Origin of the sequence: Streptomyces sp. NPDC060028, assembly GCF_042736725.1 — a bacterium.
In the GTDB taxonomy this organism is placed as follows: Bacteria; Actinomycetota; Actinomycetes; order Streptomycetales; family Streptomycetaceae; genus Streptomyces.
On the sequence record NZ_JBHWVJ010000012.1, the window covers coordinates 1 to 113,567 of the forward strand.

Consider the following 113,567-nt stretch of genomic DNA (forward strand, 5'->3'; position numbering starts at 1 on the left):
GTACGACGGCGGGCGCGGCGGCGGGAGCGACCGGCGCGGCGGCCGGAGCCGGGTGCGCGGCCGGGGCCATGGCGTGCGCCTCGGGGCCGGGGACGTAGGCCATGGCGGGAGCGGCGGCCGGCGGGGCGGCCACGAAGCCGGCGGGCGGCCCGCTGCGCTCCAGCCGGTCGAGCCGCGCCTGGAAGGACCGCTCGTCGCTGAAGGCGGCGGGCAGCAGCACCCGGGCGCAGATCAGCTCGAGCTGCAGACGCGGCGAGGTCGCGCCGCGCATCTCGGTGAGCCCGGTGTTGACCAGGTCGGCGGCGCGCGACAGCTCGGCGGCCCCGAAGACGGAGGCCTGGGCCTGCATCCGCTCGACGACATCGGAGGGGGCGTCGATGAGCCCCTTCTCCCCGGCGTCGGGCACGGCGGCCAGGATCACCAGGTCGCGCAGCCGCTCCAGCAGGTCGGCGACGAAGCGGCGCGGGTCGTTCCCGCCCTCGACGACGCGGTCCACGACCTCGAAGGCGGCCGCGCCGTCCCCGGAGGCGAAGGCGTCGATGACGGCATCGAGGAGTGACCCCTCGGTGTACCCGAGCAGGGAGGTGGCCATGGCGTATGTCACACCCTGGTCGGCGGCGCCGGCGAGCAGCTGGTCCATGACGGACATCGAGTCACGTACGGACCCGGCGCCGGCCCGTACGACGAGCGGCAGCACGCCGTCCTCGACCTTGGCGCCCTCGCGTCCGCAGACCTCGCCGAGGTAGTCGCGCAGGGTGCCGGGCGGGACCAGCCGGAAGGGGTAGTGGTGGGTCCGGGACCGGATGGTCCCGATCACCTTTTCCGGCTCGGTGGTGGCGAAGATGAACTTGAGGTGCTCCGGCGGCTCCTCGACAACCTTCAGCAGGGCGTTGAAGCCCGCCGAGGTGACCATGTGGGCCTCGTCGATGATGTAGATCTTGTACCGGCTGGCGGCGGGGCCGAAGAAAGCCTTCTCCCGCAGGTCACGGGCGTCGTCCACGCCACCGTGCGAGGCGGCGTCGATCTCGATGACGTCGATGGAGCCCGGCCCGTTCCTGGCCAGGTCACGGCAGGACTGGCACTCCCCGCACGGGGTCGGGGTGGGACCCTGCTCACAGTTCAGGCAGCGGGCGAGGATGCGCGCGCTGGTCGTCTTTCCACACCCGCGCGGCCCGCTGAACAGGTACGCGTGATTGACCCGGTTGTTCCGCAGGGCCTGCATCAGCGGTGCAGTGACATGCTCCTGCCCGATGACCTCGGCGAACGACTCGGGGCGATAGCGGCGGTACAGCGCAAGGGACGACACGTCTACGAGGTTATCCGGGCCCACCGACATCAGCGGCCCGCCGACCCGGACCCGGTCCCGCCGGGGGCCTCCGAGGGCTGCCGGGGCCCGGCCGGGGCCCGCCCAAAGCCGCCCCGGAACGCAAAGCGCCCCTCACGCACCCGCCAGAGCCCACTTACCCTTGCTGCCTTCCGGCCCTGGGGGAGTTGGGTGAGATAGCGCCACGTGAGGGGCTGACCCCACCCTAGCGGATGGATGCCCCCGGAATCGAGCCGGATGCCGGCCGGCTCCCCGCCGGGCGATCACGTTCGCGAGCACCCCTCAACGTCTTGTATTGTTTGCGGCGGAGGATTCGCCTAGTGGCCTAGGGCGCACGCTTGGAAAGCGTGTTGGGGGCAACCCCTCACGAGTTCGAATCTCGTATCCTCCGCCAGTGCCTCACCGGGCACTTGAAGGCCCCGACCGGGAAACCGGCCGGGGCCTTCTGCGTTCCCTGGTCTCAGTTCGAGTCTCATTTATTTGACGTATAACCGGATGTTTCGCCCGCATTCTGGCTTCGACGGCCTACCCCTCGTACTCCCAAGGGTTCAGCAGGAGTGCGCCTGATCGCGCCAGATGCTTGATGTTGCGGCTCACCAGCGTCCAGCCGTTCGCCAGGGCGGTGGCGGCGATCAGCGCATCGGGTGGATCGATGCTGGTTCCGACGCTCTTGAGCCTCCGGTGAAGAGCGAGGTAGGCGAGCGCCTCCCGCTCACCGACGGCGGCGATCCGGTCGCGGTACTGATCACGGATGTCCGTGAGCGCCCGTTCGAAAGCGGTACGCCGCACCAGATCCGGTGTCCCCTCGATGCCTGCCTCGATCTCCGCGATCGTGATGACGCTGAGGTAGAGGGCGGGAGCTGGAACAGACCGAGCTCAGGCGACGACGGCCGGGGGCCGGTTCGGCCGGGTGGTGATCTCGGCGACCACATTGGTGTCGAGCAGATAGATCACTCGCCATCCGCCTCGTCGTCGTAGGACCGCTGCCCGAACTCCAGCCCCTCGAACGGGGCCGCCGTGAGCCGTTGGAGAAACCCGTCGCTGCCCAGGGTCGCCCAGCGGTGAAGCATGTCGGGCAGGGCATCGATGTCGGTGTCGGCGAGCTCGGCATCGAAGTGCCCGAGCTGCTGCTCGGGCAGAGACTCCCGGATCTCCCGGATCGTCCGGAACGGATGGGGCTCCTCTGGTGTGCGCGGCGGGAGCGGCAGATTCGGGGCAGTGCTCATGATCGGCTCCACGCTGTGATCCACGGGCCCATGCCTGGACACCACCCTAGGCCGGGCGGCCCTGGAGCGGGTCGGAAACGACCCGAATCCGAGCTTTGACGGGACCCATCCGCCGAGTCGCCGCTGTCTGTGTCTGGCAGCCGCCGTCCGCCGGCGACAGCGATGTCCCCTTGGTTGGAACCAGCTGAACGAAGCTGTCGGGCTGGACACAATGGGGAGCGCCGCCCTGCAGCCGGTTTCGTGACACGTCGCGTGCACCGCGTCATTGGTACGTGGCGAAGATCAGCTATCCCCTCCACCGAAGGTAGCGAATGACGCAGAGCACAGCCGCCCGAGCCGGACGCTTCCACACGGGGCGTTTATCCGGGGGACTGCCCCAGGCCTTGGATGCCTGGCGCGTCACCACCGACGATGCCGATGTAGCCGCGCGTGTCGCCGGCTTCCTGGGTGGCGAACCTCAACCGAACGAAGGGACAGGAACAGCTGGCCTTGCCTACGAAGTGCTGACGAGCCGCGAGAGCGTACGCGTTCTCCTGGCCGGGCCCGACGCGGTGGCGGCACACATGGTCCTCCGGGGCAGTACGGGCGTCATCCACGAGTGCGACGGTGTGGAGTTCCTGTCACCGAAAGCGAAGAAGGGCCAGCCCTGCGGCTGCCCTCCACTGCTTGAGGACAGGAAGCTGGCGGCCAAAGATAGGCGCGGCCCGACGCCCTCCGTCGACATCACCTTCCAGATCGCAGCGGCACCCGAGCTGGGCGCGTTCCACTTCATGACGGCCTCGTGGCAGATGGCCGCTCAGCTCTCCGACCTGACGGACGCGCTGGAACGTGTCGACGGACCGGCGATCTGCGACCTCATCATCGAGCTCGCCGTCTACACGACCAAGGCGGGCAGAGACGTCTGCTACCGAAAGCCGGTGGTCACGGTGCTCGGCAGCCCCGACACCGTTGCGCCCGAACCCCCGCCGGCGACCGAACCCATGCCTGCTCCGGCACCACCTGCACCCCGCCGCAAGGCCAGGCCGGCCCCTGAGCCCACCACCCCGTCCGCATCTGAGCCGAGGCACTCGGTCAGCGTGGATGCCGCTCTGCTCCACCGTGCCGCCCAGGTGCTGGGCACCGGCGACCACAAGGAAACCGTCATCGCCGCCCTGTCCGAGATCGTGGCAGGACGGCAGCAGACCGCAGAGCTTGCCCGGCTGCGAGAGCATGTCGGACGCATCGCCGACATCGCGCGGCACATTCGCGGGTGTACAGCACCGTTCGGCGAGTCTGCAGCCGCTACCTTCGCCGCAGGTCGGGACACCCGCGACCGTCGCCGAACCCCCCGACGAACATCTGGAAAGCGTGTTGGGGGCAACCCCTCACGAGTTCGAATCTCGTATCCTCCGCCAGTGCCTCACCGGGCACGATGTCGAAGAGCCCCGCTGCTTGCAGCGGGGCTCTTCGCGTTCCCGGCCGGGGTCCGAAGATCTGCACCCGTCGATCACCGTGGGGCGCCCTCGCGCCGGCGGTGGTGCTCGCCCGGGGGTCCTTCCGGGTGATCGTCGAGGGTGCCGCGCCAGGCCTCCGGGGCCGGTTCTCCGGAGGCGTGGCGCGCACGGCGGGCGGCGAGGGGCCCGGCCCGCGCCGCCGTACGGCATCGAAACGGCGGCCTTGCGCCACGCTGGGCCTTTACATCCATCTCGCTTGTGCCGCCTTAGTGTTGACGGCGTGACATGTAATTCTGAGGGCCCCATCGACCCACCAGGAGACTTATGAACACCGCGTCCCGGACGGCAGATCCCGACGTCTCTTCCTCGGGTCCCGCCGTCGACACGCTCGGGATGTCCGCCGCGCAGGCCCGCAGTGCGGAGCTGGAGGAGCAGATCCTCAAGGATCCGGGGCAGTTCCGGGTGTTGACGGGGGACCGCCCGACCGGCCGGCTGCACCTGGGTCACTACTTCGGCACGCTGCACAACCGCGTACGTCTTCAGGACCTCGGCGTGGAAATGCTCGTGATCATCCCGGACTACCAGGTCCTGACCGACCGGGACGTCGCGGACAACCTGACGTGGCACGTCGAGGAGCTGGTGCTGGACTACCTCGCCATCGGCGTGGACCCGGCCCGCAGCACGATCTTCACGCACAGCGCCGTCCCGGCCCTCAACCAGCTGATGCTGCCCTTCCTCAGCCTGGTCTCCGTCTCGGAGCTCAACCGCAACCCCACGGTCAAGGACGAGATCACCCACTCGCGCCAGTCCGCCGTGAGCGGCCTGATGCTCACCTACCCGGTCCACCAGGCCGCGGACATCCTCTTCTGCAAGGCCAACCTGGTCCCGGTCGGTCAGGACCAGCTCCCGCACCTCGAACTGACCCGGACCATCGCGCGCCGCTTCAACGACCGCTACGGCAACGGCACCCCCGTGTTCCCCCGGCCCGATGCCCTGTTGTCGAGCGCACCGCTGCTGCTCGGCACGGACGGCACCAAGATGAGCAAGAGCCGGGGCAACGCCATCGCCCTGGCTGCCGACGCCGACGAGACCGCCCGCCTGCTGAAGGGGGCCAAGACCGACGGCGAGCGCCACATCACCTACGACCCGGCCGCGCGCCCCGAGGTGTCGTCGCTCATTCTTCTGGCGGCCCTGTGCCAGGGCCGTACTCCTCATCAAGTGGCCGACGAGATCGGCTCCGCGGGAGCCGCCGCGCTGAAGAAGACCGCCACCGAGGCGGTCAACGAGTACCTGGCGCCGATCAGGGCCCGCCGGGCCGAGTACGCGCAGGACCGCGGCTACCTCCGCCGGACGCTGCGCGAGGGCAACGAGCGCGCCAGGGCCACGGCCGACACCACCCTCACCGAGGTGCGTGCCGCCATGAACAGCCAGTACTGACCGTCCCCCGCCCGGAGCGGGCGGCGGGCTGACGGTGTGAGAGGGGCGGTCCCGATGGGGCCGCTCCTCTTTCGTGTGCGCGCGGCCGCGCGGTGACCGTTCCCGGGACGAGCCCCGGGACGAGCCCCGTGTCGGGCGCCGGTCCACGCCCGGACGACCGGGCCTCACCGGCGACCCGAGTCCACCTCAAGCCGTCCCCGGTGGTTCATCGAGCCAGGTCGGTGACGCTTGACGCCAGAGGTCGAGCAAAACCCTACGCGTCTTCTGCTGTCGACAGACCTCTTGAGGTAGGCATCCTATGAAAATCCTCTTGGTCGCCATGCCATGGCAAGGGCTTGACACGCCGTCGAGCGCGCTCGGAATCCTGGGCCCGTGCGTCCGCAGACAAGCCGCCGGCTGGGAAGTCGACGAGCTGTACGCCAACATCCCGTGGGCCGAGCACCTGATGCGTGAGAGCAGCGGCCACATCACGGCGGAGCACTACGGGGAGGTCGCGGTCCAGGTCTTCCACGGCGTGGGCGACTGGGTGTTCACTTCGGCGCTGTACGACGTCGACGGACATCGGGTCGACGAGTTCTCCGAGTTCCTCCAGAAGCGCGGCATAGAGCCGCAGGTTCCCGTCGAGATGCAGAAGCACTCCCGGGAATTCATCCGGAACCTCGCGGCCGAGATCGCCGCGGATGCCCCGGACGTCGTGGGCTTCACGAGCACCTTCATGCAGAACGTTCCGTCCCTCGCCCTGGCCAAGGAACTGAAGAGGATCGCGCCGGGCATCCGGACGCTCATCGGCGGCGCCAACTGCGACGGGCCGCAAGGTCCCGCCCTGCACCGGAACTTCGCGCAGCTCGACTTCGTCATCAGTGGTGAGGGCGAGCGCGCGCTGCCCGCGCTGCTGAACCGCATCGCCAAAGGCAAGGGTTTCGCCGACGTGCCGGGGCTCAGCTGGCGTGACGAAGAGGGCCGGACGGTGGCGAATCCGCCCGCCGCGGCGGCGCTGCCGTTCGCCGCGGTGCCCGCGCCCGACTACGACAGCTACTTCCGGGCGCTCAAGAGTTCACCCGTCCAGGACCACGTCCGTCCGATGCTGGTCATGGAGACCTCCCGCGGGTGTTGGTGGGGCGACCGCCATCAATGTACGTTCTGCGGCCTGAACGGATCGAACATCGATTTCCGGAGCAAGGCCCCCGAGCGCATCGCCCGGGAAGTCGCGGATCTCGTCGAGCGCTACCAGATCCTCGATCTGGTCATGGTGGACAACATCCTCGACATGAAGTACTTCGGCACGGTCATACCGGAGCTGGCCGCCCTGGACCTCGACCTGCGGATCCACTACGAGATCAAGTCCAACCTGACGCGCGACCAGTTGAAGAGCCTGCGCGAGGCGAACGTGCTCTACGTGCAGCCCGGTATCGAAGGCCTGAGCTCCCATGTGCTGCGCCTCATGGACAAGGGCGTCAGCGGCGCGCACAACGTGCGGCTCCTGCGCGATTCGGAGGACCTCGGCCTCAACGTCACCTGGAACATCCTTTACGGATTTCCCGGTGAGACCGAGGAGGACTACCGCGGACTGCTCAAGAGGTTCACCACGCTCGAACACCTCCAGCCGCCCACCGGGGCCTGGCGCATCGCGTTGGAACGGTTCAGCCCGTACTTCGAGGAGCCGACCAACGGGTTCATGTTCCGCCGTCCCGCCGAAATCTACGACTTCATCTACGAGGTGCCGAGGGATCAGCTCTACGACTTCGTCTACCTCTTCGACACGACCGACGAGGGAATCGTGGGCCCCGTCGAGGACGAGCTGAAGCAGGCGGTCGACGAATGGGCCGCGGCGTACGACCAGAGCAGCCTCTCCTACTGGACCGACGACCGGGACCGGGTCGTCATCGAAGACCGCCGAGCCAGCTGGCCGGAGGAAGTGATCGAGCTGGACGACCGCCAGAGCAACGTGTACCTGGGCATGTTCCAGGGCGCCGGCCAGGAGGGCGTACGCCGCCGGCTGACCTCCGCCGGGTTCGCGGTCGGGGAGGGCGAGGTCGAGGAGATGCTCCGCTACTTCGTCGACCGCGGTCTGGCGTTCGAGGAGGAGGGCCGCTACGTGAGCGTCGCGCTCGAGGTCGACCCGTACCGGCGGAAGCTGGTCAATGGCAAGGAGGTGTTTGCGTCGCGATGAGCGTACTCATGGACTTGGCTGAACTCAGGGAACATGCTTCGGATACGGGACGCCCGTCGACCGGTGCTCGGCCCGCGACCGCGACGCTGACCCTCGGATCCGACGGGGCGCCACTCCCCGCGGCCACCGAACTGGCGGCGCTGCTGCCCCGAATGTCGGTCGCCGGGGTGCGGCTGGCGCAGACCGCCGACTTCGCGGCGCTCCCCGCCGCGGAGATCGTGCGGATCATCGCGTTGATCCGCGAATGCGCCTCGATCGGCGTCCCGGTCTCCTGGTCGCTGATCCTGGACCCGGGACAGCGCGACCTGATCCGTCAGCTCGACCATCTGCCTGCCCCCGACCGGACCGTGGTGGCGGGGAAGGAAGCCGTGGCCGCCGGCGCGTGGCGCTCCTCCGAGGATTTCGGGCTGCTGTATTTCCGCAAGGGTCCGAATTTCCTGTCGGTCGTCGACAACCGGCCCGAATCCTGCCGGCGGATCGTCCTCGACGATCCCGCAACGACGGACGTCTTCCGACAAGGCCTGGCGGGATGCCCGTGGGACGAGCTGTCCCGGGATCCGCAGTACGCAGCCGCCGCGGCGGACCTGGTGGAAAAGGGCCTGCTCCTGCGCGTCGGGGACCACTGCGTGACCCTGCCGCTGCACATGCGTACCTGGCCCCTGGGCGCAGCCCTGCTCGGGGGAACCCTGGCCTCGGCCGGGAAGAAGCCGGAGGAGGGACTCTGATGGCCACCGCCGTGGACGACACAGAGCTGTTCGGCGATCTGCCGCGGCTCGCCCGATTCGAAACCGAACCTGCCAGGCGTTTTCTCGGCCATGCCGTGGAGGAGTATCAAAAGTGCCTGGACAGCCGTGATGCCGAGGGCGTACCCAGCCATCTGCCGCGCGCTTCCGGTCTGCTGTTCGGGGAGGCGGACGACACCGGGATCACCATCCGCGACATCGAATTCGTGCCGAATGTCCGCGACAGCGACGAGAGCGTCATCGCCGAGTTCGAAACGACCATCGCGCCTCGTTTCGGCGACGTGTACCGGAATCCGGGCCGAGGGTTCTGGTCCGACGAAAAGGGTGTGCTCCGGGCGATCCAGCAGCAGGCCGCGAAAGGCCTGGAGCTGATGGGCTCCATACATTCGCATCCGAACTGGCACGAGATCGGCCCGCCGCACGAGCGGTTCCAGCAGCTCAGTGAAGTTCCGACGCGGATGGACGAGTACCTCTTCGGCCAGTCCTGCTGGCCGGTGAATGTCATCTGGTACGTGCATGCGGACAGCGGTGGTCTCGCGCACCGGGTGGCGGGCTGGCGGCCCGGTCCGGAGCCGGAGAGCTGTCGACAGCTCGACATACGGATTCCGTCCGAGGTCTGCGATGAATTCCGCGTGGAATTGCCGTCCGAGTGACGCGAGTTCAAAGGGAACACACGAAGGAGAGGTAAGACATGTCCGATTCCGGGCACAACGCCGTGACCATCAAGCTTCCTGCCGTCTTCCACGCGCTGACCGGCGGCCGGCGCCAGATACCGGGTGCGGGGGACAGCATCAGGGACGTGCTTCACGGTATCGACCGGGATTATCCCGGCGTCCTTGACCGGATCATGGATCGGGAAGGGTCCGTGAAACGCTACGTCAACGTCTACCGAAACGACACCGACATCCGGACCTTCGACGGCCTCGAAACCAAGGTGGAGGATCAGGATGTGATCTGGATCGTTCCGGCGGTGGCGGGTGGCAGCGGAGCGGCGAGGTCACAGGAGTCGTGATGTCGGATACGGATACGGATATGGATACCCTGCCTTCGGAATTCTTCACCGACCCCGGACCGTCCCCGCACGCCGCGACCGCGGAGTTCAGGTCCAAGTGTCCGGTCCATCGGATCGACTATCCCCCGGGCTCCGAGGCGTACGCGGTCCTCGGGCACAAGGAGGTCGAGGAAGCCTTCGGCGACCTGCGCTTGTCCAAGCAGGTCGAGAACCTTCCTCCCCGCTACCGGGACAAAGCGGCCGAGAGCCTCCTCATGGTCCGCAACCTGGGGTTCGCCGACCCGCCCGAACACCACACCCGGCTGCGCAAGCCCATCAGCCGGGCGTTCCTGCCCGGCAGGATCGCCCACCTCCGCCCGCGCATCCAGGAAATAGTCGACGACCTCATCGACGCCTTTCCGGAGTCCGGTGAGATCGACCTGCTGACCGCCTTCGCCCTGCCCCTGCCGCTCACGGTGATCTGTGAGTACCTGGGGATACCGGTCGAGGACCGTCCGCTGTTCCTGGAGTGGGGCTACATCCTCAGCCAGGACCCGTTCCAGCACTCGGAGACGGAGCTGAAGGCGGCGACCGAAGCGTTCACCGACTACTTCACCAAGCTGGTGGCCGAGCGTCGCAAGGACCTGCGGGACGACCTGCTGAGCGAGCTCATCAGGGGCCGGGACGAGGGCGTCTTCAGCGAACGGGAGCTGTTCTCGACGATCCTCCTGCTGCTCATCGCAGGGCACAAGACGGTTGCCAACATGCTCGGGAACGGGACGGCGCTGCTGCTCTGCCATCCCGAGCAGCTCGCCATGCTCCGCGCGCGCCCCGAGCTGGTGCCCTCGGCGGTCGAGGAGATCCTGCGCTACGAGGGCTCGGCCTCCTGGGCCTCGCTGCGGATCGCGGCGCAGGACATGCGACTGGGGGACGTGGCCATCCCCAAGGGGAGCTTCGTGCATCTCTCACTGTCCAGCGCGGGCCACGACCCCCAGGCGTACGACGACCCGGAGCGCTTCGACGTCACCCGGTCGCCCAACCACCATCTGGCCTTCGGCCACGGTCCCCACTTCTGCGTGGGCGCCCCGCTGGGCCGGCTCCAGGGCGAGATCGCTTTCACCACGCTGCTGCGCCGACTGCCGCAGTTGGAACTCGCGGTGGCTCCGCAGGAGATCGCCTGGCTCTCCGACAGCTCGCTCAGCCGCGGGCTCGATGCCCTTCCCGTCCGAGCCGGAAAGCGGGTGCCGCGATGACGACCACGGTGAAGGCCGACGGCGGGAGCATCGCCGTGGTGGGCGTCGGCGGGGTGGGCCGCTGTCTCGGCGGCCGGCTCGCGGTCGCGGGGTGCGACGTGCGGTTCCTGACGCGCGGCGAGAACCTCGCCGCGCTCAAGCGGGACGGGGTGCGCATCACCGACGGCACGAGTGACTGGTCCGTGCCGCAGGTGCGGGCGTCGGACGACCCGCGGGACATCGGCGAGGTCGATTTCGTCCTGCTGTGCGTGAAGACCCAGCAGTTGCCGGCGGCCATCGACGCGCTGGCCCCGATGGTCGGCGAGGGCACCGCCGTGATCACCGTGCAGAACGGGGTGGAGGCTCCCGAGCAGGTGGCAGCCGGTATCGGCCGCGAGCGGGTGCTTCCCGGCATGGCCAGGGTCGTCGCCCTGCCGACCGATCCGGGCGAGGCGCGGCGCGTGGGCCCCCCTGGTGCGCTGGGCTTCGCCGAGTGGGACGGCAGCGTGTCCGACCGGGTGCTGCGACTGCGCGAGGTGCTCAGCGCCGCCACGGTGACCGTGATGGAGCCGAGCGACATCTGGGCCGACCTGTGGGCGAAGTTCCTGCTGGTGGCGCCTGTCGGCAGTCTGGGAGCCGCCACGGGCGGGGCGACCATCGGCGAGCTCAGGTCGCGGGCGGGCACCCGGCGGATGCTGATCGCGGGCATGCGGGAGATCTACGAGACCGGCGTCGAGCTGGGGATCGCACTGCCGGCAGACGCCGTGGACACGGCGATCGGGATCATGGACCGGCAGTCGCCCGACGCCACTTCCTCGCTCCAGCGGGACATCCTCGCGGGCCGGCCGTCGGAACTGGAGGCCTGGACCGGGGCGGCGGTCCGCCTCGCCGGGCGGGCGGGCAAGGCCGCGCCGGTCCTCGAGACGGTCTACGAGTTGCTGGCCACGCGCGAAGCGCTGGCGGCGAGCGCGTGAGCCGTAAGCCGTAAGCCGTAAGCCGTAAGCCGTAAGCCGTAACGGAACGCCGGATTCCCGGCCGGGGTCGCCCGGCCGGGAACGCGGCGGTCGTGGGGGAAGGTCAGAAGAGGTCGGTGAAGAACCGGTAGCCGGTGGGGTCGCCGGGCATCTGCCAGTGCAGGCCGCCGGTAGCGGCAGTGGATCGATGGATCCATAGGGTCGTTCTATGACCCGTGGTTCCATGACGGGTTGTTCCATGACCGGCGGGCGATCGCGTACAGGTCCCGGGCCGGGCCGGCCAGGGTCTGGCCCGCGGGCCATACGGCGCGCAGCGTGCGCTCCGGTTCCAGGCCCGCCACCGGGGACGACTTCAAGGTCCCGGCGGCCGGCTCCGCCTCCACGGCGAGCGAGCTGACCACCGCCCCACGCCCGAGGCCGCCGCCCGCTTGATCGCGGTGGTGGAGGACAGCTCCAGCAGGGCGTTCGGCTCCCAGCCGCGCGGCGACGGCCCGCGCGACGTCGGCCGAGCTCCCGGACCGCAGTGCGATGGCCGTCTCGGGCGCGTGCGTACGCAGGGCCATGAGCCATTCGGGGAAGAGGTACTCGGCGATGGTCTGGCTCGCGGCCACGTGCAGATGGGAGTGGCGCCGGGCGCGCAGGGTGTCGATGTCCGCGTCCAGTGGCCCCGTCGCCGCCATCACCGTCTCGGCCCATTCGGCGATCAGCGCCCCCGCCTCGGTGGGCTTGGGGCCGAGGGTGGTGCGCTCCAGCCCAGGAGGTCGAGGGCGGAGAGGTCGGGGACCCGCGGGGAAAGGCGCGTAGAACGACCCTATGGATCCACCGGCCCGCCGCGGCTCCGTCAGGGCCGGTCCCCCGAGCGGGGCAGCAGTGTCCCGCGCAGGAGGCCGCGCAGGGTGAGGCAGGCCGTCACGGCCCATGCCGCGAGCAGGAACACGTACAGCGCGACGGTCAGCCACTCGAAGGCGTGCAGTCCCGTGTGCCGGGCCAGCCCTTCCGTGCCCGTCACGCAGGTGCCGACGGGGAAGGTGAAGGCCCACCACGTCATCGCGAAGCGCATCCCCTGCCGCCAGGCGCGTACGACGGCCACGCTCGCCAGGACGAGCCACAGCAGCGCGAATCCCGTCACGGGAACGCCGTAGAGCACGGCGAGCATCCCGAACCCCTGGTCGTACGGGGCCCGCACCACGTGGGGCGCGACGTCGCCGAACTGGTTGACGGCCGTCACGGACTGGCCCAGCGGCCCGAGCACGAGGAACAGCGTCGGCACCAGGAACAGCGGCAGCCGCGGTCCCGTCAGCAGCCGCGCGAAGACGACGGGCAGCATCACGAACGTCGCCATCATGCTCAGCCCGAACATGCCGTAGCAGCCGAGCAGCAGCGCCTCCTGCCACTGCCCGGTCGGCAGGTGCGGCAACAGCAGGGGGCCGAGCGACGCGGAGACCAGGGGAGCGACGATCGGCAGAAGCCAGACGGGTGAGGCGTTGCCGGGCCGCAGGCCGTGCCCGACGGCCATCAGGTACGGGATCGCGACCGCGGACGCCAGGCCGATGACCGTACCGGCCGTGAACAGCACCGCGTCCACGGCGATGGCCGCGCGCAGGCCGATCCAGTCCTTGCCGACGAGCATCGTGCCGCCGCCGACCGCCAGCAGGGCCATGGCGAGGCATCCGTAGAACGGGGCCACGGCCGGGTCGAGCAGATGGGCGCGTGCCTGGTCGCCGTGGTGTCTCCAATGCGCCGCGCGGGCGCTGAGCAGTACGGCGAGCATCACCGCGGACAGCGCCCAGAAGAGCGAGCAGACCGTACGCAGGCCCGGGAAGGACAGCGGCAGACCGGCGCCGGCGGTGGCGACGATGGCGGTGCCCATCACCGAGGCGTACCAGTTCGGGCCGAGGTGGCGCGCGAAGGCGGCCCGACCGCCCTCCTCCGGCCGGAACGGAACCCCGGACCGCACCTCTGTGACCACGCCTCCACGCTCGCCCGGAAACGGGCGGCTCGCCATCCGACGAGCCCTGACGGCACCCCTCGGAACGACGCCGCAGGGGCCTGGCTAAACTCCGCCTGCCCTATGGAGGGCAGTTGAGTTTCTGGGGGGAACGCATGCCGTACATGTTCAGCGACAAGCGGTGTCGGGGGAGACGCACGCACAGACCGACAGGCGTCACCGCGCTCGTCGCACTGATCATCGCCGTCCTGGCCACACTCGTGGGACCGGTCGGCGCGGCCGCCGCCGCGGTGGCGCCGAAGGACGAGACCCGGGCCGGGGCGCCCGCCTCGGAAGCCGCACCGGAGGCCGCGAAGCCCGCACCCGCGCCGAAGGCCGCGCCCGCGAAGCCCGAGGAGAAGCGGCCCGAACCCGCGGCGGAGCGCGCCGCGGCCGGCCGGGACGTCAGCCGGATCAGCGCGGCCGACACCTGCTCGGGCGCCATCGCGCCGGACACGGTCCACACCTGCGCCGCACGCCCGGCGGGCGGCGCCAAGTTCACCCTCGCCCTCACCGCGGCGACCGACCTGGTCTTCATCCAGGCCGTCTCCACGAGCGGCGGGATCGAGTACCCGAACCTGAAGGCGCCGGACGGCTCCGCGGTCACCTGCGCGCCGCTGGGCTCGTACGGGGAGACGCGCTGCCCGACGAGCAAGCCCGGGACGTACACCCTTGAGCTCACCAGCGGTTGGGCGGACAGCGGGTTCTCCGTCTCGTACAAAGCGCTGCTGTCCGGCACCTCCTGCACCACCGTGACCGGGGCGGAGGCCACCCTCGGGGCGCCGAAGGCCTTCGCCGCCACCGTGGCCGCCGGTTCCGCGGGCGACTGCTTCCGCCTGCCGCTGGCCGCCGGGGCCGTCCTGCGCGCGCACCTGACCTCGTACGAGGTGTACGGCACGGTCTACGACGCCACCGGCAAGCAGACGTGCTCCACCCGGGGGAACTCGCCGGACTTCGACTGCAAGCTGACGGGCACCGCCCCGTTCACCCTGCTGGTCAACCAGGACTACGGGCGGAGCGTGGCCTACGGCTTCACCGTCGCCCGCCTCTCCTACCCCGGCGGCTGCCCCGTCGTCACGGTGCAGGCGTACGGCACGGTCCCGGCCGCCTCGTCCGCGACGCGCTGCCGCATCCTGCGCGTGCCGAGCGCCGGGCCCTTCGCGTTCGGCCCGACCGAGGCCTCGTCCTGGATCTCCGGGAAGCTCTACCAGATGGGCGGCGCCGAGGCGTGCCCGCCGGCGCCCGACGTGCCGTGCACGCTCGCCGCCGGGGACTACACCTGGGCGCGCGACAGCAACAACACCACCGTGGACCCGTACGGCATCTGGTTCCACGCCACGAACCAGGCCACCGGCTGCACGGACGCGCGGGACGACGGCTTCGCCTCCGGCCCGGCGCGGGGCACCTTCACCGGCGCCTCCCAGCGGCTGTGCAGGACGCTCCCGACGGCCACCGGCAAGGGGCTGTACTTCCTCGACAACCCGCCCGCGGACGGCGGCGCGGACCCGGTCACCACGGTCTACGACGCCAAGGGCGTCCAGCAGTGCCGGGCCACCTCCGACGTCTCCGTCTGCAAGCTGACGGGCACCGCGCCCTTCCGCGCGGTGCTCTCGGGCCCCGCCTCGGGCGCCTACCGGATGACCATCCACGGCACCGGTGACGTCAGCGGCTGCACCACCTGGAACCGCACCGGCTTCGGGCCCTCGACGGGCATGAAGGTGGATCTCACCGCCGACAAGCAGGTCGCGTGCCTGGCCGTCGCGGCCGACAAGCACTCGACCGCGGAGATGATCGACTACTCGAACGCCACCAACCGGGTCAACGCCTCGGTACAGATCTACGACGGCGCCGGCGACAAGGTGTGCAGCACGACCGGCAGCACCACGACCGCCTGCGTGTTCCAGACCGGCCCCGCCTACCCGGCGCTGCTCATCGGCACCGGCGGTACCGACAGCTACCGCCTGGTGCGCCGGGACATCTCGCCGACCGCGAAGTGCCCCGCGCCGAAGTCGCTGACCGTCGGCGGTGCGTCCACCGGCTACACCTTCAACTCCGCGCTGGACAGCACCTGCCTGCAGTTCAAGACGGCTGCCACGGACAAGCTGGTGATCAACGTACGGACCCCGCAGGCGGCGTACCGCACCGGTGCCCAGCTGGGCGTGGCCGACGCCACCGGCAAGGTCGTCTGCTGGACGAGCGCCGGAGCGTGCCGGGTCACCGGCTCGGCGGGTTACTTCCTCTTCGGGCTGGCCGCCGGATACGACGGCACCACCCCGATCGTGGCGCACATCGACACCTGGCGGGTCGCCACCGCGGCCGGCTGGGCGCCCGAGTGCACCGCGAACCGGGTTTCGGCGGACAGCTTCCCGGTGCGCGGCGGCACGCTGACCGAGGCCGCGGCGGGGTACTGCGCCGTCGCCACGATGAAGCCGTCTCAGCGGTTCAAGGTGTACGGCGCCGACAACAGCGCCTCCTCCGTCAGCAATCCGTGGGTGAGCATGCTGAGCAGCACCGGTTTCGGGGGGCCGCGCCTCGACCCGATGGTCAACTGCATGAACCTCAACGCCGGTGACTTCAAGTTCCAGTGTGCGACCACGTCCTCCGCGGTCGAGGGTGAGTACCTGCTGCTGCTGGACGCGTACACGGCGACCACCCCGCTCTCCTACTCCATGCAGGGCGTCTGCGACGACGGATGCGCCAACTGGCCCCCGAAGCGCCCCGACGCCGACTCGGTCACCCCGGCGACCAGCGCCGCCGAGAGCACGACGCAGGTGGTCCTGCACGGCACGAACCTGACCCTCGGCACGGAGGTCAAGCTCGCCTCCGACGGCAACCCCGCGTCCCCGTACCGGATGAGCGAGCCGGTGTCGGTCAGCGCCGACGGCACCTCGCTCACCGTGCGGCTCTCCACCTTCGGCGTCGCGCCGGGCACCTACGACGTGGTGCTCGACGGCACGTGGTACACCGCCGGCACCCGCTCGCCGGGCTACCTGCCCGGCGCGTACACGGTGACCGCCGCCCCGCCGGCCGCGAAGATCCAGGCGAACGGTCACCCGGTCGCGAACTGATCCCGTCGCCACACGACAAGGCCCCGGCCGGGCAACCGGCCGGGGCCTTTCCCGTGCTCTCCGCGGCTCAGACGGTGGCGAGCGAGATCTCGGTCGACTTGATCAGCGCGACGACGGCCGACCCGGCGGCCAGGCCGAGCTCTTCGACCGCGTCGTTGGTGACGGCAGCGGTAAGCCCGCCGTCGTCGACGTCGATCTTGACGGACGCCATGGCGCCGCCGGTGGCGACGCCGACGACCGTGCCGGCGATCTGATTGCGGATGGACAGGCCCTCGACGGGGCCGGTGGCGAGGGCCACGTCGGTGGCCTTGACCAGCGCCTTCACGGAGGAGCCCACGGCGATGCCGAGGTCTTTGACGGCGTCCGTGGTGATGGCCGCGGTGATGTCCTGCCCGCCTTCCAGCCGGACCTTGACCGTCGCCATGGCCTCGCCGGCGGTGACCGCGGTGACGGTGCCGGCGAGCTGGTTGCGGATGCTCAGGCCCATGCCCGTCACGCCTGCGACATCTTCGGCATCTCACCGACCGTCGTCGACATGTCGATCACGGCGAAGGCCGCGCCCTGCGGGTCCGTGACCGCCGCGAAGCGGCCGAACGGGCTGTCCATCGGGCCGAAGTGCAGTGTGCCGCCGAGCGACTTGGTCTTGGCCACGGCCTCGTCGCAGTTCGGGACCGAGAAGTAGACCTGGATGTAGGAGGGGATCTGCGGCGGGAACTCGTCGCCCATCTTCATCCGTCCCAGCACCGGGTTGTCCTTGCCGCCCAGGCTGAAGACCTTGAAGTCCATGCCGGCCGTCTCCGGGTCGTCGCCGGCCTCCATCTGCTGCGCGCCGTACGGGAAGACCTTCGGCAGGAAGCCGTCCGCCTTGTCGGGCTCCCGGGTGAAGACCTCCGCCCACGCGTACGAGCCCGGCTCGCCCATCTTCTCGAAGCCCTTGTGCTCGCCCGGCTGCCAGACGCCGAAGACGGCGCCGCTCGGCTCCTTCGCGATCGCCATCGTGCCGAAGCTGCCCACCTGCATCGGCTCCATCAGGAGCTCGCCGCCCGCGGACTTGACCTTCTCGGCCGTGGCCGCCGCGTCGGGCGAGGCGAAGTACAGACACCACTGCGAAGGCGCCTCGCCCCCCGGCATCGGCGGGACGACGGCCGCGACGGCCTTGCCGCCGGAGTAGGCCTGCGTGTAATTGCCGAACTCGCCGGACGCCTCGCCGAAGGTCCAGCCCAGCACATCGCCGTAGAACCGCTTGGCGCCCTCCACGTCGGAGAACATCGCGTCCACCCAGCAGGGCGCGCCTTCCTTGAACTCAGCCATGATCGATCGACTCCCGTGTCGTGTGCGCATGCCTGTCGTACGTCTCGTACGTGCCGTTCTCACGCTAGGTGCGCGGTGCGGCGACCGCGCGGGGAGCGCCGCCGCGCGGGACGCTGGAGCCATGGACAAGGACATCACCATCCGGCTGGCCCAGCAGCCGGAGGCCGACGAGCTCCTCGGCCGCAGCCCGCTCGCCGCGCTCGTCGGGATGCTGCTCGACCAGCAGGTACCGATGGAGTGGGCGTTCTCGGGCCCCTACACGATCGCCGGGCGGCTCGGCGCGGAAGACCTGGACGCCCACGCCATCGCCGCGTACGACCCGGAGGCCTTCGCGGCGCTGCTTTCGCAGAAGCCGGCCGTGCACCGCTACCCCGGTTCCATGGCGAAGCGGATCCAGCAGTTGTGCGCGTACCTGGTGGAGCACTACGGCGGGGACGCGGAGGCGCTCTGGGCGGACGCCGGCACCGGCGCCGAGCTGCTGGGACGGCTGAAGGCGCTGCCCGGCTTCGGCGAGCAGAAGGCACAGATCTTCCTGGCGCTGCTGGGAAAGCGGTTCGGCGTCCGGCCCACGGGCTGGCGCGAGGCCGCCGGGGGCTACGGCGCGGCGAACGTCTACCGTTCGGCTGCGGACATCACCGGCCCCGAATCGCTGGCCAAGGTCCGGGCGCACAAGCAGGAACTGAAGGCCGCAGCCAAGGCGAAGGGTGCCTCGTAGGCGCCGAGTTGACGGGCCGTATCGAATGCCCGGCGATTGTCAGACCCTCCCCATAAGATCATTCACATGACGGAAACGACTGTGAATCTGACCCGCGCGGCCACGGCCGAAACCATCTCCGACGGCCCCGGCAGCCTGATCACGCTGCTCACCGACACCGCCGAGCTCACCTGCAACACCGCGACCTTCGAGGCGGGCGCGGCCGGCGCCCCGGTGCACTTCCACACCAAGGCGACCGAGTTCTTCCACGTCACCGAAGGGCGCCTCGACGTCCTCGTGGGGGACGAGATACACACCCTGGCCAAGGGCGACTTCCTCGCCGTCCCGCCCGGCGTGAAGCACGCCTTCGCCCCGGCCGCCGACAGCACTGCCGAGGTGCTCGTCGGGTTCACTCCCGGCATGGCCCGCTTCGACTACTACCGCCTGCTGGGCCGGGTGCGGGCGGGCGAGGCCACCGTGCAGGACATCATCGACAGCCAGCCCACCTACGACAACCACTACGCCGAGAGCGAGGCCTGGGCCGGGCGGCTGCGCAGCGCCGAGGCGTAGACCTCGTCGGCGTCGAGCCTGCGCAGCTCCTCCGCGATCAGCTCGGCGCTGGTGCGGATCTTCAGGGCCACCTTGCGGTCGGGGCTCCCGGGCAGGACCAGGGTGGCCAGGACCCCGTCCGGGCGGTCCACCCTGATCTCTCCGGCCGTGGTGTCCAGCCGCACCCGCGTGATGACCGGCCCGTCCGTGGCCACCCGGGCCACGCTCACCCCGAGCCGGTCCTCCAGCCAGCGCGCCAGCAGCTCGGCGCTGGCGTTGCCGGGCTCGCTCTCGACCGCCGCGCCCGTCACCGGGAGCGGCTTCTGGTCCAGGGCCGCGGCCAGCAGCGAGCGCCACGGCGTGAGCCGGGTCCAGGCGAGGTCGGTGTCGCCGGGGGCGTAGGCCACGGCCCGCGTGTCGAGGATCGCGACCGGGTCGGGCGCCGCCTCGGCATCCGTGATCCGGCGCTGCGCGAGCGCCCCGAGCTGGTCCCGCGCCGGGTCGGCGGGGGCCTCCGCCGGCCACCAGGCCACCACCGGCGCGTCCGGCACCAGCAGCGGGAGCACGACGGAGCCGGCCTGCTCGGCCAGCGCCCCGTGCAGGCGCAGCACCACGATCTCCCCGGTCCCGGCGTCCGAGCCGACCCGCAGCTCCGCGTCGAGGCGTGACCGGCGCAGCTTCAGCGGGCCCCGCGCGCTGCGCTTGATCACCGCGATGATGCGGCAGGGGTGCTCGCGCGAGGTCTCGGAGGCCGCACGGACGGCGTCGTAGGCGTTCTCCTCGTCGGTGACCACGACGAGGTTCAGTACGAGCCCCATGGTGGGGCTGCCGATGGCCCGGCGTGCTTCGAGCAGGGCCCGGTTGACCTTGCTGGACGTGGTGTCGGTGAGTTCGGTCCGCATGCGCCGAGTCTGTCAGCGACCGCCGGTCCGGCGTCACCCGGTTGCCGCAATCAGCAGGTCGCTCCCGCGGGACCTCACGCCATCTGCGCCAAGTCACCTGCGCCGGCGCGCCGTCCCGAAGATCGACCGCGAGATCTCCCGGCCCAGCTGGGTCCCGACCGAGCGGGCCAGCGAGCGGAACAGCCCGCTCCCCACCACCTGCTGCGCCAGCGAGGGGTCCGGCTTCGGCGCGCTGCGGGCCGCCTTCTGCGCCTCCTTGGCCTGCTTCTCGGCCGTCGCCGCGGCCGCTGCCGCCTCCGCCTCGGCCTCCGCGGCCGCCTGCTCGGCGCTGATCTTCTCGTACGCCGACTCCCGGTCGACCGGCTCCGCGTAGCGCGAGTACAGCAGCGAACCCTTCACCGCCCGGTCCAGGGCGGCCGCGTCGATCGGCCCCATCAGCGACTGCGGCGCGCGCAGCCGGGTCGCTGCCACCGGCGTCGGGGCGCCGTTCTCGCTGAGCACCGTGATCACCGCCTCGCCGGTGCCCAGCTGGGTGAGCAGCTCCTCCAGGTCGTAACCGGAGTTCGGGAAGGTCTTCACGGTGGCCTTCAACGCCTTCGCGTCGTCCGGGGTGAAGGCGCGCAGTGCGTGCTGCACCCGGTTGCCGAGTTGGGCCAGCACGTCCCCCGGTACGTCCTTCGGGGTCTGCGTGACGAAGAAGACGCCGATGCCCTTGGACCGGATCAGCCGGACGGTCTGGGTGATGGAGTCCAGGAAGGCCTTCGACGCGCCGTTGAAGAGCAGGTGCGCCTCGTCGAAGAAGAAGACGAGCTTGGGCCGGTCCAGATCGCCGACTTCGGGCAGATCGGTGTAGAGGTCGGCCAGCAGCCACATGAGGAAGGTGGAGAAGAGCTGCGGTTTGTCCTGGACGGCCGGCAGCTCCAGTACGGAGACCGTTCCGCGCCCGTCCGCGGCCGTTCGGAGGAATTCGCCGGTGTCGAACTCCGGCTCCCCGAAGAATTCGGCGGCGCCCTGCTGTTCGAAGGCGGTCAGCGCCCGCAGGATCACCCCGGCGGTCACCGTGGACAGTCCGCCGATGCCCTTGAGCTCGGATTTCCCCTTGTCGGAGACGAGGAAGGCGACCACCGCCCGCAGGTCCTTGAGGTCGATCAGCTCCAGGCCCTTGGAATCGGCGTAGTGGAAGATCAGGCCGAGGGACTGCTCCTGCGTCTGGTTGAGCTGGAGCACCTTCGACATCAGCACGGGCCCGAAACTCGTGACGGTGGCGCGCAGCGGAATGCCCGGCCCGATCCCGCCCAGCGAGTAGAACTCGGCGGGATATCCGGCGGGCTCCCATTCCTGGGCGACGTCCTTGGCCCGCTCCTCGATCTTCGCGTTGGCCGTGCCCGGCGCCGAGATCCCCGAGACGTCGCCCTTGACGTCCGCGAGGAACACCGGGACGCCGTTGTGCGACAGCTGCTCGGCGATGAGCTGGAGGGTCTTGGTCTTGCCGGTGCCGGTGGCGCCCGCGACCAGCCCGTGCCGGTTGAGCATCGACAGCGGAATGCGGATCTGCCGGTCCGGCAGACAGGCCCCGTCCCAGAGCAGGGCCCCGAGGTCGAGCGCGGGTCCGGTAAAGGCGTAGCCGGCGGCGATCTGCCCGGCCGGGTCGGTGCTCTCGCTCATACATCACTCCCGAATTGGCGCTGTTTGACACTTTTGCACCAACATCGCGAGGCTGCGCCCGCAGGCACCGGCCCGGTAGGCTTTCCGTGTGATCTTCAAGCGCATCGGAAACGGGCGGCCGTACCCCGACCACGGCAGGGAAACCACCCGGCAGTGGGCGGACGTCGCGCCGCGCCCGGTCCGGCTCGACCAGCTGGTGACGACCAAGGGCCAGCTGGACCTCGAGACGCTGCTCGCCGAGGACTCGACCTTCTACGGCGACCTCTTCGCCCACGTCGTCAAGTGGCAGGGCGACCTGTACCTGGAGGACGGGCTGCACCGCGCCGTCCGCGCGGCCCTGCAGCAGCGCCAGGTGCTGCACGCGCGCGTCCTCGAACTGGGCTGACACCCCGACGACACCCCGACGGCACCGGGTCGGCGCCGGGCGGAGCACGGGCTGACGCCGGGCCGGCGGGCGCCGGTTGCGTCCCGGTTGCGCCTTTCGGGTCAGGCTTGCCCTATCAACAGATGATTCGGTGGGCATCGGGACGAGGCGGCATTACGCTGCGCTCATGAGCATGCTCACTCCCCCCGGCATGGGCGGAAAGTACCGCGTCACGGGAGCGGCTTACCCCCGCATGGCGCGCCCCCGACGCCGCCGCAGGATCCTTCTCGCCGCGCTCGGATCGCTTCTCGGGCTCGCGCTTCTCGGTTACGGGGCCGTGCAGCTCATCGGCGTGTTCCGCGACGGCGACGGCAAGCGGAACGCCTCGGCGGCCGCCAAGGACTGCGCCACCCCGACGCCCAAACCCGGCTCCGGCGCGGGCTCCGGGCCCGCCGCCTCCGGCAAACCGGCCGTCGCACTCCCCCAGCCCGGCCAGATCACGGTCAACGTCTACAACGCGACCCCGCGTGCGGGCCTGGCCAAGGCCGTCGGCGACGAGCTCAAGAAGCGCGGGTTCACCATCGGCCAGGTCGGCAACGCCCCCGCCGACTTCGACAAGAAGGTCCCGGCCGCCGGGATACTGGTCGGCTCGCCCAAGACCGACCAGACCGCCTTCTCCGTGGTCGGCGTCAACCTGGCCGGAGCCACGCACCAGACCGATGCCCGCGAGACCGCGGACATCGACCTGATCCTCGGCGACGCCTTCAAGGAACTCACGACGAAGGCGGACGCGGACAAGGCGCTGGCCCTGCTGGCCAACCCCGCGCCCGCGCTCGCCAAGAAGTGCTGAGCCGGAGGCTGGGCGGGGCGCTGGGCCTGGTCCTGGTCCTGGGACTGGGCCCGGGCCCAGTCCCGGCCCGGCCGGAGGACTACTCCGCCGAGCCGTACATGCGGTCGCCCGCGTCGCCCAGGCCCGGCACGATGTAGCCGTGCTCGTTGAGCCGCTCGTCCACCGCGGCCGTCACCACCGTCACCGGCGTGCCCGCCAGTTCGCGCTCCATGACCTCGACGCCCTCGGGCGCGGCCAGCAGCACCACGGCGGTCACGTCGTCCGCGCCGCGCTTGATCAGCTCCTGGATGGCCGCGACCAGCGTGCCGCCGGTGGCGAGCATCGGGTCCACGACGTAGACCTGGCGGCCCGAGAGGTCCTCCGGCATGCGCGTCGCGTACGTGGAGGCCTCCAGGGTCTCCTCGTTGCGGACCATGCCCAGGAAGCCCACCTCGGCGGTCGGCAGCAGCCGCACCATGCCGTCCAGCATGCCGAGACCGGCGCGCAGGATCGGCACGACCAGCGGGCGCGGGTGGGAGAGCTTGACGCCGGTGGTCGGACCGACCGGGGTCACGATGTCGGCCTGCTCCGTGCGCACGTCCCGGGTGGCCTCGTACGCGAGCAGCGTCACCAGCTCGTCGGCGAGGCGCCGGAAGGTGGGGGAGTCGGTGCGCTTGTCGCGCAGCGTGGTGAGTTTGTGCGCCACCAAGGGGTGATCGACGACCTGCAAACGCACAACATCCTCCAAGACTCAGCTGCCGGATTCGACCTGCGACCAGCGACCCCGCTACCTGCAAAAACGGCCGCAAACACGCGACCGACACCCAAAAGGCTACGCGCTGTGCCCGCCCCTTCGTGCCCGAAGGGGCGGGCACGGCCGGAAAGCCCTGGAGATGCGACCCGCCCGGGCGCCCAGCAGGCTGGGTCGATGAGCAACCGACAGGTGGTCGCGGCCGTCGACGGATCCGAACACAGCCTCAGAGCCCTGGAGTGGGCCAGGGCCGCGGCACTCCGGCACGGCACGGGGCTGCTCGTCGCCCATGTGCTGCCCGACAGCTCCCAGTTGTACGCGGCGCGCCGCTCCGCCCTGCGGGACTCCTCCCAGCCGCAGGAGTTCACCGACCCCGTGAGCGACCACATCCGGACCCTCCTCGCCGCCGTGCCCGAGCTGCCGGCCGGGGTGGCCTACGAGTCGCTGGAGGGATCCGTCCCCGAGGCGCTGCGGGCCCTCGCCTCCGACGCGCGGATGCTCGTGATGGGCTCCCGGGGCCACGGCGGTTTCGCCGCCCTGCTGCTCGGCTCCAACAGCCGCGCGGTGGCCACGAGCGCCGCCTGCCCGGTGGTGGTCGTCCCGCACGAGGCGCGCAGTGTGGAGGCCGCCGCCGAGGCCTCGGCCGGGCGGGTGGTGCTCGGGCTGCACGCTTCGGAGACGCCCGACGACGTGCTGGACTTCGCGTTCGCGGAGGCGGCCGCCCGGGGGACCACCGTCCAGGTGGTCTCCGCGTACGCGATCCCGCCCGCCCCCACGATGGTCGTCGACGCCCCCTTCGTCGTGATCCCCCCCGAGGGCCTGGCCGACGCCGGGGACGACGGCGTACCGGCCGAGCGGGAGATGCTGCGCTCCCAGACCGAGCGGCTGGCCCCGCTTCGCGCCCGCTATCCGGACGTGCCCGTGGAGCAGGCCGCCGTGCCCGGGGACGCCGCGGGCCGGCTGGTCGACGCGTCCCGGTCGGCGGCGCTGGTCGTGGTGGGCCGCCACCACCCGCGCCGCCACGTCCGGTCGCTGATGATCGGCTCGGTGGCGCACGCGCTGCTCCACCACGCGCACGGGCCGGTGGCCGTCGTACCGACGATGCCCTCGCAGCCCTCGCAGCCCTCGCAGCCCTCGTAACCCGAGGAAGGCCTCTGACCTGCTCGGGGGTGGCATCAATCGGGCCGTCCGGGGGAAGGTGGGGTGAGGGGGTCTGCTTCGCGCCGGCGGAGGAGGACGACCGGACCAGCCCGGGGTGGTGGCCGATGCCCGACACGCAGCCGAGTGAACAGAGCGACCAGTACGAAACGCCGGAGACCGCGGCGCAGCGCAGAGCGCGCCGCGCCCAGTTCCTGCGCGACCTGATGGAGGCTCGGGAACTGCGCGACCGGGTCCAGCCCAGGCGCGCCCGCGCGGCCCGCATGCGCCAGCAAATGCGGATGCGCACCTTCCGCTGGTGACCGGCCCGGCGCCCGCGACACGGCCGCCACGTGGACGCATCACCGGCGCCCGCCACGCCGGGCACCGGACGGGCCCGACACGGCCGCCGCGCCGGAGCGGCGAGACGGGCTCGCCGCCCCGGACCCCCGGGCACCGGGCGGACGCGACACGGCCGCCGCACGGGGCGGATCACCGGCGTCCTGCGGCACCCCGGACACCCCCCGTACGACCCGCGGAGCGCACGGCGCGGCACGACGCAAGCGCGGAAGACCTCTCGCAAAGCCGCTGTTTCTGCCACGATGCCGATTGGGCGGGGCACGAAACGGCGAGCACGGCAGCCGTTCCACCCCCCAACCTCCGGCCGGGGGGACCTCCAACCGGCACGCCTATGACCAGTGGGAGAGTCACGGTGTATTTCGCCGCACTGCTCGCGCGCACCGAAGACGGGTGGGAAGCGAGCGACATGGAACTCGACAATGTCGAGTCTCTGAGTGATCTGATCGATCTCGCCCGCGCCGCCGCTGTCGAAGACGACACGGTGGTCGCCCTCATCGAACAGGAGGACGCCTGGTTCGGCGTCGTCCGTGTGGACGGCGAGGAGGACCCGCGGTACTTCGTCTCCAACGCCTCCGCGGCCTCCCGCAGCTCCTACGGCTCGATGCTGACCGACGAGCTGCTGGGCAGCGACGAGGAGGACGACGAACTCGACGAACTGGACCTCGACGGCACCGAGGACGGCGAGGCCGAGCCCATCGCCTCGTTCACCGACGACGAAGACGACGACGTGGACGAGGAGGTCGCATCCGGCGCCGAGCCGGTGCCGGCCGGTCCGCTCGGCGACCCCCGGCTCCTCGACGACCTCGGAGTGAGCCACAAGCAACTGATGACCCTGGACGGGGACGCGCTCTCGGAGATCGCCGATTCGCTCGGCGCCACCGAGGTCCTGGAGGCCGTCCGCTAGTGACCGACACGCAGCACCCCGATCCCGTACGGGACCCGTGGCGGGACTCCATGCGCCTGGCGCTCCAGGAGGCCGCCCGGGCGGCGGCGGCCGGCGACGTGCCGGTCGGCGCCGTCGTGCTCGGCCCGGCCGGGGAACTCCTCGCCACCGGGTACAACGAACGGGAGGCCACCGGCGACCCCACGGCGCACGCCGAGGTACTGGCGTTGCGCCGGGCGGCCGCCAAGCTCGGGGAATGGCGGCTTCCGGGGTGCACCCTCGTGGTGACCCTGGAGCCGTGCGTGATGTGCGCGGGTGCGCTCGTGCAGTCGCGGGTGGCCCGGGTCGTCTTCGGCACGGGCGACGAGAAGGCGGGCGCGGCCGGGTCGCTGTGGGACCTCGTACGCGACCGCCGGCTCAACCACCGTCCCGAGGTGATCCGCGGCGTGCTCGAGCAGGAGTGCGCGCGTCAGCTGACGGACTTCTTCCGCGAGCTCTGAGGCCGTCGGAGGCCTCCGGAGGCCGTCGGAGCCTTCGCCCGGATACGGATTTCAGCGCAGGGCGGTCCTTGGGCTAAGCTCTCTCTCGGTAGCGTGTCCGAGCGGCCGAAGGAGCACGCCTCGAAAGCGTGTGATGGTGCAAGCTATCCGTGGGTTCAAATCCCACCGCTACCGCTCTGACCGAGAGCCCCGCCCCGCAAGGGTCGGGGCTCTCGGCGTTCCCGCATGTCTGCCCTCCGGGGGCTCTCCGGGGGCTCTCCGGGGGCATGCGCGTGACCGGCCGCCTCCTCGGCCGTTGTCACGGCATGACCAAGACCCAGCGCATGCTCGCCGCCATCGCCCTCGCGGGGGCCGCCGCGGGCCTCGCCGCACCGGCCGCCTCGGCCGCGCCGATCTCCCCGCTCACCCTTCCGGACCTGCCGTCGGCGCCGGGAACGCCCGCGGGCGCCCAGCCGGCCTCCGTCCAGGAGATCGGCGGACAGCTCAGCGGCGGCCTCAACCAGCTCAACCAGCTGATGGAACTGCCGAACCAGCTGGCCCCCGTGATCGCACCCGTACAGCCCCTCACCGACCTGGCCGGCGGCATCGAATAGCCGAACCTCCGACGAAATCTCCCGCGGGACCGACAGGACCCGGAACACGTCGAAGGCCCCGACCAGGGGGTCGGGACCTTCGACGGTGGGGACGGGGGAAGTGGCATCGGGGGGACAAGCCACTTCCCCCGATGGGAACAAGACCTGCCAGTCCGAGCCGCAGTCAGGGGGGAAGCTTGCGGCTCGGACCCCGCAGTGAGGTCCTGTCCCTCACCCACCGATTTCCTGCCAGAACCGGTGGGCTCACCACCAATCCTGCGCCTCCCCGGACCGCGCTCGCACCGGCAAAGGACCCGGGGTGCCGGGTCATTGGTCCTTAAAGGACAGGTGAGGGTTCAAACATGACCGGTTAGACTCACCCGACTTTGCAGGACCGGTTGGGGAGGCCGACGCCGCACGTGGACACCAAGAAGATCATCACGGGCGCCCTCGTCGTGTTCGTCCTCTTCGTCATCATCACCCAACCCGTCAAAGCCGCCGATATGGTGCAAATAGGCTTCCAAGGTATTTCGGATGCCGCCAACGGCATCGGCGAGTTCATGACCGAACTGGTGCGCTGACCCGTACGCTGAAGCGGTTTCCGGACTCTCCGGCCCCCCACTCCGACGGGTGGGGGGCTTTTTGCATTCCCACCCTCAGGGCGCGATACCCCGATATGCCCAACTTGCCCTCAACACGGCGATATACGGTGCTTGCACACAGTGCACATCTCTTGTGATGCTATGACCGCTTTTGACGGATCAGTTGACGACTTGAAGGGGTGGCGTGACAGTGCCGGCCAGTACTGCACCTCAGGTGCCACCCCAGCAGGACGCCCAGCAGAGCCCGCCCCAGGAGAACCACGCCCCTCACAACCCCCACGGTCCCCACGACTCCCAGGTGCCGCCCCAGCAGGACCTCCGCCAAGAGCCCGCCCAAACGCCCGCCCAGGACACCGCCTCGGACACCGTCTCGGAGACCGTCCCGGAGGCTGCCCCGGAGACTGTCACAGAGCCCGCCCCGGAGCCCGCCGAAGGGCCCCCGGTCGCCCCGAGACCGCCGAGCCGGGGGGCGGACACCCGGGCCCTCACCCAGGTCCTGTTCGGGCAGCTGAAGAACCTGGAGCCGGGCACCATCGAGCACACCCGGGTGCGCGGGGCCCTCATCGAGGCGAACCTCCCGCTCGTGCGGTACGCGGCCGCCCGCTTCCGCAGCCGCAACGAGCCGATGGAGGACGTGGTCCAGGTCGGCACCATCGGCCTGATCAACGCCATCGACCGCTTCGATCCCGAGCGCGGCGTGCAGTTCCCGACCTTCGCGATGCCCACCGTGGTCGGCGAGATCAAACGATACTTCCGCGACAACGTCCGCACCGTTCACGTCCCGCGCCGCCTCCACGAACTGTGGGTGCAGGTCAACGCGGCCACCGAAGACCTCACCACCCTCCACGGGCGCACCCCGACCACCCCGGAGATCGCCGAACGGCTGCGGATCACCGAGGACGAGGTCCTCTCGTGCATCGAGGCCGGCCGGAGCTACCACGCAACCTCGCTCGAGGCCGCCCAGGAGGGCGACGGACTCCCCGGCCTGCTGGACCGCCTCGGGTACGAGGATCCCGAGCTCGCCGGGGTCGAGCACCGCGATCTCGTACGGCACCTCCTCGTACAACTGCCCGAGCGCGAACAGCGGATCCTGCTCCTGCGGTACTACAACAATCTGACCCAGTCGCAGATCAGCGCCGAACTCGGCGTCTCGCAGATGCACGTCTCCCGGCTGCTCGCCCGCAGCTTCGCCCGGTTGAGATCCGCAAACAGGATCGAGGCGTAACCGGAACGAGTGGAGATCATTCACGCGTTTCCCGACAGAACGGGCTGAAGCCCTCCTGACCTGTTCTGTCGCTGGAGATATATGTCGACTTGGCGCTACAGCGTGTTGCCGACATGTGACATTCTGCTGGAACCGCGTTTGCCGCAGCCCCGCCTCCGGTATTCAGGTGGAGGCTGCGTTCCTCCGACGGGCGCGCCGTACGCGACCGTCCGCGACCTCAAGGGGGTGGCATGTCCGTAGACCAGGGCAGCTCCAAGGTGCTCACGCTCGTCAAGAGCGCGACGCCGGCAGCACGGCCAGTGTCTGACCGCTCGGAAGCCATCGACACCCGCACCCTCTCCCGCTCCCTCTTCCAGCGCCTCGCGGCCCTGGACGCGGACAGCCCCGACCGGGTGTACGTACGCGACACCCTGATCGAGCTGAACCTGCCCCTCGTGCGGTACGCCGCGGCTCGCTTCCGCAGCCGCAACGAGCCGATGGAGGACATCGTCCAGGTCGGCACCATCGGCCTGATCAAGGCCATCGACCGGTTCGACTGCGAACGCGGCGTGGAGTTCCCGACGTTCGCGATGCCCACGGTCGTGGGTGAGATCAAACGGTTCTTCCGGGACACCTCTTGGTCCGTCCGCGTCCCGCGGCGCCTCCAGGAGCTGCGCCTGGCCCTCACCAAGGCCAGTGACGAGCTCGCCCAGAAGCTGGACCGCTCGCCGACCGTGCCGGAGCTCGCCGCCGTGCTCGGGGTCTCCGAGGAGGACGTCGTCGACGGCCTCGCCGTGGGCAACGCCTACACCGCCTCCTCGCTCGACTCGCCCTCCCCCGAGGACGAGGGCGGCGAGGGCTCGCTCGCGGACCGCCTCGGGTACGAGGACACCGCGCTCGAAGGGGTCGAGTACCGCGAGTCGCTGAAGCCGCTGCTGGCCAAACTCCCGCCCCGGGAACGGCAGATCATCATGCTCCGGTTCTTCGCGAACATGACGCAGTCGCAGATCGGCGAGGAGGTCGGCATCTCCCAGATGCACGTCTCCCGGCTGCTCACCCGTACGCTCGCGCAGCTCCGCGTAGGCCTGATCGGCGAGTAACCGCGCCGTCCGGCTTCCCATTTGACGGCCCGTCAGTAAAACTGCCGGGATGCGAAAGGCATCCCGGGCGGCCGCCCTCCTGACCCTGTGCGCCACGGCTGCCGCCGCCCTGAGCGGCTGCGGCGGTCCACCGCCGGGCGGCTACGTGGCCGTGGGCGCCGCCGCCCCGGGGCCCGAGCGGGGCCCGGGGGAGAATGTCGCCCCCCAGGGCCGGGTCGAGTTCCAGCCGCTCGGCGCCTCGCCCGCGACGGGCGGCTCCAGCGCTTCCAGCAGTACGTCGGCCACGACTCCTGAGTCCCGGCCCGCCGGCGGCTCCGCCCAGGGTGGAGCCGCGTCCACCACCCCCGGCGGCTCCGCGGACCGCCCCGGCACCGCCCCCGGGGCCGGGCCGACCACCACCGCGCCCGGCACTTCCGGCGCGCCGACGAGCCCCGGCGGGCACACGGGCCCGCCCACCCGGCCCGGCACCACGCCGCCGGCCACTCCCGCGAAGCTGTCGCTGAGCACGCCGAACCGCGCTCCGGCGGCCGACCGCTGGTGCGAGCAGGTGACGGTGTCGTTCACCAACACCGGGACCACCGCGGCCCGTTCCGGGACCGTCGGCTTCGCGACGCACATCATCGGCGCCCTCGGGGTCGACTGGGCCACCATCACGACGGCCCAGCCCCTGCCCGGCCCGATCGCGGGCGGCGCCACGAGGACGCAGACCTACACGGTCTGCGTGGAGTCCTGGCGCGTCCCGCTCGGCATGCACGTGGAGACCCGGAAGGTCACGGCCACCTGGAGCTGAGTCCGGGGCCCGGGCCACGGTCGAGTGCCGGCCGAGCGCCGAGCCCCCGCCGGGCCCCCGCCGGGCGTCAGCCGAGCGCCAGCCAGGCCGCGGCGCCGGCGACGATCACCAGGGCGATCGCCACCCCCAGCCACACGCCCGTCTTCGAGCCGGACTTCCGCTGTCCGCGCTGCTGCATCCGGGAGCCGGGCACCGTCGGCACTGCCGGGGCCTCGGGCTCCTCGACGAACGCCCGGAACATCTGAGTGCTGCCCGCGGGGTCGTAGTCACCCTCGGGGGCCTGTGAGTTGTGGTTCGCAGCCATGCGCAGGACCCTAGCCGGTTTTCCGATTCCTTTACCGCCCCACCCCCCGATTCATTTGCCTGTAACAACCATCCGCTTATATGGTTGCCCCAAGCAACAAGCTGAGGGGAGGGCCTACCGGTGCCCACGCACACCACACGGACGGCCACCCGCTACGCGGAACTGGCCCGCCAGCTCACCGGGATCGGCTCGGTCAACCGCGACCTGGCCCGCATCCTGCCCCCCGACTGCCCTCCCGGCGCGGCCGTGGTCCTGACCCTGCTCGACCGCCACGGCGAGATGCGCCTCAGCCGCCTGACCGCGTTCATGGCCGTCGACATCTCGGTGACCAGCCGCCACGTCGCCCACGTCGCCGAGCGCGGCTGGATTGCCCGCGAGACCGACCCCGGCGACGGCCGCTGCCGCATCCTGCGGCTCACCCCGGCCGGCCGGGCGCTCCTCGCCGACCTCGGCGACCGCTACGACGGCGCACTGGAAAAGGCGCTGGCCGACTGGTCCGCGCAGGACATCGACGTACTCACCACCCTGCTGGCCCGACTCCGATCGAGCTTCTAGACAAAGGAAACACATGGCTACGAACACACCGACCGGTGTGCGGGGAGGCGGCCTGCCGGAGACCACGTCCGACGGCGCCGCCATGACCCACGCCCAGATCATGAAGGCACTGTCCGGGCTGATGCTCGGCATGTTCGTGGCGATCCTGTCGTCCACGATCGTCTCCAACGCCCTGCCCCAGATCATCAGTGACCTCGGCGGCACCCAGTCCTCGTACACCTGGGTGGTCACGGCGGCCCTGCTCTCGATGACGGCGGCGACCCCGCTGTGGGGCAAGCTGTCCGACCTCTTCAGCAAGAAGCTGCTCGTCCAGATATCCCTGGTGATCTACGTCCTCGGCTCTGTGGTCGCGGGCCTGTCCCAGAACACCGGCATGCTGATCGCCTGCCGCGTGGTCCAGGGCATCGGCGTCGGCGGCCTGTCCGCCCTCGCCCAGATCGTGATGGCCGCGATGATCTCCCCGCGCGAGCGCGGCCGGTACAGCGGCTACCTCGGCGCGGTCTTCGCCGTCGCCACCGTCGGCGGCCCGCTGCTCGGCGGCGTCATCACCGACACCGAGTGGCTCGGCTGGCGCTGGTGCTTCTACGTCGGCGTGCCCTTCGCGATCATCGCGCTGATCGTGCTCCAGCGGACCCTGCACCTCCCGGTGGTGCGGCGTGACGTCAAGGTCGACTGGCTGGGCGCGTTCCTGATCAGCGGCGCCGTGTCACTGCTGCTGATCTGGGTCACGCAGGCCGGCGACTCGTACGACTGGATCTCCTGGACCTCCCTGGCGATGACCGGCGGCGCCCTCGCGCTCGGCCTGCTCTTCATCTACGTCGAGTCCCGCGCGAGCGACCCGATCATCCCGCTGCGGCTGTTCCGCAACAAGACCATCAGCCTCGCCTCTGCGGCCTCGCTGTTCGTCGGCATCGCGATGTTCTCGGGCACGGTGTTTTTCAGCCAGTTCTTCCAGTTGGCGCGGGGCGAGTCCCCGACGATGTCCGGAATCCTCACGATTCCGATGATCGGCGGCCTCTTCGTCTCCTCCACCGTTTCCGGTCAGGTGATCACCAAGACCGGCAAGTGGAAGGCCTGGCTCGTCTCCGGCGGAGTGCTCCTGACCGCCGGCCTGGGGCTCCTGGGCACCCTGCGCTACGACACCCCGTACTGGCACATCGCGATCTACATGGTGCTGACCGGCCTCGGTCTCGGCATGATGATGCAGAACCTCGTCCTCGCCACCCAGAACCAGGTGGCCCCCGAGGACCTGGGCGCGGCCAGCTCGGTCGTCACCTTCTTCCGCTCGCTCGGCGGCGCGGTGGGCGTCTCGGCACTCGGTGCGCTCATGGCCAACCGGGTCACGCACTACGTCCAGGACGGGCTGGCCGCGCTCGGCCCGAAGGCGGCGGCGATGGGGCACGGCGGCACCGGCGGGGGCGGGATCCCCGACCTCGACAAGCTGCCCGCGCCGTTCCGCACGGTCATCGAGTCCGCTTACGGGCACGGCGTCGGCGACGTCTTCCTGTACGCCGCCCCGACCGCGCTGCTCGCCCTGGTGCTGGTGGTGTTCATCAAGGAGGTCGCGCTGAAGTCGAAGCCGGCGGCCCACGCGCCGGCGGCCTCGAACTCGGCCTCGGCCTCGGCCCCGCAGTCGACTTCGGCCGAGACGCCCGCGGCCGCTCAGGCCTGACCGGGGGCGGCCTTCGCCTCGATGCCCGCGATCAGGACGTCGAGCGCGAGGCCGAAGTCCCCTGCGGGCGCCCGCCGGACCGTGCCCCCACAGCCGTGCAGGAACTGCGAGACGGCCAGGTGGGCGCCGGTCCGGGCGGCGTCCGTCAGGCCGGTGGCGTCCAACAGCCGCTGCAGGGCGGTGTCGAAGGCCCGCGCGTGCGGGCCGATGTTCGGGTACGCGGCGGTGAGCGGAGCCACCCACGGGTGCTTCGCCACCAGTCCGCGGTAGCCACGGGCCAGCGCCCGCAGCCGGCCGGGCCAGCCCCCTTCGGGCGCCCCGGCCGTCAGCGTGAGCTCGCCCAGGGCCCGGTCCAGGGCGAGCTCCAGCAGATCGTGCTTGGTGTCCACGTACCAGTACAGGGACATCGCGGTCACCCCGAGCCCGGCGGCGAGGCGCCGCATCGAGAACCGGGCCAGCCCCTCGGCGTCGAGCAGCCGCACGGTGGCGGCGGTGATCCGCTCCCGGTCGAGCCCGGACGGGGCCTCGCTCCGGCGTCTGGCCGGTGCGGCGGGCCTGGCGGTCAGCCACACACTGGCCCGGGTCTTGCCGGAATCGGCCACGGTCACCATGAGGCACCCTCCTCACGCCAGGTGGATCAGCCCGGAATGCCCGGTCTGCCCTCTTGATGCTAGGGGGTGCCCCTTGGATTGTGGCCGGATCCACATCGGATCAGGACGTTCCGGCCAACGGAGCCGTCAGGTCGTAGAAGGTGGCTCCGCCGATCGTGGTCGCCTTGTAGGTCGCCTTGACCCAGGTCTCGATCGCGCTGCCGGCGGCCCCGCCGGGGCCGCCGACGCGGATCATCCCCGTAGCCTCGCCGCCCTGGGCGCCGCCCTGTCCGCCCTGTCCGCCGCCTTGGCCCGCGCCCTCCGAGCCGCTCTGGCCGAGGAACCAGTGGATCTTCCCCGCCTTCACGTACGCCTGGAACTGCGCCAGGGTCGGGGAGGGGTCGCTGCCGTTGAAGCCGCCGATCGGCATCACGGGCGCGCCCGACGCGAGCTGGTAACTCGCCGCGTTCTGCGAGCCGATGGCGGCCGCCGCCCAGGTGTACTTGTCCGCGTCGGCGCGCAGTGCGGCCGTGGCCTCGGCGCTCGCCTTCGTGCCGCCCAGCAGGCCGCCGGGGCCGCCGCCCCCCGGACCGCCGGCCCGCTCGAAGCCGCCCGCACCCTGGCCGCCTTGGCCGCCTTGGGCGTTCGGCCCGCCGGTGCCGCCCCGGGGCGCGCCCTGCGGCGGGGTCATACCGCCGCCGGGTCCGGTCTGCCGGGCGCCGCCGGTACCGCCGGTGCCACCCGGGACTCCCTGGGGCTGTTCGCCGCGGAGGAAGAAGCGCATCCCCGCCCCGCCCGGGCCGCCGCGGCCACCCGCCACCGCCGGTCCGGCGGTCACGATGGATCCGGCGTGCCCGGTGCTCACGGTGGTCAGGCAGTACGCGAACGGGCCCGCCAGCGCGGCCGCCAGCCCGAGCCCGGCCACGATGGGCACGATCCGGCGCCCGGCCCGGACCGCGAACGGCAGCACGGCCGCGGCGAGCACTCCGGCCACCAGGACCGCCCAGCGCAGCCACGGGAGGTAGCCCGTGGCGCGGCCGAGCAGGACGTAGGACCAGACGGCCGTCAGGACGAGGGTGCCGGACAGCGTGAGCGCGGCCGCCCGGCCACCGCGCTCCTCCCACAGGACGGCGATGCCCATGCCGATGAGCGCGGCCACGAAGGGCGCCAGGGCCACGGTGTAGTACTCGTGGAAGATGCCCTGCATGTAGCTGAAGACGAGCCCGGTGATCAGCAGCGAGCCGCCCCAGGCCAGGAAGGCCGCGCGGGCCATGCTGTCCAGCGAGTCGGTGGCCCGCCGGGCCCGCCAGGTGACGACCAGCCCGGCGACGAGCAGGACGAGGGCCGCCGGCATCAGCCAGGAGATCTGGCCGCCGATATTGGCCGAGAACAGCCGATCGATGCCGGTCTCTCCCCAACCACCGCCACCGCCACCGCCACCGGCGCCCCCGCGGCCTCCGCCGCCGACGCTGCCGGTCTCGTTGCCGTTGATCCGGCCGAGCCCGTTGTAGCCGAGGGTCAGCTCCAGGAAGGAGTTGGTCTGCGAACCGCCGATGTACGGGCGCGAGTCCGCGGGCCAGAGTTCCACGACGGCCACCCACCAGCCGCCGGCGACCACCATGGCGAGCCCGGAGAGCAGCAGCTGCCCGAGCCGCCTGCGCAGTCGGGTCGGCGCGCAGACGGCGTACAGGAGGGCGAGCGGCGGCAGGATGACGAAGGCCTGAAGGGTCTTGGTCAGGAAGGCGAAGCCGACCGCGACGCCGGCCCAGACGAGCCACCGGGTGTGCGCGCCGTCAAGGGCGCGCAGCACGCAGTACACGGTGACGGTCATCAGCAGGGTCAGCAGCGCGTCGGGGTTGTTGAACCGGAACATCAGTGCGGCCACGGGCGTGAGCGCGAAGGCGGCGCCACTGATCAGCCCGGCCGCCGGTCCGAACTGGCGGCGGACGGCCGCGTAGAGCACCGCGGTGGCGGCGACGCCCATCAGGGCCTGCGGGACGAGGATCTGCCAGGCGCCGAGCCCGAACAGCCGGACCGACAGCATCATCGGCCACAGGGCGGCCGGGGGCTTGTCGACCGTGATGGAGTTCCCGGCGTCGGAGGAGCCGAAGAAGAAGGCCTTCCAGCTCTCGCTGCCGGCCTGGACGGCGGCGGAGTAGAAGGAGTTGGCGTAGCCGGAGGCGCCCAGGTCCCACAGCAGCAGGACGGCGGCGGCGAACAGGAGCCCGGCGAGCGCCGGGCGTTCCCAACGCGGACGCGCGGGGGCGGCCTGCGCCGCGACCGGCGGTGCGGGCGGGAAGAGCGGCAGTGCTGCCGTGGTCATCGGATGTCGTCCTTCACGTAGGTGCCGCGCCGCTCGGGGAAGACCCAGGCGCGGAAGAGCAGGAACCGCAGCACGGTGGCGGCGAGGTTGGCGGTGATCAGGACGGCCAGTTCGGTGCCGTGGGCGGGCCGGTCGGAGGCGGCCCCCAGCGCGGCGAGCGAACCGCTCGTCAGCACCAGGCCGATGGCGAACACCACGAGCCCTTGGGCCTGGTGGCGCACGGCCCGGTCCCGGCCCCGCACGCCGAAGGTGAGCCGGCGGTTGGCAGCCGTGTTGGCCACCGCGGAGAGCAGCAGGGCGGCAGCATTGGCGAGCTGTGGCCCGGCCGCCGAGCGGAAGACGCTGTACAGCAGGAGGTAGAGCAGGGTGGAGAGCACGCCGACGGCGCAGAAGCCGAGGAGCTGGCGGGCCAGCCCGCGCGGCACCCCGGGCAGGGCGGTACGGTCGCGCGGGTCGTCACCGAAGGGACGGGCGAGCCGGTCGAGCGGGAGCGCCCCGACGGCCAGCGCCCGGCCCACCCGCCAGACCCCCTTGAGGTCCTCGGTGGCGGTGCGCGCGATGTGGACGGTGGAGTCGGGGTCGTCCACCCAGTCGACGGGCACCTCGTGGATCCGCAGCCCGGCGCGCTCGGCGAGCACCAGCAGCTCGGTGTCGAAGAACCAGCCGGAGTCCTCCACGAGCGGCAGCAGCCGCTCGGCCACGTCGCGCCGGATGGCCTTGAACCCGCACTGCGCGTCGCTGAACCGGGCGGAGAGGGAGGAGCGCAGCAGCAGGTTGTAGGCGCGGGAGATGAACTCCCGCTTCGCTCCGCGCACCACACGGGAGGAGCGGGCGAGCCGGGTGCCGATGGCGAGGTCGGAGTGGCCGGAGATCAGCGGGGCGACCAGCGGCAGCAGGGCGTTGAGGTCGGTGGACAGGTCCACGTCCATGTACGCGAGAACCGGCGCGTCCGAGCGGGCCCACACGGTGCGCAGGGCGCGCCCGCGGCCCTTCTCCTCCAGCCGGGTGCTGCGTACCCCGACGACGGCGGCGGCGAGCCCGGCGGCGACCTCGGGGGTGCGGTCGGTGCTCGCGTTGTCGGCGATGGTGATGCGGAAGGGGTACGGAAAGGTGCGGGTGAGGTGGTCGTGCAGCCGACGCACGCACGGGCCGAGGTCCTTCTCCTCGTTGAAGACCGGGATCACCACGTCGAGGACGGGTTCGCCGGGCGCGGACGCGAGGTGCGCCCGCACCGGAAGGGCGCCGGAAGAGGTGTCGGTTGTCATGCTCCGACCCTCACCGGCGGGGCTGTCACCGCTGTGTGGTGAGCCTGTGGCCCGTCTGTGAGTCCGTGGATCCGCCCTGGGGTGCGAGGGGCAGCATGACCTCGAATCGGGTGCGCCCGGGCTCGCTGCGTACGTGGACCCGCCCGCCGTGCGCCGAGACCACGGCCTGCACGATGGCCAGACCGAGGCCGGTGGAGCCCGCCGACCGGGAGCGGGAGGCGTCGCCGCGGGCGAAGCGCTCGAAGACGTGAGGGAGCAGATCGGGCGGGATGCCCGGCCCGTCGTCCTCGATGCGGAGCCGGATGGCGGATGTTTCACGTGAAACACGCGCCGTGACGGTGGTGCCGGGCGGGGTGTGGGTGCGGGCGTTGGCGAGCAGGTTGACCAGCACCTGCTGGATCCGGGCCGGGTCGGCGCGCACGGGCGCGGGCTCGTCGGGCAGTTGCAGGCGCCAGTGGTGAGCGGGCCCGGCGGCGCGGGCATCGCTGACGGCGTCCACGACGAGCGGGGCGAGGTCGGTGTCGGCGGTGGACAGCGGCCGTCCGGCGTCGAGTCGGGCCAGCAGCAGCAGGTCTTCCACCAGGCCGGTCATCCGGGTGGCCTCGGACTCGATCCGCCCCAGTGCGTGCCGGGTGTCGGGGCCGGGCTCCTCCCGTCCCCGGCGGGTCAGTTCGGCGTAGCCGCGGATGGAGGCCAGGGGTGTGCGCAGCTCGTGGCTGGCGTCGGCGACGAACTGCCGGACCCGCATCTCGCTCTGCTGCCGGGCCGTGAGGGCGGAGGAGACGTGGCCCAGCATCCGGTTGATGGCGGCGCCGACCTGTCCGACCTCGGTACGGGGGTCGGCCTCGGCGTCCGGGACCCGTTCGTGGAGGGCGGGCTCGCCGCTGTGCAGGGGCAGTTCGGATACCCGGGTGGCGGTGGAGGCGACCCGGCGCAGCGGGCGCAGGGCGACCCCGACCAGGGCCTGTCCGGCGAGGGAGGCGGCGATCAGTCCGGCGAGGGTGACGCAGACCTCGACCGCGACCAGGCGGTGGACGATGGAGTCGACCCCGCTGAGCGGGAAGCCGATGACGAGGCTGCCGTCGGCGGCGGTGACCACCCGGTAGCCGCCGAGGTCGGGCAGGTCCACCTCGACCGGGTCCGACGGCCACGGCGCGACCTTGCCGGGGTCGGATGCGGCGGGGTCGGACGCGCCGGGGCCGGACGCGCCGCGGGCGGACTCCCGCGCGACCTTGGTGAGGGCTGCGCTCTGGGCTTCCGTGAGGGGCTGGCGGTGGTCGAGCGAGGGGCCTTCGACGGAGGCGCTGCGAGCCGCCCCGACCACCTTGCCGTCGGGGCCGAGCCGCACCCCGACGGTGCCCAGCGGGGTCCCGGGGGCCACCACGAAGCCGATGCTGGCGTCGCGGGCGGCTTTCCCGGCCCCGGGGCCCCGGGTGGCCATCTCCACCGACGAACGCAGCTGATCGTCGAGCTGGTCGACGAGGTAGGACCGGAGCGCGAGGGTGGTGACGGCGCCGATCGCGGCGCCCACCACGGCGATCAAGGTGACCGCCGAGACGACGAGCCGGGTCCGCAGCGACCAGTTGCGGCGCAGCCGCAGCCTGGGACGGGCCTTGGGGGGACGGAATGACCGGCGCCGCCGCGGGAGCCGGGCGATCACTGTTCGGACGGCTTGATCAGGTAGCCGGCCCCCCGCCGGGTGTGGATCATCGGCGGGCGTCCGGGGCCGCTCTCCAGCTTGCGCCGCAGGTACGAGATGTACAGCTCGACCACATTGGCCTGGCCGCCGAAGTCGTACGACCACACCCGGTCCAGGATCTGCGCCTTGCTCAGCACCCGGCGCGGGTTGCGCATCAGGTAGCGCAGCAGCTCGAACTCGGTGGCGGTCAGGTGGATCTCCTGACCGCCCCGGGTCACCTCGTGGCTGTCCTCGTCGAGCCGCAGGTCGCCGACCTCCAGCACGGAGCCGCCGCGCGCGGCCTGCGCCGCGCCCGATCGCCGGACCAGGCCGCGCAGCCGTGCCACGACCTCCTCCAGGCTGAACGGCTTGGTGACGTAGTCGTCGCCGCCCGCGGTCAGGCCTGCGATCCGGTCCTCGACCGAGTCCTTGGCGGTCAGGAACAGCACCGGGACCTGCGGGATCTCCCGGCGCAGCTGCCCGAGGACGGCCAGTCCGTCCATGTCCGGGAGCATGATGTCGAGGACCACGACGTCCGGCCGGAACTCCCGGGCCGCCCGTACCGCGCCCGCACCGTCACCGGCGGTGCGGACCTCGCAGCCCTCGTAGCGCAGGGCCATGGAGAGCAGTTCGGAGAGCGCGGCCTCGTCGTCCACGACGAGCACCCGGCACGGGCCGCCGTCGGGCCGTACGAGTGCCGTGGGGTTGCTGGTGGACGTGGACGCATGGGAGGTGGTCGTCGCAGTCATGCGACCACGCTGACCGAGGCCTCTGAGAGCGTTCTTGTCGCTTCCTGTGAATTTCCTGAGAAACCCGGACTCCGGTCAGGCGGGCCCCTGATCAGGACAGGCGGAAGAGGCGGGCCGCGTTGTCGTGGCAGACCGCGCGCAGCCAGTCGTCGCCGAGCCCGAGCCGTTCGAGGGCGACGAGCTGGTGCTCGTACGGGTAGGGGATGTTCGGGAAGTCGGTGCCGAGCAGGATCCGGTCGCCGAGGTCCGCGAGCCGGCCGCGGTCGCCCGGCGGAAATCCGCCGAGCCGCTCCGAGAAGTCGGTGAAGGCCATGGTGGTGTCCAGGCGGACCTCTGGGTACCGGTCGGCGAGGTCGAGGAAGTCGGCGTACTCGGGCATGCCCATGTGCGCGACGATCAGCGCCAGCCCCGGATGGCGGGCCAGCAGCCGGGCGATCGGCTCGGGTCCGGTGTGCTTGCCCGGGACGGGCCCCGAGCCGCAGTGGATCACGATCGGGATCCCCGCCTCGGCGAGCAGCCCCCATACCGGGTCGAGGCGGTCGTCGTTCGGGTCGTATCCGCCGACCTGGACGTGCGCCTTGAAGACGCGGGCCCCCGCCTCGACGGCCTGCCGGACGTACGCCGTCACGCCCTCCTCCGGGAAGAACGTCGCGGTGTGCAGGCAGTCGGGGGTCCGGGCGACGAAGTCCGTGGCCCAGGAGTTGAGCCAGGCGGCCATCACCGGCTTGTGCGGGTAGAGCATGGCGGTGAAGGCCCGGACCCCGAACTCCCGCAGCAGCGCGACCCGCTGCTCTTCCTCGTGCCGGTAGGTGATGGGCCACTCGACGCCGGTCAGCGGGCCGAAACCGTCGAAGTAGTCCCACACCTTGTCCAGGACCCGCTCGGGCATGAAGTGGGTGTGTACGTCGACCAGTCCGGGCAGCCCCAGCCGCTCCCGGAAGGCCCGGACCGCGTCAGCCGTCGTCGCGGACAAAGCCGTGGCTCCGCTCGACGGTCGCGACGTGCAGGGTGTAGCTCTCGTACCAGTGCGCCCGGCCGTGCTTCATGGCCGCCTGGTGCTCCAGGTCCTCGCGCCATGCGGTGAGGGAATCCTGGTCCCGGAAGTAGGCGACGGTGATGCCGAGCCCACCGGGGGTGCGCGCGGACTCGTATCCGAGGAAGCCGGGGTTCTCGCGGACGATCTCGTTCATCCGCAGGTTGGTCTCGGGGTAGCCGCTCTCGTCGGGAGTGCGGACATTGCTGAAAACGGCCATCAGGTACGGCGGTTCGAACGCCGGTACGGGCTGAATGCTCATGTCCACCACCCTCCGCGGCGCGGCCACGGCATGTCCACCGCAAAGCGGCCCGCGCGGCCAAAGGGATCCAAGTTTTGACCTTGGAAGACCGTCGGGAAGCAGGGGTCAGAACAGCCCGTCCTGGCCGGCCTCGGGCAGCGTCGGCGCGATGTCCGCACACGGCACGTCCGTGGCCGCGCCCCCGGCGGCGGCCAGCTCCCAGCCGCCCAGCAGCCGGGTGTCCAGCACGAGCCCGTCGGCGAAATGCAGATCCGGCCCGGCGGCGCCCGCCAGCAGCCCCGCCACCGTCCCGCCCGCAGCGAGTTCGGTGACCACCCGGGCGGGTGCGGGAATCCCGGCCAGCCCGAACGGCCCGGCATGGTCGACCGTTTCGCAGGCCAGCCGCTCCAGCGACTCCGGCCACCCGGGCAGCGCGGCCGCCCGCGCATGTAGTTCGGCGACCTCCCCGGCCCGCTCCGCCGCCGCCGGCAGGTGCCCCCGTACGGCCCGCTTGCGGGCGTAGGCGATCCGGTCCGGCACCCCGAGCGCGGCCCGCAGCAGCTCCTCCGTACGCCGGGTCGACATCAGCGGCCCGCGCCCCAGCCAGGTCCAGCTCACCGCACCCTGCTCCAGCAGCCGGGCGGATCCGCGCTCCTCTGCGGTGATGCCGACCTTGACCATGCCGGGTCCGAACCAGGCCAGGTACACCCGGTAGGTGCGCGGATCGGCGGCGTTGGTGTCGGCCGCCACCGAGAACGACCGGTCCAGGCGGGCGCATTCGGGGCACTGGGCATTGCCGGCGCGCGCCGGGACGGTGGCGCCCGTCGGGCACACGGTCCGCTTACCGGCCCGCCGCACGCCCAGACACCGCCGCTCCCCGCGCGCGGCGAAGGCCAGGCGCTGCCCGTACCCGAGCAGACTCTCGCGCTCGCCGCGGCCCTGCCCGTACCAGCCGATGGCGGGGCGGCCGTCGGTCCACCGGATCCCGGTGCACCACCAGGTCACAGCGGCAGCGGCCGCTCGAAGAAGGTCTCCAGGACGACCGTGGCATGGGTGCCGCTGACTCCGTCGATCGCGTACAGACGGCGCAGGACGTCCTGGAGCTGCTCGGTGCCGGCCGTGCGGACCTTGACCAGGAGGGAGGCGTTCCCGGCGATGACGTGCGCCTCCTGGATCTCGGAGATCGCCTCGAAGGCGGCCCGGGAGTCACCCATCCAGGCGTTGGAGTCCACCATCACGTAGGCCAGCACCCCGCTGCCGACGGCGGCCGGGTCCACCTCGACCGTGGTGCGCCGGATGACCCCGCGCTCGCGCAGTTTGCGCACCCGCTCGTGGGTGGCCCCGGCGGAGAGCCCCACGGCCGTGCCGAGGGCGGCGTACGACTGGCCCGCGTCCTGCTGAAGACGCAGGACGAGTGCCCGGTCGATGTCGTCCACGCGATCTTCCTCCTACACACCTGCCATGTTTGCGAAGACGGTACCTGATCCTGCAATCCCACCATCGCACCGAACATGATTCGGAAATCACCCCTGTAGCCCGGGTAGGCGCGATGACGGACCTGGACGGAACCTGGACGGACCTGGCTACCGAGCGACGAACTGCGTCAGGATCGCCTGCACCTCGTAGATGTTGACCCCCTTGGTGAATGTCTTCTCTATCGGCGCGGCGGTGCCGGACACCCATATCTTCAGCTCGGCGTCGAGGTCGAAGTGGCCGGCGGTCTCCACGGAGAAGTGCGTGATGCTGCGGTACGGGATCGAGTGGTACTCGACCTTCTTGCCGGTGAGCCCCTGCTTGTCGACGAGCACCAGCCGCCGGTCGGTGAACAGGATCGTGTCGCGGATCAGCAGATACGCGGCGTGCACCTGCTCCCCGTGCCCCAGCAGCCGCGCGTACTCGCGCTGCGCCGACACCGGATCCACCGTGTGCGCATTTCCGAACAGTCCCATGAGAGCCCCCGTCGTACAGGTCCGAAACGATCTACCCGTAACCGTAGGCGGGCCCCCACCGCTCTGGCGTCCCCCGCCAGAGCGATCCGACCCCGTAGCCCCCCGGAGCCAGGACTCACTCCTGAGGAGGACAACGCAAGAGGCCCCCCGGCGAACCGGGGGGCCTCTTGGGCTGTGCACTCGGCAGGATTCGAACCTGCAACCTTCTGATCCGTAGTCAGATGCTCTATCCGTTAAGCTACGAGTGCTTGGCTGGCCGGGGTTTTTCGCCCCGTTGGCCTTGCGAGAACAACAATACATGGACCTCGCCGGGACGCGAAATCCATTAGCCGGACCCACTCTGACCTGGGAAAACAGCCCGGAAGAAGATCATCCAGTTGGGCCCGCCCCCGAGGCGCGCGCCCGAGGTTGAGCCGCCGATTGCGCCGACCCGGAAAGCACCGAAGCCCCGGTCCGCAAGGACCGGGGCTTCGTGAAGTGCGGAGGCGGAGGGATTTGAACCCTCGATGGGGGGTAAGCCCCAAACCGCATTAGCAGTGCGGCGCCATAGACCGGACTAGGCGACGCCTCCAGCACACCCTCGCGTACGAAGGTGCGTGCAGATGATGACACAGGCCTGGGGCCGGTCACCAATCCGCTCCCACGGTACAAGGACGGCGGCCCACAGAGCAAAGGCTTAACCCCACTCGGTACGCAACGTCGGTGCGGCCCCGTCGTTGGTGAGGCGTACGACGTACGGACGACCTGGAGTGCCCCATGCTGCGTCTCGCCGCTTTCGCCGTCACCTCCGCCCTGGCCGCCGCGGCGGCGGGGCCGCTGCCGCTCCCCCCACTGGGGCAGCTGCTGGCGCCCCCGGACCGGCTCACCATTTCCGTTTCCGACACCGGCAACCCCCTGGCCGACGGCGAGCACCAACTGCGGTGCGACCCGGTCGGCGGGAACCACCCCCAGCGCGAGGAGGCGTGCGCCCGCCTCGACGAGTTCGCGAAGGAGGGCAAGGACCCCTTCGCCCCCGCCCCCACACCGCAGATGTGCTCCATGCAGGACGGCGGCCCCGCCACCGCCCGTGTCACCGGAACGTGGCAAGGCCACAAGGTGGACGCCACGTTCCGCCGCCACAACGGATGTGAGATCAAGCGCTGGAACGACCTGGAACCTGTGCTTCCGCGTGGGCGTTCCTGACCTGGGAGGATGCGTGGGATGTGCGTTTTACACCGGACATCCGCCACCCCGCCGCGGGGCGGTGCCCTTAGACTCCTCCCGTGACATGCCGGTAGTTGTGGTCAGGGAGGAAGCTCGTCGTGAGCAGCAGGCCATCCCGAGGCGCTGCTCGCCTCGCAGCAATACTCGACGCTCTTCCGGACGCGCTGTTGCTCGTCAATGCCAACGGCACTGTCGTCAACGCGAATTCGATCGCCCTCGAGGTCATGGAGAGCCCCGGCACGGGGCTCGTCGGCCGCGGCGTGCTCGACCTGCTGCCCGAGTTCGACTCCAAGCTGATCCCCGGTTCCATGCGCCGCCCCGGCGAGGACGAGGGCGGCCGGGCCCGGCCCAAGCGGATGGTCGCCCGCCGGACCGACGGCAGCGAGTTCCCCGTGGAGGTCACGGCCGCCCATCTCGACGGCCGTGACGCCTACCGCGAGCCGCAGCCGGGCTACACCGGTGACGAGCTGCTGATGCTCGTCGTACGGGACCTCTCGCAGACCCTGGACACCGAGGCCGAGCTGGCCCGCTCCCAGCGCCAGACCGAGATGATCCTGCGGGCCGCCGCCGAGGGTGTCGTCGGCACGGACACCGACGGCCGGGTGGTGCTGGTCAATCCGGCCGCCGCCCAGATCCTCGGCTACCGCGCGACCGACCTCGGCAACCGCGAGCTGCACGGGCTGATCCAGCACTCGAAGGCCGACGGTTCGCCGTTCCCCTACGAGGAGTCCCCGCTCGCCGACACCCTGCGCAGCGGCCGCAAGCACCGGGTCCGCGGGCAGGTGCTGTGGAACAAGGCCGGCCAGCCCGTCGCCGTGGACCTGACCACCTCGCCCGTACGGGAGGGGGAGCAGCTCGTCGGCGCCGTCATGACCTTCACCGACCGGCGGCGGTACGACGCCCTGGCCGCGCGGCACGCGCAGTTGCTGGCCGTCCTCGGCGAGTCCCTGCGCGGACCGCTGGAGGAGCTGCGCGGGGAGCTGGCCACGCTGGCCGCCGACGACGCGGGACAGCTGTGGCCGGAGGCCAACCAGCTGCTGCACCATCTGGCCGCCGGCTACTCCCGGATGACCACGCTGGTGGACAACGTGCTCAGTTTCCAGCGCCTGGATGCGGGCGGCGAGAAGCTGACCAAGAAGAAGGTCCTGATCGACGGGGTCGTCGCGGCCGGTGTCGACGGCGCGGTGGACCTGATCGGGCCCGGCCGTGCGCAGTTCGCCGTGCACGCGCCGACCATCGAGGCGGAGATCGACGCGGAGCGGATCGCCACCGCCCTCGCGCACCTGGTCGCCGATGTGGCCGGAGTGGACGCCACCGGCAAGACCGCCCAGGGCAGCGGCTACGGCGACTCGACGATCGTGGTGGCCGCCGCGCAGCGCGGTGAGGTCGTACGGATCGAGGTGCGCGGGCCGTACGAAGGCGGGAACCCCGTCCACGAGCCGATCGTGCGGGGCATCGTGGCGGCGCACGGCGGGGTGCTGCAGACGGTGGAGGTACCGGGCGCGCCCGGCGGGGCGTACGTGCTGGAGCTGCCGCTCGGTGCCGGGGCCGGGACGGTGACCCTGCCCGAGCCCGAGCCCGCGAAGGAGCCCGTGGCCGAGGCGGGCGCCAAGATCTCCGGCGGCCGGCGGGCCCGGCGCGGGGTCGACGCGTTCCTGGACGACGAGGCCGAGGAGGCCAAGGCCGCGGGCCGGCAGGCCGACGGCGGGGGCGCGCTGGCGCTCCCCTCCGGACGGCGCCGGGCCGGCGAGGCCGGGCAGGGCCAGGTGGCGGCGGGCCAGGGCGGTTCCGAGCCGACCGGGCCCGCGGAGCTCGCGCAGTCCCCGGTGAACCCGGCGGGCCTGGGTACCGGCCGCCGGCGCGGACGCGACGGTGACGGCAGCGGGCGCGGCCCCGGCGAGGGCGGCCCGAGCGGCGAAGGCGACCCGAACGGCGAAGGCGACCCGAACGGCCAGGGCGGTCCCGGCGACCCGAACGGCCAGGGCGGTCCCGGTGGCCAGGGCGGGCAGGGTGGTCCCGGCGGCCAGGGCGGGCAGGGTGGTCCCGGCGGCCAAGGCGGTCCCGGGCAGCCCGTGCCGCCGCAGGGCACCGCCATGCCCGCGCTGCCTCCCGTACCCCCGGTGCCCTCCGTGCCGGTGACCGAGCATCCCGCCGCACGGCGGCGGGCCCTGGGTGCCCCGGGGCCCGCGCAGCCCGGCGGTCCGGTGCCGGCGGCCGGGCTCGGCCCGACGCCCGTCCCCGCGACGCCCCCGATGCCCGTGCAGCGGCCGATCGCCCCCGAGGGCGGCTTCGCGCTGCCCGCGGGGCCGACGCCGGCTCCCGCGGGCCCGCGGCAGACGCCCGCCGAGGCCGACGCCGAAGCCGATGCCGATGCCCCGGGCGGGCGGCGTGCGCGGCGGGTACTGGGCTCGCCCGCGGCCGAGCCCGACGCCCCCGCCGCGCAGTCGGCCGAGGGCGCGGAGGATTCCGTACACCCGACCGGGCGGCGGCGGGCGCTGCCCCCGACCCCGGCCTGGCCGGTTCCGGCGGCCCCTGCCGCCCCCGAGGAGGACGCCGCCCCCGGGCCGGTCGCGGTCCCCGGGGCCCGGCAGCCGCAGGACACCCCGGCGGAGGCCGCCCAGCCGATCAGCGTGCGCGCCCTCGGCACCCTGGGCCAGGGCATCTCGGTCGACGCCAGCGGCTCCGGCCGTCGGCGCCGGCTCTCGGAACCCCCGCCCCAGGGCCGCGCCTTCGCCATAGGAGCCCCCGAGGCGGGCTCCGACGAGGGCCCCGAGCCGCTGGACGGCCCCGGTGGCGCCGTGGAGGTCGTCAACCGACCCGCGCCGCGTCCGGTGGACGACGAGCTGCCTCCGGAGCCGCTGGACAACCCGCGCCGGCTCCTGGTGTGGCCCGCGCCCGACGTGCAGACCCAGCAGGCGCTCAGCGACCGCGGCTACCGTCCGGTGATCGTGCACTCCCGCGAGGAGGTGGACGCGCAGATCGCCGCGTTCCCCGCCGCGCTGTTCGTGGACCCGCTGACCGGGCCGATCACCCGGACCGCGCTGCAGTCCCTGCGTCAGGCCGCGGTGGCCGCGGAGGTCCCCGTTCTGGTCACGGCCGGGCTGGGGCACGCGACGCGGGAAGCCGCGTACGGGGCCGATCCGGCAGTCCTGCTCAAGGCGCTCGCGCCGCGCGACAGCGAGCAACACCCCTCGCGGGTGCTGCTGATCGAGGAGCAGGACGAGATCGCCACCGCGCTGACGGCCGCCCTGGAGCGGCGCGGCCTCCAAGTCGCCCGGGCGGGCGCCGACACCGATGCCGTGGAGCTCGCGACGCGGATGCGGCCCAACCTGGTGGTGATGGACCTGATGCAGGTGCGCCGCCGCCGGGCGGGGATCGTCGACTGGCTGCGTGCCAACGGGCAGCTGAACCGCACTCCGCTGGTCGTCTACACGGCCACCGGCATCGACCCCGCCGAACTGCCGCGACTGGCCTCGGGCGAGAGCGTGCTCTTCCTGGCCGAGCGGGCCACCACGGACGAGGTGCAGGGCCGCATCGTGGACCTGCTGGCCAAGATCGGCACCAACTAGCAATCCTGGCCCGATGGCCATCATCGACACGACCGAGCAGACCGTTCCCGCCGACAACGGCGAGGTCAGCCTCCTGATCGCCCGGCAGGTGGAGCCGGGCTACGAGGACGCCTTCGAGACCTGGGCGCGCGGGATCCTGGAGACCGCCGCGACGTTCCCGGACCACCTCGGCTACGGGCTGTTCCGGCCCGCCTCGAAGGGCGCGCCGTGGTTCCTGGTGCACCGCTTCCGCAACCAGGCCGCGTTCCAGCAGTGGCAGGACTCCGCCGAGCGGGCCGCGTTCTTCGCCAACTGCCAGGGCCACCACCACAGCGAGATAGCCCGGCGCGAGCTGCACGGCATGGAGACCTGGTTCGCCAAGCCGGGTACGACCCGGCCCGCGCCGCCGCGGTGGAAGATGGCGATCAGCTCAGGACTGGCCATCTTCCCGATCTCGCTGGCCGGCAACGCGGTACTCGGGCCGTACCTGGTGGATCTGCATTTCGTGGTGCGGACGGCCGCCTTCGCCGTCGTCTTCAGCACCCTGATGACCTACGTGGCCATGCCCGCCGTCAGCAAGCTGCTGCGGCCATGGCTCACGAAGGGATGACCGGCGCCGAAGGGCTGAACGGCACCCGAGCCGCCGGTCAGCCCAGGTGGGTGACTTCCAGTGCGCCGTCCGCGTACTGCTTGCGGATCACCTTCTTGTCGAACTTGCCGACGCTCGTCTTCGGCACGGCCTCGACGATCGTCCAGCGCTCCGGCAGCTGCCACTTGGCGATGGACTGGGCGAGGAAGACGCGCAGCCCCGCGTAGTCCACGGTCGCGCCCGCCTTGAGGACGACGGTGGCCAGCGGGCGCTCGCCCCACTTCTCGTCGGGGACGGCGACGACCGCCGCCTCGGCGACCTCCGGGTGGGCCATGAGCGCGTTCTCCAGCTCCACGCTGGAGATCCACTCGCCGCCGGACTTGATGACGTCCTTGGCCCGGTCGGTGAGGGTGAGGTAGCCGTCGGGGCTTATGACGCCGACGTCGCCGGTCTTGAGCCAGCCGTCGGCGCTGAACTTGTCGTCGGGGCGCAGCGGCTCCCCGGCCGCGCCGCCGTAGTAGGCGCCCGCGATCCAGTTGCCGCGTACCTCCAGCTCGCCCGCCGCCTCGCCGTCCCAGGGCAGGGAGTCGCCGCCGGGGCCGACCAGGCGGGCCTCGACGCCCGCGGGGAAGCGGCCCTGGGTGATGCGGTACGGCCACTCCTCCTCCTCGCTCAGCCCGGCGGGCGGGTGCGCCATGGTGCCGAGCGGGGAGGTCTCGGTCATGCCCCAGGCGTGGCAGAGGCGGACGCCGAGCTTGTCGTAGGCCTCCATCAGGGAGGGCGGGCAGGCCGCGCCGCCGATGGTGACCTGCTTCATCGAGGTGAGGTCGCGCGGGTTGGCGGTGACCTCGGCCAGCAGCCCCTGCCAGATGGTGGGGACGGCCGCGGCGTGGGAGGGCCTCTCGCGCTCGATCATCTCGGCGAGCGGGGCGGGCTGCAGGAAGCGGTCCGGCATCAGCATGTTGATGCCGGTCATGAAGGTGGCGTGCGGCAGGCCCCAGGCGTTGACGTGGAACTGCGGGACGACCACGAGGGTGGTGTCGCGGTCGTTCAGCCCCATCGACTCGACCATGTTGACCTGCATGGAGTGCAGGTAGATCGAGCGGTGGGAGTAGATGACGCCCTTGGGGTCGCCGGTGGTGCCGGAGGTGTAGCACATGGCCGCGGCCTCGCGCTCGTCCAGCTCGGGCCAGTCGTAGGTGTCGGGGCGGCCGGTGAGGAGGTCCTCGTACTCGTGCACGCGCACGTCGAGACCGTCGAGTGCGGAGCGGTCGCCGATGCCCGCGACCACGACGTGCTCGATGGTCGGCAGGTGCGGCAGCAGCGGCGCGAGCAGCGGCAGCAGGGAGCCGTTGACCAGCACGACCCGGTCGACGGCGTGGTTGACGATGAAGACCAGCTGCTCGGCGGGCAGCCGCAGGTTGAGGGTGTGCAGAACGGCGCCCATGGAGGGGATCGCGAAGTACGCCTCGACGTGCTCGGCGTTGTTCCACATCAGGGTCGCGACGCGGTCGCCCCGCTGGACCCCGAGGTCGTCGCGCAGGGCGTTCGCGAGGCGGGTGGCGCGGGTACCGATCTCGGCGAAGCTGCGGCGGTGCGGCTCGGCCTCCCCGGTCCAGGTCGTGACCTGGGACTTCCCGTGGATCGTCATCCCGTGCCGGAGGATTCGGGTGACGAGAAGCGGTACGTCCTGCATGGTGCTCAGCAAAGCGTCCTCCCGGTGAGCGCTGCGGCGCTGCGGCGGCTACGGATGCTGCCGATTCTGCGCACGTACCGGTCGGCATGTCACTACCCGGGGGTACAAAACAGCTGTGCATGTTTCACGTGAAACATCGTCTGACGGGCGGAGGGCTCATCGGACGAGGGTGAGTTCCGGGTCCTCGCGGAGCTTGACCATCGCCCGGGACACGGCGCTCTTGACCGTACCGATCGAGACCCCGAGCAGTTCCGCGGTCTGGGCCTCGCTCAGGTCCTCGTAGTAGCGCAGGACGACCATCGCGCGCTGCCGGTCGGGCAGCCGGGTCACCGCGCGCCACATCGCGTCGCGCAGGGCCTGCGATTCCGCGGGGTCGGCGGACGGCGGCGCCTCGCTCTCCGGGAGCTCGTCGCAGGCGAACTCGTCGACCTTGCGCTTGCGCCACTGGGAGGTGCGGGTGTTGACCAGGGCCCGCCGGACGTAGCCGTCCAGGGCACGGTGGTCCTCGATGCGGTCCCAGGCGACGTAGGTCTTGGCGAGGGCCGTCTGGAGGAGGTCCTCGGCATCGCACGGGTTGGCGGTGAGGGAGCGCGCGGTGCGCATCAGGACCGTGCCGCGGGTCTGTACGTACGCCGAGAACGACGGGTACGGCGTCGGGTTCGAGGCGAGCGTGCACACAGGCGTGGTCATGCCTCCACGCTAGGAGCGGCCGCCCGTCCTGGGATCGGCCGCAAGTGCCGAAGCCATGTCCATCTCAGGTTGTAGGAGTAGGGCAAACCCCACCTCCTGAAGGTGGAGGAGGTGGGGCTTCGAGATCGTCCGGGTCAGGCGTCCACGCCCAGGATCAGGCCGGAGGTCGGCACCCCCGTACCGGCCGTGACAAGTGCGTGCTCTGCCCCCGCGACCTGATTGACGGAGCTGCCGCGCAGTTGGCGGACGGCCTCGGCGATGCCGTTCATGCCGTGCAGGTACGCCTCCCCGAGCTGGCCGCCGTGCGTGTTGAGCGCCAGCGCGTCCGCGGCCACGAAATCGGCGGCCTCACCCGGCTTGCAGAAGCCGAACTCCTCCAGCTGCATCAGGACGAAGGGGGTGAAGTGGTCGTAGAGGATGCCGACGTCGATGTCCGAGGGTCGCAGGCCGCTGGTCCGCCACAGCTGGCGGGCGACCACGTCCATCTCCGGCAGGCCGGTGAGGTCGTCGCGGTAGAAGGAGGTCATGCCCTCCTGGCGGCGGCCGGCGCCCTGGGCGGCCGCGGTGATCACGACGGGCGCCTGGCGCAGGTGCCGGGCCCGCTCGGTGGTGGTGACGACAATGGCCTGGCCGCCGTCGGTCTCCTGGCAGCAGTCCAGCAGCCGCAGCGGCTCCACGATCCAGCGCGAGGCGGCGTGGTCGGCGAGGGTGATCGGCTTGCCGTGGAAGTAGGCGGCGGGATTGTTCGCGGCGTGCCGCCGGTCGGTGACCGCGACGTGGCCGAAGGCCTCCGGGGTCAGGTTGTAGGTGTGCAGGTAGCGCTGGGCGGCCATCGCGACCCAGGAGGCCGGGGTGAGCAGCCCCCACGGCAGCGACCAGCCGAGCGCCGCGCCTTCCGCCGAGGGCTCGCGCTGCTGGACACCGGATCCGAACCGGCGGCCCGAGCGCTCGTTGAAGGCGCGGTAGCAGACCACGACCTCCGCGACCCCGGTGGCGACGGCGAGGGCGGCCTGCTGGACGGTGGCGCAGGCCGCGCCGCCTCCGTAGTGGATGCGCGAGAAGAAGGAGAGGTCCCCGATGCCGGCGGCCTGGGCCACGGTGATCTCGGGGCTGGTGTCCATGGTGAAGGTGACCAGGCCGTCCACGTCGTCCGGCGTGAGCCCGGCGTCGTCGAGAGCCGCGTGCACGGCCTCGACCGCGAGCGTGAGCTCGCTGCGGCCGGAATCCTTGGAGAATTCCGTCGCGCCGATGCCGGCGATGGCGGCGCGGCCGCCCAGGTCGTCCCGGATGCGGACGCTCATGCCCCGGCTCCCAGGGTGACGGTCACGGTGCCCGTGACGTGGTGGCCGAGGCCGTTGGCGCCGACGACGCGTATCTCGGCGGTGTCCCCTTCGCGGGCGGTGACGGTGCCGGTGAGGGTCATGGTGTCGCCCGGATGGTTGGGGGCGCCCAGGCGGATGGCCACCTTGCGCAGGACGGCGTACGGTCCCAGCCGGTCGGTGATGTACCGGCCGACCAGGCCGTTGGTGGTCAGGATGTTCATGAAGATGTCCGGGGAGCCCTTCTCCCGCGCGAGCTCCGCGTCGTGGTGCACGTCCTGGTAGTCGCGGGAGGCGATCGCGCCCGCGACGATCAGGGTGCGGGTGATCGGAATCTCCAGTGGCGGCAGCGTGTCGCCGACTCTCATCGCTCAGCCCTCCTGCGCCAGTACGGCGCCCAGTTCGGACAGCAGCTCGCTGCCGCAGCCCAGGTACGCGTCGAGCTGGCGCCCCCACAGGAAGTGCCGGTGCACGGGGTGGTCCAGATCGGCGCCCATCCCGCCGTGCAGGTGCTGGCCGGCGTGCACGACCCGTTTGCCCGCCTCGGAGGCCCACCAGGCCGCCGTGAGCGCGTGCTCGTGCGCCGCGAGGCCCTCGTCGATGCGCCAGGCCGCCTCGTACGTCGTGACCCGGATCGCCTCGGTGTCCATGTACGCGTCCGCCGCGCGCAGCATGACCCCCTGGTTGGTGGAGAGCGGCCGGCCGAACTGCTCGCGGGCGGAGGTGTACTCGACGGCGCGGGCGAGCGAGCCCGCGCAGACGCCCACCTGGAGTCCGGCGAAGGCGGTGCGCGCGACGGCGAGGGTGTCCGCGTAAGCCTCCCCGGCGCCGGTCCGGTCGGCGCCGATCCGCTCGGCCTCGGCGCCCGTCAGGGTGAGCCGCCCGGCCGCCCAGGGCGCGGTGGTGTCGACCGCCGAGATCCGCACGCCGGGGGCGTCGGTGCGGACGAACCACAGCGCCCGGTCCGTGTCCGGGACCAGTACGTGGGTGGCCTCGCGCAGCCAGGGCACGGCCGGGGCGGTCCCCGTGAGCCGGCCGGCCTCGGCGGTGACGCGGCCGCGCTCCGGGAAGGCTCCGGTGGCGACCGCCTCGCCGGTGCCGAGTGCGGGGAGCAGGCGGGCGCGCTGCTCGGCGCTGCCGTGCCGGGCCACCGTGAGGACGCCGTAGACGCAGGTGGCGGCGTACGGGACCTGCGCGGTGGTACGCCCCTGCTCCTCCAGCAGCAGCACCAGGCCGAGCAGGCCGACGTCCTCGACGGCGGCGGTCAAGCCGGCGGCGGTGAGGGCCTTCCACAATTCGGCGTCGCTGCCGGTGCCGGCGGCGGCGAGGCGTTCGTGGGTGGCCAGGTCGCCGAAGATCCGGGCGGCGAGACCGGCCGCGGCGGCCTGCTCCTCGGTGGGGTGGAAGTCCATCAGCCCTCACTTCCCCGGAAGACGGGCAGTTCCAGTTCCTCGTCCACACGCAGGAACTCCAGCTGTACGGGCAGCCCGATGCGGACCTTGTCGTACGGGACTCCGGTGATGTTGGTGACCATCCGGACGCCTTCGGCGAGCTCGACCAGGGCGACCGCGTAGGGAGGGTCGAAGGCCGGGAAGGGCGGGTGGTGCATGACGACGAAGCTGAAGACCGTCCCCGCGCCGCTCGCCTCCACGCTCTCCCAGGCCAGGGACGCGCAGGCGTTGCAGCCGGGCAGCCAGGGGAAGCGGAGGGTCGCGCAGTCGGTGCAGCGCTGGATCAGCAGCTTGTGGTCCCGGACCCCGTCCCAGAACCCCTGGTTGTCGCGGTTGATCACCGGGCGGGGGCGCCGGGGCGCGGGCTTCGCCTCCCGCTTGGCCGCGGGCGCGTACTTGAGGATCCGGAAGCGGTGGGTCCCGGCGAGTTCGCCGGACGCGTGGACGTCCATGCGGGTGGTCACGAAGTGGCCGGTGCCCAGTTTGGTCGTCTTGCGGGCCGACACGGACTCGATGAGGGCGTCGAAGGTGACGGCGTCGCCCGGGCGCAGCGGGCGCAGGTACTCCTGCTCGCAGTCGGTGGCGACCACGGAGGTGTAGCCGGCGCCGTCGAGGAGGGCGAAGAGGTCCTCGTAGGCGGAGGAGCGGTCGGTGTGGCCGGAGAGTCCGCCCATCGTCCAGGCCTGGAGCATGGTGGGCGGGGCGATGGCCTCCGGCCCGGTGTAGGCCGGGTTGGCATCACCCATCGCCTCGCACCAGTGGCGGATCATCGGCTCGTTGACCGGGTCCTTGCCCTGGCCGGCGGTGGCGGCGGCCCGGCCCTCGAAGGCCTTGAGCAGCTCGTGGAACCGGGCGGCCCCATCGGCGTCCGATTCCTGCGCGGCCTGTTCGGTCATCGCTTCCTCCCCTTCATGCCGAGCCGCATCATGGCGACGATCTCCCGCTGGACCTCGCTGACCCCGCCGCCGAAGGTGTTGATCTGCGCGGCCCGGTTCATCCGCTCCAGCTCGCCGCCCGCGAAGGCGTCGGGCCCCCGTACGAGGGCCTCCTCGCCCACCACCTCCTGGCAGATCCGGTACACCTCGACGGTGGACTCGGTCCCCAGGAACTTCACGCCGCTCGCGTCGCCCGGGGCCAGGCTGCCGCCGCCCACGTCCTGGACGAGGCGCCAGTTGAGGAGGCGTACGGCGGCGAGGCGGGCGTGCGCCTCGGCCAGCCGGGCCTGCACCCAGGGCCGGTCGGCGGGGCGCTCGCCGGTGGCCGGATCGGGGGTGCGGGCGTGGCGCAGCGCGTGGGCGAAGAAGTCCTCGGCCTGCATGCCGATGGCGGCGAGGGCGACGCGCTCGTGGTTGAGCTGGTTGGTGATCAGCCCCCAGCCGCCGTGCTCGGGGCCGACGAGGTTGCCGGCGGGCACGCGGATGGAGTCGTAGTACGTGGACGTGGTGGTGAGGCCGCCCACGGTGTCGATCGGGGTCCAGGCGAAGCCGGGGGCGTCGGTGGGCACCAGGACGATGGATATGCCCTTGTGCTTGGGGGCCTCGGGATCGGTCCGGCAGGCGAGCCAGATCCAGTCGGCGTTCTGGGCGTTGGAAGTGAAGATCTTCTGCCCGTCGATGACCCAGTCGCCTCCGGGCCCGCCCTCGCGGACGGCGCGGGTGCGCAGCGAGGCGAGGTCGGTGCCGGCCTCGGACTCCGAGTAGCCGATGGCGAAGACGATCTCGCCCTTGAGGATCCGGGGGAGGAAGTAGTCCTTCTGCTCCCGCGTCCCGTACTTCATGAGCGTCGGGCCTACGGTGTTGAGGGTGACCATCGAGACGGGAGCGCCGGCCCGGTAGGCCTCGTCGAAGAACACGAACTGTTCGTCGGGGCCGCGGCCTTGGCCGCCGTACTCGACGGGCCAGCCGAGGCCGAGCAGTCCGTCGGCGCCGATGCGGCGCAGCAGGGCGCGCTGCGCGACCGGGTCCTCGGGCACCCCGTCCGGCAGCAGATCCCGGAAGTACTCCCGCAGTTCGGCGCGCAGCCGCAACTGGCCTTCGGTCGGGGCGAGGTGCACGGCGCTGGCCTCCCGGCATCACATCGTCAAGTGAACCTGACTGTCCGTCAGATTCCCTGTGGATGTCAAGGGCGGGACGCGCGAGGGCGCCTGCGCTACCGGACCCCAGCCGGTCCGGTCGCACAGGCGCCCCTCAACTCTGGGAGCGGATCAAGCCGCGCCTACCACCAGGGCCGGAAGTTCACCGCCAGGTTGGAGTTGTGCTGCTGGATCGCCGTGAAGGCCGAGCCGTTGACCTGCGCGGTGTTGTTCTGGTTCGACGCCCCGGAGCCGGTGGCGACCTGCTGCGACGTGGAGGAGCTGCCGGTGTTGCCGCCACCCACTCCGCTGCCGATGATGCTGGCGACGCTCGCATTCGACCCGTCGTTCGCGAGGGCGCCGTTGTCGGCCGACGCCACCCCGCCGAAGAGGGCCACGGCGAGGGGCAGAGCGGCGACGGCGGCGATGACTCGGGCGGTACGGATGCTTGCCATGTCTTGATCCTCCATAAAACCGAAGTCTGGTGTGCACCAAGGCAGTTGGCCGACCGCCTCGGTCGTTGTGGTGACGACGTCGCGAGTCCAGAGTTGCCCACCGAATCCCCGGCGAACCACCCCGGAGTCCCCGATTCCCCCGCAAGCATGACCAACATCGGATAAACCTCGTTTGCGCCTCGTGCGCCCCAGGACAGCACTCCTGCACCTGGTAGAACCCCTGCCCCACACCCGGAGAACCGTTCCGCCAAACCGGCCTGCCCCGGACATGCCGAAAAGAGCCGCGTCGTCCGGGAACCCCACCGTCTCCCGGGCCTGCGGCCCTGCAACGCCAAGCTTCGCGCCCCCTGCGCGCCCCCGGCGTCCGCCGGGGTGATCCGTCCGTGCCCCGGTCTCGGGGCACACTCGCGGCGCGATCCTCGGTCGCGACCGACCGGGCTCCAGCGCCTGCTGCTGCGTTCGTACGTACTGCAGAACACGAACTGTGAAACTGAACTGCGGACTGCGGACTGTGACTACGGACTACGGACTACGGACTACGTTCCGCCAATGACGAGCCATGACCTGCGGGTTACGGGTCTACGCGGCGAGCGCCATCTCCTGGCGGGCGGCGGATCGGGTACCGACGGCGGAGGTGACCGCGGCCGTACGGGCACGGTCGGACTCGGCGGCGAGGGCGGCTGCGGTGGTCGAGCGGCGGACGGACGGGGTCTTGCCGTGGGCCTCGGCGCGGATGCGCTGCTTGATGGTGGGCGGGAGCGAACCGCCCCGCATCATCGCCCGCCAGGTCTGCCGGGCCACGACGGCCGGCCGGCGCACGGCGGGAACGGCGGGAGTGGCGACGGCGCCGAGGGAGGTGGCGGCGGCCGGAGCGGCCTTGGCGCCGAAGCCGAGGCCGGCGAAGAGGGCCACGAGTGCGGCGAGGAAGGCGGTCCAGATCGACGTGACGGTGCTGCGGTGGGCCATGACGGGTCCCTCGATTCGTGATGTTCCGACGGGCGGATCTGAATACATTCGTCATGATGCGACCGCAACCGCACCGCCCCCACACCGCGCGCCGATCTTCCGACAAACACCACTCAAAGAGCCTAAAGCGCCCCTCCAGAGCCCCTTAGTACCGCCTCGAAGGCCGCATACGCCTTCGCGTCGAAGAGCACGAACCGCACTTCCTCCACCCGGGTACGGGCCGCCCGTACGGTCTCCACCGCGATCCGGGCCCCGTCGTCCATGGGCCACCCGTAGATCCCGGTGGAGATGGCCGGGAACGCCACCGTGCGGGCCCCCAAGCCGTCCGCCACCCGCAGGGATTCGCGGTAGCAGGAGGCCAGCAGCTCCGAGCGGTCCTCGTCCCGGGACCAGACCGGCCCGACGGTGTGGATCACGTGCTCGGCGGGCAGCCGCCCGGCCGTGGTGGCGACGGCCCGGCCCGTCTGCAGACCCTTGCCGTAGTGGGAGCGGCGCAGGTCCTCGCAGGCGGCGAGGATCTCCGGCCCGCCGCGGCGGTGGATGGCCCCGTCGACTCCCCCGCCGCCGAGCAGCGAGGAGTTCGCGGCATTGACCACCGCGTCCGCCGTCTCGGCGGTGATGTCTCCCTGGACGAGGACGATGCGCACCATCGTGGATCCCTTCTCGCGACACAGACGACGAAGGGGCGCCCCTGTTGTGGGACGCCCCTTCCTGCCGACGCGTACATGCGCCGGCCTGTGGCGGTGGGTGTGGGATTTGAACCCACGGTGACTCGCGCCACGACGGTTTTCAAGACCGTTCCCTTAGGCCGCTCGGGCAACCCACCTGGCCGGTACAGAGTACCGGCTGCGGGGGTGGGCGGGGGTTTGGCGGGGCAGCGTGCGTACGCCGCCCCGCCGGGCCGGGATCAGGAGGTCTGCGCCTTGTCGTAGGCCGCCTTCGCCTCGTTGCCGAAGTACGGGCCGAACATGCGGTTCGGCAGGAAGTTGTAGCCGAAGCTGTTCACCGAGACCTGGCTGCCCAGGCCCGTCGCCTCGTTGAAGTCCTGGAACCAGGGGCCGCCGCTGGAGCCGCCGGTCATGTTGCAGCCCAGGCCGTGGTCCTTGGTCAGCAGGAAGTCCTTGCTGCTGTTGCCGCTGCAGTAGACCAGCTTGGTGCCGTCGTAGGGCGCTGCCGCGGGGAAGCCGAAGGAGTACATCTTCTTGCTGTAGCCGCCGTTGAAGACGATGCCCTGCGCGCCGACGACCTGGCTGAGCTTCTGGCCGTTCAGCGGGGCGACGACGGCGAGGCCGACGTCCATGTTCATGTCCTCGCTCGCGGCCCACTGGTCGGTCGCGAGGGTCTTGGTGGCCGACCACTGGCCGTAGGGCGCGTTGCCGTTGTTGTAGGCCGGGACGAAGACCCAGTTGGTGTGCCAGGCGCCCTGGTACTTCACGCAGTGCCCGGCGGTGATCACCGTGCTGCCGTTGGTGCTGGTGATGGAGTCGCCTGAGCAGGACGCCGTCCTGTCACCCATGGTGAAGAAGACCCGGCCGGAGGTCTTCACCACGCCCCCGCCGCCCGTCCAGGCGCCGCCCGCCTGGGGGAACGCCGTGGGGGCCGCGGCAGCCGATCCCACCGACGACGCCGACGACGCCGCAGTCGGCGGGATGTTCGTGGGGCTCGCCACCGTCGCCGGGGCTGTCGTACGCAGCGCTCCCGGGGCCGCCGTCACATCGAGCGGGGTGGCGCCGCGCATCCGCTCGGCGGTCCAGAATCCCTGGGTGTGCTGCTGCTTGAACGATGCCGGGGTGTCGGACGAGGGGGCGGCTGTCGCAGGGCCGGCCGTCGTCAGGGCGCCCGCGATCAGGGCGCCCGCCGCCAGTAAGACCGATGCCGTCGTGCGATGACGATTCACGCATGACTCCTTCTGCCGGCCCCGGTCCCGTCGGACCCGGGCAGGGTGGGGTGAAGAGCTGTCGGTGCGGATCGGCAGCAGAGTGGCACGCGCGGGTAAAGATGTCAGGAGCCGGTCGGAACGTTCGGTCGGTTCAGGCCAGCATTTGGCCAACTTCCCGCCCCGCCGTCCGGGTCCCGCCGTCCCCCCGTCATACGGTCAGCAGCACGCCGGCGTAGGACACCCCGGCCACCACCGCCCACGCCCCGAGCCCCAGTACCGCCGCGCGGCCGCCGGTCCGGGCCAGGGTGGGCAGGTGCACGGCGCTCCCGAGGCCGAACAGCGCCGCCCCGAGCAGTACCTCCTGGGCGGTGTGCGCCCACTCCAGCGCCACGTCGGGCAGTACCCCGGTCGCGCGCACCGCGGCCGCCGCCAGGAAACCGGCCACGAACAGCGGCACCGGAGCCGGACGGCGCCCCGAGGCCGTCCGCACCCCGCGCCGGCGGGCCCGTACCGAGAAGGCCACCGCCGCCACCAGCGGGGCCAGCAGCGCCACCCGCATCAGCTTGACCAGCACCGCCTCGCCGAGCGCCCCCGGGCCGGCGGTCTGGGCGGTCGCCACCACCTGGCCGACGTCGTGGACGCTGGCGCCCACCCACCGCCCGAAGGCAGGGTCCGAGAGACCCAGCGGACCCTGCAGCAAGGGGAGCACCGCGATGGCGAGCGTTCCGCACAGGGTGACCAGTGCCACCGAGGAAGCCACGTCCTCCTCGTCGCTCCCGGACACCTCGCTCACCGCGCCGATGGCCGAGGCCCCGCAGATCGAGTACCCCGTGGCGATCAACAGCGGCTGGTCCCCCGGGAGTCCGAGCCTGCGGCCCAGCCACAGCGTGCCGAAGAAGGTCGCCGCGACCACCGCCGCCACCATCGCCACCGTGGCCCAGCCCAGCCGGAGCACCTGGTCCAGGCCCAGCGCGAGGCCCAGCAGGACGATGCCGATCCGCATCAGCCGCCGGCCGGCCAGCGAGAGCCCCGGGCGCGCGGTTCCCCGTACGAAGACCCGTAGACGCGGGACATGGGCGACGGTGATGCCCAGCAGCACCGACGCCGTCAGCATCGGCACGGCCGGGATCAGCCGGTGCACGCACCATGCCGCGAGGACACCGGCGCCAGCCAGCGCCAACCCGGGCCACTGGGACGCTGTTTCACGTGAAACATTGCGGATTGGCGTGCTCTGCGGGCGGTTGAGGAGGGCCATCATGCGCTGCCGTCGACGGGATGCGTGTACACGCGGCGGATGCTCGTGCCGAGCCTGGAGACGTCGGCTCCGTACACGTGGACCGATATGGCCTTGGAGCTACAGGAGTTGCGCACCTTGTGGATGTCCCCGGGCGGGGCGAATCCGCAGACCTCACCCGGGGCGTTGACCACGTCCTCGGTGGGGACCAGGAGGGCCGGACCGGCGCCGGGCGCGAGCCGGTAGCGCCGTTCGCTCTCCTGGCCTTGGTGGACCCCGGCCACGCACCAGGAGACGTGGTCGTGGATGCAGGTCTCCTGGCCGGGCAGCCACACCAGGGCGACCACCGAGAAGCTGCCGTCCGACTCGGCGTGCAGGATGTGCTGCCGGTAGCGGCCCGGATCGCCTTCCCGCTGCGCCTCCGACAGGAGGTCGGGCGTACCCAGATGCGGTGCGAGGCGCTCACCGACCAGGTAGGCGGTCAGATCGGGGGCCAGCCCCCGATCCACGACCGTGCGGATCTCACTGACGAGGGCGGCCATCCTCGCGGTCGTACGGGCCGGCGTGGTGGTGGTCATACCGGCAGCGTCCTGCCGCCGATCCATCACGTCCAACGACAGTTTCGACCGGAATTCCCAAGCCCCGCTTATGTGTTGGCCGACAGCCGATGCAGCCGATCAGCAGCCGACCAACAACCAGTCAGCAGCCGACCCGGTTCGCCGCCACCCGTTTCAGTACGTCCAGCACCACGGCCGTCGCCGGTATCCGCAGATGGTCCCGGTACACGTACGCGGCGATGTGCCGGCGGGAGGCGGGCTGGAGCGCCCGTCCGCACACCCGGCTCAGCGAGAGCGAGGGCAGCACCAGCGCGGGCATCATGGCCACGCCCAACCCCTGCGCGACCAGGCTCTGCACCACCAGGTTGTCGTCGGTGGCGAAGCGGATGTCGGGGACGAAGCCCAGCTCAGCGCACTCGTGCAGCAGGTTCGCCCGGCAGCGCGGGCAACCCGCGATCCACCGCTCCTCGGCGAGGTCGGCGAGGTTCACGGCCCGCCGCCGGGCCAGCGGATGCCCGGTCGGGAGCAGCACGGTGAGCTGGTCCTCCAGCAGCTTCACCTCGGCGACCTCGTCCGGGATCTCCTCGTGCAGCCCGGGATAGGTGAAGGCCAGGGTGATGTCGCACTGCCCGCGCTCCAGCCGGCGCAGCGAATCCGGGGGCTCGCCCTCCAGCAGTTCCACCTGGATGCCGGGGTGGTCCTTGGCCAGATCGCTCAGGGCTTCCGGGACGAGAGTGACGTTGACGCTGGGGAAGCCGCAGAGCCGGACCCGGCCGGTGCGCAGCCGGGCGTAGGCCTTGAGCTGGGCCTCGGCGGCCGAGAGGCTGCCGAGGATGCTCTCGGCGTGCCGGGCCAGGGACCGGCCGGCCTCGGTGAGCTGCATCGTGCGGCCGACACGGGTGAACAGCGGGGTTCCGACGGCGCGTTCGAGCGCCTTCATCTGCTGGGTGATGGCGGGCTGGGTGTACCCGAGGACGCGCGCGGCCGCCGAGTAGGACCCGGAGGCGACCACCTCGTGGAAAGTCCGGATGTGCCGCGAATCGAACACCTGTGAAGCATAAGCGGACGTTGGAGGGGCCGTAGGCGGAATCCCGCCCACGGCCCCTGTCCATCAAGCCACCGGGTCCTACTTGTCGCCGACCCGCGAGCCGAGCGTGATGTCCACGGTGGTCGGCTTGCCACCGCGCAGGTAGGTCAGCTTCACCGTGTCGCCGGGCTTGTACGTCCAGATCATGCTGATCAGGGTCGGACCGCTGTCGACCGGCCTGCCGCCGAACTCGGTGATGATGTCGCCGGGCTTGAGGCCCGCCTTGCCGGCCGGACCGTTGGGGTCGACCAGCTCGTTGGCGGCCGCGCCGCTCTCGGAAACCTTGGCGCCCTCGGCCTTGGACTGGAGGTCCACGGAGACCGAGATGACCGGGTAGACCGGCTTGCCGGTCTTGATCAGCTGCTCGGCGACGTTCTTCGCCTGGTTGATCGGGATGGCGAAGCCGAGACCGATCGAGCCGGCCTGGCCGCCACCGAAGCCGCCGTTGCCGGCCGACTGGATGGCGGAGTTGATGCCGATCACCGCGCCGCGCCCGTCGAGCAGGGGACCGCCGGAGTTGCCCGGGTTGATCGAGGCGTCCGTCTGGAGCGCGCTCATGTAAGAGCTCTTGCCGCCGGAGCCGTCTCCGGAGGCCACCGGGCGGTTCTTGGCACTGACGATGCCGGTGGTGACCGTGTTGGACAGGCCGAAGGGCGCACCGATCGCGATGGTCGCGTCGCCGACGGCCACCTTCTCGGAGTCCCCGAGCGCCAGCGGCTTGAGGGTGGTCGGCGGGTTCTTCAGCTTGATGACGGCGACGTCGTAACCCTGCGCCTTGCCGACGACCTCGGCCTCGTACTTCTTGCCGTCGGAGAAGGTCGCGGTGAGCTTGCCGCCGTTGGCGGCGGAGGCCACCACGTGGTTGTTCGTGAGGATGTGGCCCTGCTGGTCGTAGACGAAGCCGGTGCCGGTGCCGCCCTCGCCGTCCCCGGCCGAGGCCTCGATGGTGACCACGCTGGGCAGCGCGGCGGCGGCCAGGCCCGCGATCGAGCCGGCCTCGCGCTTGATGTCCTTGGGCGTGCTGGCGCTGATCGTGGTCGAGCCGGAGCCGTTGCTGCTGCGGTCGGCGGCCCAGTAGCCGACACCGCCGCCGACGCCGCCCGCGAACAGGGCCGCCACGAGCACGCCCGCGACCAGGCCGCCCTTGCCCTTCGGCTTGGGCTGCGGGGTCCCGGCGGTGCTCAGGGGCACGCCCCAGGCTCCGCCGCCCTGGCCACCGCCGGCCTCGTACGCGGGAACCGTGGGCGGCGGGGGCGGCCAGCCGCCCGCTCCGTGCGCGGCCGGCTCGGCGGGGTGGCCGTATGCCGGGGCGGGCGGGATCTGCTGCGTCGGCTCGGTACCGGGGGCGGGGGTCGGCGGGAGCTGCTGGGTGACGGGCTCGGCGGTGACGGGCGCCGCCGGTCCGGGATGCACGGCCGACGCCGCCGGCGCCGAGGCCGGAGCAACGGTCGGCGGCTCGACCGGCGCGGGCACCGGCGGCTCGGCGATCGGCGCGCCGACAAGCGTCTCGGGGGCGGGAGCGGCCACCGGGGGTGCGGGCGGGGCCGCGGGGGGCGTCGGGGCCGCGGTGCCCTCGTTCTCGGTGCTCACAGCGCTCTCTCCTCGTCACACACGGCTTCAGATGAATCTGGCGATATCGGTCCGGCTGAACGTTCGACATGCCGCACAAGTTCCAGGGCAAAGCCTTTCCCATGACCCGTCAGAGCACTGTAAGCCGGACCTGTGCGTCTCCCCCCATCCTTTATCTCCGACATATCGGACGCATCCGCAGAAGCGCGTACAGGCCGCGCGCGGCGCCGGGGCCCCTCTCGGTGGCACCATGACCCGGTGACCCACGCAACGCCGCGCCCCATCCAGGTCGTCGCCCACCGCGGCGCCTCGGAGGATGCCCCCGAACACACCCTGGCCGCGTACCGCAAGGCCATCGAGGACGGGGCAGACGCCCTCGAATGCGACATCCGGCTGACGGCCGACGGCCATCTGGTGCTGGTCCACGACCGCCGGGTGAACCGCACCTCCAACGGCCGCGGCGCCGTCTCCGCCCTGGAGCTCGCCGATCTCGCCGCCCTCGACTTCGGCTCCTGGAGGGACCGCGAGGAATCCCCCGACTGGGACGCCGACCCCGAGCGCACCTCCGTGCTCACCCTGGAGCGGCTGCTGGAGCTGGTGGCGGACGCCGGGCGCCCGGTGCAGCTGGCGATCGAGACGAAGCACCCGACCCGCTGGGCCGGACAGGTGGAGGAGCGGCTGCTTTTCCTCCTCAAGCGCTTCGGCCTGGACGCCCCGCCCGCCGAGGGCCCGCACCCCGTCCGCGTGATGAGCTTCTCCGCCCGCTCCCTGCACCGGGTGCGGGCGGCCGCGCCGACGATCCCGACCGTGTACCTGATGCAGTTCATCTCGCCGCGGATGCGCGACGGACGGCTGCCGGCCGGGGTGCGGATCGCGGGGCCGGGCATGCGGATCGTGCGCGGCCACCCGGGTTTCATCCGCAAGCTCCAGGCCGCGGGTCACTCCGTGCACGTGTGGACCGTGAACGAGCCGGAAGACGTTCAGCTCTGCGCTGATCTGGGTGTAGAGGCGATCATCACGAACAGGCCGCGTCAGGTTCTGTCACAGCTGGGACGCTGACGTCCCCTTTTGCGCACCCGTCACACCCGCCTCGGATGTGACGGGGTGTGCACCGGCGCATCCGCTCCGCATTCGTTGGTCATGAATGCGTCAGGGGGCCCCACTTCGGCGGTTTCCGGTCCAGGCCATTGGGGCATCCAGACCATGCGTGGGGCTAAGGAGGTTCCGGGGGTGGCGTTGGTGGTGGCACAGGAAGTGCCCACGTCGTCGTGCATGGACGTACGCCATGGTCCTGCGGGCGTGGGCGAGGCGAGACACCGGATGCGCGAACAATTGCGTATCAACGGGGTGTCCGAATCGGTCGTTGACGACGCCGTTCTGATCCTTTCCGAACTGCTCAGCAATGCCTGCCGGCACGGCAGACCGCTGGGCGCGCGGGAGATCGGGGACGGAGAGATACGCGCCTCATGGCGCGTCGACAGGGCGGGGCGGCTGACGGTCGAGGTCACGGACGGGGGCGGGCCCACCCGCCCGATTCCGGCCACGCCCTCGGTCACCGCGCGCGGCGGTCGGGGGCTGAACATCATCAGCGCCCTGGCCCAGGACTGGGGTGTCCGGGACGGAGCGGCGGGTGAGGTCACCGTGTGGGTGGTCGTTGCCTGTGGGCCCCGGCACGAGGATTTCGCTACGCGCGTTGCGCCCCCGGCGATCGACTTCAGCACGGCCTTCGACGAACTCGATTCCTGAAGGCATCCGACTCGATTTCTGAGCACATCCGACCAATATCGAGCAGTACCGGTCATCCGTACACAAGCGGCCGTCCGGGAGCGCACGCCGACCGTGCTCCCGGCCGCACCCCACCGGTTCCGGCGGTACGAACGGCTAGGCTCGCGCCCAGACACCACGCCGTACCGCCGCAACCGGGAGACACCCACGATGGCCAAGAAGCGCCCCGCAGCGAAGACTGCAAAGCCGCAGCTCAACAACGGGGAGATCCCTGTGGTGGGCGCTCGCGAGCCCTGCCCCTGCGGATCCGGGCGCCGCTACAAGGCCTGCCACGGTGCAGCCGCGGCACACGCCGTCACCGAACACGTACGGCGCCCCTTCGAGGGCCTGCCGGGCGAGTGCGACTGGGTGGCGCTGCGCGAGCTCGTGCCCGCGGCCACCGTCCCGCTCACCCTCAAGGGCGGTCTGCCCGAGGGAGTCCCCTCCGTCTCGCTGGTGACCGTGCTGCCGATGGCGTGGCCGGCGTTGCGCCGCGAGGACGGCTCGGTGCTGCTCGGGCTCCAGAACGACACGACCACCGGGGACCTCGGCCGCGACATGGCCGACACCCTGGAGCGCGCCCTCGCCACGGAGCCGGGCAACCCCGTCGCCGCCCGCCGGGTCCCCGCCGAGGGTCCGCGACTTCAGGATCTCCTCGACACGGACGGCGTTTTCGAGCCGGTTGTGCACAGCGGCTTCGAATTCTGGATTCCGGACGCGGAGGGTGCCCAGAGCGCCTCCCCGGAGATCGCCGCCTCGCTGGAGCGCGCCAACGCGGCCGCCATCCCGACCGTCAAGCTCGCGGGCGTGGACGCCGCGTACTGGTGCGAAACGCCGGACAAGAACCACCTGCGCTGGGTCATGCCGCACCCCGAGGAGAAGCTGCTCGACGCCCTCGCGCGGCTGCACGCGGCGGGTACGTCCTCGCTCGGCGAGGGCACCAAGCTCGTCGGTTCCTTCCGCGCGCACGGGCTGATGGTCCCCGTCTGGGACCTGCCCACCGGGGTCACGGCCGACGACGTGGAGAAGCCGGCGGCCGAGTTCGCGGAGCGGCTGGCCACGGCCCTGGCCACGGACACCCCGCTGACCACGGAGGAGCGCCGGGCCCGCGGTGGGCTCACCAACCGTCAGGTGACGCTCAGCTGACGGGCGACCACCCGCGGGTCCGGTGACCGGAGTCACAACTCCCGCTAATCGCCTGCAAATCGGTGTCTGAATATCAGAGATCGAATTTGCGAACAGGCGATCTCTTGTTACCGTTCTTGTAGCCCGGTCGCTGGTGCATCCCCCGTCGCCAGCGACCGGGCCCTTCCATTTCCGGCGGTGCTCAACCGTCGCCCGGTGCCGGTGAGTTGCTCCCGGACCGCAGCAGCAGCGCCCCTTCATCATCCGGAACTGCAAACTCCGCTACGGCCGAGTATCCGTCCGGCGCCCCCGTCGAGGCCTCCTTCGGCGTCTCGCACAGCCCCGGCTCGTCGCCCGCGCCGAGGGCGCAACGGATCTGCACCGTGCGCCCGGCCGGCCCCATGACCGTCAGCACGGCGGCGAGGGCGCGCCCGCTCGTGTTGCGGTAGTAGCTGCGCCCCCAGGTCTGGCCCTCGCCGACCATGACGCAGGTCTGCGCCTCCACCCCCTGCGGGGAGGACAGTTCGGGACCGCACCGGGAATCCGTGCGCGGCTGCTCGGGCGGCCCCGGTTGGGCCGGCGCGGGCGCGGCCGCGGGTGCCGACGTACCGGACGGGCCGGAAGAGGACCGCTCGGAAGAGGACCGCCCGGAAGAAGGGCCGGCGAGGCCGAGGGAGGAGAGCACCCCGCCGCCTTTTCCGTCGTCCTGACCGGCGAAATCCGGTCCGGCGATCGCCCCGGCGAGGGGGAGCGACAAGATGATCAGCACACCGGTGCCGATACCGATCAAGCGGAGATTCATTCGCCGAAGATAGCGACGCGGGAATGGGGCACGGAGATCCCCGCGCCCAATTCCCTTGGAAACTCGTCCTGCTGACACTCGTACGAGTGATCCCGCCGTGCTCCGTACGTCAGTACGCGAGCCTCAGCACCCGAGCGTCAGTACGCCAGTCGGCTGCCGCCGCCCGGAGCCCCCGTGCTCGCCTCGACCAGGGCGTCCACGACCGCCTCCACCTCCGGCAGCCAGATGCCCCCGTCCTGCGCGGGCTCCCGCTCCCAGCGCACGTGGCCGCCGCCGGACGCGGTGGAGGGCGGCAGCAACAGGTAACCGCCCTCGCCGTGGAAGCGCAGCGAGGAGGGCACGTGGTCCTTGGCGTAGAGGAGTTCGCCGAGACGCTCCAGGGAGTACGGCGCCACCAGCAGCGACCACCGGGTCGGGGTCGCCACGACCGGCCCGAGTCGCATGCCCTGCGCGTCCAGGCGTACGACGGCTTGGGCGGCCGCGGCGGCAGGCAGGCTGACCGCGCACGGCGCGGCCCCGCCGGTGGCCAGCAGGACGGAGGCGGTGGGCCGGTTGGTCCACCACCAGGCCACCATCCGGGGGTCGGTGGTGGCCGCGAGCAGGCCGGGGTCGAAGGGGTGCGCGCCGGGCACGACGCAGTCGGGGTCGGGACAGGCGCACCGCGCGCTGTCGGTGCCGGAGCGTCCGACGCCCGGCAGCACGGGCCACTGCCAGGCGGTGGCGCAGGTCAGCGCCGCGTCGAGGAGGGGGAGAGCGGACGGATCGCTCTGCCGCGGGGCGGGGCGCAGGGATTGCAAGCGATTGCGGAGCCGCTGGAGACGCCTTCCGAGGATCTCGCGCATGAGCGCTCGTTCCTTTCCGTTGAACGCCGAGGGCCACATCACACCATGTAAGCGGTGTTTCACCACACGTACACGTTTCGCGTCACTGTCCGCCTGAAGCAGGTTCACACGGTTCGTGCAGTTTCTTACGGGTCCATGGAACGTCCGACGCGGGCCGTACGCGACCCGCAGGGGCGCCGAGACCGGCTGCCGCCGCCTAGGACGACGGGCCGCGCCGGGCGGTTCCCGACAGGTGCCCGGCGGGTGCCGAAGGGTGCCGGGCTGCGCCAACTGACCCCGGGCACCACCGATTACGTACCCGGACCCACTCAGGAGCCCGCCCAGTCGACCGCAAAAACCGTCTGCTTCCGGCTTTTTCTGGCCAAGTTCTAGCCTTGGCCGGACAGTGAGTTGTCGTCCCACAGACACCAGGATTCCCACCTGGGCAATGCTGGACATCGCTCCTCGTCTGCGTGTAGATGTGGATTCATTGATAGCGGCGCAGCACGATCTGGGGGTTTGCGATGCTATATGGCGAATCGCACCAGCTGGAAAGGCGGACGCCATGAGCGCCCCGCATCTGCCGAAAGTGGCTGGAATCGATCCAGCGGTTACAACATCCCCGCAGACTGCGGCGCCCGTGCCGGCACGCACCGCGCCCGCTCCGGCGCCCGCACCTGCGCCGGCACCGGCCGCGAGCACGCTCATCCAGGACCGGCTGGCAGGCATGGTCTCCGATCTCACCACACTCCACGAACTCACCGAACGCCTCGCCCGCGCCAGTGACCTCACCTCCTCTCTCCAGGAGTTCCTGCGCGCCGGAGCCGCCCTCGTCGGCGCCCGCCGCGGCCTGGTCGTCCTGGAACCCTCCGACGGCCTCGGCCCCAGTACGACGATCGGTCTGGGGCTCGGCCGCGCCGACCTCGGTCACATCGAGACCGTGCCGCGCAGCGCCACCTCGTACGGCCGCATCCTCGACGGGCTGCCCGACGCGCAGGGCGGCTCCGAGGTGCTGCCCGAACCGGGCGCCGTCCCGGGAGCGGGGGGCTACGGAAGCCCCGTGGACCCGCGCCACCGCGAGGTCGCCGCCCGCCTCGGCTACGCCGCGAGCTACGCCCTGCCGCTGACCGCCGAGGCCACCGGGCGGCTCGGCGCGGCCGTCTGGCTCTACGACGAGCAGGCCGAACCCAGCGACCGCCAGCGCGACCTGGCCGGGCTGTACGTACGGCACGCCGCCGAGTACCTGGCCCGGATGCTGGAGATCGAGCGCTCCCGCTCGCGCCTGGCCACCGTCGCCGAGGAACTGCTGCCCAGCCGGCTGCCCCGGGTCACCGGGGTCCAGCTCGCCGCCCGTCACCACACCGGCCCGCGCGGCGGCGGCGACTGGTACGACGCGCTGCCGCTGCCCGAAGGCGCGCTGGGGCTGGCCGTCGGCTCCGTCACCGGCTCCGGACCGAGCGCCGTCGCCGCGATGGGGCGGCTGCGGGCGTCGCTGCGGGCGTACGCCGTCATGGAAGGCGAGGATCCGGTCGCGGTCCTGTCCGACCTGGAGCTGTTGCTGCGGCTGACCGAGCCGGCGCGCTCGGCGACCGCGCTCTTCGCCTACTGCGAGCCCGCGCAGCGGAAGGTCATCCTGGCCGGGGCCGGGCACGCCCCGCCGCTGCTGATCGGCGAGCGGCGCACCGAGTACGTGGAGACCACGCTCTCCGCGCCGCTGGGGATGCTGGCGTGCTGGGAGGCCCCGAGCGTGGAGGTCGAGCCCGCACCGGGAGAAACGGTGCTGCTGTACACGGACGGGCTGCTGCGGCGTACCGGGGACCCGATGGACCGGGCCTACGCGCGGCTGCACGCCGCGGCCGCGGGAGCGCCCCGTGGCGTGCGCGAGGATCCGGCCGCCCTGTGCGACCACATCCTGCGGACCGTGCTGCCCGAAGGGGAGGTGGACGCCGGGGCCGGGGCCGGGGCTGGGGCCGGGGCTGGGGCCGAGGAGGACATCGTTCTACTTGCCGCCCGTTTTGACTGATTTGTCACATCGCGTTCCGGGCGTCTTCCGCTCACACATACGATGGATGAGGTCCGTACCCGGTCCTTGCATGTCGTAGCAGCTGAGGAGAAGACGTGGCTGACGAGCTCACCCCGGAGACCCCGGAAGAAGAGCAGCCCAAGAAGACGCACAAGCAGCGCAAGAACGGGCTGTACCCGGGCGTCAGTGACGAACTCGCCGCGAGCATGCGCACCGGCTGGGCCGACACGGAGCTGCACGGACTGGAGCCGATCGCCCAGGCCGCGCACACCGCCGACCGCCGCGCCGCGCTGTCCGCGCGCTTCCCCGGCGAGCGCCTCGTCGTGCCCGCGGGCCGTCTGAAGACCCGCTCGAACGACACCGAGTACCCCTACCGCGCGTCCACCGAGTACGTGTACCTCACCGGCGACCAGACCGAGAACGGCGTCCTGGTCCTGGAGCCCGCGGGCGACACCGGCCACACGGCCACCGTCTACCTGCTGCCCCGCTCCAACCGGGAGAACGGCGAGTTCTGGCTGTCCGGCCAGGGCGAGCTGTGGGTCGGCCGGCGCCACTCGCTCACCGAGGCCGAGCAGCTTCTGGGCATCCCCGCCAAGGACGTCCGCGAACTGGCCGAGGCCCTTACCGAGGCCACCGGCCCGGTGCGCGCCGTGCGCGGCCACGACGCCCTCATCGAGAAGGCCCTGACCGACAAGGTCACCGCCGAGCGCGACGAGGAACTGCGCGTCTACCTCTCCGAGGCCCGCGCCGTGAAGGACGAGTTCGAGATCGGCGAGCTGCAGAAGGCCGTCGACTCCACCGTCCGCGGTTTCGAGGACGTCGTGAAGGTCCTCGACAAGGCGGAGGCCACCTCCGAGCGCTACATCGAGGGCACCTTCTTCCTGCGCGCCCGCGTCGAGGGCAACGACGTCGGCTACGGCTCCATCTGCGCCGCCGGCCCGCACGCCTGCACCCTGCACTGGGTCCGCAACGACGGCGACGTCCGCTCCGGCGACCTGCTGCTGCTCGACGCCGGCGTGGAGACCCACTCCCTCTACACCGCCGACGTCACGCGCACGCTGCCCATCAACGGCACGTACACCGACATCCAGCGCAAGATCTACGACGCCGTGTACGAGTCCCAGGAAGCCGGCATTGCCGCCGTCAAGCCGGGCGCGAAGTTCCGCGACTTCCACGACGCCTCCCAGCACGTGCTGGCCGAGAAGCTCGTCGAGTGGGGCCTGCTGGAGGGTCCGGTCGAGCGCGTCCTGGAGCTCGGCCTCCAGCGCCGCTGGACCCTGCACGGCACCGGCCACATGCTCGGCATGGACGTCCACGACTGCGCCGCCGCGCGCACCGAGGCGTACGTCGACGGCACGCTGGAGCCGGGCATGTGCCTGACCGTCGAGCCCGGGTTGTACTTCCAGGCCGACGACCTGACCGTGCCCGAGGAGTACCGCGGCGTCGGCGTCCGGATCGAGGACGACATCCTGGTCACGGAGGACGGCAACCGGAACCTGTCGGCCGGGCTGCCGCGCAGCTCGGTCGAGGTCGAGGCGTGGATGGCGCGCCTGAAGGGCTGACCTGGCCGCGCCCGAGCGCTCGGGCCCGAGCGCAACGCCGGTGGGCGGGATCCCTTACGGGGTCCCGCCCTTCGGCGTACTACGAGACCTTCAGCAGGGCTCCCTCGCGCCACTTGAGGATCTTGTCGAAGCTGACCACCGCACCGCTGCCCGGCCGGTTGCGGAACCGGACGTGGTCCGCGAGCTCCGCGATCAGCCACAGGCCCCGGCCGTGCTCCCGCGACGTCTCCGGATGCCCCGGGGTGCCGGCCTGCCCGGGGCCGCCCCCGGCTCTCGTGTCGGCCGCGGCCGAATCCGGCGGGAAACCGGGACCCGAGTCGGTCACCTCGATCCGGCAGCAGTCCCCGTCCAGGTACGCCGTCACGCGGTACGCCGCGCAGGCCTCCTGACCGGCTTCCGCGCCGTCCCGGCCGCCGTCGGTCGCCGGACCCCCGTGCTCCACCGCATTCGCGCACGCCTCGCTCAGCGCCACCGACAGGTCGAAGGAGATGTCAGGGTCGACCCCTGCGGTCTCCATCGTCCCGAGCAGCAGCCGCCTGGCCAACGGCACGCTCGCTGCTTCGCGCCTCAAGTGGAGAGACCACCAGATGCTCATACGGTTACCTATTGCCGTCCATGGCGGGGTGTAAGCCCCGGGCGGCGCTCGCAGCCCTCATTCGGCCGATGTGGCGCTCCCGAGTGGCGGTGTATGCGGCGGTATGGGGCGGGCGTGGGTGACTTCGGCCGCCGTTCGCCGCCCTCCTGCCTGGAGCGGCCGTGGAGCGGAATCCGAGGCGCCTTCCGGAACCTGCCGTATGAAGCGCCTAAGCGCAGTGCGATGATGGCCCGGCCATGACTGCCCCCCACGCGACGCAGGCCGGAGCCGGCCTCCGACTGATCCGGGCCGCGGTGTTCACCGCGGTCTGTGTCGTGCTGTCCGCGGCCGGGCACGCCTTGGCATCCTGCGCCACCGTGCCCTGGTGGGCCCTCGGCATCGGCTTCCTCGCCGTCTTCGCGGTCGCGGCCCCGCTCGCGGGACGCCGCCGCTCACTGCCCGGCATCGCCGCCGGGCTCGCGGCCGGACAGCTCGGGCTGCACGCGGTGTTCGGCCTCGGCCAGCACGGCGCGGCGGCCTCCACCTCGGCGTCTCCCGCCGACACTTCGCTCGCGGCGTTGGCGGCCCGGCTGGTGTGCGGGGGCAACTCCGTACCGCTCAGCCCGGCCGACGCCCGGCAGATCCTGGAGACCGCCGGCCTGGACCCGGTCACCCTGGCCGCGCAGGCCCAGGCACAAGGGCACGCGGCCCACGCCCACATGGCCGAGGCCGCGGCGCAGCCCTCGACCGGTCTGTTCAGCCCGGCCATGCTGCTCGGCCACCTGCTGGCCGCGCTCGCGGCCGGCTGGCTGATGGGACGTGGCGACGCCGCGCTCTTCCGCCTCGTGGAGCTGTCCCGGCTCTCCGCCGAAGCCGATCCGGTACGTCCGCTGCGCGCCGCGCTGGCGTACGTACGGGCGCTCGGCGCCGGGCCCGCGGGTACGCCCGCCGGTGCCCCGCGGGCCTCGCGGACCGCGGCCGGACCCGCCGCCTCCACCGGCCGGGAAGCGCTCCAGCACACGGTGATCAGGCGCGGGCCGCCCATGGCCCTCGCCCTCGCAGCCTGACGCGGCACCCCCAAACTCCCCGGGACACACGACGGGAGCACCGGTGCCGCGAACTCCGCGCGCGCCGTGTGCGCGGAGCCTTCCGTCACCACTGCTTCCGTGGAGTGTTTCTGCCATGAAGACCTCTCGCGTCTCCATCGCCGCCGCCATCGCCGCCGGCTCCGTCCTCTTCCTCTCCGGCACCGCGTCCGCCCACGTCGGCGTGCAGCCCGGCGAGGCCACCAAGGGCGGCTACGCCACGATCAACTTCAAGGTGCCCAACGAGCGCGACAACGCGTCGACCACGCAGCTGGAAGTCAACTTCCCGGTCGACCAGCCGCTCACGTCCGTGATGCCCCAGGACATCCCCGGCTGGACCTCGAACGTCGAGAAGACCAAGCTCGACAAGCCGCTCACGGTGCACGGCAAGCAGATCAACGAGGTCGTCACCAAGGTGACCTGGACCGGCGGCAAGATCGAGCCCGGCAGGTTCCAGCAGTTCCCGGTCTCCGTGGGCAAGCTGCCCGACAACGTCGACCAGATGGTCTTCAAGGCGATCCAGACCTACGACAACAACGAGGTCGTCCGCTGGATCGAGGAGACCAAGCCGGGCGCCGCGGAGCCGCAGAACCCGGCGCCCGTCCTGAAGCTGACCGCCGCGCCCGCCGCGGGCGGCGACCACCACGACGACGGTGCCAAGAACGACGACGGGGCCAAGAACGCCGACAAGGGTCACGACGAGGCCGCCGAGAGCGGTTCCGACACGACCGCGCGTGCCCTCGGCATCACCGGCATCGTCGTCGGTCTCGCCGGTGTGGCCTTCGGCGTCGCCTCGCGCCGCCGCGCCTCCTGACCTGCCACGCCCGCAGGCCCGCACGGTCGCGGCGCCCGCGGACGGTCCGTACCAACCCCGATCCCAGGGACACCTCTTCATGCGCACCACACGTGTGACGGTCGCCGCCCTCGTGGCAGCGGCCGCCCTCACCCTCACCGCCTGCGGCGGTGAGCAGGCCCCGGCCAACTCGGTCAAGCAGATCAGCGGAGGCCAGGCCAAGGCCGGCTCCGCGACCCTGCTCGACCGCCCGTTCGACAAGCCGGAACTGGTCCTCACCGACACCACCGGCAAGCCGTGGAACCTGCGCGAGCAGACCAAGGGCAGGCCGACGCTCATCTACTTCGGCTACACCAACTGCCCCGACGTGTGCCCGCTGACGATGAGCAACATCGCCGTCGCCAAGAAGGCGCTCCCGAAGGCCGACCAGGACAAGCTCCAAGTCGTCTTCGTCACCACCGACCCCGACCGGGACACTCCCGAATCCCTCGGCTCGTGGCTCAAGGCCCAGGACCCGTCCTTCATCGGACTGACCGGGGACTTCGCCACCATCCAGGCCGCCGCGCGCAAGCTCGGCATCGGTATCGAGGCCGCCACGAAGGAGGCCGACGGCAGCGTCGTCTCCATGCACGGCGCCCAGGTCATCGCGTTCTCGCCCAAGACGGACGAGGGCTACGTCCTGTACGGCGAGGGCACCACCGTCGATGACTACACCAAGGACCTGCCGAAGATCGTCAAGGGAGAGAACCCGTGAACGCCCGCACCACCCGCACCCTCGCCGCCGCCCTCTCCCTGACGGCAGCGTTCGCCATATCCGGCTGTTCCTCGGACGGTGGGGACTCCGGCGGCAAGCCGAAGCTCTCGGTCAGCGGCGCCTTCATGCCCCAGCCGGTCAACGACAAGATGGCCGGCGCGTTCATGGTCATCAAGAACGACTCCAAGACGGCCGACAAGCTCACCGGCGTCACCAGCACGCTCTCCGACGATCTGCAGATCCACGAGACCAAGGACCAGAAGATGCAGCAGGTCCAGTCCATGGACGTGCCTGCCAACGGCGAGCTGAGGCTGGAGCGCGGCGGCAGCCACGTCATGTTCATGGGGCTCAAGAGCACCCCGAAGGTCGGCGACAAGGTCACCGTCGAGCTCCGCTTCGAGAAGGCCGCGCCCGTGAAGGTCGAGCTGGACGTCAAGGAGCGGACGTACAACGCCCAGACGCCGACATCCACCGACGGCACCGCCCACTGACGGACCGAGGGACTGACACGCCATGACGGCCACCGCCCCATCCGCGGCCCGCGTCCACGCCACGGCACTCCTGCCGAGGCTCACGCTGGTCCTCGCAGCCCTGCTGGCAACCCTGTTCGCCATGGCCGCCCCGGCCTCGGCACACGCCGCACTCACCGCGAGCGACCCCAAGGACGGGGCGGTGGTCGCCACGGCCCCCGCCCAGGTCACCCTCTCCTTCTCGGAGCAGGTCGCCATGGGCAACGACTCCATCCGCGTCCTGGACCCCCAGGGCAAGCGCATCGACACCGGCGAACTGCGCGACATGTGCAGCGGATCCACCATCCGCTACGGCACCGCCCTGCACACCGGCCTGCCCAACGGCACCTACACCGTGGCCTGGCAGGCCGTCTCCGCCGACAGCCATCCCGTCGCCGGTGCCTTCACCTTCTCCATCGGCGCACCCTCCGCCACCGCCGTGAACCTGCCCGCGCAGACCGCGGGGGACGGCCCCGTCGCCCTCGCCTACGACGTCGCGCGGTACGCCGCGTACGCCGGCTTCGCCGTCCTCGTCGGCGGGGCGGCGTTCATCCTGGTGTGCTGGCGCCGGGGCGCCGCCGAGCGGTCGCTGCAGCGGCTGGTCGTACGGGCCTGGGTCACCCTCACCGTCGCCACCCTCGCGATGCTGATGCTGCGCAACCCGTACACGGGGTCCGGGAAATTCGCCGACGCCTTCGACCTCGACGGGCTCAAGGCCGTCCTGGAGACCAAGTCCGGCGCCTCGCTCGTCTCCCGGCTGCTCCTGCTCGGCGCCGCCGCGCTCTTCATCGCCGTCCTGTTCGGCGCCTACGCACGACGGCAGCACGCCGACAGGAGTGCGGAGGACACCAAGGCCGACAGCGACCTCGTCTTCGGGCTCGCCGTCGGCGGGACCGTCGTCGCGGGCGGAATCGCCGCCACCTGGGCCCTGTCCGAGCACGCCTCCACCGGCATCCAGCCGGGTATCGCCATGCCCGTCGACATCCTTCACCTGCTGGCCGTCGCCACCTGGCTCGGCGGACTCACGGCGCTGCTCGTCGCCCTGCACAAGGCCCCCGGGATCGAGCGCGAGGCCATCCGGCGCTTCTCCGCCGTCGCTTTCACCAGCGTGATCGTCCTCGCCGCGACCGGGACCTATCAGGCCTGGCGCCAGATCGGGACCTGGTCCGCCCTCACCGGTACCGGGTACGGGCAGCTCCTGCTCGTCAAGGTCGGCCTGGTGGCCGTCCTCCTCTCCATCGCCTATCTCTCCCGCACCTGGACCGGGCGGCTCGCCGAAGCCCCCGCCGTGAAGGCAGCCAAGGGGACCAAGGCGGCCAAGGTCGTCGCGCAGCGCGATGTTTCACGTGAAACACAGTCAGTCGGCGGCACCGGCGCGGGCGCTGGCGATCCCAAGCGGGCCGCTCAGCTCGTCCGGCAGCAGGCCGCACAGGACAACGCGCGCGAGAGGCAGGCGCGCGACGCCGATCCGGACCGCGCGGGCCTGCGCCGCTCCGTCCTCGCCGAGGCGGGTGTGGCCGTCGTCCTGCTGGCCGTCACCACCATCCTCACCAGTACCGAACCCGGCCGGGCCGCGGAGTTGGAGGCCGGGCGGGGCTCCAATGCCACCGCCGTCCCCAACCGGGCCATCAAGGTCACTCTGCCCTTCGACACCGGCGGCCAGAACGGCAAGGGCTCCGTCCGGGTCGAGCTCGATCCGGGCCGCGTCGGGGCCAACAGCCTCCACGTCTGGGCCGACACCCCCGACGGCAAGCCCCTCGACCTCCCCGAGGTGAAGGTCTCCTTCACCCTCCCGACCAAGGACATCGGTCCCCTGCCGGTCGTGCCCGAACACGCCGCGCCCGGGCACTGGAGTGCGTCCGGCGTCCAGCTGCCGCTGGCCGGCGACTGGCGGATCGACGTGACCGTCCGTACCTCCGACATCGACCAGACGACCGTGCAGAAGAACGTGAAGATCGGCTGACCAGCGTGACCGAGAGCAACCCCGACATCGAGATCTCCCGCCGCCGTCTGCTGGGCACCGTCGGCGCCGCGGGCGCCGCCGGGCTGGCACTCGGCGCCACCGGCGGCGCCCTCGTCCACGCCGCCGTCGCGGAACCCGGGACGGGCACCCCGGGAGCCGCCGGGAGCCTCGGCTCCCTCGGCGCCACCCAGGTCGCGTTCCACGCAGACCACCAGCCCGGCATCACCACCCCCCTCCAGGCCAAGGGCCACGTCCTCGCCTTCGACCTGGCACCGGGCGCCGGCCGCACCGAGGCCGCCGCCCTGATGCGCCGCTGGTCCGATACCGCCCGCCGGCTCATGGCAGGAGAGACCGCGCCCACCTCCGACACCGGCATCGCCCTGGACGCCGGGCCCTCGTCCCTCACCGTCACCTTCGGCTTCGGACACTCCTTCTTCGAGCGCACCGGCCTCGCCGCCCGCCGCCCCACGGCCCTCGACCCGCTGCCGGACTTCTCCTCGGACCGGCTCGACGCCCAGCGCAGCAACGGCGACCTGTGGGTCCAGATCGGCGCCAATGACGGGCTCGTCGCGTTCCACGCACTGCGGGCCCTGCAGAAGGACGCCGGGGACGCCGCGCGCCCGCGCTGGTCGATGAACGGCTTCAACCGGTCCCCCGGCGCCACCGCGGCCCCCATGACCGCCCGCAACCTGATGGGCCAGATCGACGGCACGGGCAACCCGAAGCCCGCCGACCCCGACTTCGACAAGCGGATCTTCGTGCAGGGCGCCGGCCCCGGACCCGCCGAGCACGCGTGGATGGCCGGGGGCTCGTACGCCGTCGTACGCCGTATCCGCATGCTCCTCGACAGCTGGGAGGGGCAGACCCTCGCCCAGCAGGAGCAGGTCATCGGCCGGACCAAGTCCAACGGCGCCCCGCTGACCGGCGGCGGCGAGACCACGGCGATGGGCCTCGACAAGATCGGCTCCGACGGCAAGCCGGTCATCCCGTCCAACGCGCACGCCCGGATCTCGGCCCCGGCACAGAACGGCGGGGCCGCCATGCTCCGACGGCCCTTCTCCTTTCACGACGGGATCGCCCCGGACGGCGCCCCCGACGCGGGACTCCTCTTCATCTGCTGGCAGGCCGACCCGCTGCGGGGCTTCGTCCCCGTCCAGCGCAAGCTCGACCGGGGCGACGCGCTGTCGGAGTTCATCCGGCACGAGTCCAGCGGCCTGTACGCCGTGCCGCCCGGCGCACGCGCCGGGGAGTACGTCGGGCAGCGGCTGCTCGAAGGATGAACAGCCCCGCGGCGGCCTGCGCCCCGGCATTAGGCTGATCACATGTCGGCCACTCGCTTCACCTATCTCGGTCCCGAGGGCACGTTCACCGAAGCTGCCCTCCGCACACTGCCGGAAGCCGCGACCCGGGAGCTCGTCCCGATGGTGTCGGTCCCGGCCGCCCTGGACGCCGTACGCAACGGCGAGGCCGCGGCCGCGCTGGTGCCGATCGAGAACTCGGTGGAGGGCGGGGTCACCGCCACCCTCGACGAGCTCGCCTCCGGCGAACCGCTGATGATCTACCGCGAGGTGCTGCTCCCGATCGCGTTCGCGCTGCTGGTGCGGCCCGGGACGAAGCTCTCGGACGTCAAGACCGTCACCGGGCACCCGGTCGCGCAGCCGCAGGTCCGCAACTGGCTGCGGGCGAACCTGCCCGACGCGGTGTGGGAGTCGGCCGCCTCCAACGCGGACGGAGCCCGGCTGGTCCAGGAGGGCCGGTTCGACGCCGCCTTCGCGGGCGAGTTCGCGGCGGCCACCTACGGGCTCGTCCCGCTGGTGACCGAGATCCACGACGCGGAGAACGCCGAGACCCGCTTCGTGCTCGTCGGACGCCCGGCCCGGCCGGCCGCGCCGACCGGCGCGGACAAGACCTCCGTGGTGCTGTGGCTCGGCGACGACCACCCCGGTGCGCTGCTGGAGCTGCTCCAGGAGTTCGCCGTGCGCGGGGTGAACCTGATGCTGATCCAGTCCCGGCCCACGGGCGAGGGCATCGGCAACTACTGCTTCGCCGTCGACGCCGAGGGCCACATCTCGGACCGCCGGGTCAGCGAGGCCCTCATGGGTCTCAAGCGCACTTGTCCCCAGGTGCGTTTCCTCGGCTCGTACCCGCGCGCCGGCGTTGCCCAGGGTGACGTCCGCGCGCCGCGGTCGGGCACCTCCGACGGCGACTTCACGGCCGCCTCCGACTGGCTGGCACGCTGCCTCGACGGCCGCGCGTAGGGCTCCGTCCACTGTCCACAGAGTTATCCACAGGCCGAGGGTCGTGCCTGGGGACAAGTCGACAGAGTCGCGCGACAAGGTCGACATATCGGCCGGGGGGCATAGGTTTCGCGCTGGGGAGCGGAAGGTGAACGGCGTCACCCCCGTATCGCCGATCAACTCTTTGGAGCGAGTCATTCCCACCCGAATGAGTGTGTGAGGGCGGTTTGAACCCTGATCGGCCCTGGCTGCCTCCTGGGCGGGATTGATCTATTTCCGTGTCCACAGATCCGGCGCACAGCCTGTGGATAAGACGCCCCGGCCGGGAATTCCTGTGGACAAGACAGGCCCTCCGGCCCTGCTCAGGGCCTGCCCGATCCCTGACGCCGCGCCCCTTTTCGGGGAATGGGACCGCTTTTATCGACCTTCCCGGAACGGTAGCTCCCAGCCGCCTGCGGGAAGTTTTCCATTTGCCGCAATTGGGACATAGTGACACGCAGCGTGATATCGGTGTGATCCCAGGAAGCCCCGCCCGGTAGCCTGGAGGGGTGATTGACCTCCGGCTGCTCCGTGAAGACCCTGACCGTGTCCGCGCCTCGCAGCGCGCCCGTGGAGAGGACGTCGGCCTCGTCGACGCACTGCTCTCCGCCGACGAGCGCCGCAGGTCCTCCGGCATGCGCTTCGACGAACTGCGCAACGAGCAGAAGTCGCTCGGCAAGCTGATCCCGAAGGCCTCCCCGGAGGAGCGGGCCGAGCTGCTGAAGAAGGCCGACCAGCTCAAGCAGGACGTCAAGGCCGCCGAGGCCGAGCAGAACGAGGCCGACGAGGCTGCCAGGCAGCTCCTGCTCCAGCTGGGCAACATCGTCCACGAGGACGTGCCCGTCGGCGGCGAGGAGGACTTCACCGTCCTGGAGACGCACGGCACCATCCGCGACTTCGGCGCCGAGGGCTTCGAGCCCAAGGACCACCTGGAGCTCGGCGAGTCGCTCGGCGCCATCGACGTCGAGCGCGGCGCCAAGGTGTCGGGCTCGCGCTTCTACTACCTCACCGGTGTGGGCGCGCTGCTGGAGCTGGCGCTGGTCAACGCGGCAATCGCGCAGGCCACCGAGGCCGGCTTCATCCCGATGCTGACCCCGGCGCTGGTCCGCCCGCGCGCCATGGAGGGCACCGGCTTCCTCGGGCAGGCCGCGGAGAACGTGTACCACCTGGAGAAGGACGACTACTACCTGGTCGGCACCTCCGAGGTCGCGCTCGCCGCGTACCACATGGACGAGATCATCGACGCGGACAAGCTCCCGCTGCGGTACGCCGGCTTCTCGCCGTGCTTCCGCCGCGAGGCCGGTACGTACGGCAAGGACACCCGCGGCATCTTCCGCGTCCACCAGTTCGACAAGGTCGAGATGTTCTCGTACGTCGCGCCGGAGGAGGCCGAGGCCGAGCACAAGCGTCTCCTGGACTGGGAGAAGCAGTGGCTGACCAGCCTGGAGCTGCCGTTCCAGGTGATCGACGTCGCCACCGGTGACCTGGGCTCTTCCGCCTCGCGCAAGTTCGACTGCGAGGCCTGGATCCCCACCCAGGGCAAGTACCGCGAGCTGACCTCCGCCTCGAACTGCGACGGATTCCAGGCCCGCCGCCTGTCGATCCGCTACCGCGACGGCAAGAAGACCCAGCCGCTGTCCACGCTGAACGGCACGCTGTGCGCCGTCCCGCGCACCATCGTCGCCATCCTGGAGAACCACCAGCAGGCCGACGGCACCGTCCGGGTCCCCCCCGTGCTCCGCCCGTACCTGGGCGGCCGCGAAGTCCTGGAGCCGATCACCAAGTGAGCCCGGCCCCGTTCCCGTACAAGCTCGTCGCGACCGATCTCGACGGCACGCTGCTGCGTGGCGACGACACCGTCTCAGAACGCACCCGTGAGGCGCTCGTCGCGGCCACCGCGGCGGGCGCGGCGCACATCATCGTCACCGGCCGGGCCGTGCCCTGGACCCGGCACGTCCTCGACGACCTCGGCTACAAGGGGATCGCCGTCTGCGGGCAGGGTGCGCAGGTCTACGACGCGGGCGCGCACCGGCTGCTGACCTCGGTGACGCTGGACCGGCAGCTCGCCGGTCTGGCGCTGTCGAAGCTGGAGGCCGAGGTGGGCCCGCTCGCCCTGGCCGCCAGCCGGGACGGAGTGGACGGCGAAGTCCTGTTCGGGCCGGGATACCAGGTGCAGGAGGGCCTTCCGGCCATATACCTGGACGACACCGCCGCGGTGTGGACGGCTCCGCTGAACAAGCTGTACATCCAGCACCCGACCCTGGACGACGACGCTCTGGTCAAGGTGGCCCGGGAGACCGTGGGCAGCCTGGTGGACATCGTGATGGCCGGCCCCGGCATCGTGGAGATCCTGCCGCTCGGGCTGACCAAGGCGACCGGGCTCTCGCTGGCCGCGCGCCGGCTGGGAGTGAAGGCGGCGGAGACGATCGCCTTCGGCGACATGCCCAATGACATCCCGATGTTCGGCTGGGCCGCGCACGGGGTGGCGATGGCCAATGCCCACGCAGAGCTGAAGGCGGTGGCCGACGAGGTGACGACCTCCAACGAGGAGGACGGCATCGCGGTGGTGCTGGAGCGTCTGCTGGGCTCCGCCTAGCACGCGAAACGTACGAGAGGTCCGGGGCAGCCCGCGCCGCAAGGCGCGCTCGAAGTGGCTGCCCCGGACCTTTTGTTGCTCCCCGCACCACCCACTCTGCCCCGCGCGCAATCCCCGTACCAGCGATTTTCCGCGCGGTGGCCGCGGCTATGTTTCACGTGAAACACGAGCGGGGCGCCCGTGCGGGTGCGGATGCCGGGTGAGCGGCCAGGCGAGCAGACCGACGGCGAGCGAAATGGCGTGGCCGAGGTCGGTGAAGGTACCGCCGGTGACGAGCGGGAGCCCGAAGAAGGCAACGGCTCCAGCGAGGTAGAACCATCTCCACGGGCCGGGGAGCCGGTAGGTCAGGACGCCTACGGCGGCGGCGAGTCCGTAGCTGACTCCGATGTCGACGACGTGGACCATGCTGCGCGGGGCGCGGTGGTCCTGGATGGCCATCAGGACGACCTTCTGGGTGATCAAGGTGGCCGTGACGTGGGCGGTGGCGACGATCAGGAGCCAGCGCATCGTGCCGAGCCAGCGTTCGACGGGGGCGTGGAACAGCTCGAAGAGCACGGCGTAGAGGGCGAGCGAGGCCGGGTTCTCGATCCAGAAGGCGCTGGAGAGCAGGGTCCGGAGGGGGTGTTTGGCGAGTTCGTGGATATTGCTGCTGTTGCGGTGGAGCAGGACGCTTTCGAGGTGGTCGGGTGCGATCACGACGACGATGCTGGTGATGGCGATGATCAGCAGCCAGATGTGTGTCCCGGGCGTGGACCGTATCCAGGACCGCACGGGCCTGGACGGCTCGGGCTCGGGGTGCTCGATCATGCACTGATGATGACGTGCGCGACTGTGCCCCGCCTGGCCGGGTGGGCCGGGCGGGGCACGGTACGGGGAGCGGGTGCGGCGGGGTCCTACTCCTCGCCCGCCAGGGTGAGACGGCGCAGCTTCTGGCCGGCGTAGACGGTGGCACCGACGGTGACCGTGACGAGCAGGACCACGGCGGTGTTCAGGCCGACGCTGGCGTCCACGTACCCCTCGCCGGCGATCTTCTCCGCGAGGGTGAGGGCCCACTGCTGGATGCTGAGGGTCTTGGCGCCGTTGACGAGGCTGCCGAAGAGCGACTCCCAGATCAGGGCGTAGACCAGACCGAAGACGACGGCGTGCCGGCTGACGGTGCCCAGCAGCAGGAAGAGCGCGCTGTAGGCGATGGAGGCGACGACGGCGGCGACGGCGTAAGCCACGGCGATCTGCTGGCCGTTGCCGTTGAGGATGAAGCCGGCGATCAGGGTGGGGATGGCGGAGAAGGCCATCGTGACGGCGATCGCGACGATCAGCTTGGTCATGATGATCGTCGGGCGCTTCACCGGCTTGGAGAGCAGGTAGACGATCGAGCCGTCGTCGATCTCCGGACCGATGGCTCCGGTACCGGCGATCACGCCGATCAGCGGGACCATGGTGGCGAGGGCGAAGCCGCCGAGGAGGTCGGCCGCGACCTTGTCGTCCAGGCCGGTGAAGGCGCGGACGGCGACGGAGATGACGATCAGCAGGACGGGCAGCGCGCAGAGGATCAGCGCGCGGCGGCGGCCGAGCAGGGCCCGGTAGGTGAGCCGGGCGACGGTGGGGTTGTACATGGTTGCCAGCTCCTTCAGGCCGCGACGAGGTAGGAGAAGACCGACTCGAGGGACTCGTCGGAGGGCGAGACCGTCAGCAGCCGGATGCCCTGCGCGCGGGCGACCCGCGGCAGCAGCTCGGTGAAGCGCCCGAAGTCGACGGCCTGGATCCGCAGGACGCCTTCCTTCAGGTCGACTTCGATGCCGGCCGTGGACGGGTCGGCGATCAGGGCCGCGGCGAGGGCCCGGTCGTCGGAGGAGCGGACCACGTAGCGGTGCGGGCGGTCCGTCATCAGGCGGCGGATCTTGCGGTAGTCGCCGGAGGCCGCGTGCCGGCCGGCGACCACCACCTCGATGTGGGAGGCCAGCTGCTCGACCTCCTCCAGGATGTGGGAGGAGAACAGGACGGTGCGGCCCTCGTCGCCCATGCGCCGCAGCAGCTCCATCAGCTGCATGCGCTGGCGCGGGTCCATGCCGTTGAACGGCTCGTCGAGCAGGAGCACGGACGGGTCGTGGACGAGGGCGGAGGCCATCTTCACGCGCTGGCGCATGCCCTTGGAGTACGTCGAGATCTTGCGGTCCTGGGCGTGCTCCATCTCGACGGTGGCCAGGGCCCGCTGGGCGGCCGCGTCGTCGAGGCCGTGGAGTTCGGCGTTGGCGACGACGAACTCCCGGCCGGTGAGGAAGTCGTACATGGCCTCGCGCTCGGGCACGACGCCGATCTGCTTGTAGACCTGCTCATTGCGCCAGATCTGCGTCCCGTCGAGGGTGACGGTGCCGGTGGAGGGGGCGAGGAAGCCGCCCATCATGTTGATGAGGGTGGACTTGCCGGCGCCGTTGGGGCCGAGGAGTCCGGTGACGCCGGGTCCGATGCGCATGGTGACGTCGTTGACGGCGACGACGTTGCCGAACCAGCGCGAGGCGTGGTCGATGTCGATGATGGTCACAGCCCGGCCTTCCGGTAGCGGGCCATCAGGGCGGCGTAGGAGCCGGCGATGAGGCCAAGGATGACGAGCAGGTAGACCACACCGGTGGCGGCCGAGGGGCCCGTGCCGCCGGGGAAGGCGGAGGTCGCACCGAGGAGGGCGGTCTGGAAGCCGTCGATCAGGGTGATCGGGGAGAACAGGCCCATCCAGTCGATGGCGCCGGTGGACCCGGTGTTGTAGGCGATGCCCTGGACCGCGGTGACGGCGCCGTAGGGGATCAGCAGCACGGCGATGATCGCGGCGACGCCGAAACCGCGGCGCGGGGTGAGCGCCGCCATGACCAGGCCGAGGCCGGAGAAGAGCAGCGACAGCAGCAGTACCGACACCAGTCCCTGCCCGAATCCCTTGGTCTGGTCACCGAAGTCGAACTTCGCCAGCAGCGCGCCGATGTACATGATCAGCAGCGGGGTGGCGGTGAGGATGAAGAGGGCCGATGCCATCGCCGCGAACTTCGCCACGACGTAGTCGACGCGCTCGATGGGCCGCGAGAAGTAGAGCGGCACCGTCTTGAAGCGCAGGTCGCGGGAGACGGACTGGGGCGCCTGGGACGCGAGGAAGAGGCCGATGATCACCTGGGTGGTCAGGGCGTACGTCGTGTACTTGATCGGCAGGTCGCTGTAGGTGGGTACCGCGATGGCCACCGCGACGAGGATCAGCGCGGGTACGCACATCACCGCGAAGAGGATCATCGGCAGCACCTTGGACTTGGCGGAGCGACCGAGTCCGTAGGCCCCGCGCAGGGACTGCGAGAACAGCGACTTGCGGGCGTAGGCGCGGCCCAAACGCAGGCCGTCGTAGGACCGGTAGCCGATGTTGTGGATCTGGGTCGAGGTGTCAGGCGCCATCGGAACCGGCTCCCTTCCGCTGGACGGACTGGTCGTTGTCACGGAAGACCTCCGCGATGTGGTGGCGGCGCTGCTCCATGCGGACCAGGCCGAGCCCCAGGTCGGCGACGGTGTCGCGGACGGTGTCGTACGTCTGCTCGCCGGTGGCCTCGACGAGGAGGATGTGGCCGGCTCCCGGCAGGCCCTGCTCCTCGCCGGCGTGCAGGGTGATGCCCGCCTCGGTGAGCGCCTTGCGCAGGGCGGAGGTGCCATCCGGGTGGGTGTCGGAGTCGGTGACCTCGACCGCGAGGGTCGCGGTGGTCTGGGTGAAGTCGCTGGTGGAGCTGGAGCGCAGCAGCTTGCCGCCGTCCACGACCACGACGTGGTCGCAGGTCCGCTCCAACTCGCCGAGCAGGTGGGAGGTGACCAGCACCGAAATGCCGAAGTCCGTGTGGATGCGGCGGATCAGGCCCAGCATCTCGTCTCGGCCGACCGGGTCCAGGCCGTTGGTGGGCTCGTCGAGCAGCACCAGCTGGGGGTCGTGGACGAGCGCCTGGGCGAGCTTGACGCGCTGCTTCATGCCGGTGGAATAGCCGCCGATGGGGCGGTACCGCTCCTCGTACAGCCCCACGTGGCGCAGGGTGTCGGCGGTCCGCTCACGGGCGGCGGTCGGCGGGAGCCCGGACATGCGCGCCATGTGCACGACGAACTCGGTGGCCGAGACGTCGGGCGGCAGGCAGTCGTGTTCGGGCATGTAGCCGACGCGCTCACGGATGGCGCTGCCATGCGTGGCGACGTCGAGTCCGAGCACGGCGGCGGTGCCCTCGGTGGCGGGGGACAGTCCGAGCAGAATCTTGATCAGCGTGGACTTGCCGGCTCCGTTGGCACCCACGAGGCCGGTTACGCCGGGCCCGATGTCCAGGGAGAGCCGGTCGAGGGCGGTCACTCGGGGGTACCGCTTGCTCAGGCTTTCGGTCGCGATGACAGTCACGAGTCAGACGTTAGTGGCGCTCGAGGAGCAGATCGTCAGACCTGGAGCGGGATCCGGTCTACGCCTTCAGGACTACACACCCTGACGAAAGGCTGACGCGGACAAGTTTGTCCACAGGTCTGTGCACGGGCCTTGACGTGATCTCCGGTCATTGTCACATTCATCAGTGTCAAGTTACGGGCGCGTACGGCTAGTAGGGATGGACGGGCTGGTATGGCTGGGGACACCAAGCAACGCACCGCGCGACTCTCCGCCGAACTGAGCGGCTTCAAGGAAGTGCAGCGCCTCTCCTACGCGTGCGCGGAGGCCGTCGCGGCTCAGCTGCGGCCGGGGGTGACCGAGCGCGAGGCCGCGCGGATGCAGCGCGAATGGCTGCGTGAGCGCGGGGTCCGCGACTGGTTCCACATGCCGTTCGCGTGGTTCGGGGACCGCACCGCCTTCGTGAACTTCAAGATCCCCCTGCAGTTCTTCCCGACGAACCGCGCGCTGGAGCCGGGGATGCCGTTCATCCTCGACATGGCACCGGTCTACAAGGGCTACACCGCCGACATCGGGTACTCGGGATGCCTCGGCCTCAATCCGGTGCACGACCGGCTGCTCGCCGACCTCAAGGCGCACCGCGAGCTGATTCTGGAGCAGGTGCGCGAGCGGCGCTCGCTGCGCGACATCTACGAGGACGTCGAGCGGCTCATGACCCGCCAGGGGTACGCCAACCGGCACCGCGCCTACCCCTTCGGGGTGATCGCGCACAAGATAGACCGGGTCAAGGAGCGGCGCTGGTCTCCCACCGCGTTCGGGTTCGGCACGCAGGCCCTGAAGGGGCTGGCCGCCGACGCCCTGCACGGGCACCGCGACGGCTGGTCCCCGCTGTGGAGTCCGTACCGCTTCTCCGACCACCCGCCGCAGCCCGGCCTGTGGGCGGTGGAACCGCACCTGGGCTTCCGGGGCACCGGCGCGAAGTTCGAGGAGATCCTGGTCGTCACCGACTCCCGGGACCCCGAGGAGAGCGCGTTCTGGCTGGACGACGATCTGCCGCACGTGCGGCGCTGGGCTGAGGAGCAGACGGCATGAGCGGGACGGGAATCGCGGGGGCGCGCGAGCGCCGGGTGAGCAGCGGCGGGGTCGAGCTCTGCGTCGTCGAGCTCGGCGAGGCGGACCGGCCGACCGTGGTGCTGGTGCACGGCTACCCGGACAGCAAGGAGGTCTGGTCGGAGGTCGCCGAGCGGCTGGCCGCGCGCTTCCACGTGGTGCTCTACGACGTACGCGGCCACGGGCGGTCCACGGCCCCGCAGCCGCTGCGCGGCGGTTTCACCCTGGAGAAGCTGACCGACGACTTCCTGGCGGTGGTGGACGCGGTCAGCCCGGACCGGCCGGTGCACCTGGTCGGCCACGACTGGGGCTCCGTACAGGGCTGGGAGTTCGCGACGATCGGCCGCACCGAGGGCCGGATCGCCTCCTTCACCTCCATGTCGGGGCCTTCGCTCGACCACTTCGGGCACTGGATCAAGAAGCGGATGGCGCGGCCGACCCCGCGCCGGGCGGCGCAGTTGCTCGGCCAGGGCGCCAAGTCCTGGTACGTGTACATGCTCCACACGCCCGTGCTGCCCGAGCTCGCCTGGCGCGGGCCGCTGGGCAAGCGGTGGCCGGGGATCCTGCAGCGGATCGAGAAGGTGCCGGCTGGCTCCTACCCGACGGACTCGCTGCCCTCGGACGCGGCGCACGGCGCCTGGCTCTACCGGGACAACATCCGGCCGCGCCTGCGGCGGCCGCGCGCCGACGCGTACGCGCACGTACCGGTCCAGCTCATCACACCGACCGGGGACGCCTTCCTCTCCGAGCGGCTCTACGACGACCTCGAAGTGTGGGCCCCGGACCTGGTACGCCGCACCCTTCCGGCCAAGCACTGGGTGCCCCGGACCCGGCCCGACCAGCTGGCCGCCTGGATCACCGAGTTCGTCACCGCGCGGGAGGAGCCGGCCACGCGGGCGCCGGAGCTCAAGGCTCCGGGGAAGTACGCCGACCGGTTCGGCGGCCAGCTGGTCCTGGTCACCGGCGCGGCCAGCGGCATCGGCCGGGCCACCGCCTTCGCGTTCGCCGAGGCCGGGGCCCGGGTGGTGTGCGTGGACCGGGACGCCGAGGGCGCGGTGCGCACGGCCGACATGGCCCGCCTCGTCGGCGCTCCCGAGGCCTGGGGCGAGTGCGTGGACGTGAGCGACGAGCAGGCGATGGAGGAGCTCGCGGCGAAGGTCGCTGCCGAGCACGGGATCGTGGACGTCCTGGTCAACAACGCGGGGATCGGCCTGTCCGGCCCCTTCCTGGAGACCAGCTCCGAGGACTGGAAGAAGGTCCTCGACGTGAACCTGTGGGGCGTCATCCACGGCTGCCGGATCTTCGGCGCGCAGATGGCCGGGCGCGGCCAGGGCGGACACATCGTCAACACCGCGTCCGCCGCGGCCTATCTGCCGTCCAGGACCCTGCCCGCGTACAGCACCTCCAAGGCGGCGGTGCTGATGCTGAGCGAGTGCCTGCGGGCCGAGCTGGCCTCGAAGTCGATCGGGGTCTCGGCGATCTGCCCGGGCATCGTCAACACCAACATCACCGCCACCTCCCGGTTCACCGGGGTGGACGCGGCCGAGGAGAAGCGCCGCCAGGAGCGCTCCTCGCGGCTCTACGGGCTTCGCAACTTCCCGCCGGAGAAGGTCGCCGACGCGATCCTGAGGGCCGTCGTGCGCAATGAGGCCGTGGTGCCGGTGACCCCCGAGTCCAAGGGCGCCCTGTGGATGTCCCGCTTCGCCCCCCGCACGCTGCGGGCCTTCGCGAAGCTGGAGCCCCGGCTGTGAGCCGGGCCGGGCAGGGGCCCGCCCCCGCACCGGGCCCGCGGGGGGCCTCGTACGCGATCAGCCCGCGCCGGGTGGCCTTCGACTGGACGACCACGCCCCTGCACTGGATACCGGACGAGCCCACCGCCACCCACGTCATCAACGTGCTGCACCTGCTGCTGCCCGCCGGCGAGCGGTGGTTCGTGAAGGTCTTCAAGGAGGCCCTGCCGCTGGTCACCGACTCGGGGCTGCGGCGGGACGTGAAGGGGTTCATGGGCCAGGAGGCCACGCACAGCGTGCAGCACGCGTACGTGCTGGACCACCTCGCGGAGCAGGACCTGCCGACCGGGGCGTACACGAGGCACGTGGACTTCCTCTTCGAGAAGCTGCTGGGGGAGAACCCGCCCCTCGGGGCGCCGGTCACGGCGCAGGAGTGGCTGCGCTTCCGGCTCTCGCTGATCGCCGCGATCGAGCAGTTCACGGCCGTTCTCGGGGACTGGGTGCTGCGAGCCGAGGCGCTCGACCGGGCCGGCGCGGACGAGATCATGCTGGACCTGCTGCGCTGGCACGGGGCGGAGGAGGTGGAGCACCGCTCTGTCGCCTTCGACATGTACCAGCACTGTGGGGGAGAGGGCCTGCCCCGGTACGCCCGGCGCGTGGGGGGCATGGTCGTGGTCGCCCCGGTGCTCGGCTGGCTGTGGGTGTGGGGGGCCTCGTACCTCATGCGTCACGATCCGCGGCTGCGCGGGCGGCTGCGCTATTCACTGCGCTCGCACAACCAGGCCGTGGCCAGGGGACTGCTGCCGACGTGGAGAGAGCTCGGCACGGCCATACCCCGCTACCTGCGGCGGTCGTACCATCCCTCGCAGGAGGGCTCGCTGCGCAGGGCGGTCGAGTACCTTGCGGCTTCACCTGCCGCCCGGGCCGCCGCGGGCGCGGTCGGCCGAGCCGCCATGTCGTAGGGAGCCGGGATTGTCCGATCAGGCAGTAGCCGAGTACCGGATCGAGGATCTGGCACACCACAGCGGTGCGACCGTGCGCACGATCCGGGCGTACCAGGACCGCGGTCTGCTGCCCAAGCCGGAGCGGCGGGGCCGGTCCAATGTCTACCGGGACACGCATCTGGCGCGGCTGCGCCAGATCGCCGACCTGCTGGACCGCGGCTACACCCTGGCCTCCATCAAGGAGTTGCTGGAAGCCTGGGACGCGGGGCGCGGGCTGGGCGGGGTCCTGGGGCTGGTCGCCGAGGTGCACGGGCCGTGGACCGACGAGGAGGCGGCCCGGATCAGCCGGGACGAGCTGAACTCCCGGTTCGGCGGCAAACCCGACGACGACGCCGTGGACCAGGCGTGCGAGCTGGGGGTCCTGGAGCGGATCCCGGGCCGCCCCGACCAGTTCCTGGTGCCGTCGCCGCAGGAGCTGGCGGTGGCCGCCGAGCTGTATGCGGCCGGGGTGCCGTTGTCGGCGATCACCGGTCACCTGCGGGAGCTGCGCGGGCAGGTGGAGCACATCGCCTCGCGCTTCCTGGAGTTCACCACCGAGCACGTCTTCGCCCGCTACCTCGGGCCGGTGCCGCCCACCGACGCGGACGCGGCCGAGGCGGCGACGATGGTACGCAGGCTGCGGCCGCTGGCTCAGCAGACGGTGGACGCGGAGCTGGCCCGGGCGATGCAACTGTTCGCGACCCGGCACCTGCAGCGGCACCTGGGGGCGGGCGCCTCCCCGCAGCCGGCGGGACCGGCCCCGGTGGCGCTGCCGGCCGAGACGGTACGGGCGGTGCAGGATCTGGTGGGCGCAGAGCACGTGGCGGAGTTCGTCCGGGCCGCGACGGAGCGGGAGCTGCAGGCCCGGACGATGAACGATCTGGCGCGTCGCGGCGGCGGCCGGTAGCAGTCGCTCAGTAGTCCACAGGGCGGATCCCGCTTTTGTCGCCGAAACCGGGCCAAAGGGCTGTGGACAGCTGTGGACAACTCCCCTGGATCTGTGGGGAACTCGGCCCGGAAGCTCAGACGGCGGCCTCGTAGGCCGGGTCGGTGGGGTGCTTTTCGGCCACCTGTTCCAGGCTGTCCGCGCCGGAGGCGACGACGCTTGCCGCCCGCTGGGCGCGCCCGTAGACCAAGGCCGCCAGGGCCAGGCCCAGGACCCCGCCCAGCAGCTGCGCGGCGACGAAACCGGGCAGCGACTGCGGGGCGATGCCCGTGAAGGAGTCACTGAAGGAGCGTCCGATGGTGCCGGCCGGGTTGGCGAAGGAGCCGGAGGACGTGAACCAGATCGCGGCGGCGATGTACGCCGCGACCGCCGGCGGGATGAGCCCCGGGCGCCCGATGCGGCCGAGGCCCTGGATGACGAGGACGAGTCCGGCGGTCGCGACCACCTCGCCGACGAGCAGGTGGCCCCCGTCGCGGACCTGGGTGGAGAAGGTGCCCGGGGCACGGCCGAACATGGCCTCCGCGAGGACCGCCCCGCCGATGGCCCCGGCGGTCTGCGCGACGGTGTAGACGAGGGCGTCCCGGCCCGCGAGGCCTTCGCCGCCGGTGCGCCGGCCCCACCAGGCGGTGAGAGTGACCACCGGGTTGAGGTGGGCGCCGGAGAGCGGCCCGAAGAGGGTGATGATCAGCCCGAGGCCGATGGCGGTGGCGAGCGAGTTGGCGACGAGGGCGACGCCCGTGTCGCGGCTCACCTCGGCCGCCTTTATCCCGGATCCGATCACCACCACGAGCAGGCCGGCGGTGCCGATGAGCTCGACGGCCGCGCGGCGTGGCAGGGACGCTTGGGATGTCATGGTTCCTCCCCTGAACAGAAGTGGCAGCGGAAAATCTATTCCGTATCTCGGAAAGACGATAGAGGGTGTCCATCATGGCCACCGAGGACGTCCGCCCCCCTGTCGCGCCCTGCCGACCCCTGTCGCCCCGGGAAAATCGCTGCCGCCAGCCCGCCCGACCCGGCACGCTGGTCGCATGGATGACAGACGCACCGTGAAGGTGTCGAAATACCTCTCGAAACACCTGCGGCATCAGCCGGATCGCATCGGACTGGCGCTCGACCCACAGGGCTGGGTGGAGATCGACGATCTGCTGAGCGCGGCCGCGGCCCACGGATTCGCCTTCAGCCGCGCAGAGCTCGACCACGTCGTGGCCGCCAACGACAAACAGCGGTTCGCCGTGCGGGGCACCCGGATCCGGGCCAGCCAGGGGCACACCGTCCCGGTGGACCTGGACCTGCCGGAGGCCGAGCCGCCCGCGTACCTCTACCACGGCACGACGGCCGCCGCCCTGGACGCGATCCGCGCCGAGGGCCTGCACCCGATGGCCCGCCACCACGTACACCTCTCCCCCGACCGGGAGACCGCCACCCGAGTCGGCGCCCGGCGCGGGCGGCCGATCGTGATCAGCGTGGACGCGGGGGCGATGCGCGCCGCCGGACACGTGTTCCGGATCAGCGCCAACGGGGTCTGGCTGGCGGACGCGGTACCGCCGCAATTCCTGCGTTTCCCCTGACGAGAACAGGGTGCACGGCACACCGCACAGGAATTCACTCAGGGATTGTCGGATCATCGCCCTACTCTGATCCCCACTCCGGGATACGTGAGGGGGGCACCTCGCGATCGCCGAACCACCCACGCGAACAAACGAGGTGACGCCTCATGACGTCCACACCCGAGGCAACGGCCAACACCTTCCAGGTCGATCTGCGCGGCCTGGTCGACCTGCTCTCCCACCACCTCTACTCCAGCCCGCGCGTCTACGTCCGCGAGCTCCTGCAGAACGCCGTCGACGCCGTCACCGCCCGCCACGCCCTCGACCCCGAGGCCCGGGTGCACATCCGGCTGTCGGCCACCGCGGGGACCGTGACCATCGAGGACAGCGGCATCGGCCTGACCGCCGCCGAGGCCCACTCCCTCCTCGCCACCATCGGCCGCAGCTCCAAGCGCGGCGGCGAGCACGGCCTGGAGACCACGCGCCAGGAATTCCTCGGCCAGTTCGGCATCGGCCTGCTCGCCTGCTTCGTCGTGGCCCGCCAGATCCGCGTCGTCACCCGCTCCGCCCGCGACCCCGAGGCCGCCCCCGTCGAGTGGCTGGCCACGGACGACGGCTCGTACACCGTCCGCGAACTGCCCCCCGAGGCCCGGACGGAGCCCGGCACCACCGTCACGCTCCAGGCCCGCCCGGGCGCCGAGGAGTGGGCCGAGCCGGCCAAGGTCGAACAGCTCGCCCGCGACTACGGCTCCCTGCTCTCGTACGACATCACCTTCGACGACGGCTCCGGCGGCGAGCCGCGCCGGATCACCGACCGGCCCCCCGTGTGGGACCGGCCCTTCCCCACGCCCGCGGCCCGCCGCGTCGCGCTCGCCGGGCACTGCGACCAGCTCTTCGGCTTCTCCCCGCTCGACAGCATCGACCTCGATCTGCCCGTCGCCGGAGTGCGCGGAGTCGCGTACGTCCTGCCCGAGCCGACCAGCCCCGCCCACCGGGCCGGCCACCGCGTCCACCTCAAGGGGATGCTGCTCACCGACAAGGCCGACAACCTGCTGCCCGACTGGGCCTTCTTCGTCCGCGCCGTCCTCGACACCGACACGCTGCGCCCCACCGCCTCCCGCGAGAACCTGTACGACGACGAGACCCTGGCCGCCGTGCGCGAGGCCCTCGGAGCGCGTGTCCGAGCCTGGCTCGCCGAGCTCGCGGCGAGCGAACCGGAGCGCCTGGCCGCGTTCCTGAGCGTCCACCACCTCGGCGTGAAGTCCCTGGCCCGGCACGACGCGGAGCTGTTCGGCCTCATGCTGCCGTGGCTGCCGTTCGAGACCAGTGACGGCTCGATGAGCCTGGAGGAGTTCGCGGCCGCCCACCCCGAGATCCACTTCACGCGCACCGTCGAGGAGTTCCGCCAGATCGCCCCGATCGCCGCGGCCCACGGCCTCGGCGTCATCAACGCCGGCTACACCTACGACGCGGACCTGCTGGCCCTGCTGCCCGCCGTACGGCCCGAGCTCAAGGTCGCCGAACTGGACGCCGGAGCCGTCACCGAGCGCCTGGACCCGGTCCCGGCCGCCGCCGAACTGGCGCTCGCCTCCTTCCTGTCCACCGCCCGCACCCGTCTGGAGCCCCAGGGATGCGACGTGGCGCTGCGCGCCTTCCAGCCCGTGTCCGTCCCCGCGCTCTACCTCGACGACCGCCAGGCCCGGCAGGAACGTGACCGGACCGCCGCCCTGGACAGCGCAGACTCCCTGTGGAGCGGCATCCTCGGCGCGCTGCGCGGCTCCGCTCCGCGCGCCCGGCTCGTCCTGAACCACAACAACCCGCTGATCCGCCGGATCGCCGCCCTACCCGACGCCGCCCTGACCGGCACCGCCGTCGAATCGCTCTACGGCCAGGCCCTGCTGATGTCCCAGCGGCCGCTGCGTCCCGCCGACTCCACCCTGCTCAACCGGGCCTTCCTCGGGCTCCTGGAATGGGCGACCCACTCCGCCGACTCCCGGAAGGAAGACCAGTGAGCACCATGACGGCCGAAGAGATCCGGCAGGCGCTGCACGAGAACCGCGGGCTGCCCTACGGCGCCGCACGCAACGCGCAGGCCGAAGCGCTGACCGCGGCCGCCGAGGTCTGCGGTGACCGGGAAGTGTTCCGCCGCGCGCTGATCACCCAGATCGACGCCTACGAGTACAGCGCCGAGCGGACCCGGATGGTGATTCCGTTCGCCCGGCTGCTGCAGGAGTACGACCGCGATCCGGGCGCCTTCGGCGACGGGGACACCTCCTCCCTGTTCTGGCGGTTCAAGTGGGTGTCCGGCCGGATCGTCGAATCCCCCGAGATCCCCCTCGCGTCCGTCACCGGCTGGCTCGACGACATGGAACGGCGCTACCGGCTCGCCGGATACAGCGAGCGCGCCGTCCGCCAGGCCGAGTTCTACCTCGCCAACGCCATCGGTGACGACGAGAGGGCCGAGCGGGCCATCAACCGCTGGCGGGCCGCTGAGCACGACCGGATGAGCGACTGCCACGCCTGCGAGACCCACACCCAGGGCTGGTTCTGGACGAGCAAGGGCGAGGACGCGAAGGCGATCGAGGTCTGGGAACCGGTCCTCGCGGGCCGGCAGACCTGCCGCGAGGAACCGCACAGGGTGCTCGCCCGCTCGCTGCTCCCCCTCGTCCGTCTCGGGCGCGCCGACGAGGCCCGCGCCCACCACCTGCGCGGCTACCGCATGACGCGCGGCACGGAGAGCCTCCTGCGCTCCATCGGCGAGCACATCGAGTTCTGCGCCCTCACCGGCAACGAGCCCCGCGGCCTGGAGATCCTCGCCGAGCACACCGCCCTCCTGGGCCCCCTCCCGGACGTCGAGTCCCAGATGGAGTTCTACGGCGGCGTCCTGGTCCTGCTGCGCCGGCTGAGCCTGCTCGGGCACGGCGCGGACCTCTCCGTACCGTACGAGGGGACCCCTCGGACGGTCGACGAGCTGTACGGGATCCTGCACGCCGAGGCCCTGCGCATCGCCCGGCGCTTCGACGCGCGCAACGGCACCACCCGTACGTCCGGCAAGCTCCTCACCCGCATCGAGCAGGCTCCGCTGCTCGACGCACTGCCGCTCGGGGTACGCAGCTCAGCGCTGCCCCGGCCGACCGGGAACCCGGCGCCTGCTCCGGCTACGGTGCCCGCGGCCGGAGCCGCGTCGGCCACCGGTTTCGCCGACCTGGTGGAGCGGGCCCGGCAGGCCCGCGACCAGGGGCATCCGGCCGCCGACGCGCTGTGGGCCAAGGTGGCCGCGGGGCTGGACGGGCAGGAGGCGGAGCCCCCGCTGCTGGCGGACCTGGCGGACCATCGGGCACTGTCCGCCGCGCGGAGCGGGGCTGTCGGCGCGGCCGGGCTGCTGGCGGAGGTCCGGGACCGGTACCGCGCGCTGGGCCGGGCTGAGCGGGCGGCCCTGGCCGAGCTGCGGCTGGCGACCGCGGCCGCACAGGCCGCCGGTGCGCCGGGGGAGATCCGGGCGCTGCTCGCGGCGGCCCTGCGGTCCGCGGAGGCCTTGGATCCGGCCGAGCCGCTGCGCATCCGGCGGATCGCGCTCGCCGAACTGACCACGATCCGCGTGGAGTCGTACCTGCGCTCGGTCGAGGCAGCCCACGAGGACGGGTCCGGCCACGGTGCCGCGCAGCACAGCCACGGCGACGGGCAAGGTGAGCTCGCCGCCGAGCTCACCGCCTTCGTCGCGGCTTACGCGGAGACGCTGCCGGACGTGGTCGCGGAGGCCGAGGAGACACTGGGCCGCCTGGCCCTGTCTCAGGGCGATCCCGACGGGGCCGTGACGCTGCTGGCCGCGGCTGCCGCCCGGTCGGTCTCGGCGGGCCGGGCGTGGGAGGCCGTCGACCCGCTGGTCCTGCGGGCCGGCGTGCTGATCTCGCTGGGCCGCACCGAGGAGGCCGAAGCTGCGGCGCGCTCCGCCTTGGAGCATGCCGAGGAGGTGACCGACGCCGAGACGCAGGGCGTCGTACGGATCACCCTGGCGGACATCCTGCTGCGGCGCGCCGATAAGGCGGGGGAAACGGCGGGGGAGGCGGCCGCGCATGCTCTGACCGGGGCGCACTGGTTCGACCAGGCCGGCCTCACCGCCGACGGCGGGGCCCAGGCCCGGCTGCTGCTGGCCCGGGCATACGCACGGGCGGACCGCCCCGCCGACGCGGCGGAGGTGCTCCAGTCGACTCTGCCGGACCTGCTGGAGCACGGCGAGGGACAGGCTGTATCCACCCGGGAGTTCCTGGGCGATCTGCTGCGCGAACTGAGGGAACCGCGGCCGGCGGCCGAGCAGTACCTGCTGGCGGCCGAGGTGGCCAAGGGCTGGGAGGACCAGCGTCCGCACGCGTCGCTCGCCCAGGCGGCCGCCGACCAGCTCTCGGTGGCGGGCCTGGAGCCGGAGGCCGTTGCCGCGTACGAGCGTGCCCTGGAGCTGCACCGGCAGACGGGCGGGGCTCCCGTCGCGGAGGCGCGGATCCTGCGCTCGCTGGCCTGGCTGGGCCTGCGCGAGGCGCTCACCGACGCGGGGGTGGAGCAGGCGCGGAGCCAGATGGACGAGGCGGTGGCGGTACTGGAGGCCGCGCTGGCCACGGAGCCCGGGGCCCCGGAGCTGCGGTCCGAACTCGCCCAGACCTGGCACCAGCTGGCTCAGGTGCTCGACCGGCGGGTCAGCGCCCAGGAGGACGAAGACGACGACGAGTACGACGAAGGCGAGAACCGCACCGGCTCGGACGGGCTCGTGCTCCTGGACGAGACGCAGATCGAGGCGCTGCGGCTGGAGGAGGTCCGCCTGTGGGACCGGGCGGCCGGGGTCTACGGAGAACTGGGCGTGGACCATCTGCAGGACCGGTTCCAGTGCCTGAGCTACGCAGCCTGGACCGAGCGGGAGCTGGGCCGCCCGGAAGTGGGCGCCGCCCGGATGTCCGCGCTGGCCGACGAGCTCCGGGCGCTGCCCGAGGGCGCGGCCCCGGAGTGGCTGCTGGCGAATGCGGAGCGGATCACGAGGAGCCTGATGGCCTGAGCCACCTGCCCCGGCCCCGCTGTCCAGAGACGGCGGGGCCGGGGTCGGACGCCGAGCCGGGGCCGGAGCCGGACTCGCCCTCGGAGCCGGCGGGGGCTCAGCCCAGCTGCGCGAGTGCCTCGGTGGCGATCTGCTCGAAGACCCGCTCGTCGGCGGCGAAGTCGGAGTCCGCGATCGGCGCGTGGATCACCAGCTCGGTGAAGCCGAGCTCGCGGTGGCGGCCGGCGAAGTCGACGAACGCGTCCACTGACTCGAGCATCGTGTTGCGCTCCGGCGTGAAGCCGGTGAGGAGGATCTTGTCCATGGGCTCGGGCGCCCGCCCGATCTCCGCGAACGCCTTGTCGAGCTTGGCGAGCTGGCCACGCAGGGCCTCCAGCGACTGCTCCGGCGTACCCTCCGCGAACAGCTTCGGGTCACCGGTGGTCACCCAGGCCTGGCCGTGCGCGGCGGCGAGCTTGAGACCGCGCGGCCCGGTCGCGGCGACCGCGAAGGGCAGGCGCGGGCGCTGCACGCACCCGGGGATGTTGCGGGCCTCGTCAGCGGAGTAGAAGGTGCCCTGCTGGGTCACTGCCCCCTCGGTCAGCAGCCGGTCCAGCAGCGGAAGGAACTCGGCGAAGCGGTCGGCGCGCTCGCGCGGGGTCCACGGCTCCTGGCCCAGGGCCGTCGCGTCGAAGCCGTTGCCGCCCGCGCCGATACCGAGAGTCACGCGTCCGCCGGAGATGTCGTCCAGGCTGATGAGGTCCTTGGCGAGGGTCACCGGGTGGCGGAAGTTCGGCGAGGTGACGAGAGTGCCCAGACGCAGCCGCTCGGTGACGGCGGCCGCGGCGGTCAGCGTGGGCACCGCACCGAACCACGGACCGTCACGGAAGGTCCGCCAGGACAGGTGGTCGTAGGTGTAGGCGGTGTGGAACCCGAGCCGCTCGGCCCGCAGCCACTGGTCGCGACCTCCCTCGTGCCAGGCGCGTACCGGAAGGATCACAGTGCTCAGACGCAGACTCATGCAATCGAGTGTTTCACGTGAAACATGGCTGGGCGGTCACTTGTTTCACGTGAAACACGACCACGGGCCCAGGAGCGCGAGCGCCAGTGGCCCGGCGGCCGAGTCCGATGGGTGAAGATGGAGCCGTGACCTCGGCTCTTCAGTGCCCGGACGGGCCAACCCCCACGCCCCGGCTCATCGCCACCGATCTTGACGGCACCCTGCTGCGCGACGACAAATCCGTCTCGCAGCGCACGATCGACGCACTCGCCGCCGCCGAGGCGGCCGGCATCGAGGTCTTCTTCGTCACCGGCCGTCCTGCCCGCTGGATGGACGTGGTCAGCGACCATGTCCACGGCCACGGCCTGGCGATCTGCGCGAACGGTGCCGCTGTGGTCGATCTCCACGCAGGCCCGGAATTCGTTGAGGTCAGAGCCCTGCCCCGGAGCACCGCGCTCAAGGTGGCGGAGGCCCTGCGTGCGGCTGCCCCCGGCACGTCCTTCGCGGTCGAGCTGACCACCGGGATCAACTACGAACCGGCCTACCCGCCCTTCTTCCAGGACCCCGGCGCCAATGTCGCCACCGCCGAGAAGCTCCTCGCCGAGGACACGGACGAGAACTGCGCCCCCGTGCTCAAGCTGCTCGCGCACCACGCCGAGCTGGCCCCGGACGAATTCCTGGCCCTGGCCCGCTCCGCTGCGGGCACGTACGCCTCGATCACCCGGTCCAGCCCCACCGCCCTGCTGGAGATCAGCGGGCTGGACGTGTCCAAGGCCAGCACCCTGGCGCTGTGTTGCGAGGAGCGCGGCATCTCCCCCGCGGAGGTGGTCGCCTTCGGGGACATGCCGAACGACATCGAGATGCTGGTCTGGGCCGGGACCTCGTACGCGATGGCCAATGCCCACCCGGACGTCATCGCGGCCGCGTCCGGCCGGACCGTCGCCAACAACGAGGACGGGGTCGCCGTCGTCATCGAGCAGATCCTGGCGGACCAGGCCGCCCGCACGGAGTCCGAGCTGTAGCGCGCCGGACACACCTGGGCCGGAGCCTTTAAAGCGGTGCCTCCCAGACCAGGGTGGTCCCGCCACCGTCCTCGCCGAGGCCCGGGCCGTAGGAGCTGGCGCCGCCCAGCGACTCGGCCCGTCGGCGCAGATTGCGCAGCCCGCTGCGCCGCCCGCCCTCGGGGATGCCCACGCCGTCGTCGGAGACCTCCAGCCGCACTCCGGGCCGTCCGTCGGCCAGCGTGACGGTGGAGTCGAGGACCACCTCGATCCGCGACGCGTCCGCGTGCCGGAAAGTGTTCGACAGGGCCTCGCGCAGGGCGGCGATGAGGTTCTTGCCCACCAGTTCGCCCACGACCGCGTCGATCGGGCCGAGGAAGCGGTGCGCGGGCTTGAAGCCCAGGGGCACGGCGGCCATGTTGATCTCCCGCAGCACCCGGGTGCGCAGTCCCGAGGGAGCCTCCGCGGGCCCCTGCTGGAGTGCGAAGATCGCGGTGCGGATCTCCTGGATCGTCACGTCCAGCTCATCGACGGCCTTGCCCACCCCGTCGCGAACCTCCGGGACGATGGACCGGCGCTGGGCGCCCTCCAGCATCATCCCGGTGGCGAACAGCCGCTGGATGACCAGGTCGTGCAGATCGCGGGCGATCCGGTCGCGGTCCTCGAAGACGGCCAGCCGCTCCCGGTCGCGCTGCGCCTCGGCCATCATCAGCGCGAGCGCCGCCTGGGAGGCGAACTGCGTGGCCAGGGTCCGCTCCGCCTCGCTGAACGGCCGCGCGCCCCGCGCCCGGGGCGTGACCAGGGCGCCCAGCACTCTCCCCCCGCTGTGCAGTGGCAGCATCATGCAGGCCCCGTACTGGCTGGTCAGCCGGCTGATCATGCGCGGATCGCCGGAGGCGTCGTCCACGAAGACCGCTTCGCCCTCCAGCAGCTTGGCCACCACCGGGCTCTCGGCGGGAATCACCACCCCGAGCGAGGTGGCCGCGTTGTCGGCGGAGACGGCGACGATCTCCATCCCGCCCTCCTCGGCGGGCAGCATCACGATCCCGGCGGCCGAATCGGCGAGGTGGCGCGCCTGTTCGGCGACGACGGCGAGGGCGTCGTCCGCGTCCCCGCCCGAGAGCAGGGCGGTGGTGACGGCCACCGAGCCGTCGATCCACCGTTCGCGCTGGGTGGCGGCCTCGTAGAGGCGGGCGTTGCCGATGGCGATTCCGGCCTCGGTGGCCAGCACCCGGACCATGTGGACGTCGTAGTCGTTGAACTCGCTGCCGCCGTTCTTCTCGGCGAGGTACAGATTGCCGAAGATCTCCCCCTGGACACGGATCGGAACGCCGAGGAACGTCCGCATGGGCGGGTGGTGCGCCGGGAAGCCGGCCGAGCGCGGATCCTTCGTCAGATCGGCGAGCTGGACCGTGTCGGGGTGCGAGATCAGAGCGCCGAGCAGGCCCCGCTTCCCGTCCGGGCGGTGCCCGATCCTCCGGGCCGCCTCTTCGGTGATCCCGTGCGTGACGAAGTCCGAAAGCCCGCGGCCCTCGGTGTCCACGACACCGATCGCCGCGTAGCGGGCGTCCGCGAGCTCGGCAGCGGTCGCGCAGATGCGGTCCAGCGTGGAGTGCAGCTCGAGACCGGTACCGATCGAGCGCATCGCCTCCAGCAGTTGCGGCACTCGGGCGGTGAGCTCGGTGGACAGTCCCTGCAGACTTCTGGTGGCCGCGGTGGCGGCCTCCAGCGGGTCCGGGGCATACGGCACATCCGGCACGTCCGGTGACGAATCCGATGACTCCGGCGATCCCTGCGACGCGTGCGACTCCTGCGCTGACATGCCCTTGAGACTAGTTAGTCCTATTTGTTGAGGAAAGTCGAGCCCGCTGACTCTCGGCCAGGGAGCCGTCCACTGCCCTCTCCCGCTCCAGCAGCCGCCGCAGCGGCCCCTCGACGGAGGCCAGCTCCGCGTACGGGCCGTGCTGTACGACCTCTCCGCCGTCCAACACGAGCACCTCGTCGACCGCCTCCAGGCCGGCCAGCCGGTGCGTGATCAGCACGGTGGTCCGGCCCTCGGTCGCGGCCAGCAGGTCCGCCGTCAAGGCGTCCGCGGTCGCCAGGTCCAGGTGCTCGGCCGGCTCGTCCAGGACGAGGACCGGGAAGTCCGCGAGCAGCGCCCGGGCCAGGGCCAGCCGCTGGCGCTGGCCGCCGGAGATCCGCTCCCCGTGCTCGCCGACCAGGGTGTCCAGGCCGTCCGGGAGGGCGTCGGCCCAGTCCAGCAGCCGCGCGGCCGCGAGCGCCTCGCGCAGCTGCTCCTCACTCGCGCCAGTGCGGGCGAGGCGCAGGTTCTCCCGAACCGAGCTGTCGAAGATGTGCGCGTCCTGGGCGCACAGCCCCACGAAGCGGCGTACGGCGTCGCCGTCGAGCGTGCGCGCGTCGATCCCACCGAGTGTGTACGAACCTTCGTGCGGGTCCAGGAACCTCAGCAGGACCTGAGCCAGCGTGGTCTTGCCGGCGCCCGAGGGGCCGACGACCGCGATCCGGCGGCCGGCCTCCAGGGTCAGGTCCAGCCCGCGCAGCGCGTCGCGCTCCTGACCGTGGTGGCGGGTGGCGAGCCCGGTCAGTTTCAGCGGGAACGGCGAAACGGGCGCCTCGCGCGGGCGATCCGGCTCGATGACCGGGACCGGAGCGTCGATGACCTCGTAGACCCGCTCGGCGCTCCGGCGCACCCGCTGTCGGTACTGGACGGCCAGCGGAAGCCCGTTGACGGCCTCGAAGGCGGCGAGCGGGGTCAGCACGGCGACGGCCATGGCCACCCCGGACAGCCGCCCGTCGTGCACCGCGTCGGCGGCGACGGCGGCCGCAGCCACCACGGTGAGCCCGCACACCAGGGCCGACAGCCCGCTGCCGAGCCCGGTGGCGGCGGCCCCGCGGGCGGCGATCACGGTCAGCGTACGGTCGCTCTTCCGGGCAGCGTCCTTGCGCCTGCCGAGCGCACCGGCAACGGTCAGTTCAGCGGTCCCGGTGAGCAGATCGGCCACTCGGGTGGCGAGTTCGCCCCGGGCGGGAGCGAGCCGCCGCTCCGCGCGCCGTGCGCAGACCCCGCTGACGAGCGGCACCACGACCCCGGCGGCGAGCAGTCCCAGGGCGAGCGCGGCCCCGGCTTCGGGCAGCAGCCAGGCGGTGAAGGCGACCGATCCGGTCCCGACGAGCACCGCGGTGCCGACCGGCAGCAGCCAGCGCAGCCAGTAGTCCTGCAGGGCGTCCGCGTCGGCCACCAGGCGGGACAGCAGATCCCCGCGCCGCTGCTCGCGCAGCCCGGCCGGGGCGATGCGCTCCAGCCGCCGGTACACGGAGACCCGCAGGTCGGCGAGCATCCGCAGCACCGCATCGTGCGACACCAGCCGCTCCGCGTACCGGAAGACGGCCCGGCCCAGGCCGAACGCCCGCGTCGCGGTGACGGCCACCATCAGGTAGAGCACGGGCGGCTGCTCCGAGGCTCGCGAGATCAGCCACCCGGAGACGGCCATCAGTCCGACGCTGCACCCCACGGCGAGCGCTCCGAACAGCAGCCCCAGCCGGAACCGCCCCTGCCAGGCCCGGGCCACGGCCCGGACCCGGCCGAGCGGGTCGGCCCCGCCCGAGTCGCTTCCGGCGGCCCTCTCGTCCTGCTCGTGCGCGGCCCCCAGGATCCACTCCCCGGGGTCCCTCACCACGGGGGACCGGGGCGCGGCCGCCACGGAGTGGTGCCGCGGGTCCGGTACGGGCGACGGCTCCGCACGTCCGGCCCCGTCCGGGCCCGCTCCCACCGGGACCACGCGGTCCGCGACGGCCAGCAGCGCCGGCCGGTGCACCACCAGCAGTACGGTCCGGCCCACCGCGAGCCGGCGTACCGCCTCCACCACCGCGGCTTCGGTCTCTCCGTCGAGTGCGGCCGTCGGCTCGTCCAGCAGGAGCACCGGCCGGTCCGCCAGGAAGGCCCGTGCCAGCGCGAGGCGCTGACGCTGTCCGGCGGACAGGCCCGCCCCGCCCTCGCCCAGCAGCGTGTCGGCGCCCCGCGGCAGCGCGTCCACGAACTCCCGTGCCCCGGCGTCCCGCAGGGCCGCGTCCACCGCGTCCGTGGAGGCGTCCGGCCGCGCCAGCCGTACGTTCTCCGCGATCGTGCCCGCGAACAGGTGGGGCCGCTGCGGCACCCAGGCGATCCGCTCCCGCCACTGCTCCGGCGACAGCTCGGCCAGGTCCACTCCACCGACCCGCACCCGGCCCGCCGTCGGCGTGACGAACCCCAGCAGCACCTGGAGCAGCGTGGACTTGCCCGCCCCGCTCGGCCCGGTGAGGGCGACGCACTCTCCCGGTTGTACGACGAGCGAGGCCGGAGCGGGCGAATCCACGTCGCGACCCGGGTAGCGGACGGCCACCCCGTCCAGCTCGATGCGCAGGCCCGCTCCGGCCTCCGGCACGGTGACCGTGCCGCGCGCCTGCGGGACGGGGGTCTCCAGGACCTCGAAGATCTCCTCGGCGGCGGACAGCCCCTCCGCCGCCGCGTGGTACTGCGCGCCTACCTGCCGCAGCGGCAGGTAGGCCTCCGGCGCCAGGATCAGGATGACGAGGCCGGTGTAAAGGTCCAGGTCCCCGTGGACCAGCCGCATGCCGATGGTCACGGCCACCAGCGCGACCGACAAGGTCGCCAGCAGTTCCAGCGCGAAAGACGACAGGAAGGCGATGCGCAGCGTCCGCATCGTCGCCCGCCGGTAGTCGTCGGTGATCTTGCGAATCGACTCCGCCTGGGCCTTGGCCCGCCCGAACACCTTGAGCGTCGGCAGTCCGGCGACCACGTCGAGGAAGTGTCCCGACAGCCGCGACAGGAGCCGCCACTGGCGGTCCATCCGGGACTGCGTGGCCATCCCGATCAGCGCCATGAACAGGGGGATCAGCGGCAGGGTGACCACGATGATGGCCGCCGACACCCAGTCCTCGGTGACGATCCGGGCCAGGACCGCCACCGGTACGACCACCGCGAGCCCCAGCTGGGGCAGGTAGCGGGAGAAATAGTCGTCGAGCGCGTCCACCCCCCGGGTGGCCAGCGCCACCAGCGACCCGGTCCGCTGCCCGCTCAGCCATCCGGGCCCGAGGTCCGCGGCCCGCTCCAGCAGCCGGCCCCGGAGCTCCGACTTGACGGCCGCGCTGGCGCGGTGCGCGGCCAGCTCCGTCAGCCAGGCGACCAGGCCGCGCCCCAGAGCCACCGCCGCGAGCAGCAGCAGCGGCGTCCGGAGCGACGCCCCGTCCAGGTCCTGCTCGAAGGCACCGACCACGATCTCGGCGAGGAGCACCGCCTGACCGACGACCAGCCCCGCCCCGGCAAGGCCCAGGGCCACCACCGCCCCCAGGAAGAGGCGGGTGGAGCGGGCGTACCGAAGCAGGCGCGGGTCGATCGGTTTCACGTGAAACATCCCCCAAGAAAGGGTCAGACAGGAGGGTCAGGAGGCGTCAGTGCGCATCGGCGATGTGCTGCGTGCCGATCCGCTTGCGGAACACCCAGTACGTCCAACCCTGGTAGAGCAGGACGAGCGGGGTGACCACCACCGCGAGCCAGGTCATGATCTTCAGGGTGTACGGGCTGGACGAGGCGTTGGTGACCGTGAGGTTCCAGGCGTCGTTCAGCGAGGACGGCATGACGTTCGGGAAGAGCGTCAGGAAGAACATCGCGACGGTCGCCGCGATGGCGACCCCGGACAGTGCGAACGACCAGCCCTCGCGGCCCGCCAGGTTGAAGCCGAGTGCCCCGGCCAGAGCCAGCACCGCTACGGCCATTGCGATCAGGCTCTTGCCGTCTCCTCGGGAGACCTGGGTCCAGGTCAGGAAGACGAGCGCCAGGACGGCGGTGACGACGCCCAGCCGGCCCGCGAGCTTCCGGGAGCGGTGCCGGATGTCACCGACCGTCTTGAGCGAGGTGAAGACCGCGCCGTGGAAGGTGAACAGGCTGAGGGTGACCAGACCGCCGAGGATCGAGTAGACGTTGAACAGGTCGAGGAGGGTGCCGACGTACTCCTTGTGCTCGTCGATCTTCACGCCGCGCACGATGTTGGCGAAGGCCACGCCCCACATGAACGCGGGGATCAGCGAGGTCCAGAAGATGGCGTGTTCCCAGTTGGTCTGCCACTTGTCCTCGGGCCGCTTGTGCCGGTACTCGAACGAGACGCCCCGGATGATGAGGCAGACCAGGATGAGCAGCAGCGGCAGGTAGAACCCTGAGAAGAGGGTGGCGTACCAATCGGGGAAGGCGGCGAAGGTCGCACCGGCCGCCGAGAGCAGCCAGACCTCGTTGCCGTCCCACACGGGCCCGATCGTGTTGATCAGCACGCGCTTCTCGGTGCGGCCCCGGGCGAGCAGCTTGGTCAGTACGCCGACTCCGAAGTCGAAGCCCTCCAGGAAGAAGTAGCCGATCCACAGGACGGCGATGAGCACGAACCAGACGTCATGGAGTTGCATGGTGTGGTCTCCTTCGCCTCAGTACGAGAAGGCCATGGGCCGGTCGGGGTTCTTGTCGTCCCCGCCGATCTTGGTGGGCGGGTTGAGGTCGTCCTCGGTGAGCTCGGGCGGGCCGACCTTGACGTACTTCACGAGCAGCCTGACCTCGATGACCGCGAGTACGGCGTAGAGGAGCGTGAAGCCGATCATCGAGGTGAGCACCTCGCCTTGGGAGACGCCGGGCGAAACCGCGTCCCTGGTGCGCAGCACTCCGTAGACCACCCAGGGCTGGCGGCCCATCTCGGTGAAGATCCAGCCCCAGGAGTTGGCGATGAGCGGGAAGCCCATCGTCCAGAGCGCGACGATCCAGTACAGGTTGGCGAACTTTGGGCTCAGCGCCTTCTTGAAGAGCACCAGATGCGGGACCTCGTCCTCCCCGGTCCGCAGCCCCGGTGGCAGCATGAACCGCTTGCGGGTCAGCCACAGGCCCAGTGCTCCGACGGCGACGGAGGCCATGCCGAAGCCGATCATCCAGCGGAAGCCCCAGTAGGCGACGGCGATGTTGGGCCGGTAGTCGCCGGGTCCGTACTTCTGCTGCTCGGCCTCGTTGATGTCGTTGATGCCGGGGACGAAGGAGGTGAAGTCGTTGTTGGCCAGGAAGGACAGCAGGCCGGGGACCTCTATCGCGACCTTGTTGTGGCCCTTGTCCACGTCGCCGTAGGCGAAGAGGGAGAAGGGCGCGGGCGCCTCGCCGTCCCACAGCGCTTCCGCGGCCGCCATCTTCATGGGCTGCTGCTTGAACATCACCTTGCCGAGCATGTCGCCGCTGAGCGCCGTGCCCATACCGGCGATGATCATGACGACCAGGCCGAGGCGCAGCGAGCTCCGCATGACGGGGACGTGCTTCTTGCGCGCCAGGTGGTAGGCGGCGATGCCGACCATGAACGCGCCGCCGACCAGGAAGGCCGCCGTCATGGTGTGGAAGAACTGGGTCAGCGCAGTGTCCTGGGTGAGCACCAGCCAGAAGTCGGTGAGCTCGGCCCGGCCCCGCTCCTCGTTGATCCGGTAGCCGACCGGATGCTGCATCCAGGAATTCGCCGCGAGGATGAAGTACGCGGAGAGGATGGTGCCGATCGAGACCATCCAGATGCAGGCCAGGTGGATCTTCTTCGGCAGCTTGTCCCAGCCGAAGATCCACAGCCCGATGAAGGTCGACTCGAAGAAGAAGGCGATCAGCGCCTCGAAGGCCAGCGGGGCCCCGAAGATGTCACCGACGAACCGCGAGTAGTCGGACCAGTTCATGCCGAACTGGAACTCCTGGACGATGCCGGTGACGACACCCATCGCGATATTGATCAAGAAAAGCTTGCCCCAGAACTTCGTGGCCCTGAGGTACTTCTCGTTCTCGGTGCGCACCCACGCGGTCTGCAGGCCGGCCGTGAGCGCGGCGAGCGAGATCGTCAAGGGGACGAAAAGGAAGTGGTAGACGGTCGTAATGCCGAACTGCCATCGCGCCAGTGTCTCTGGCGCCAACGCTACGTCCACGTCGTCGGTCTCCTTCTGGTCGCCGTGGTCACTGCGGCAATCTGCCTGTTGTGCCCCACTCAATATGGGACGAAGCAGGCACGCTTGTGAACGCGTTCACATTCACAAGCATTATGTCTTACTGCTCTCGGGAAGTTTCGAGGGGGGTCCCCTAGCCAACACTTTCAACAGATTGTTGAATTCAGGGCATGCAGATACGAATCTCCTGGCCCTCGGGCCAGCTCACCGCAACCCTCGACGAGACCCCGACCGCCAAGGCCCTGACCGAGGCGCTTCCGATCTCGGCCTCCGCCCACACCTGGGGCGAAGAGGTCTACTTCGACACCGGCATCTGCGTGGCCCTGGAGCCCGGCGCCCTCCAGGTGGTCGAGCCGGGCACCGTCGCGTTCTGGACCGAGGGCGACGCGCTCGCGCTGCCCTACGGCCCGACGCCGATCTCGCGCGGCGGCGAGAGCCGCCTGGCGAGCCCGTGCAATGTGCTCGGCTCGTTCGACGGCGACCCCCGCCTGCTCGCCACCGTCCGCGACGGCGACCCCGTCCGCGTGGAACTGGCGTAACCGCACGCGGCACCCCGTCCCACCGGAGCGGTGTTACAGCTCCTTGAAGAACGCCCCTGCCGTGTGCAGGAAGACGTCGTTCGCCTCGGACTCACCGATCGTGACCCGCAGGCCCTCGCCCGCGAAGGGCCGGACCACCACACCGGCCTTCTCGCAGGCCTGCGCGAACTCCGCGGTCCGCTCCCCCAGCCGCATCCACACGAAGTTCGCCTGCGTCTCGGGTACCACCGTCCACCCCTGGGCCAGCAGCGTCGTGTACACCCGCTCGCGCTCCCCGACCAGCGCGCCGACCCGGCCCATCAGCTCGTCCTCGGCGCGCAGCGAGGCGACCGCCGCGTCCTGGGCGAGCTGGCTGACGCCGAAGGGCACCGCCGTCTTGCGCAGCGCCGAAGCCACCGGCTCGTGTGCCACAGCGAAGCCGACCCGCAGGCCGGCCAGCCCGTACGCCTTGGAGAACGTACGCAGCACGGCAACGTTCGGGCGGCTGCGGTAGAGCTCGATGCCGTCCGGCACCTCGGTGTCGCGGATGAACTCGCGGTACGCCTCGTCCAGCACCACGAGCACGTCCGACGGCACCCGGTCCAGGAACCGCTCCAGCTCGGCCCGGCGCAGGACGGTGCCGGTGGGGTTGTTGGGGTTGCAGACGAAGATCAGCCGGGTCCGGTCCGTGATCGCGGCCGCCATGGCATCCAGGTCGTGCACGTCGCCCGCCGTGAGCGGGACCTCGACGGGCGTCGCACCCGAGATCTGCGTGATGATCGGATAAGCCTCAAAGGACCGCCAGGCGTACATGACCTCGTCGCCCGGGCCGGCCGTCGCCTGGATCAGCGACTGGGCCACGCCCACCGAACCGGTGCCGGTGGAGATGTGCTCGACCGGCACCCCGAAGCGGTCGGCGAGCTCCGCCACCAGACCGGTGCACGCCATGTCGGGGTAGCGGTTGAAGTTCCCGGCCGCGGCGACCACGCTCTCCAGCACCCCCGGGAGCGGCGGGTACGGGTTCTCGTTCGAGGACAACTTGTACGCGGCGGCCCCGCCCGCGGCCGCGGGCTTCCCCGGCTTGTATGTGGGGATGCCGTCCAGTGCGGCGCGCAGCTTCGGGCTCTTCTCGCTCACTACAGGTCCTCCTCGACCATCCCGTACGACGTCGCCGTCGCCTCAATGCTTCTCACCTTATGAGGATTCCGTCCTTCCGAGAATGGGAGCGCCTGGAATATGGGGGGAGCGCACGCATATATGCGCACGCCGGTGGCCTGCGCCGTGGCGCGCGTCCCTCGTGCAGGTGAGTTGAGACCGGCCCGAGACCGCACCGTTTTGGCATGCCCGGACCCGCCGACAAGCTCCCCGCTCACTCCCCGCAACGAAAAGCCTTCATTTCCAAGGTCATTGGGGGTGGCGAACCGTGCAGAAACGTGCCTGTCAACGGCTGCATATGCATCCGGACCACCCACCCCGCCGAGCCCTACTATCGGCTCGCCATGACAGCAGCAGGGAAGCATCAGGTGAGCCGGACCGAGACCACCCGGCGGGCCGCCGGCCGACAGGGCCGGGCCGGCATCAGGGACGTGGCCGCTGCGGCGGGCGTCTCGATCACGACCGTCTCCGACGCGCTCAATGGCAAGGGGCGGCTGCCGGACGCCACCCGCCGCCACGTTCGCGAGGTCGCCGATCGGCTGGGCTATCGCCCGTCCGCCGCGGCCCGCACCCTCCGTACCGGCAAGTCGGGCCTCATCGGCCTGACCGTGACGACGTACGGGGATGAACCTTTCACCTTCACCGAATTCGCGTACTTCGCCGAGATGGCCAGGGCCGCCACCTCCGCGGCGCTCGCCCGCGGCTACGCCCTCGTCATCCTCCCAGCCACCTCCCGACACGACGTCTGGTCCAACGTGGCCCTCGACGGCACCGTCGTCATCGACCCCTCCGACCACGATCCGGTCGTCACCGAACTGGTCCGCCAGGGCCTTCCCGTGGTCTCCGACGGCCGCCCGGCCGGCTCCCTCCCCGTCACCGCCTGGGTCGACAACGACCACGAGGCCGCCGTACTCAACCTGCTCGACCACCTCGCCGCCGCCGGCGCCCGCCGGATCGGGCTGCTGACCGGGACCACCACCGACACCTACACCCGGCTCTCCACCACCGCCTACCTCAGCTGGTGCGAGCGCGTGGGCCAAGACCCCGTCTACGAGTCCTACCCCGCCCACGACCCGTGCGCGGGCGCCGTCGCCGCCGACCGGCTGCTCGCCCGACCCGACCGGCCCGACGCCGTCTACGGGCTCTTCGACCCCAACGGCACCGACCTCCTCGCAGCCGCCCGGCGCTACGGCCTGCGCGTCCCCGAGGACCTGCTGCTCGTCTGCTGCAGCGAGTCCACCGTGTACGCCAACACCGAACCGCCCATCACCACCCTCTCCCTCAAACCACGCCGCATCGGCACCGCCGTGGTCCAGTTGCTCATCGACGCCATCGAGGGAGTCGACACCGACGGTCCCGTCGAACAGGTGGTCCCGACCGAGCTCATCGTCCGTACGTCCTCGCAGCGCAGGCAGCCCCGTACGACCGTCAGCCCGCCCCGCTCGCCGGCGAAGGACTGACCGCCACACCGCCCCATCGGCGGGGCCGCCGGCCCCGCCGATGATTTCAGCAACGCCCATATCGGGAGAAAGCGGTAGGAAGGAACAGCGCCGGCCAGGATTCACCACCCCTGGTGCGTCACAGAGCGCGAGCTGCATTCCTATGATGGGCGCACGACATCACGGACCCTCCGCCCCGGAGGTCAGGAGGGTCCGCAGGTGTACGGCAGCGCGACGGTGGTGGAGGGGTCGATGACTCAGGGGGCCGGTCAGGGACCCGCGATGCGGACGGAGACGCTGCGGGACTTCCGGGTTCCGGTCACCGAACCCGTCCCGTACGCCGTATCCGCCGGGCTTTCCGGCGACGCCCCCGTGTACGGCGAGTACCCCGCGTACTACGGCGGGAGCGTGCCGTCGGTGCCCGCGCAGCCCGGTTACGAAGCCGTACCCGCGTCCGTGCCAGCGGCCGCTCCTGTACGCGTACCCGTGCTCGCCAGGAGCCAGACACCCGCGGAGGACGCCCCCGAGGGCTACACCCCGACGCACCGCGACCTGCCGATCATCGGTCGCGGCGGCCCCGGGGACACCGTCCAGGTCCAGTACGTCCCCCAGGAGGACTCCGCCGCGGGCCCAGGGCCGCTCTACGTGGTCGGCGACGTCCACGGCTACCTGGACGAGCTCGTCAGCGAGCTGCACGCCCAGGGCCTCATCGACGCCGAGCGCCGCTGGTCCGCGGGCAACGCCCGGCTCTGGTTCCTCGGCGACTTCACCGACCGCGGCCCCGACGGCATCGGCGTCATCGACCTGGTCATGCGACTGTCGGCCGAGGCCGCGGCCGCCGGCGGTTACTGCAAGGCCCTCATGGGCAACCACGAACTCCTGCTCATCGGCGCCAAGCGGTTCGGCGACACGCCCGTCAACTCGGGCGCCGGCACCGCCACCTTCCAGGCCGCTTGGCTCCTCAACGGCGGCCAGCGCACCGACATGGAGCGCCTGCAGGACGTCCACCTGCAGTGGATGTCACGGCTGGACGCGACCGTCCTGGAGGAGGACCACCTTCTCCTCCACTCCGACACGACCGCGTACCTCGACTACGGCGATTCCATCGAGGACGTCAACGACACCATCCACGAGCTGCTCAACCGCAACGACGCCGACATCACCTGGGACCTCTTCCGCAAGTTCACCAAGCGGTTCGCCTTCCGCGACGAGGGGACCGGCCCTCAGGCCGTACGCGAACTGCTCGACACCTACGGCGGCAGTCGCGTCGTGCACGGCCACAGCCCCATCCCGTACCTGCTGGGTGAGGTGGGTACGGAGGACGGCGACGAGTCCCGCGGCCCCGAGGCCGTGGACGGCCCGCACGTGTACGCGGAAGGCCTGGCCATTGCGATGGACGGCGGGGTGACCATGGCCGGCAAGTTGCTCGTCGTGCAACTTCCGTTGAACGACTGAGGGTTCCCCGAGCGGGGTATTTCCGGAAAGCCCCTGTCAACGTGTGGCGTGGGCGCTCTACCATCGCTCTATCCGTAGCAGGCTCTCCTCCGTTTGTGCCGGTGCCCGGGTCTACGCGGGCAAACCGGCTTGTACGGAGCATCGGGGGATGCACATGACCAGCGCTCCGCACCTGCTGACCGAAGACCGACCGGAGTTCGATCGGCTCCTCGACGAGGCGCTGCGCACAGCGGACGAACGGCCCGAGCTCGCCACCCTCGGCGAACGGCTGAACGCCGAACAGCTGCGCACCATGGCCATGGCGGCCAGCGCCCTGCTGACCGCCGCCGCGGCCGGCGAGTACGACCACTACGTGAAGATACGGGGGGAACGGCGCGACGAGGCCTTGTCCACCCCGACCTCGACGGGCGACGAGTACGCCGGGCAGGGCAGCGGCGGGGGCGCGGGCGTCAGCGCCGTGGTCGCGGTCCTCGCGCCGGTCCTGGCGGGCACCGCCATGCTGATCTTCCTGCTGGTGGGCTACATCCTGAAGATGATCGAGCCCGAGCCGGCCTTCGCCGACACCATGCTGACGGCGGGTTGGCTCTTCGGGGGCCTCACCGTGGCCGCACTGCTCTTCGCGGTGATCGGGCTGCTGGTGACGGCGGTCCGCAACAGCTCGACGGAGGTGGCGGCGGACGAGACCGAGGCGATTCCCGACGAGGTCTCGCGGGCCCGGGAGGCCTGGCGCCACGCGCTGTTGGAGCGCGGCATCATGCCGTTCCTGCGCGATGCGCTGGCCGATCCGACCTCGGGAGGGTCGTATCCGACCCCTCGTACGCCAGAGGCCGGGCGCATCCCCAACCTGGGATACACCCGGCCCGACTTCACCAGCCCGGGGGCCCCTGCGCAGGGCCCCCGTCCCGGTTATACGTCCCCGGACTTCACGAGCCCGGATTTCGGCGGCCCGGATCACGAGCCGGAGTGACTAGCGTGAGCTGTTCGGGGCTCCGAGGGCGGGGTTACCGTCCTTCCAGGCACCCCGCTTGGTCTGGAGGCCGATCAGCGGGTTCGGAGCGGGCAGCCGCGGGAACCACGCCTCGTCCCAGACGAACGTCCCCCCGCCCAGGTCGCCGTGCGTCTGGTACACCTGACCGGTCGTGGTCAGCACCTTGATCCAG

At 71.4% G+C, this 113,567-nt stretch carries 104 protein-coding genes, 5 tRNA genes, 1 other RNA gene and 1 pseudogene (1 of these 111 running past the window's edge); 55 read left to right on the plus strand and 56 right to left on the minus strand.

What is annotated here, in order from left to right:
- Positions 1-1,306: DNA polymerase III subunit gamma and tau (locus ACFWBF_RS08895; RefSeq protein WP_385597423.1), on the minus strand; the 1,306-nt coding region annotated here is incomplete at its 3' end.
- A 118-nt stretch (positions 1,307-1,424) separates the two neighbouring features.
- An RNA gene (ffs, locus tag ACFWBF_RS08900) (signal recognition particle sRNA small type) lies at positions 1,425-1,523 on the minus strand.
- A 107-nt stretch (positions 1,524-1,630) separates the two neighbouring features.
- On the opposite strand from ffs, the gene ACFWBF_RS08905 reads away from it, so the two are divergent.
- A tRNA-Ser gene (locus tag ACFWBF_RS08905) sits at positions 1,631-1,718 on the plus strand.
- 131 nt (positions 1,719-1,849) lie between these two features.
- On the opposite strand, the pseudogene ACFWBF_RS08910 reads toward ACFWBF_RS08905, so the two are convergent.
- Positions 1,850-2,170 (minus strand): annotated as a pseudogene (locus ACFWBF_RS08910) (PIN domain-containing protein); the annotation flags it as partial.
- 104 nt (positions 2,171-2,274) lie between these two features.
- The gene (locus ACFWBF_RS08915) at positions 2,275-2,550 is read right to left on the minus strand and encodes a hypothetical protein (RefSeq protein ID WP_385597426.1); all 276 of its coding nucleotides are present in this window, start codon (positions 2,548-2,550) and stop codon (positions 2,275-2,277) included.
- Positions 2,551-2,861: 311 nt separating this feature from the next.
- Here ACFWBF_RS08915 and ACFWBF_RS08920 point away from each other — a divergent pair, with 311 nt between their 5' ends.
- The 8 genes from ACFWBF_RS08920 to ACFWBF_RS08955 all read left to right on the plus strand — a co-directional run bounded on the left by ACFWBF_RS08920 (position 2,862) and on the right by ACFWBF_RS08955 (position 11,530).
- Positions 2,862-4,094: a hypothetical protein gene (locus ACFWBF_RS08920; protein WP_385597429.1), complete on the plus strand. Its 1,233-nt coding sequence runs from the start codon at positions 2,862-2,864 to the stop codon at positions 4,092-4,094.
- 282 nt (positions 4,095-4,376) lie between these two features.
- Complete coding sequence (gene trpS / locus ACFWBF_RS08925; RefSeq protein WP_385597685.1) at positions 4,377-5,420, plus strand: tryptophan--tRNA ligase; 1,044 nt, start codon at positions 4,377-4,379, stop codon at positions 5,418-5,420.
- A gap of 298 nt (positions 5,421-5,718) precedes the next feature.
- Positions 5,719-7,590 (plus strand): RiPP maturation radical SAM C-methyltransferase, encoded by a 1,872-nt coding sequence (locus tag ACFWBF_RS08930; protein ID WP_385597432.1) that lies wholly within the window; start codon positions 5,719-5,721, stop codon positions 7,588-7,590.
- On the plus strand, positions 7,587-8,315 hold the full coding sequence (locus ACFWBF_RS08935; protein WP_385597435.1) for a DUF5825 family protein: 729 nt from the start codon (positions 7,587-7,589) through the stop codon (positions 8,313-8,315). The genes ACFWBF_RS08930 and ACFWBF_RS08935 overlap by 4 nt, the downstream gene beginning before the upstream one ends.
- Positions 8,315-8,986, plus strand: a complete 672-nt coding sequence (locus ACFWBF_RS08940; protein ID WP_385597440.1) for a hypothetical protein — start codon at positions 8,315-8,317, stop codon at positions 8,984-8,986. Before ACFWBF_RS08935 ends, ACFWBF_RS08940 begins: the two co-directional genes overlap by 1 nt.
- Positions 8,987-9,024: 38 nt before the next feature.
- The gene (locus ACFWBF_RS08945) at positions 9,025-9,345 is read left to right on the plus strand and encodes a MoaD/ThiS family protein (protein ID WP_385597445.1); all 321 of its coding nucleotides are present in this window, start codon (positions 9,025-9,027) and stop codon (positions 9,343-9,345) included.
- A gap of 20 nt (positions 9,346-9,365) precedes the next feature.
- A complete protein-coding gene (locus ACFWBF_RS08950) occupies positions 9,366-10,577 on the plus strand; it encodes a cytochrome P450 (protein ID WP_385597448.1) in 1,212 nt (403 codons plus the stop codon).
- The gene (locus ACFWBF_RS08955) at positions 10,574-11,530 is read left to right on the plus strand and encodes a 2-dehydropantoate 2-reductase (protein WP_385597451.1); all 957 of its coding nucleotides are present in this window, start codon (positions 10,574-10,576) and stop codon (positions 11,528-11,530) included. The genes ACFWBF_RS08950 and ACFWBF_RS08955 overlap by 4 nt, the downstream gene beginning before the upstream one ends.
- Positions 11,531-11,736: 206 nt before the next feature.
- Here ACFWBF_RS08955 and ACFWBF_RS08960 read toward each other — a convergent pair whose 3' ends face one another.
- Both ACFWBF_RS08960 and ACFWBF_RS08965 read right to left on the minus strand, forming a co-directional pair.
- Positions 11,737-12,210, minus strand: coding sequence for a LysR substrate-binding domain-containing protein (locus ACFWBF_RS08960; protein ID WP_385597454.1), 474 nt, complete (start codon positions 12,208-12,210; stop codon positions 11,737-11,739).
- Positions 12,211-12,371: 161 nt separating this feature from the next.
- A complete protein-coding gene (locus ACFWBF_RS08965) occupies positions 12,372-13,535 on the minus strand; it encodes a TDT family transporter (RefSeq protein ID WP_385597457.1) in 1,164 nt (387 codons plus the stop codon).
- Between the two features lie 77 nt (positions 13,536-13,612).
- Here ACFWBF_RS08965 and ACFWBF_RS08970 point away from each other — a divergent pair, with 77 nt between their 5' ends.
- Positions 13,613-16,585 (plus strand): hypothetical protein, encoded by a 2,973-nt coding sequence (locus ACFWBF_RS08970; RefSeq protein WP_385597460.1) that lies wholly within the window; start codon positions 13,613-13,615, stop codon positions 16,583-16,585.
- 67 nt (positions 16,586-16,652) lie between these two features.
- Here ACFWBF_RS08970 and ACFWBF_RS08975 read toward each other — a convergent pair whose 3' ends face one another.
- Both ACFWBF_RS08975 and ACFWBF_RS08980 read right to left on the minus strand, forming a co-directional pair.
- Positions 16,653-17,072 carry a molybdopterin-binding protein gene (locus ACFWBF_RS08975; protein WP_385597688.1) on the minus strand — a complete coding sequence of 140 codons (420 nt, stop codon included), beginning with the start codon at positions 17,070-17,072 and terminating at the stop codon, positions 16,653-16,655.
- A gap of 5 nt (positions 17,073-17,077) precedes the next feature.
- Positions 17,078-17,896 (minus strand): VOC family protein, encoded by an 819-nt coding sequence (locus tag ACFWBF_RS08980; protein ID WP_385597463.1) that lies wholly within the window; start codon positions 17,894-17,896, stop codon positions 17,078-17,080.
- A gap of 121 nt (positions 17,897-18,017) precedes the next feature.
- On the opposite strand from ACFWBF_RS08980, the gene ACFWBF_RS08985 reads away from it, so the two are divergent.
- Together ACFWBF_RS08985 and ACFWBF_RS08990 are read left to right on the plus strand one after the other, a co-directional pair.
- Entirely contained in the window at positions 18,018-18,611 is a 594-nt protein-coding gene (locus ACFWBF_RS08985; RefSeq protein WP_385597466.1) for an HhH-GPD-type base excision DNA repair protein, read from the plus strand.
- A 66-nt stretch (positions 18,612-18,677) separates the two neighbouring features.
- Positions 18,678-19,160, plus strand: coding sequence for a cupin domain-containing protein (locus tag ACFWBF_RS08990; RefSeq protein ID WP_385223852.1), 483 nt, complete (start codon positions 18,678-18,680; stop codon positions 19,158-19,160).
- Here ACFWBF_RS08990 and opcA read toward each other — a convergent pair.
- Together opcA and ACFWBF_RS09000 are read right to left on the minus strand one after the other, a co-directional pair.
- Complete coding sequence (gene opcA / locus ACFWBF_RS08995) at positions 19,109-20,041, minus strand: glucose-6-phosphate dehydrogenase assembly protein OpcA (protein WP_385597469.1); 933 nt, start codon at positions 20,039-20,041, stop codon at positions 19,109-19,111. The two genes, ACFWBF_RS08990 and opcA, sit on opposite strands and share 52 nt — an antisense overlap.
- 93 nt (positions 20,042-20,134) lie before the next feature.
- Complete coding sequence (locus ACFWBF_RS09000) at positions 20,135-21,706, minus strand: helicase HerA-like domain-containing protein (protein WP_385597472.1); 1,572 nt, start codon at positions 21,704-21,706, stop codon at positions 20,135-20,137.
- Positions 21,707-21,794: 88 nt separating this feature from the next.
- Here ACFWBF_RS09000 and ACFWBF_RS09005 point away from each other — a divergent pair, with 88 nt between their 5' ends.
- Complete coding sequence (locus tag ACFWBF_RS09005; RefSeq protein WP_099173160.1) at positions 21,795-22,091, plus strand: type II toxin-antitoxin system VapB family antitoxin; 297 nt, start codon at positions 21,795-21,797, stop codon at positions 22,089-22,091.
- Positions 22,092-22,257: 166 nt separating this feature from the next.
- Positions 22,258-22,920: a LytR C-terminal domain-containing protein gene (locus tag ACFWBF_RS09010; protein WP_385597476.1), complete on the plus strand. Its 663-nt coding sequence runs from the start codon at positions 22,258-22,260 to the stop codon at positions 22,918-22,920.
- A gap of 79 nt (positions 22,921-22,999) precedes the next feature.
- On the opposite strand, the gene upp is transcribed toward ACFWBF_RS09010, so the two are convergent.
- Positions 23,000-23,635, minus strand: a complete 636-nt coding sequence (upp, locus tag ACFWBF_RS09015; RefSeq protein WP_267033738.1) for a uracil phosphoribosyltransferase — start codon at positions 23,633-23,635, stop codon at positions 23,000-23,002.
- Between the two features lie 192 nt (positions 23,636-23,827).
- On the opposite strand from upp, the gene ACFWBF_RS09020 reads away from it, so the two are divergent.
- The 10 genes from ACFWBF_RS09020 (at position 23,828) to ACFWBF_RS09065 (ending at position 30,798) form a co-directional block, all read left to right on the plus strand.
- Positions 23,828-24,790 (plus strand): universal stress protein, encoded by a 963-nt coding sequence (locus ACFWBF_RS09020; protein WP_385597479.1) that lies wholly within the window; start codon positions 23,828-23,830, stop codon positions 24,788-24,790.
- 125 nt (positions 24,791-24,915) lie between these two features.
- Entirely contained in the window at positions 24,916-25,110 is a 195-nt protein-coding gene (locus ACFWBF_RS09025; protein WP_385223846.1) for a hypothetical protein, read from the plus strand.
- A 389-nt stretch (positions 25,111-25,499) separates the two neighbouring features.
- Positions 25,500-26,051, plus strand: a complete 552-nt coding sequence (locus ACFWBF_RS09030; RefSeq protein ID WP_385597691.1) for a hypothetical protein — start codon at positions 25,500-25,502, stop codon at positions 26,049-26,051.
- Positions 26,052-26,101: 50 nt separating this feature from the next.
- The gene (gene tadA, locus ACFWBF_RS09035; protein WP_385597694.1) at positions 26,102-26,530 is read left to right on the plus strand and encodes a tRNA adenosine(34) deaminase TadA; all 429 of its coding nucleotides are present in this window, start codon (positions 26,102-26,104) and stop codon (positions 26,528-26,530) included.
- An 87-nt stretch (positions 26,531-26,617) separates the two neighbouring features.
- Positions 26,618-26,704 (plus strand) — tRNA-Ser (locus tag ACFWBF_RS09040).
- Between the two features lie 98 nt (positions 26,705-26,802).
- Entirely contained in the window at positions 26,803-27,123 is a 321-nt protein-coding gene (locus ACFWBF_RS09045; RefSeq protein ID WP_385597482.1) for a hypothetical protein, read from the plus strand.
- A 398-nt stretch (positions 27,124-27,521) separates the two neighbouring features.
- The gene (locus ACFWBF_RS09050) at positions 27,522-27,683 is read left to right on the plus strand and encodes a hypothetical protein (protein WP_365924412.1); all 162 of its coding nucleotides are present in this window, start codon (positions 27,522-27,524) and stop codon (positions 27,681-27,683) included.
- A 235-nt stretch (positions 27,684-27,918) separates the two neighbouring features.
- Positions 27,919-28,929, plus strand: coding sequence for a SigB/SigF/SigG family RNA polymerase sigma factor (locus tag ACFWBF_RS09055; RefSeq protein WP_385597485.1), 1,011 nt, complete (start codon positions 27,919-27,921; stop codon positions 28,927-28,929).
- Between the two features lie 230 nt (positions 28,930-29,159).
- Positions 29,160-30,008, plus strand: a complete 849-nt coding sequence (locus tag ACFWBF_RS09060) for an RNA polymerase sigma factor SigF (protein ID WP_385597488.1) — start codon at positions 29,160-29,162, stop codon at positions 30,006-30,008.
- A 49-nt stretch (positions 30,009-30,057) separates the two neighbouring features.
- Positions 30,058-30,798: a hypothetical protein gene (locus tag ACFWBF_RS09065; protein ID WP_385597491.1), complete on the plus strand. Its 741-nt coding sequence runs from the start codon at positions 30,058-30,060 to the stop codon at positions 30,796-30,798.
- A gap of 67 nt (positions 30,799-30,865) precedes the next feature.
- On the opposite strand, the gene ACFWBF_RS09070 is transcribed toward ACFWBF_RS09065, so the two are convergent.
- Positions 30,866-31,102, minus strand: coding sequence for a hypothetical protein (locus ACFWBF_RS09070; protein WP_385597494.1), 237 nt, complete (start codon positions 31,100-31,102; stop codon positions 30,866-30,868).
- Positions 31,103-31,222: 120 nt separating this feature from the next.
- Between ACFWBF_RS09070 and ACFWBF_RS09075 the strand changes: the two genes are divergently transcribed.
- Both ACFWBF_RS09075 and ACFWBF_RS09080 read left to right on the plus strand, forming a co-directional pair.
- Positions 31,223-31,657 (plus strand): MarR family winged helix-turn-helix transcriptional regulator, encoded by a 435-nt coding sequence (locus tag ACFWBF_RS09075; RefSeq protein WP_385597497.1) that lies wholly within the window; start codon positions 31,223-31,225, stop codon positions 31,655-31,657.
- Between the two features lie 13 nt (positions 31,658-31,670).
- The gene (locus ACFWBF_RS09080; RefSeq protein WP_385597500.1) at positions 31,671-33,329 is read left to right on the plus strand and encodes an MDR family MFS transporter; all 1,659 of its coding nucleotides are present in this window, start codon (positions 31,671-31,673) and stop codon (positions 33,327-33,329) included.
- On the opposite strand, the gene ACFWBF_RS09085 is transcribed toward ACFWBF_RS09080, so the two are convergent.
- The 12 genes from ACFWBF_RS09085 to ACFWBF_RS09140 all read right to left on the minus strand — a co-directional run bounded on the left by ACFWBF_RS09085 (position 33,320) and on the right by ACFWBF_RS09140 (position 43,728).
- The gene (locus ACFWBF_RS09085) at positions 33,320-33,940 is read right to left on the minus strand and encodes a TetR/AcrR family transcriptional regulator (RefSeq protein ID WP_385597503.1); all 621 of its coding nucleotides are present in this window, start codon (positions 33,938-33,940) and stop codon (positions 33,320-33,322) included. The genes ACFWBF_RS09080 and ACFWBF_RS09085 overlap by 10 nt on opposite strands.
- Before the next feature lie 100 nt (positions 33,941-34,040).
- A complete protein-coding gene (locus ACFWBF_RS09090) occupies positions 34,041-36,242 on the minus strand; it encodes an ArnT family glycosyltransferase (protein ID WP_385597505.1) in 2,202 nt (733 codons plus the stop codon).
- Positions 36,239-37,507, minus strand: a complete 1,269-nt coding sequence (locus tag ACFWBF_RS09095; RefSeq protein ID WP_385597509.1) for a glycosyltransferase — start codon at positions 37,505-37,507, stop codon at positions 36,239-36,241. The genes ACFWBF_RS09090 and ACFWBF_RS09095 overlap by 4 nt, the downstream gene beginning before the upstream one ends.
- Positions 37,508-37,532: 25 nt before the next feature.
- Positions 37,533-39,101: a sensor histidine kinase gene (locus ACFWBF_RS09100; RefSeq protein ID WP_385597696.1), complete on the minus strand. Its 1,569-nt coding sequence runs from the start codon at positions 39,099-39,101 to the stop codon at positions 37,533-37,535.
- A gap of 62 nt (positions 39,102-39,163) precedes the next feature.
- Positions 39,164-39,934 carry a response regulator transcription factor gene (locus ACFWBF_RS09105; protein ID WP_385223834.1) on the minus strand — a complete coding sequence of 257 codons (771 nt, stop codon included), beginning with the start codon at positions 39,932-39,934 and terminating at the stop codon, positions 39,164-39,166.
- A gap of 91 nt (positions 39,935-40,025) precedes the next feature.
- Positions 40,026-40,907, minus strand: a complete 882-nt coding sequence (locus tag ACFWBF_RS09110) for an amidohydrolase family protein (RefSeq protein ID WP_385597513.1) — start codon at positions 40,905-40,907, stop codon at positions 40,026-40,028.
- Positions 40,888-41,229 carry an antibiotic biosynthesis monooxygenase family protein gene (locus ACFWBF_RS09115; RefSeq protein ID WP_385597516.1) on the minus strand — a complete coding sequence of 114 codons (342 nt, stop codon included), beginning with the start codon at positions 41,227-41,229 and terminating at the stop codon, positions 40,888-40,890. Before ACFWBF_RS09115 ends, ACFWBF_RS09110 begins: the two co-directional genes overlap by 20 nt.
- 105 nt (positions 41,230-41,334) lie before the next feature.
- Positions 41,335-42,213, minus strand: a complete 879-nt coding sequence (locus tag ACFWBF_RS09120) for a DUF2797 domain-containing protein (protein WP_385597519.1) — start codon at positions 42,211-42,213, stop codon at positions 41,335-41,337.
- Complete coding sequence (locus ACFWBF_RS09125; protein ID WP_385597522.1) at positions 42,210-42,644, minus strand: Lrp/AsnC family transcriptional regulator; 435 nt, start codon at positions 42,642-42,644, stop codon at positions 42,210-42,212. The genes ACFWBF_RS09120 and ACFWBF_RS09125 overlap by 4 nt, the downstream gene beginning before the upstream one ends.
- 147 nt (positions 42,645-42,791) lie before the next feature.
- Positions 42,792-43,157, minus strand: coding sequence for a PH domain-containing protein (locus tag ACFWBF_RS09130; RefSeq protein ID WP_385223829.1), 366 nt, complete (start codon positions 43,155-43,157; stop codon positions 42,792-42,794).
- A gap of 175 nt (positions 43,158-43,332) precedes the next feature.
- Positions 43,333-43,405, minus strand: a tRNA-Arg gene (locus ACFWBF_RS09135).
- Between the two features lie 232 nt (positions 43,406-43,637).
- A tRNA-Ser gene (locus ACFWBF_RS09140) sits at positions 43,638-43,728 on the minus strand.
- A 185-nt stretch (positions 43,729-43,913) separates the two neighbouring features.
- Here ACFWBF_RS09140 and ACFWBF_RS09145 point away from each other — a divergent pair.
- The 3 genes from ACFWBF_RS09145 to ACFWBF_RS09155 all read left to right on the plus strand — a co-directional run bounded on the left by ACFWBF_RS09145 (position 43,914) and on the right by ACFWBF_RS09155 (position 48,518).
- Positions 43,914-44,339, plus strand: coding sequence for an SSI family serine proteinase inhibitor (locus ACFWBF_RS09145; RefSeq protein WP_385597525.1), 426 nt, complete (start codon positions 43,914-43,916; stop codon positions 44,337-44,339).
- A 119-nt stretch (positions 44,340-44,458) separates the two neighbouring features.
- Positions 44,459-47,929 (plus strand): PAS domain-containing protein, encoded by a 3,471-nt coding sequence (locus ACFWBF_RS09150; RefSeq protein ID WP_385597528.1) that lies wholly within the window; start codon positions 44,459-44,461, stop codon positions 47,927-47,929.
- Positions 47,930-47,942: 13 nt separating this feature from the next.
- Positions 47,943-48,518, plus strand: coding sequence for an antibiotic biosynthesis monooxygenase (locus ACFWBF_RS09155; RefSeq protein ID WP_385597530.1), 576 nt, complete (start codon positions 47,943-47,945; stop codon positions 48,516-48,518).
- Between the two features lie 37 nt (positions 48,519-48,555).
- Here the strand turns inward: ACFWBF_RS09155 and ACFWBF_RS09160 are convergent, their stop codons facing one another.
- The 16 genes from ACFWBF_RS09160 to ACFWBF_RS09235 form a co-directional block, all read right to left on the minus strand.
- The gene (locus tag ACFWBF_RS09160) at positions 48,556-50,205 is read right to left on the minus strand and encodes a long-chain fatty acid--CoA ligase (RefSeq protein ID WP_385597533.1); all 1,650 of its coding nucleotides are present in this window, start codon (positions 50,203-50,205) and stop codon (positions 48,556-48,558) included.
- Between the two features lie 144 nt (positions 50,206-50,349).
- A complete protein-coding gene (locus tag ACFWBF_RS09165) occupies positions 50,350-50,883 on the minus strand; it encodes a SigE family RNA polymerase sigma factor (RefSeq protein WP_385597536.1) in 534 nt (177 codons plus the stop codon).
- Between the two features lie 134 nt (positions 50,884-51,017).
- Complete coding sequence (locus ACFWBF_RS09170; RefSeq protein ID WP_385597539.1) at positions 51,018-52,184, minus strand: lipid-transfer protein; 1,167 nt, start codon at positions 52,182-52,184, stop codon at positions 51,018-51,020.
- Complete coding sequence (locus tag ACFWBF_RS09175; protein WP_385597542.1) at positions 52,181-52,570, minus strand: MaoC family dehydratase; 390 nt, start codon at positions 52,568-52,570, stop codon at positions 52,181-52,183. Before ACFWBF_RS09175 ends, ACFWBF_RS09170 begins: the two co-directional genes overlap by 4 nt.
- Before the next feature lie 3 nt (positions 52,571-52,573).
- Positions 52,574-53,614, minus strand: a complete 1,041-nt coding sequence (locus ACFWBF_RS09180; protein ID WP_385597545.1) for an acyl-CoA dehydrogenase family protein — start codon at positions 53,612-53,614, stop codon at positions 52,574-52,576.
- Positions 53,614-54,549, minus strand: a complete 936-nt coding sequence (locus ACFWBF_RS09185) for a bifunctional MaoC family dehydratase N-terminal/OB-fold nucleic acid binding domain-containing protein (RefSeq protein WP_385597548.1) — start codon at positions 54,547-54,549, stop codon at positions 53,614-53,616. Before ACFWBF_RS09185 ends, ACFWBF_RS09180 begins: the two co-directional genes overlap by 1 nt.
- A complete protein-coding gene (locus tag ACFWBF_RS09190; RefSeq protein WP_385597551.1) occupies positions 54,546-55,706 on the minus strand; it encodes an acyl-CoA dehydrogenase family protein in 1,161 nt (386 codons plus the stop codon). The genes ACFWBF_RS09185 and ACFWBF_RS09190 overlap by 4 nt, the downstream gene beginning before the upstream one ends.
- A 161-nt stretch (positions 55,707-55,867) precedes the next feature.
- Positions 55,868-56,179 (minus strand): hypothetical protein, encoded by a 312-nt coding sequence (locus ACFWBF_RS09195; protein WP_385597554.1) that lies wholly within the window; start codon positions 56,177-56,179, stop codon positions 55,868-55,870.
- A gap of 579 nt (positions 56,180-56,758) precedes the next feature.
- Complete coding sequence (locus ACFWBF_RS09200) at positions 56,759-57,145, minus strand: DUF6344 domain-containing protein (RefSeq protein WP_385597557.1); 387 nt, start codon at positions 57,143-57,145, stop codon at positions 56,759-56,761.
- A gap of 122 nt (positions 57,146-57,267) precedes the next feature.
- Entirely contained in the window at positions 57,268-57,795 is a 528-nt protein-coding gene (locus ACFWBF_RS09205; protein WP_385597559.1) for an O-acetyl-ADP-ribose deacetylase, read from the minus strand.
- A gap of 88 nt (positions 57,796-57,883) precedes the next feature.
- Positions 57,884-57,971: transfer RNA gene (locus ACFWBF_RS09210), tRNA-Ser, on the minus strand.
- An 81-nt stretch (positions 57,972-58,052) separates the two neighbouring features.
- Positions 58,053-59,042 (minus strand): trypsin-like serine peptidase, encoded by a 990-nt coding sequence (locus tag ACFWBF_RS09215; protein WP_385597562.1) that lies wholly within the window; start codon positions 59,040-59,042, stop codon positions 58,053-58,055.
- A gap of 190 nt (positions 59,043-59,232) precedes the next feature.
- Entirely contained in the window at positions 59,233-60,279 is a 1,047-nt protein-coding gene (locus tag ACFWBF_RS09220; protein ID WP_385597699.1) for a YeiH family protein, read from the minus strand.
- Positions 60,279-60,836: a cysteine dioxygenase gene (locus ACFWBF_RS09225; protein ID WP_385597565.1), complete on the minus strand. Its 558-nt coding sequence runs from the start codon at positions 60,834-60,836 to the stop codon at positions 60,279-60,281. The genes ACFWBF_RS09220 and ACFWBF_RS09225 overlap by 1 nt, the downstream gene beginning before the upstream one ends.
- Before the next feature lie 121 nt (positions 60,837-60,957).
- Positions 60,958-61,863 (minus strand): LysR family transcriptional regulator, encoded by a 906-nt coding sequence (locus ACFWBF_RS09230; RefSeq protein WP_385597567.1) that lies wholly within the window; start codon positions 61,861-61,863, stop codon positions 60,958-60,960.
- A 78-nt stretch (positions 61,864-61,941) separates the two neighbouring features.
- A complete protein-coding gene (locus ACFWBF_RS09235; protein WP_385597570.1) occupies positions 61,942-63,492 on the minus strand; it encodes a trypsin-like peptidase domain-containing protein in 1,551 nt (516 codons plus the stop codon).
- 237 nt (positions 63,493-63,729) lie between these two features.
- Between ACFWBF_RS09235 and ACFWBF_RS09240 the strand changes: the two genes are divergently transcribed.
- The 3 genes from ACFWBF_RS09240 (at position 63,730) to ACFWBF_RS09250 (ending at position 66,381) form a co-directional block, all read left to right on the plus strand.
- Complete coding sequence (locus tag ACFWBF_RS09240; RefSeq protein ID WP_385597572.1) at positions 63,730-64,530, plus strand: glycerophosphodiester phosphodiesterase; 801 nt, start codon at positions 63,730-63,732, stop codon at positions 64,528-64,530.
- 171 nt (positions 64,531-64,701) lie between these two features.
- Complete coding sequence (locus ACFWBF_RS09245) at positions 64,702-65,217, plus strand: ATP-binding protein (protein WP_385597575.1); 516 nt, start codon at positions 64,702-64,704, stop codon at positions 65,215-65,217.
- Positions 65,218-65,406: 189 nt separating this feature from the next.
- The gene (locus tag ACFWBF_RS09250) at positions 65,407-66,381 is read left to right on the plus strand and encodes a DUF5926 family protein (protein WP_385597578.1); all 975 of its coding nucleotides are present in this window, start codon (positions 65,407-65,409) and stop codon (positions 66,379-66,381) included.
- Between the two features lie 181 nt (positions 66,382-66,562).
- On the opposite strand, the gene ACFWBF_RS09255 is transcribed toward ACFWBF_RS09250, so the two are convergent.
- A complete protein-coding gene (locus ACFWBF_RS09255; RefSeq protein ID WP_385597581.1) occupies positions 66,563-67,162 on the minus strand; it encodes a hypothetical protein in 600 nt (199 codons plus the stop codon).
- A 137-nt stretch (positions 67,163-67,299) separates the two neighbouring features.
- On the minus strand, positions 67,300-68,004 hold the full coding sequence (locus tag ACFWBF_RS09260; protein WP_385597584.1) for a bifunctional DNA primase/polymerase: 705 nt from the start codon (positions 68,002-68,004) through the stop codon (positions 67,300-67,302).
- Positions 68,005-68,431: 427 nt separating this feature from the next.
- On the opposite strand from ACFWBF_RS09260, the gene ACFWBF_RS09265 reads away from it, so the two are divergent.
- Positions 68,432-70,006, plus strand: a complete 1,575-nt coding sequence (locus tag ACFWBF_RS09265) for a PP2C family protein-serine/threonine phosphatase (protein WP_385597587.1) — start codon at positions 68,432-68,434, stop codon at positions 70,004-70,006.
- 95 nt (positions 70,007-70,101) lie between these two features.
- Positions 70,102-71,568, plus strand: a complete 1,467-nt coding sequence (locus ACFWBF_RS09270) for an aminopeptidase P family protein (RefSeq protein WP_385597590.1) — start codon at positions 70,102-70,104, stop codon at positions 71,566-71,568.
- Between the two features lie 79 nt (positions 71,569-71,647).
- On the opposite strand, the gene ACFWBF_RS09275 is transcribed toward ACFWBF_RS09270, so the two are convergent.
- Positions 71,648-72,163, minus strand: a complete 516-nt coding sequence (locus ACFWBF_RS09275; RefSeq protein WP_385597593.1) for an ATP-binding protein — start codon at positions 72,161-72,163, stop codon at positions 71,648-71,650.
- Positions 72,164-72,399: 236 nt separating this feature from the next.
- Here ACFWBF_RS09275 and ACFWBF_RS09280 point away from each other — a divergent pair, with 236 nt between their 5' ends.
- From ACFWBF_RS09280 to ACFWBF_RS09320, 9 genes are all read left to right on the plus strand, one after another.
- Positions 72,400-73,209 (plus strand): hypothetical protein, encoded by an 810-nt coding sequence (locus tag ACFWBF_RS09280; RefSeq protein ID WP_385597595.1) that lies wholly within the window; start codon positions 72,400-72,402, stop codon positions 73,207-73,209.
- A 115-nt stretch (positions 73,210-73,324) separates the two neighbouring features.
- A complete protein-coding gene (locus ACFWBF_RS09285; RefSeq protein ID WP_385597598.1) occupies positions 73,325-74,041 on the plus strand; it encodes a YcnI family protein in 717 nt (238 codons plus the stop codon).
- Positions 74,042-74,120: 79 nt separating this feature from the next.
- Complete coding sequence (locus ACFWBF_RS09290; protein WP_385597601.1) at positions 74,121-74,774, plus strand: SCO family protein; 654 nt, start codon at positions 74,121-74,123, stop codon at positions 74,772-74,774.
- A complete protein-coding gene (locus ACFWBF_RS09295) occupies positions 74,771-75,265 on the plus strand; it encodes a copper chaperone PCu(A)C (RefSeq protein ID WP_385597603.1) in 495 nt (164 codons plus the stop codon). Before ACFWBF_RS09290 ends, ACFWBF_RS09295 begins: the two co-directional genes overlap by 4 nt.
- 22 nt (positions 75,266-75,287) lie before the next feature.
- Positions 75,288-77,246 carry a copper resistance protein CopC gene (locus ACFWBF_RS09300; RefSeq protein ID WP_385597605.1) on the plus strand — a complete coding sequence of 653 codons (1,959 nt, stop codon included), beginning with the start codon at positions 75,288-75,290 and terminating at the stop codon, positions 77,244-77,246.
- Positions 77,243-78,526 (plus strand): iron uptake transporter deferrochelatase/peroxidase subunit, encoded by a 1,284-nt coding sequence (gene efeB, locus ACFWBF_RS09305; RefSeq protein WP_385597701.1) that lies wholly within the window; start codon positions 77,243-77,245, stop codon positions 78,524-78,526. The genes ACFWBF_RS09300 and efeB overlap by 4 nt, the downstream gene beginning before the upstream one ends.
- A 42-nt stretch (positions 78,527-78,568) precedes the next feature.
- A complete protein-coding gene (gene pheA / locus ACFWBF_RS09310) occupies positions 78,569-79,504 on the plus strand; it encodes a prephenate dehydratase (protein ID WP_385597608.1) in 936 nt (311 codons plus the stop codon).
- Between the two features lie 527 nt (positions 79,505-80,031).
- The gene (gene serS / locus ACFWBF_RS09315; protein ID WP_385597611.1) at positions 80,032-81,309 is read left to right on the plus strand and encodes a serine--tRNA ligase; all 1,278 of its coding nucleotides are present in this window, start codon (positions 80,032-80,034) and stop codon (positions 81,307-81,309) included.
- Positions 81,306-82,118: an HAD family hydrolase gene (locus ACFWBF_RS09320; protein ID WP_385597614.1), complete on the plus strand. Its 813-nt coding sequence runs from the start codon at positions 81,306-81,308 to the stop codon at positions 82,116-82,118. Before serS ends, ACFWBF_RS09320 begins: the two co-directional genes overlap by 4 nt.
- 147 nt (positions 82,119-82,265) lie before the next feature.
- Here the strand turns inward: ACFWBF_RS09320 and ACFWBF_RS09325 are convergent, their stop codons facing one another.
- The 5 genes from ACFWBF_RS09325 to ACFWBF_RS09345 form a co-directional block, all read right to left on the minus strand.
- On the minus strand, positions 82,266-82,925 hold the full coding sequence (locus ACFWBF_RS09325; RefSeq protein WP_385597617.1) for a rhomboid-like protein: 660 nt from the start codon (positions 82,923-82,925) through the stop codon (positions 82,266-82,268).
- An 86-nt stretch (positions 82,926-83,011) separates the two neighbouring features.
- Positions 83,012-83,731 carry an ABC transporter permease gene (locus tag ACFWBF_RS09330; protein ID WP_385597620.1) on the minus strand — a complete coding sequence of 240 codons (720 nt, stop codon included), beginning with the start codon at positions 83,729-83,731 and terminating at the stop codon, positions 83,012-83,014.
- Positions 83,732-83,745: 14 nt separating this feature from the next.
- Positions 83,746-84,657, minus strand: coding sequence for an ABC transporter ATP-binding protein (locus ACFWBF_RS09335; protein WP_385597625.1), 912 nt, complete (start codon positions 84,655-84,657; stop codon positions 83,746-83,748).
- Entirely contained in the window at positions 84,654-85,541 is an 888-nt protein-coding gene (locus ACFWBF_RS09340) for an ABC transporter permease (protein WP_385223793.1), read from the minus strand. Before ACFWBF_RS09340 ends, ACFWBF_RS09335 begins: the two co-directional genes overlap by 4 nt.
- Positions 85,531-86,511, minus strand: coding sequence for an ABC transporter ATP-binding protein (locus ACFWBF_RS09345; protein WP_385223792.1), 981 nt, complete (start codon positions 86,509-86,511; stop codon positions 85,531-85,533). The genes ACFWBF_RS09340 and ACFWBF_RS09345 overlap by 11 nt, the downstream gene beginning before the upstream one ends.
- 213 nt (positions 86,512-86,724) lie before the next feature.
- Here ACFWBF_RS09345 and ACFWBF_RS09350 point away from each other — a divergent pair, with 213 nt between their 5' ends.
- From ACFWBF_RS09350 to ACFWBF_RS09365, 4 genes are read left to right on the plus strand one after another with little or no spacing between them, the layout of a single operon-like run.
- Complete coding sequence (locus ACFWBF_RS09350) at positions 86,725-87,582, plus strand: M24 family metallopeptidase (protein ID WP_385597629.1); 858 nt, start codon at positions 86,725-86,727, stop codon at positions 87,580-87,582.
- The gene (locus ACFWBF_RS09355; RefSeq protein ID WP_385597632.1) at positions 87,579-89,351 is read left to right on the plus strand and encodes an SDR family oxidoreductase; all 1,773 of its coding nucleotides are present in this window, start codon (positions 87,579-87,581) and stop codon (positions 89,349-89,351) included. Before ACFWBF_RS09350 ends, ACFWBF_RS09355 begins: the two co-directional genes overlap by 4 nt.
- Positions 89,348-90,292: a metal-dependent hydrolase gene (locus ACFWBF_RS09360; protein ID WP_385597636.1), complete on the plus strand. Its 945-nt coding sequence runs from the start codon at positions 89,348-89,350 to the stop codon at positions 90,290-90,292. The genes ACFWBF_RS09355 and ACFWBF_RS09360 overlap by 4 nt, the downstream gene beginning before the upstream one ends.
- A 10-nt stretch (positions 90,293-90,302) precedes the next feature.
- Positions 90,303-91,220, plus strand: a complete 918-nt coding sequence (locus ACFWBF_RS09365; RefSeq protein WP_385597639.1) for a MerR family transcriptional regulator — start codon at positions 90,303-90,305, stop codon at positions 91,218-91,220.
- Between the two features lie 115 nt (positions 91,221-91,335).
- Here ACFWBF_RS09365 and ACFWBF_RS09370 read toward each other — a convergent pair whose 3' ends face one another.
- Complete coding sequence (locus ACFWBF_RS09370; RefSeq protein WP_385597642.1) at positions 91,336-92,112, minus strand: aquaporin; 777 nt, start codon at positions 92,110-92,112, stop codon at positions 91,336-91,338.
- A gap of 175 nt (positions 92,113-92,287) precedes the next feature.
- Between ACFWBF_RS09370 and ACFWBF_RS09375 the strand changes: the two genes are divergently transcribed.
- The 3 genes from ACFWBF_RS09375 to ACFWBF_RS09385 all read left to right on the plus strand — a co-directional run bounded on the left by ACFWBF_RS09375 (position 92,288) and on the right by ACFWBF_RS09385 (position 97,847).
- Entirely contained in the window at positions 92,288-92,827 is a 540-nt protein-coding gene (locus ACFWBF_RS09375) for an RNA 2'-phosphotransferase (RefSeq protein ID WP_385597645.1), read from the plus strand.
- Between the two features lie 146 nt (positions 92,828-92,973).
- The gene (locus ACFWBF_RS09380) at positions 92,974-94,818 is read left to right on the plus strand and encodes an HSP90 family protein (protein WP_385597648.1); all 1,845 of its coding nucleotides are present in this window, start codon (positions 92,974-92,976) and stop codon (positions 94,816-94,818) included.
- The gene (locus ACFWBF_RS09385; protein WP_385597650.1) at positions 94,815-97,847 is read left to right on the plus strand and encodes a tetratricopeptide repeat protein; all 3,033 of its coding nucleotides are present in this window, start codon (positions 94,815-94,817) and stop codon (positions 97,845-97,847) included. Before ACFWBF_RS09380 ends, ACFWBF_RS09385 begins: the two co-directional genes overlap by 4 nt.
- A gap of 97 nt (positions 97,848-97,944) precedes the next feature.
- On the opposite strand, the gene ACFWBF_RS09390 is transcribed toward ACFWBF_RS09385, so the two are convergent.
- Positions 97,945-98,847, minus strand: coding sequence for an LLM class flavin-dependent oxidoreductase (locus ACFWBF_RS09390; RefSeq protein WP_385597652.1), 903 nt, complete (start codon positions 98,845-98,847; stop codon positions 97,945-97,947).
- Positions 98,848-98,954: 107 nt separating this feature from the next.
- Between ACFWBF_RS09390 and ACFWBF_RS09395 the strand changes: the two genes are divergently transcribed.
- A complete protein-coding gene (locus ACFWBF_RS09395) occupies positions 98,955-99,848 on the plus strand; it encodes a Cof-type HAD-IIB family hydrolase (protein WP_385597654.1) in 894 nt (297 codons plus the stop codon).
- Between the two features lie 28 nt (positions 99,849-99,876).
- On the opposite strand, the gene ACFWBF_RS09400 is transcribed toward ACFWBF_RS09395, so the two are convergent.
- The 4 genes from ACFWBF_RS09400 to ACFWBF_RS09415 are packed head-to-tail and all read right to left on the minus strand — an operon-like array spanning position 99,877 to position 107,822.
- Entirely contained in the window at positions 99,877-101,649 is a 1,773-nt protein-coding gene (locus tag ACFWBF_RS09400; protein ID WP_385597656.1) for a GAF domain-containing sensor histidine kinase, read from the minus strand.
- Positions 101,650-101,659: 10 nt separating this feature from the next.
- Entirely contained in the window at positions 101,660-105,250 is a 3,591-nt protein-coding gene (gene cydD / locus ACFWBF_RS09405) for a thiol reductant ABC exporter subunit CydD (RefSeq protein ID WP_385597658.1), read from the minus strand.
- A 46-nt stretch (positions 105,251-105,296) separates the two neighbouring features.
- Entirely contained in the window at positions 105,297-106,298 is a 1,002-nt protein-coding gene (gene cydB, locus ACFWBF_RS09410) for a cytochrome d ubiquinol oxidase subunit II (RefSeq protein ID WP_385597661.1), read from the minus strand.
- Between the two features lie 18 nt (positions 106,299-106,316).
- Complete coding sequence (locus tag ACFWBF_RS09415) at positions 106,317-107,822, minus strand: cytochrome ubiquinol oxidase subunit I (RefSeq protein ID WP_385597663.1); 1,506 nt, start codon at positions 107,820-107,822, stop codon at positions 106,317-106,319.
- A gap of 188 nt (positions 107,823-108,010) precedes the next feature.
- Here ACFWBF_RS09415 and ACFWBF_RS09420 point away from each other — a divergent pair, with 188 nt between their 5' ends.
- Positions 108,011-108,379 (plus strand): cyclophilin-like fold protein, encoded by a 369-nt coding sequence (locus ACFWBF_RS09420; RefSeq protein ID WP_385597665.1) that lies wholly within the window; start codon positions 108,011-108,013, stop codon positions 108,377-108,379.
- Between the two features lie 33 nt (positions 108,380-108,412).
- On the opposite strand, the gene hisC is transcribed toward ACFWBF_RS09420, so the two are convergent.
- Complete coding sequence (hisC, locus tag ACFWBF_RS09425) at positions 108,413-109,495, minus strand: histidinol-phosphate transaminase (RefSeq protein ID WP_385597667.1); 1,083 nt, start codon at positions 109,493-109,495, stop codon at positions 108,413-108,415.
- 362 nt (positions 109,496-109,857) lie between these two features.
- Here hisC and ACFWBF_RS09430 point away from each other — a divergent pair, with 362 nt between their 5' ends.
- From ACFWBF_RS09430 to ACFWBF_RS09440, 3 genes are all read left to right on the plus strand, one after another.
- Positions 109,858-110,973 (plus strand): LacI family DNA-binding transcriptional regulator, encoded by a 1,116-nt coding sequence (locus tag ACFWBF_RS09430; protein ID WP_385597670.1) that lies wholly within the window; start codon positions 109,858-109,860, stop codon positions 110,971-110,973.
- 216 nt (positions 110,974-111,189) lie between these two features.
- Entirely contained in the window at positions 111,190-112,407 is a 1,218-nt protein-coding gene (locus ACFWBF_RS09435) for a metallophosphoesterase (protein WP_385597704.1), read from the plus strand.
- A gap of 148 nt (positions 112,408-112,555) precedes the next feature.
- The gene (locus tag ACFWBF_RS09440) at positions 112,556-113,374 is read left to right on the plus strand and encodes a hypothetical protein (protein ID WP_385597674.1); all 819 of its coding nucleotides are present in this window, start codon (positions 112,556-112,558) and stop codon (positions 113,372-113,374) included.
- Here the strand turns inward: ACFWBF_RS09440 and ACFWBF_RS09445 are convergent, their stop codons facing one another.
- A protein-coding gene (locus ACFWBF_RS09445) for a hypothetical protein (RefSeq protein ID WP_385597679.1) crosses the window boundary here: on the minus strand, positions 113,375-113,567 show its 3' end. It continues 629 nt past the right edge of the window; 193 of the gene's 822 nt are visible here — the last part of the coding sequence; its start codon lies beyond the right edge, outside the window; it ends in the stop codon at positions 113,375-113,377.

Excerpts from the sequence above, each read along its gene's own strand:
- ACFWBF_RS08915 (WP_385597426.1), bottom strand. The coding sequence starts at position 2,550 with ATGAGCACTGCCCCGAATCTGCCGCTCCCGCCGCGCACACCAGAGGAG.
- ACFWBF_RS08920 (WP_385597429.1), top strand. The coding sequence starts at position 2,862 with ATGACGCAGAGCACAGCCGCCCGAGCCGGACGCTTCCACACGGGGCGT.
- trpS (WP_385597685.1), top strand. The coding sequence starts at position 4,377 with ATGTCCGCCGCGCAGGCCCGCAGTGCGGAGCTGGAGGAGCAGATCCTC.
- ACFWBF_RS08930 (WP_385597432.1), top strand. The coding sequence starts at position 5,719 with ATGAAAATCCTCTTGGTCGCCATGCCATGGCAAGGGCTTGACACGCCG.
- ACFWBF_RS08935 (WP_385597435.1), top strand. The coding sequence starts at position 7,587 with ATGAGCGTACTCATGGACTTGGCTGAACTCAGGGAACATGCTTCGGAT.
- ACFWBF_RS08940 (WP_385597440.1), top strand. The coding sequence starts at position 8,315 with ATGGCCACCGCCGTGGACGACACAGAGCTGTTCGGCGATCTGCCGCGG.
- ACFWBF_RS08945 (WP_385597445.1), top strand. The coding sequence starts at position 9,025 with ATGTCCGATTCCGGGCACAACGCCGTGACCATCAAGCTTCCTGCCGTC.
- ACFWBF_RS08950 (WP_385597448.1), top strand. The coding sequence starts at position 9,366 with ATGGATACCCTGCCTTCGGAATTCTTCACCGACCCCGGACCGTCCCCG.
- ACFWBF_RS08955 (WP_385597451.1), top strand. The coding sequence starts at position 10,574 with ATGACGACCACGGTGAAGGCCGACGGCGGGAGCATCGCCGTGGTGGGC.
- ACFWBF_RS08960 (WP_385597454.1), bottom strand. The coding sequence starts at position 12,210 with ATGGCGGCGACGGGGCCACTGGACGCGGACATCGACACCCTGCGCGCC.
- ACFWBF_RS08965 (WP_385597457.1), bottom strand. The coding sequence starts at position 13,535 with ATGGCGAGCCGCCCGTTTCCGGGCGAGCGTGGAGGCGTGGTCACAGAG.
- ACFWBF_RS08975 (WP_385597688.1), bottom strand. The coding sequence starts at position 17,072 with ATGGGCCTGAGCATCCGCAACCAGCTCGCCGGCACCGTCACCGCGGTC.
- ACFWBF_RS08980 (WP_385597463.1), bottom strand. The coding sequence starts at position 17,896 with ATGGCTGAGTTCAAGGAAGGCGCGCCCTGCTGGGTGGACGCGATGTTC.
- ACFWBF_RS08985 (WP_385597466.1), top strand. The coding sequence starts at position 18,018 with ATGGACAAGGACATCACCATCCGGCTGGCCCAGCAGCCGGAGGCCGAC.
- ACFWBF_RS08990 (WP_385223852.1), top strand. The coding sequence starts at position 18,678 with ATGACGGAAACGACTGTGAATCTGACCCGCGCGGCCACGGCCGAAACC.
- opcA (WP_385597469.1), bottom strand. The coding sequence starts at position 20,041 with ATGCGGACCGAACTCACCGACACCACGTCCAGCAAGGTCAACCGGGCC.
- ACFWBF_RS09000 (WP_385597472.1), bottom strand. The coding sequence starts at position 21,706 with ATGAGCGAGAGCACCGACCCGGCCGGGCAGATCGCCGCCGGCTACGCC.
- ACFWBF_RS09010 (WP_385597476.1), top strand. The coding sequence starts at position 22,258 with ATGAGCATGCTCACTCCCCCCGGCATGGGCGGAAAGTACCGCGTCACG.
- ACFWBF_RS09020 (WP_385597479.1), top strand. The coding sequence starts at position 23,828 with ATGAGCAACCGACAGGTGGTCGCGGCCGTCGACGGATCCGAACACAGC.
- ACFWBF_RS09025 (WP_385223846.1), top strand. The coding sequence starts at position 24,916 with ATGCCCGACACGCAGCCGAGTGAACAGAGCGACCAGTACGAAACGCCG.
- tadA (WP_385597694.1), top strand. The coding sequence starts at position 26,102 with ATGCGCCTGGCGCTCCAGGAGGCCGCCCGGGCGGCGGCGGCCGGCGAC.
- ACFWBF_RS09060 (WP_385597488.1), top strand. The coding sequence starts at position 29,160 with ATGTCCGTAGACCAGGGCAGCTCCAAGGTGCTCACGCTCGTCAAGAGC.
- ACFWBF_RS09065 (WP_385597491.1), top strand. The coding sequence starts at position 30,058 with ATGCGAAAGGCATCCCGGGCGGCCGCCCTCCTGACCCTGTGCGCCACG.
- ACFWBF_RS09070 (WP_385597494.1), bottom strand. The coding sequence starts at position 31,102 with ATGGCTGCGAACCACAACTCACAGGCCCCCGAGGGTGACTACGACCCC.
- ACFWBF_RS09080 (WP_385597500.1), top strand. The coding sequence starts at position 31,671 with ATGGCTACGAACACACCGACCGGTGTGCGGGGAGGCGGCCTGCCGGAG.
- ACFWBF_RS09085 (WP_385597503.1), bottom strand. The coding sequence starts at position 33,940 with ATGGTGACCGTGGCCGATTCCGGCAAGACCCGGGCCAGTGTGTGGCTG.
- ACFWBF_RS09090 (WP_385597505.1), bottom strand. The coding sequence starts at position 36,242 with ATGACCACGGCAGCACTGCCGCTCTTCCCGCCCGCACCGCCGGTCGCG.
- ACFWBF_RS09095 (WP_385597509.1), bottom strand. The coding sequence starts at position 37,507 with ATGACAACCGACACCTCTTCCGGCGCCCTTCCGGTGCGGGCGCACCTC.
- ACFWBF_RS09105 (WP_385223834.1), bottom strand. The coding sequence starts at position 39,934 with ATGACTGCGACGACCACCTCCCATGCGTCCACGTCCACCAGCAACCCC.
- ACFWBF_RS09115 (WP_385597516.1), bottom strand. The coding sequence starts at position 41,229 with ATGAGCATTCAGCCCGTACCGGCGTTCGAACCGCCGTACCTGATGGCC.
- ACFWBF_RS09130 (WP_385223829.1), bottom strand. The coding sequence starts at position 43,157 with ATGGGACTGTTCGGAAATGCGCACACGGTGGATCCGGTGTCGGCGCAG.
- ACFWBF_RS09145 (WP_385597525.1), top strand. The coding sequence starts at position 43,914 with ATGCTGCGTCTCGCCGCTTTCGCCGTCACCTCCGCCCTGGCCGCCGCG.
- ACFWBF_RS09155 (WP_385597530.1), top strand. The coding sequence starts at position 47,943 with ATGGCCATCATCGACACGACCGAGCAGACCGTTCCCGCCGACAACGGC.
- ACFWBF_RS09165 (WP_385597536.1), bottom strand. The coding sequence starts at position 50,883 with ATGACCACGCCTGTGTGCACGCTCGCCTCGAACCCGACGCCGTACCCG.
- ACFWBF_RS09170 (WP_385597539.1), bottom strand. The coding sequence starts at position 52,184 with ATGAGCGTCCGCATCCGGGACGACCTGGGCGGCCGCGCCGCCATCGCC.
- ACFWBF_RS09175 (WP_385597542.1), bottom strand. The coding sequence starts at position 52,570 with ATGAGAGTCGGCGACACGCTGCCGCCACTGGAGATTCCGATCACCCGC.
- ACFWBF_RS09180 (WP_385597545.1), bottom strand. The coding sequence starts at position 53,614 with ATGGACTTCCACCCCACCGAGGAGCAGGCCGCCGCGGCCGGTCTCGCC.
- ACFWBF_RS09185 (WP_385597548.1), bottom strand. The coding sequence starts at position 54,549 with ATGACCGAACAGGCCGCGCAGGAATCGGACGCCGATGGGGCCGCCCGG.
- ACFWBF_RS09195 (WP_385597554.1), bottom strand. The coding sequence starts at position 56,179 with ATGGCAAGCATCCGTACCGCCCGAGTCATCGCCGCCGTCGCCGCTCTG.
- ACFWBF_RS09200 (WP_385597557.1), bottom strand. The coding sequence starts at position 57,145 with ATGGCCCACCGCAGCACCGTCACGTCGATCTGGACCGCCTTCCTCGCC.
- ACFWBF_RS09205 (WP_385597559.1), bottom strand. The coding sequence starts at position 57,795 with ATGGTGCGCATCGTCCTCGTCCAGGGAGACATCACCGCCGAGACGGCG.
- ACFWBF_RS09220 (WP_385597699.1), bottom strand. The coding sequence starts at position 60,279 with ATGGCCCTCCTCAACCGCCCGCAGAGCACGCCAATCCGCAATGTTTCA.
- ACFWBF_RS09225 (WP_385597565.1), bottom strand. The coding sequence starts at position 60,836 with ATGACCACCACCACGCCGGCCCGTACGACCGCGAGGATGGCCGCCCTC.
- ACFWBF_RS09250 (WP_385597578.1), top strand. The coding sequence starts at position 65,407 with ATGGCCAAGAAGCGCCCCGCAGCGAAGACTGCAAAGCCGCAGCTCAAC.
- ACFWBF_RS09255 (WP_385597581.1), bottom strand. The coding sequence starts at position 67,162 with ATGAATCTCCGCTTGATCGGTATCGGCACCGGTGTGCTGATCATCTTG.
- ACFWBF_RS09260 (WP_385597584.1), bottom strand. The coding sequence starts at position 68,004 with ATGCGCGAGATCCTCGGAAGGCGTCTCCAGCGGCTCCGCAATCGCTTG.
- ACFWBF_RS09265 (WP_385597587.1), top strand. The coding sequence starts at position 68,432 with ATGCTGGACATCGCTCCTCGTCTGCGTGTAGATGTGGATTCATTGATA.
- ACFWBF_RS09275 (WP_385597593.1), bottom strand. The coding sequence starts at position 72,163 with ATGAGCATCTGGTGGTCTCTCCACTTGAGGCGCGAAGCAGCGAGCGTG.
- ACFWBF_RS09280 (WP_385597595.1), top strand. The coding sequence starts at position 72,400 with ATGACTGCCCCCCACGCGACGCAGGCCGGAGCCGGCCTCCGACTGATC.
- ACFWBF_RS09285 (WP_385597598.1), top strand. The coding sequence starts at position 73,325 with ATGAAGACCTCTCGCGTCTCCATCGCCGCCGCCATCGCCGCCGGCTCC.
- ACFWBF_RS09290 (WP_385597601.1), top strand. The coding sequence starts at position 74,121 with ATGCGCACCACACGTGTGACGGTCGCCGCCCTCGTGGCAGCGGCCGCC.
- ACFWBF_RS09300 (WP_385597605.1), top strand. The coding sequence starts at position 75,288 with ATGACGGCCACCGCCCCATCCGCGGCCCGCGTCCACGCCACGGCACTC.
- pheA (WP_385597608.1), top strand. The coding sequence starts at position 78,569 with ATGTCGGCCACTCGCTTCACCTATCTCGGTCCCGAGGGCACGTTCACC.
- ACFWBF_RS09325 (WP_385597617.1), bottom strand. The coding sequence starts at position 82,925 with ATGATCGAGCACCCCGAGCCCGAGCCGTCCAGGCCCGTGCGGTCCTGG.
- ACFWBF_RS09330 (WP_385597620.1), bottom strand. The coding sequence starts at position 83,731 with ATGTACAACCCCACCGTCGCCCGGCTCACCTACCGGGCCCTGCTCGGC.
- ACFWBF_RS09340 (WP_385223793.1), bottom strand. The coding sequence starts at position 85,541 with ATGGCGCCTGACACCTCGACCCAGATCCACAACATCGGCTACCGGTCC.
- ACFWBF_RS09350 (WP_385597629.1), top strand. The coding sequence starts at position 86,725 with ATGGCTGGGGACACCAAGCAACGCACCGCGCGACTCTCCGCCGAACTG.
- ACFWBF_RS09355 (WP_385597632.1), top strand. The coding sequence starts at position 87,579 with ATGAGCGGGACGGGAATCGCGGGGGCGCGCGAGCGCCGGGTGAGCAGC.
- ACFWBF_RS09370 (WP_385597642.1), bottom strand. The coding sequence starts at position 92,112 with ATGACATCCCAAGCGTCCCTGCCACGCCGCGCGGCCGTCGAGCTCATC.
- ACFWBF_RS09375 (WP_385597645.1), top strand. The coding sequence starts at position 92,288 with ATGGATGACAGACGCACCGTGAAGGTGTCGAAATACCTCTCGAAACAC.
- ACFWBF_RS09380 (WP_385597648.1), top strand. The coding sequence starts at position 92,974 with ATGACGTCCACACCCGAGGCAACGGCCAACACCTTCCAGGTCGATCTG.
- ACFWBF_RS09390 (WP_385597652.1), bottom strand. The coding sequence starts at position 98,847 with ATGAGTCTGCGTCTGAGCACTGTGATCCTTCCGGTACGCGCCTGGCAC.
- ACFWBF_RS09395 (WP_385597654.1), top strand. The coding sequence starts at position 98,955 with ATGGGTGAAGATGGAGCCGTGACCTCGGCTCTTCAGTGCCCGGACGGG.
- ACFWBF_RS09400 (WP_385597656.1), bottom strand. The coding sequence starts at position 101,649 with ATGTCAGCGCAGGAGTCGCACGCGTCGCAGGGATCGCCGGAGTCATCG.
- cydB (WP_385597661.1), bottom strand. The coding sequence starts at position 106,298 with ATGCAACTCCATGACGTCTGGTTCGTGCTCATCGCCGTCCTGTGGATC.
- ACFWBF_RS09420 (WP_385597665.1), top strand. The coding sequence starts at position 108,011 with ATGCAGATACGAATCTCCTGGCCCTCGGGCCAGCTCACCGCAACCCTC.
- ACFWBF_RS09430 (WP_385597670.1), top strand. The coding sequence starts at position 109,858 with ATGACAGCAGCAGGGAAGCATCAGGTGAGCCGGACCGAGACCACCCGG.
- ACFWBF_RS09440 (WP_385597674.1), top strand. The coding sequence starts at position 112,556 with ATGCACATGACCAGCGCTCCGCACCTGCTGACCGAAGACCGACCGGAG.